Genomic DNA, 115,343 nt, shown 5'->3' on the forward strand with positions numbered 1-115,343 from the left:
CCCAGCAAAAGCAGACTCGGTACTATCCAGATACTATCGCCAAGATTCAGCGTCAGCGCCTTACCAGACAGTTCATTGAAGAGGGGTAACGCCATATAAACAAAGCCAATCGCCAGCACCAGCGCAATCATTGTCAGGAGTAACGATTCGATCAGAAACTGATTGGTCAGGCTTTGCCGTACTGAACCCATTACTTTGCGAATACCAACTTCCTTAGCCCGTTTCGAAGCTCCGGCCGTGCTGAGATTCATAAAATTGATGCAGGCAATCAGCAGCATAAACAGCGCAATAGCTCCAAAGATGTACACGTACTGAATATCACCATTAGCTTCCAGTTCGCCCGTCAGATTTGAGTTGAGATGTATATCAGTTAAGGGTTGTATTACAAAACCAACGTCGTTCCCTTTTTGCCGGAACTGAGCCATACTCATACCAAACGCCTGTTGCAGTTGAGGTCCCATGTACTTGCTGGTCATCTGCGAGAGTTTGGCTTCCAGTTGTTTTGGATTGTAGCCCTTGGCCAGAACCAGATACGTATAGTAAGACGATGTCATCCACGAAGGTGATTTCGCATCCGAAACGCCCGCCATCGACAGAAACATGTCGAAATGAAAGTGGGAATTGACGGGCACTTTGTCGATGACACCGGTTACTTTAAAGAGCGCGTTCCAGCTTTTAATCGTGATAAACTTGCCGATGGGATTTTCATTACCGAAATATTTCCGCGCCATTGCCTGCGTAATAACGGCCGCATTGGGTTGAATCAACGCCGTTTTGGCATCGCCCTGAATAAATGGCAATGTGAATACCTGAAAGAAATTGGAATCGACTTGAGCCAGTTGATCATCCCGGAACGTTTTATCCCCAACTGTAATACTTGGCGATCCGGCAGTACGAATTCGTGTTGCCGCTTCGACTTCCGGATAATCTGCCTTCATTGTCTGCGCAACGGGCGGCATGACAATCGCTTCATTAATCTCTCCACCATTCATGACGGCGTGAAACACAACACGTACCATCCGATTGGCTTTCTCATTGTATCGGTCGTAGCTCAGTTCGTCGAGCAGAAACAGGCTGATGAGCAGACACGTAGCAAGTCCGAGGGCCAGCCCGACGATGTTAATGGCCGAAAAAGCCTTATTACGTAGCAGATTCCGCCAGGCGATTTTTATGTAGTTTGTCAGCATAATACACCGTTTTTGTATCTTTATTGAAAACTTCGTTGCGCTATGGGGACTCTAATTGAGCTTGCCTCCGACTTTGAAGACGAAAAAATGTCGAGCCTTAATCGTTCAGCATTACAGAGTCAATTTGCCTATTTATTGATGCTGGCTTATCGAACTCAGTACAGTATTCTCACCGAACTTGATTTCAATTTTGCATCTGGTAAAACTCGCCCCGACCTAGCTATCATGCCGAAACGTCGGGCCAATTGGTTAGCTGATGAAATTATTGTGCAGGACGTACCGCTTACCACCATCGAAATTCTTTCTCCCGAGCAAAGCCTGAACAGCCTGACCGACCGCATCTATAAAAAGCACTTTCCAGCAGGTGTAAAATCAGTATGGTTAGTTGTGCCAACTGTACAAACCGTTTCTATTCTGCTCCCCGACCGTCAACAACTCAACTTCTCATCAGGAATTGTCGCCGACCCAATAACAGGCATTCAGCTTAACCTAAACGAAATCTTCGAGGGCTAATATGAATCTGTCAGATGTAGAGACAAGGCATGCCTTGTCTCCTGTGCGTCAGCAATATCAGCCAGTAAATAAAACCATCCGGTCATGAGACAAGGCATGCCTTGTCTCTACGTAATTATTCCGAACGTAACGATTTCACTGGATTCACCAGCGCGGCTTTGATGCTCTGAAAACTCACCGTTAGTAGGGCAATAACAATAGCCAGTAGACCGGCCAGCGCAAACACCCACCATTCAATTCCTATTCTATATTGAAAATCCTGTAACCAGGACTGCATTAAGTACCAGGCAATTGGGGAGGCAATGAGAATAGCCACAACAACCAGCTTCAGGAAGTCTTTTGACAGCAGTGAAACAATACTGACGACCGATGCCCCTAGCACCTTGCGAACGCCAATCTCTTTGGTACGGGCTTCGGCTGTGAAAGCGGCTAATCCAAACAGACCCAGACAGGCAATAAAGATGGTCAGACCAGCGAATACCTGATAAAGCAGGCCCATCTGGCGTTCGGCTTTATAATAATTGTTGATGCTTTCGTCGTAGAATTTACCGTTAAAAGCTACTTCCGGAAATGTTTTCTCGTAGACCGACTTAATCCGGTCAACGGTTTGTGGCAAATTCTTCGACTGGATTTTGATACCTCCATCCCAGTAAAATTTATCGGCAATCGTAATTAGCATTGGATTGATCGCTTCCTTGGCCGATTGCGTATGGAAATCTTTCACAACTCCAACAATCGAAGTAGGTTCCGAGCCGCCCACACGAAGTTTCTTACCAATTACAGATTCTGGATTTTTGATGTTTAACTTTTTGAGTAGCGTCTCATTCACTACTAACTTGTTGATTGTATCATTGACGGCATAAGGTCCGCCAGCCAGAAACTTCATTCCATACGTAGTGAAATAATCACCATCCGCGTACTTCATCGAAATTTCGAAATCTTCTTCTTTCGAGAGGTTGGTGAATGCAAAACTACTTCGCCAGTTATTTTCAGAAGAAGGGTGATCAGACGAAAATGACACGGCTTTTACCTCCGGCAAACGTAACAGCTCATTGCGGAACGTATTATATCGTGTACGATACTCAGTATCCATGTTGAGCGTAAATACGCCTTCTTTTTCAAATCCAAGGTTAAGCCGACTCACATAATTCATCTGCCGCAGATTGATAACCGTACTGATTATCAGTACGAGCGCGGTAGCAAATTGAAATACAATCAGTCCCTGACGTAGTGAGACGCCCCGCATCCAGCCTTTCGACAAACTCTTGCGAAATACCTCCAGGGGTGAAAATGACGACAGAATTAACGATGGATATGCGCCCGAAAGCAGCGTGAGCACCAACAACAATCCGATCAGGTAAAGGCCTATGGCTGGTGTAAAATACAGTGATGGGTCGGTTGGTATGTCAAATACTTGTTCAATTAATGGGAGTGCCCAGTACGCCAGCATGACGCCCAGACTAACCGACGCCAGCACTACCAGAAACGTTTCGATCAGAAACTGGAACACCAGCTGCCATTTCTGGCTTCCCAGCACTTTCCGAACACCCACTTCTTTGGCTCGTCGGGTAGCCAGCGCCGAATAAATATTGATAAAATTGATGCAGGCCATCAACAGAATCAGAATGCCAACTACCGCAATATTCTGAATACGTTGTTTGGGTACTGTTTTGCTGGTGAAATTGGACAGGCGATCATCATAGTGCATATCGGCCAGCGGACTTAGAAAATGCGTTTTTCGGTCGTTGGATTTCCGATTCTCGTAATGTTTGTTGGCGAATTTATCGAGCAGGACATTAGCCGAAGCCACCGAAAATTTTTCCGGCATCAGCACAAAAATCTGGTCATTGCTGCTCGTGCTGCCCCAGTTGTTGAAGTCGCCAAAACCAAACAGATCCGGTCGGGCGCGTTTGGAGGCATAAGAAATCACCAGATTTGTCGGGAAATCAGTGGGCTTCGGAGCGTCTTCCAATACGCCGACCACCTGCATGGTCGTCTGGTTATTGATACGTATATATTTCCCGATAGCCTGCTGATAATCATTGAAATATTTCTCCGCGTAAGTCTTCGATAAAACCACTACGTTTGGGCGGCTCAATACGTCGGGCCGACCAAGAATCCAGTGGAAATCGAAAAGGTTGAAAAAGTCCGGTTCAACCAGAAGCCCTTCATTTCGCTCGATAAACTTTGAATTTGAATTGGTCGCTTTGGAATCACTCCCCAAAACCGTAACCTGCGGATCGAGTGTACCATAAACGGGCACAACTTTTTCAAACTGTAGGATATCGGTTTTTAGGGCTGCGGCAACCGGAAGCGCACTGCCCGGCGTGAAACTTTCGTTGCCGTTCGGATAAATATCGTGGCGTGCTACCCGATAAATCCGGTCGTAATGCGTATGGAACGTATCGAAACTCAGTTCATAACGTACCACCAGAAACAATAACAGCGCAGCCGCTACGCCCACACTCAGCCCCAACGTATTAAGCAACGTAAAGGCGCGTTTGCGGACCAGATTCCGCCAGGCGATTTTGATATAGTTAAGAAGCATAATCGTTGCTTAAATTTGTAGAGACAAGGCATGCCTTGTCTCCTGTGCGTCAGCAATATCAGCCAGTAAATGAAACCATTCGGTCATGAGACAAGGCATGCCTTGTCTCTACGTAATTATTCACTACGCAAACTCTTCACCGGGTTCATCAGCGCGGCTTTGATACTTTGGAAACTCACCGTAATAAACGCAATGCCCAGCGCCAATAATCCAGCCACTACGAATATCCACCACGGAATATCAATCTTGTAGGCGAAATTCTGCAACCATTTGTCCATCGCATACCACGCCACCGGCGAAGCGATCAGGATGGCGATAACGACCAGCGTCAGAAAATCCTTGGAAAGCAGCAGGACGATGTTCGTAACGGATGCGCCAAGCACTTTGCGAACCCCAATTTCTTTGGTACGTTGCTGAGCCGCAAAAGCCGCCAGACCAAATAAACCGAGGCACGAAATCAGAATCGAGATAGCTGTAAAATAGCTTACAATACGTGATGTGCGGGCTTCGGCTTCGTAATTCTTCTGAAAATCTTCGTTCAGAAAGGTGTACTGAAAAGGCTCGTCGGGACGTAGCGCTTTCCATTTTGCTTCCATAAAACTCAGTACGTTCGCCATATTAGACGTATTGACGTGCGCAATAATGTAATTGTATTCGGGCTGGCTGTTCAGTAGGAACGTAAACGGCTCGATGGTTTGATGAAGGTTCTCATAGTGGAAATCCTTAAGAACGCCCACAATCTCGAAATGGTGAGTTTCGCCCTGCCAATCGAAATTCAGTTTTTGCCCAACGGCTTTATTCAGCGGAATCTGAAATTTACGTAGCGTCGCTTCGTTCACCACGAGCCGGTTGGCCGTATCGCCCGGAAACTGGCGGGAGAACATCCGCCCCGTAGCCAGTTTAAACCCCATTGTTTGCAGGTAATCATAATCGACCCGATTCGTTTTGACACTTTGGCCGTTCAGCGCCGTTTGTTCAGGTTTGTACAAAAGAAAATCAGTCGCATTATTTATGCCTGGATAGTACTGGGTTCCGGCTGCGCCAACTACCTGACTATTTTGCAGAATTTCGTTTCGATAGGCTGTATAAATTTCGTGAGCCTCCCGGCTACTTAGCGGAATAGCAATCTGTTGATCCTGCATAAATCCAAGCGATGTGTTTCGCAGGAAACTCATTTGTTCCTGAATCACGAACGTAGCAAGTACCAAGCCCACCGAAATCACGAACTGAAACACCACCAGTCCACGACGTAACGCGACCGCCGATAACGTATTATTGAACTTACCTTTCAACACCTGCGCCGGATTGAACAACGACAGATAAAAAGCCGGGTAGCTTCCAGCCAGTATACCTGTCAGCAGCGCCAGGCCAATAAACGTAGCTAAAATACGTGGCTCGAATAATTCAAATATGTTTAATGACTTAGCTGTCAGTTGATTGAATACGGATAAGGATGCTAAAACCAGCCCCATCGCAATGACCAGCGCCAGTAAGGACAAGACAATCGATTCGCCCAGAAACTGCCCAATGAGCGAGCCACGTTCAGCGCCCATCACTTTCCGAACCCCAACTTCAGCCGCCCGTTTCGCTGAGCGGGCCGTGGATAGGTTCATGAAATTTATACAGGCAATCAGCAACGTAAACAGCGCAATCGAGGCAAGAATGTACAGATACGTAGTGGTGTTGGTGGGTGTAACGATGGTATTTATTTCGTCGAAAAGATGCAGCTCGGGCACCCGGACAAGAAACAGTTTTTTGTCGAAACCCACCGCTTTCAGATCATTGCTGGCGTACTTCTCCATAAAGGCTGGAAACTTTTGCCGCAACTTGCCTGCATCTGCACCGGAACGTAGTTTCAGGTACGTAACGAACATATTGTTGCAGCAGAAATCCAGTTTACCCTCACGCAGAAAATTGCCGACCCAGCCTGACGACATTGGTAAAAAGAACTTGGCATCGATGTGTGAACGAGCACTTTCGTCACGGTAAACGCCCGTTACTTTAAATTCTTCGCCGTTGCCGGTTGTGCCGCTGATACGTATCAGTTTGTTCAGCGCCGACGTAGTACCAAATAGTTTGCGGGCAATTTCTTCCGATAATACTACCGAATTGCGGTCGGCTAAAGCAGTACGTGAATTTCCTTCTGTGAACTGATACGAAAACAGGTCAAAAAAGGTAGAATCGACCTGGTATCCTTTGGTTTCGTAGAATGATTTGATGGCTTTGCCTCCTTCCCGAACCTGGAGCAGTGCTTTATCGTCGATTAGATTGATCCATAATCGGGACACCTGCTCAATTTCCGGGAACTCGGATTTCAGGGCAAACGCATAGGGAGCCGATGCGGTGGCGTTCTTTTCGCTGCCTGCCCCTTTATTACCCCTCCCAATAATGGTTTCCTGGCCTAACAGGTACAGTCGATCAGCATACTGATGGTGTTTATCGAACGACAATTCGCTACGTATATAAAGCAACAGTAGCATGCAGCAGGTCATGCCAACCGACAAACCGAAAATATTAATGGCTGAGAACGATTTGCTACGTAGCAGATTCCTAACAGCGATTTTGAGATAGTTAAGAAGCATGGAAGTTTGATTATGTAGAGACAGGGCATGCCCTGCTCCTGACCGGATGGTTATATTATATTGCTGACGCGTTCGAGACAGGGCATGCCCTGTCTCTAGAATTATTCGCTTCGTAAACTCTTAATTGGATTCGTAAGCGCGGCTTTCACGCTTTGGAAACTTACTGTTAACAGAGCAATCAGGACCGTCAGACCGCCCGCCAGCACGAATACCCACCAATGAATGTCGGTGCGGTAGGCGAAATCGTTCAGCCAGTTGTGCATGGCGTACCAGGCAACGGGCGAGGCAATAACCAGCGCGACCAGCACAAGTTTCATGAAATCTTTAGAGAAAAGCGCCACCAGACTGATTTCCGATGCACCAAGGACTTTCCGAATGCCAATCTCTTTGGTACGTTGCTCGGCCATGAACATCGACAAACCGAACAGCCCCAGACACGAAATCAGAATGGCAATACCGGCGAAAACACTGAATAGCGTTTGCTGCGTCTGCTCGCGGGCGTAGAGCCGACCAAAACGTTCATCCAGAAACTGGTAGTCGAAAGGACGACCTGGGAAAAAGCGTTTCCAAACCGATTCTACGTTTTTCACCGCCGTCGGTACGTCGCCTTTTAGCGGAATCGACAGCCAGTTGAAATCTTCCGTCGACATGACCATGGCCAGAGCCGCCATTTGCTGGTGCAGCGATTCGAAGTGAAAGTCTTTCGTTACGCCAATAATCTGCCCTTTGGCCCGGCCATACTGGAAGGGTTTGCCAATGGCCTGCTCGGGTGTCCAGCCCAACTGACGTACCGCCGTTTCGTTCAGCACAACCATCGATGTATCAGTCGAATAATTGCGGGAAAAGTTACGACCAGCGGCCATTTGGATTTGATACGCCGGAATGAAATCGTAATCGACACGTAGCCCGCGCAGGTTGATTTTTACGGGAGCCATCGTATCGCCTTTCATCGCCATCGCCCCCTGCGAATCGAGTAGCCGACCAGATGGTATCCGCGACGAGCGACCTACGTCACGTACTGAACCGGTTTGTATCAATTGCTCTTTCAGCGTCTCATGATTCGTTGTCGAATCGCTCACATCGTAGATAATCAGCACCTGATCTTTAGCGTAGCCCAGTCGATAATCCTGAATGTATTTCATCTGATTATATACAATGGCGGTGCTGATAATGAGTGCAATAGCAATAGCAAATTGCGTCACCACCAATACCTGCCGCAGTTTACCGCTACGTAGGTTCGATGCGATCTGCCCTTTTAATACGCCCAATGGCCGGAACGATGTCAGGAAGAAAGCCGGATAACTACCTGCTACTAACCCCGTTAGCAACGTAATACTGAGCAGGATGGTAAGAAAAACCGGATCGAGTAATTGATGAAGCGCCAGCTTCTTATTCGTGAAATCGTTAAGCGCTGGCAGTCCGAGTACCACCAGCAGTATGGCTATTACCAGTGCGAAAACGACTAGTACAAACGACTCACTCAAAAACTGACTAATGAGCTGGGTGCGCAAAGCCCCTACAACTTTGCGCATTCCCACCTCTTTGGCTCGCCCCGCTGACCGGGCCGTTGCCAGATTCATGTAATTGATGCAGGCAATCAGCAAAATGAACAAGCCGATGGCCGAAAAGAGATAAATATAACTGATGTCGCCAGTAGGTTCTACCTCCGAATCCGTGTGGGAGTAAAGGTGAATATCTGCTACGTTTTGCAAGTTCAGCACCGACCAGGTCGACGGCTTTGAGCCGTCTCCGGCGGGTATATGTTTGTTCTGAAAGGCTGGGAAAGCCGCTTCGATACGTTTCGGGTCGATGCCGGGCTTCAGCAGCATATACGTATTGAATGAGTTATTACCCCAGTTGGTACGTAGCTGTTCGGCTCCGTAAATGCGGTTGTCGTTGAACGTACTGAACGAAACCAGAAAGTTGGGGTGAAAGTGTGCCTGGTTCGGCAAGGGTTCAAAAACGCCCGTTACGGTCAGGTCGAACTGGTCGTTAATCCGAACTATTTTCCCCATCGGATTTTCCTTACCGAAATATTTCTCAGCCATAGGCCGGGAAAACATAATCGAAAATGGATTGACCAGCGCATAATTCGGATTACCGCTAGTAAGCTTAAAATCAAAGACTTTGAATAGATTAGCTTCCGCAAAAAAAACTTCGTCTTCATTGAAGGAATGCTCTCCATACCGAATCAGCCCACCGTTGTCGATAGTTCGCACCACTTCTTCTGCTTCCGGAAAATCCTGCTTGATCAACGGCCCAAACGGCGGTGCGGCTTGCGCTAACTTCAGCGAGGCTGTTCCTTCCGATGAGAGAAAAGTTCGGGTAACCCGATAAATACGGTCGGCTTTGGTGTTATAGCGGTCGTAGCTGAGTTCGTCTTTAACGTAGAGCGCAATGAGCAGGAAACACGCCAGCCCAACGGCAACGCCTACAATGTTAATGAAGCTGAACGCTTTGTGTTTCCGCAGATTGCGAAAGGCGATGAGCAGATAATTTCGTAGCATAACAACTTGAAGCAGGGTTCCCTGCTAACTGCCCAAATGCCGTACCAGAAAATTAACTAACTGATTATCAGTAACTATTTTGATGTTTATTAACCCCTGTTGTCCGCAAACGGACGTAAATCGGACGGTTACGGACATGAGTTTTTATGCAGAGATGCCCAGAGGAACACAGAGATACGCGGAGGATATATAGAAATTTTCTCTTCGTATCTCTGTGTTCCTCTGGGCATCTCTGCGTAAAAACCTCCTTTACCCTTTTAAAACTGATTCTTCAGTGCCAACGTAGGATAAACCTGCACCTGATTGGCGTTGGTCAGGACGTGGTAGAATAGATTTATTCGGGTGCCAACCGAAACTGTTTTCCCCACTTTGACCCAGCACTGCGGATCACCGAAAAAGGCTATTTTCTTGCCGTTCAGGTCTTTCGTGAATTCATTACCCTGATTGCGGTTTTCACTCCAAGCCACCAGACTTCCCGCGATCATAATCCGGTAATTGAAAAATCCCCGCCCGAAGTAAAATGTAAGCTGTGGATCGTAACTGGGTTTCGGAAAGGCATTATAGCGATAAACCAGACTTGTGCTGAACCAGGCACCCCGCCATTGCCACGGATACGCTATGCCAGCACCAAACGTATTGGTCAGGTAATAGCCATAGAAAGGGGGTGCAACACCCAGCCCACCACTATAGGTTAAAGCCAGATATACTTTTGGTTTCCAGAAGCGTATGTTTTTTGACAGCTGCAAAAAAAGCTGCCCAACATTATTATTTTCGCCCGAGAAGTCGGTTTGCATTTTCAGCAGAAATGATCCCGTTGAATCGTTGCTTTTGAAATATTCGTACGACAGCGACGCGAAATTTCTTCGATTCAGACTGGGATCGATGGAATGCCTGAAATCGTAATGAAACTGGAGTTGTTGGGCCTGAACGGGCCAGTAAATAAGGCAAATTATTGCCGGCAGTAGGATTTTCATGGACGGCGTTTTTTTAGCAAAACTTCGTCGTAGAGCGTAAAACAGGCGGAATTCGGGCGGAAACGTAACGGAATTATAAATACCGGCCAGCGATTGGCGTTAAGGCTAGACAGAACCCTCAGTCTATGGATGATTTTGACCGGCGAACCTTTACCAGTCTGATGAATGCGGTGGTGATGAAATGTTTCGGCCACCCGCTAGAGAGTCCATTGTCGGAGCCGGAAAGCAAACACCTGAGCAACATAATTGAAGAACGAACTGGCCTGGTTATCGGCTGGCGTAGCTTAAAAAACTATGCTACGTTCGTACTTAATCCAATAGCAGAAAAGCAGGAAAATCCGTCAACTGCTACGTTCGATACGTTGTCCCGCTACGTATTCGACGCTCCTGCTACGTCGGAAGCCGATCGAAAAAAGACGGGCGAACATTTTCCGTATTGGTTTCGCTACCGCGACCAAAATCTTGTTTCGCCTAAGCACGAGCGTGCTACGTCTCAGTCGGCAAAGAATGACACAGTTTGGTACGTAGTGGCTTTGGTCGTAATCGGAATGGTTCTCGGTTTTTTGTTTCTACAACAGACCAATCTGGAACAAATTCAGGACGATTTTCGAGCTGTAGATGAGGCTTCTTTGACACGTAACGGCTGGTTTCTGAAAGATAAAAATGCTACGTATTGGGATAAGCGGGGACAAAATGCTGGTTTTCTGACCTTATTTACCCTTCAAGGCGACAACTGGCCAAAAGCTGGCGAAACGCCCCGTGTCCAGAATTTACTGCTACGTCCTATTCAATCGGAATGCTTCCGTACGGAGGTGCATTTCAATAATTTTGTTCCGGGCGGTAATTGGCAGCAGGCGGGCATTCTATTGCTGGAAGATACCCTGTTTACCCGGAAAAGTATTCGGCTGTCGCTCGCCTACAACAACTTTTTCGGTGGTCTGAAGCAGCCGGCCGAAATTCTGATTCAGGCAACGGCATCTTACGGAAAAGGCGACCGAAATCTGGAAGAATTCATTCATCAACATTTGTTTCGAATTGGCAACGTCAACGACCAACGTATCGCCGTGACTAATCTGTAGAACGTAGCGTTCAGAATCGAAAAGCAAGGACAGAAATTTCGCGTTTTATACTCCGCCAGCCCTGTCGATAATTTCTCGTTTAAGGAAGTTACTACGTATACATTTGGCATGACTCCCAACTATATTGGCCTGTTTGCGCTGAAGGGCTACGTCGATTCAACGGCGATAATGCCGGTTACGGTTAAGTACTTTCGTCTGGATGGGCAACGCTGTGAATGAGCTATTTATCCGGCAATAAAGCAATGTCCATAACCTTTCGATAAAAATCAGCGAACTGTTCGGCGCTGTACGTTGACCGCATCGCGCACAATACGTCGAACGCGCCCAGATGCACCCATTCCCACAGCATCGTACCAAAATTATAGGCATACAGTTGCTTTCCCACTTCATCCCGAATCGACGTAATGATTTCTTCCGTCAGGCCGTACGTAGCGAGCCAGGAAACAATGCGCTGATGCGTTACGTCGGTGTATTCGGTATCCAGAAAAGGCTCCAGCAGCCCATCCCAAACATCATCCCGCCTGACGATGGGAATCTGGTTGGCCTCTGCAAACAGAACTAAATCATCTTTGTGTTTGGCTGAAATAAAAATCAGTTCATTGTTTACACGTATTGCTGGAGGGGCGGCCGATACGTCGATATTCATTACGTCCGTAGCAATAAATCGATCCTGCCGACAGGCGATGGACGGCTTGAAGGGGTAAGAGGGAATGATAAGGCTAGTCCCTTCGATTAGAATATCAGGTATGGAAATGAGCATCTGAATTGCACCGGCAACCCGGCGGGATTTAACAGAGTTAAAGATTGGCAGGATTTTGTTTTCTGAACCGGGGTTATAAGATCGAAAGAATTCACAAGACGAAGCGCTTCGAAGAAGCGAAAAACAAAATCCTGCCAATCCTTAACTCTGTTAAATCCCGCCGGTTGCCGGTGCAATTCAGACGGCAGCTCAATCCTGGTTCAGACTTTTCACCGGATTCACCAGCGCGGCCTTAACACTCTGATAGCTAACAGTTAGTAAAGCGATTCCAATAGCCAGCAGACTCGCCAGCACAAACACCCACCAGGGAATGCTGATGCGATACGCGAAGTCCTGAAGCCACTGATTCATAAAATACCAGGCAAGTGGACTGGCTAGAATGATAGCGATCAGTACTAGCTTCAAAAAATCTTTCGAAAGTAACGTAACGATGCTGGAGACTGATGCTCCCAATACTTTACGTATGCCAATTTCTTTGGTGCGCTGAGTAACAATAAATGATACGAGTCCATATAAGCCAAGGCAGCAAATCAGAATAGCGATGCCCGTAAATGTATTGACCAGCCGGAACAGCAGATTTTCATTTTCGTAGAATTGCGCCAGTTGATCGTCCAGATACGTGTATTCGAACACGTCGTTTGGGTATAATTTCTGCCAGACTTGCCGGATATATTGAAGCGTTTTGGCAGGATTCTTTCCAGATACCCGAATGCCCGCCTGCTTAAACGATGGCGAATGGCTCGCGATGAAACAGGGGCCAATTTCTTCGTGTAACGAACGTTGGTGAAAATCTTTCACTACGCCAACAATCGGTAACAGAACCGGCGATAAATAGTACTGAATCTTTAGCCCGATTGCCTGCTTTGGGGCGCGAATGTTCAGTTTCTTCAGAAAAGTTTCGTTGATCAGGTATTCCCGGATCGTATCGCTGGCAATGATGTTACGTCCGGCAATAAGTTGTAAACCATAGGTTTGCAGGTAATCTTCATCGCCGATACGTTCCCGGAGCGAGTATTTTTCCCAGTCACCACGTCCTTCTACTTTTACCGAACCGCCGTACAGAGACTGATTCGAGGGAGGTCGTTGACTCGCACTCACCGATTTAATGTCAGGATACTGCATTAACTCGTTTTTGAGCGCTTCGCGTTGGCTCTTCTGCGATGTCGGCAGATTCACCATAATGACATTGTCTTTGTTAAAGCCCAATTCGGCTTCGCGCAGATAGCGAACCTGCGAGGCTACGACCAATGCACCGACAATCAATGTCTGACAAACTACAAACTGCACCACAATCAGCGAATGACGTAGCGAAAAACTCCCCCGACGACTCACCGAAAGTTTACCAGTCAAAGCCGCCCACGGACTAAAACCCGATAACACAACCGCTGGATAAACACCTGCCAGCACAATTCCCACGCCGTTGAGCAAGGCAATAAAACCAATCGTCACTACGTCCAGACATAGCGATAGATAGGTAGATAACCACGTATTGAGCAGGGGTAACGTAACGATAGCCAGCAGAATGGCAAGGCCAGATGCAGTGAGTACAATGAGGGACGTTTCGAGCAGAAACTGCCGAACCAATTGCCCACGGCTACTACCCAGCGTTTTACGGATGCCTACTTCTTTACTTCGACGTATCGCCTGAGCAGTGGCCAGATTGACGAAATTGATGCAGGCCGTGAGCACCAGAAAGAGACCAATAAGCCCCAACGACCAGAGTAATGATGGTCGAATTGAGCCACCGACAACCCGTTTTACGTCGAAATGAACATCGGCTAACGGTTGAATATGAAACTTATAGTATTTGGCCAGCTCGCCATAATGCTTCCTGGCGAGGGCAGGCAGGGCTGCATCCATACCAACGACTGATTGCGGATGTTTGAGTGTAATGAACAGGCGATCAGAACTGTTCAGGTTGCTCCACTCATTCAGGTCGTAGGTAGGGTCGAGTTGAGGCAGAGTAGCGATTGAAATGAATAAATTGATATCGGTATCGGTCGTTTTGGGCGGATCAGCTAGCAGACCCGTCACTTTTGCGCTGACCGTATGATTCAGTTGAAGCGTCCGACCAATGGGGTCGCTGTCACCGAAATACTTCTTTGCCCACGATTCGGTAAGCACAACGCTGGCTGGTTCGCGAAGTGCCGTTTTCGGATTACCCCGTAGCCATTTGTAATCAAAAATGTCAAATAATTCAGGCTCTACCAGGGCTGTACTTCTGTGTTCCAGAAACCGCAGGAGCTGTTGTGAACCATTAGCCGTTACGTTCTGCGGCACCGGTGCACCGACTTCTACGGTTAACTCACGATTCATTTTCAGGTAGGCCGCCTGTTCCACTTGTGGGTAATCGGTACGTAATGCTTTCGCCATCGGGAGTGGCGCTTCAGGAAAGTATTGTACCGAACCATCGTCGAGGTGTAAATTAACCACGGCACGGAAAATTCGGTCGAATTTGGCGTGGTGTCGGTCGGTGCTGAGGTGGTAACGAATAAACAAAAAAATGAGCAGTCCGCCGGCCATTCCGACGGTTAGTCCTGTTACGTTGAGAAGCGTATAAACTCGCTGTGAGCGAAGATTTCGGAAGGCCGTTTTGTAATACGAACGTAGCATGATTTCTAGTAAATTTGCCAAAATCGAAAAAGTATGTACTTCCCTTCTACTGTAGAGCCATCATTGATTGCTGAAGATCTAGGCGTATGGGCTCCCATTGACCATCAACGTGTTATCTCCTTGTTGACCATCGGTTTAGGGGTTTTATATCATCGCGAAAAGACGATTTCACTAGAGCCGCTACCTGAAACGATGCTCGATGAAGGTAAGGCAAGTCAGGTTCCCGATTTATCCCTGCGAGACAACCAAGCGTTTCAAACGCCCATCATTATTGAAGTCTGTCATACAAATGGCTTAAAGGGCGATCTGCATAAACTGATTCGGTTGATTGATGAAGATATATATGGCATTCGCGAAGGTTTTATCTACGACTACCGAACATTCCAATGGCTCCGGTACCGCTTCGGTGACGGTGGATTAACGACCGAATCATCATTCTCCGAAATTCTGCAACTCGATCTTAATCAATTTCTCGTCTGAATCGGGATTGAGCAGATTTAGGGATTTACTGGATTTTGCTTTTAATTCAGCGCTTCGAAGAAGCGAAAAACAAAATCCAGTAAATCCCTAAATCTGCTCAATCCTGGTTCAGACTTTGCACCGGATTGGCCAGCGCGGCCCGGATGGCCTGCGTACTCACAACGAAGCCAGTCAGCAAGGCTAATACCAGCGCGACTACCGCAAATGGCGTCCACGAAAGCGTTGTCCGATAAGCGAAATGCGTTAACCAGTTTTGCAGCAGATAGTAGGCAAGTGGCCCGGCAATGACATTGGCGATAAGCAGAATCAGCACAAATTCTTTCAGGAATAAGTTGACAATACCGGCTGTCGAAGCGCCTAACGTTTTGCGAATCCCAATCTCTTTGGTACGGCGTGTTACGTTCAGCGATACTAGACCAAGCACGCCCAGCAGCACAATCACCAGTGCCAATACTGTAGCCAGTCGAGCCGCTTTTTGAAGCTGAATTTCGGTCTGGTACAATTTCTGGAGCGTATCATCCATAAACGAATACTCGAACGGGGCTTCCGGAAACAGCCGCGACCACTCCTTATTGATAGCGGTTACGGTTTCAGGTAAATTGCCCGAAGAAGCTAGTTTAAACGTGACATAGCGATAAATAGGATTAGCCCTTGTATGCAGAAAAATGAGCGGACCGATTGTTTCGTGTAAAGAGCCAAAGTGAAAATTCTTTAATACGCCATCCACCCTGTAGGCTCGATTACTACCCTGAAATCGAACCGTTTGTCCAAGTGCTTTGGCGGGGTCATTCCAGCCTAGGGCCTTTACTGCCGATTCGTTCAGAACCACCCGCGTCGAATCATAGCCACCGCCATCGGCGTGGAAAAACTTACCTTCCTGCATATGAAGTCCATAAGTCTGTGCAAAGCGCTCGTCCGTAGTCATGACCATTGCAACGGATGCGCTGCTACTGTCGCGCCCTTGCTGAAAGATTCGACCACTACCACTGGTTTTGCCGTCTGGAATTTCAAATGAATAACTGACATCGCTCACACCTGGAATACGGGCCAATTGATTACGGATACCTTCCATACGTAGCACGCCCGCTGGCGACCAATCGCGCGGGACCGAAGCCACCGTCATGATCTGACTTTTTTGATAGCCAAGATCTTTTGTGAAAAAATAAGATACCTGTCGACTAATGACCACAGCGCCCACAAACACGAGAATCGCGACCGTAAACTGAAAGACAATCAACGCCCGACGGAAGCCTATTCCCTTCTGCACCGATGGCGTTAGTTTACCTTTTAGAGACTCAACCGAGGGCAATCTTGACAGTATAAAAGCCGGATAACCGCCCGCCAGTAAGCCAATACACAAAATCAAGCCGAGCAACCCGAAGTAAGCTGCCGCCGACCACGTACTAAGCGACGGAATCGGTCGTTCCAGTACGTTGGCGAATAGCGGTCGGAACAGCTCATGGAAACCTAGCGCCAGCAACGTAGCAACTGTAGACAACAGAAGACTTTCGGCCAGAAACTGGCCAATGAGTTGCTTTTTGAGCCCGCCCAGCACCTTTCTGACGCCAATTTCGCGGAGTCGGGTTGCCGACATACCAATAGTGATGTTTACAAAATTGACAACTGCCATCAGCAGAATAAACAGTCCGATGAGCGTCAGCGTCAACACCATTTTCTCGACCAGTCCATTTTGAGCTTTTAAGTAATACGTTGTCAGCGGACTTAAGTAGGCATGCAAATTTTCTTTAAAACCAGGTGGCGCATACGTAGCAAGTACCTGCTCAATTGGCTTGGTGAGCTGGTCGGCTTTGACTCCCGGTTGGAGTTCCAGGTAGTTAGGAATGTATTGGTTTTGCCATGAATTTATGCTGGCAAGCGGTGAAAAATAACCAACGTCACGCATTGGAATGAACATATGGTCGCGATTAGGCAACAGATCGGTTACACTATTTTTAGGAGGATTGTCCAGTACGCCGGTTATCGTGAACAACTGCTTGCCGCCGATGGGTGTCTGGACAGTTAATTGTTGACGTAGCACATCGGTTCGCCCGAAGAATTTCTGCGCCATTTCCGACGTAATGACAATAGAGTTTGGGGCCAGCATCGCCGTTTTGGGATCGCCGTACAGCAAAGGAAAGCCAAACATCGAAAGCAGCGTCGAATCACCAATTTCGATCCCTTCCCGAAAGTGCTTCTGGTCTTTAGAGACGATGGCTGTTACCCCATAAAATCGGTAATAATTAGCGACCAGATTTGGATATAACTGCTTGAGTGTAGGCCCAATAAGCCCCAACGTAGTGATGTCCATCCCCATCGTTTCTTCCTTCCATCGACTCTGGACTAAGTACTGCCGATCGGCGTGACGTAGCGTTTTGTTAACGGCCAGTTCGCCCTGAATGTAGTTGCCGATGAGTAGGAGAAATGTAATACCAACCGTTAGGCCGAACAACGTAACAAGGGCGTAAAACTTTCGACGTAGCAGATTTCGAATGGCGATTTTAACGTAATTCCGAAGCATAGGATAACCGTTTAGCGATACGTTCGTTTGTCGCCGTGAAGGTATTTACGTTTGTTCTATGAGTTGATTTTTAGTACGTTAAAAGATGTTAAGGGACAAGGGTTGTAATGCAGAGATGCACGGAAGAGTACAGAGATTCACAGAGGTATTCTATTATTTTCTCTGCGAATCTCTGTACTCTTCCGTGCATCTCTGCATCACAACCTATTCGGAACGTAGTGATTTCACTGGATTCATGAGCGCGGCCCGGATGCTCTGAAAACTGACTGTGAACAGGGCAATGCCAACTGCCAACAGTCCTGCCAGTACGAATACCCACCATTCGATGTCGATCTTATAAGCAAAATCGGTTAGCCAGTTGTTCATCGCCCACCAGGCAATGGGAGAGGCAATAATAATGGCAATGAAAACCAGCTTCAGGAAATCTCTGGAAAGTAACGTAACGATGCTGGCCACACTGGCTCCCAATACCTTACGAACGCCGATCTCTTTGGTACGTTGCTGCGCGCTGAACGTAGCAAGGCCGAACAAACCCAGACAGGCAATGAAAATGGCAAGGGCTGAAAAGATACTGAACAACAAGCCATACTGTTTGTCGGACTGGTATTGTTTGCCATAAAATTCATCAAGAAAGAAGTAATCCAGCGATGATTCTGGAAAGGTATTTTCCCAGATAGTAGATACCTGACTTAGTAGGTTTTGCGGATCATCGGTACGGAATTTAATGGAATAATATTCTATCGGAATCCAGCCGAATTTTGGGTCCATAAACAGAATAATGGGCGTAAACGGTTGATGGAGTGAGCGTTGGTGATAATCTTTGATGACGCCAATAATTTCGTTAGCTCGATCGGGTGTAGTTTCCAGCGCGATTTTCTGCCCAATCGCCTGCTCGGGCGACGTAAAGCCAAGCTGCTTGACAGCCGATTCATTGAGAACCAATGCTGTAGAATCGGAAGGGCGAGTTTTATCAAATGCGCGTCCGGCCAGTAGTTGCAGTCCATAAGTCGGCATGAAATCAAAATCGACGGTTAACATTTCGAAAAGTCGGTTGCTGGCGTCCGGGGCTTCAAACCGCCGATTAGCCAGAAATTGCCCAACCTCTTCGCCGGGAATCGCTCCCGAACCGGTTACGTTCGATACGTTGGCCAGCGTCCTAACCTGCTTTTTGAAAAGCTCTACCCGCTCAGCATGATTAGGCGAATTGACAGGCGCTTTGATAGCAATAACCTGATCGGTCAAAACGCCTGGCCGCTGATTCATCATATAGGCCGTTTGTCGGTATACCACCAACGTACTGATAATCAAAATGACAGAGATTACAAACTGAATCACTACCAACCCTTGACGTACCGTTCGTTCCGATCCCGAAAACAGAAATCGGCCTTTCAGCACCGACACTGGCGAAATCCGAAGCAGTGAAAAAGCGGGATATAGGCCTGTAACCAAAATACCGACGCTCCATAGCAGGAACATGCCGAATAGCATAATCGGATCTGTCCAGACAGCCTGTGCCGAATGCAGATGTAGCGACTCGGGAAGTACCTGAGTAGAAAGCAAAAGCAACGGTACGGCTACCACTAACGCTAGCGTATGTAACAGCATCGACTCAATCACAAACTGTGTCAATAACATCCTGCGCGACGAGCCAATCATGCGCCGTACGCCCGCTTCTTTCGCCCGGTAAAGCACCCGCGCTGTTGTCAAATTGCTGTAATTGAACCAGCTAATCAGCAAAATAACAAGCGCAATAATCGACAGAAACCGCACCACCATTCGGTTGCCTTTTGCTTCAATTTCGTTGGGTGTGGCCGGGTTGAGGTGAAGGTTGTGGAGCGGAATAAGTTTAATCCCCCACGTAACATCTTTCATGGCCTGCTCAGTTTTGTGCTGCTCGGCAAGGGCTGGAAATTTGGCTTCTACCCGACTGGGGTCGGTATGCGGTTTTAGTTGCACGAACGTATAACTCGCGTGCTGATACCAGAAATTCCAGAACTTGGACGTAGCGGATTTTCCCGAAATCAGCATGTCGAACTGCATGGTCGAGTTGACAGGTAAATCGGCAAAAATGCCCGTTACTTGATACGTCTGGGTTTTGTATAACGTACTGATTTCGAGTGTTTTTCCTAGCGGATTCTGCGTGCCGAAATATTTCTTTGCTGTTGCTTCTGACAAAACAACTGTGTTCGGTTCATTCAGAAACGTTTTTCGGTCGCCCTGCCGAACGGGGTAATCGAAGAAGGTAAAGAAATTGGAATCGACCAGGCAAACGTGCGGTTCCCGAAACTTCTGGTTTTCGTAACGTACCACTCGCTCGGAGTTACGCCAGAAAATCCGGGTAAAGCTTTCCACCTCCGGAAAGTTCGCTTTCATGGCTGGCGCATAGCCGTTTGTACTCGTTGCCCAGTGTTCACTTTTATGGCCCGCTCCGTAAAACAGGCTTTCAACCCGATAGATGGGTTTATCGCCTGCTACGTTCCTGTCAACCGCGATCCGGTCATAACTCTGTTCAAATCGAACGTATTGAATCAGCAGTCCGCAGGTGGCCATTCCCAGAGCGAGGCCAGTGATATTGAGCAGACTATACAGGCGTTGCTGACGTATCGTTCGCCAGGCGATTTTGATGTAGTTTTTTAGCATAGGGGTAAAAATCCCGGTTCAGATTATTCGCTACGTAGTGATTTTATCGGATTCATCAACGCGGCTTTGATGCTCTGAAAACTCACGGTCGCTAACGCAATTCCTATTGCCAGTAGACCCGCGAGGGCGAACATCCACCACTCAATCTCAATTTTATAGGCGAAATCGGCCAGCCACTGGTTCATCATATACCAGGCGATGGGTGTGGCAATGAGAATGGCAATCAGTACCAGTTTCAGAAAATCTTTCGAGAGCAAACCAATCAAGTTGGGAATCGATGCGCCCAGCACTTTACGGATACCGATTTCTTTGGTACGTTGCTCGGCCATAAACGCAGCCAATCCAAATAAACCCAGGCAGGCAATCAGAATCGCCAATACCGCAAATGTCAGCGCAATGGTACCGATACGTTGTTCAGCTCGATATAATTGATTGAAGCTATCGTCCATAAATTGATAGCTGAAGGCCTGACCAGGTGCAACCTGCCGCCATTTCGCTTCAATTTGTTTGATGAGTGCGGGCAAATCGTTGCTACTCAGCCGGAATGAAGCGGCTCCCGAATTGGAGTCGAGAAACATCGATAAAGCGCCAATGTTACGTCGGAGCGACTCGAAATGAAAATTCTTAACGACCCCAACCACGGTAAACGTTTTGCGTTCTTTTAGTTGAGCATCATTATAACGCCAGACGCGCTTGCCAATAGGGTTTTTAAACCCAAATACCTGCACGGCCGCTTCATTCAGAATAATACCCGACGAATCTGAGCCAAAATTCCTTGAAAAATCGCGACCCTGGACGAGTTTCATTCCCATTGTCTTGACATAGTTATGATCGACCGCCCAGCTCTGCATACTAACGCCTTTGTTCATATCTGACTGACCTTCAGCAAAGAACGAATTATCACTACGATTAGAGGGCGTCGGTAAGTAACCTGAGATGCTACCATTCACAACGCCCGGCAGTTTCAGAACTTCCTGCCGAAAACTTTCGGCCTGATTACCAATGCTATATACGCCATAAATGGTGAGCATTTTGTCGCGGTTGAAACCCAGACTTTTGCTCTGGATATAGGTGATCTGCCGGTAGACAATGATGGTACCGACAATCAGAATTACCGACATCATAAACTGAAAAACGACCAGGCCACTACGTAGTCCAGCGCTTCGAAAACTTACGTTGACTTTGCCTTTCAGCACCGTAATTGGCTGAAATGATGATAGAAACAGAGCCGGATAACTACCTGCCAATAAGCCAACGACGATCGGTAACAAAATTAAAAGGGGCACGTAATAGGGCGATGCTAATTGGCTAATTGACAGCTCTTTAGCTGCAATCGAATTGAAGCCCGGAAGAGCCAAACCAACCATAAACAGGGCCAGCAACATTGCCAGTATGGTTGTCAGCACCGACTCCGTCATAAATTGCCCGATCAGTTGCTGACGTTCCGATCCCATTACTTTCCGGACGCCTACTTCGCGCGCCCGATTGGCCGAGCGAGCTGTTGCCAGATTCATGAAGTTGATGCAGGCAATCAGTAGAATAAACAGAGCCACCGCCGAGAAAATATAGACGTACTGAATATCGCCATTCGGTGCCAGTTCGACCTGTTGTTTGGAATGTAAGTGAATGTCTGTCAGTGGAATAAGCCAAAACCCAATGCTATTCCCTGCCTTACGAAACTGATCCATAGATGAACCGATAAATTGCAACGCCTGCGGGCCAACGTATTTCTCAATAACTGTATCGAAGTTTTTGGCAAATGCCTGTGCGTCCGTTCCGGGTTTCATCAGAATATACGTATGGTGATTATTGCTGAGCCACTGCCCCCAGGTATAATCATCGTTCAGCATACTCAGAAAGAAATTGCTCTGAAAATGCGCATTCTTCGGCATATCACGCATTACCCCCGTGACTTTAAACGTTCGCCTATCGTTGAATACCAGCGTCTTGCCCATTGGGTTTTGATTGCCAAAGTGCCGTTTCGCAGCCGATTCGCTGATGACTACAGAATTGGGTTCGGCCAGTGCCCGTTTGGAATCGCCGGATACGAGCGGCAACGTAAAGACCTCAAACAGCGTCGAGTCAGCAAAGGTAATGTTGTCTTCACGCAGATTTGTCGGCTCACCCGTCCGTTTTACGGACCAGGTTCCCTCCTGATGTAGACGCGCAAACTGCTCTACCTGTGGATAATCTTTCTTGAGAGTTGGGCCGATGGGGTCGGGCGAAACAGCGAAGTGCATATCGTTTCCGCCAAACTTGATGTCTGACTGTACTCGGTAAATCCGGTCGGCCTTTTCGTTGTAACGGTCAAAACTAAGTTCATCCAGTACGTAAAGCATGATGAGCATGCAGCAGGCTAGACCCGTAGCCAGCCCAAAAATGTTGATAAAGGTGAATCCCTTCTGTTTCCGAAGTGTCCGCCAGGCGATTTTGAGATAATTAAGTAGCATAGTATTGAGGATTGATGTAGAGACAGGGTATGCCTTGTTTCTACGTAGGCTTAATTGATGACAGGCTTGCCTTCTGAGATGGCTTTTATCATGGCTTCTACGTTACTCTTGTTCAGCGGATTTGGTGCCTGTGGCAGAGCTGCCTGTAAATAAGGAAGAGCATCTTTAGATTTGCCAATAGCTACCAGTGCCCGACTCATTCCCAGGTTCGTCGTAAACTGATTCGGGTTTTTGTCATAGTTGGTTTTAAATACTACGTAGGCCTCCTGATTTTGTTTTCGATTCAGCAGACTGCGACCGTATTGGTGCAGTTCATTCATGTTTCCTAACGGCATGGCTTCGGCCATAAGAACTCTGGCCTCGTCGGGTTTATTAAGGGCAGTAAGTACAGCTGCTTTGGTGCTGAGCGTCTGAAAATTTTTCTGACCAACGTAGCGGGCATTGATGGCCTGGTCGGCCCAGATGAGTCCTTGTTTGAGATCGTGACTGGTTTCCAGACAGTACGTAGCAGCCTGCACGAGTGATGGCCACGTAAAGCCCGGTTTCGAGAGCAATTCACGACGGAACGAGGCCATTTGCTGATCAACCAAATCAACGCTCACTCTAAACGGAATCATGCGCTTTTCCCAACTCAGTGCTACGTTCGCTGAGCTATCGGTCTGATTCACGAACGAATACGTCAACAACTCCACAGACCTGTCGAGCGGCTGATTTTTCACCGTAACACGTAGCACGTCCATCGCCGGGTCGTAATAAAAGCTGCCCCAGGAAACGACGATTTTAGAGAAGATAACGGTCGTTTCCTGTTCGCCGAGATTCATAAACAGGCCATATGTACCAGCGTCTAACGACTTCCCTTCCACGTATACGTCGTCAGAGAACGTAATGTATGTGGTTTCATTGGCCCCTGCCCGCCAGGGCGCCGGCTGTCCTGGACCGTAACCGAGATCCTGAAAGCCATAATGGGCAATTGGCGTTCCCCAAATTTTTCCTTCGCGCCCTTTCACGCCGGGTCGGTCGTAGTGAATGGTAACGGTCGTCAGGCCAATCTGCTCGGATACCGACGCTTTTTTATTGCCACCCCCAGGAACTGTAGTAAGTTGAGCCTGGCCAACTATTGAATTGATTACTAAACTAATAAGTAGAACGTAACGCATAGAGATATTGGTTTGAATCAGGATTTAACTGATGTCTGAACCAGGATTTAACGGATTTATGGATTTTCAGGATTTTGTTTAGCTTCTTCGAAGCGCTTATTCTGAAGTTGTTTAAACTTTTATTCGAACGTGCTTTTGTCATTCTGACGAAGGAAGAATCTTAAAGTATCCTCGCTTATTGGTAAGGAATCTTTAAGATTCTTCCTTCGTCAGAATGACAAAAGCAGCCAATTAGAATCTATTTTCAAAAGTTTAAACAGGTTCTCTGAAAACAAAATCCTGAAAATCCCTAAATCCGTTAAATCCAGGTTCGGATTATTCACTTCGTAAACTTTTAACCGGGTTCACTAACGCGGCTTTGATAGACTGAAAACTCACCGTCAGTAGCGCAACAAGCACGGTCAGTAAGCCTGCGAGGGCAAACATCCACCATTCAATATTAATCTTAAAGGCGAATCCTTCCAGCCATTTGTTCATGGCCCACCAGGCAAGTGGGCTGGCAATGATCAGAGCAATCAGCACGAGCACCACAAAATCTTTAGAAAGTAGCCCTACAATACTCGAAACCGACGCACCCAGCACTTTCCGGATGCCAATTTCTTTGGTTTTCTGTTGAGTTACCAGCGATACAAGTCCATACAAGCCCAGGCAGGAAATCAGCACGGTTAGTATAGCAAAGTAGCTGATGAGTCGGCTGAGCCGCTGCTCGCGTTCGTAAAGCTGAGCAAGACGTTGATCAACAAACTGGTAACTGAATCCTTTTTCCGGGAAATACCGATCCCATTCCTGCTGTATGAATTTCAGCGTTTCGGCTTTATTCTGGGCCTGGATTTTGATGGAAAACAACGACAGTCGGGGCTGGTCGATGGTCAGCATCATGCTGGCAATTGGGTTTTGCAGCGACTGATTATGGAAATCATGCAATACACCAACAATCTTGCCTTCCTTGCCCTCCAGATTTACCGATTTACCAATGGCTTCCGCTGGCGATTTCCATCCGAACTGCTTCACGCCGGTTTCGTTAATTAGAAAAGCAGAGGTTCGGTCGGTCGGGTAGGTTTCGGAAAAATCCCGCCCTGCCACAAACTTCAGCCCGTACGTTTGGGCAAAGTTGTGGTCGACGCCCATCGCACCAATAAACAGATTGTCTTCGGGTTTGTGGCCTTCCGGTACTACGTTCCGTCGGACGGCTCCTTCGCCCATTTGTCGGGTGGAAAGTGTAACCTGCTGAATCTGTGGGTTTTTGAGCAGAATTTCCCGGAATGTACGGAGCCGCTGATACGTACTGTCGTTGCGGTCAGCGAATACATTCGTGATACGTTCATTGCGTGTATTGGCCGTAATGATAAGATCTTTATCAAATCCCAGCGACTGATTCTGCATATACCGGAGCTGTTGAAACGCTACTACCGTGCCGATAATCAGCGCAATAGACGCTACGAACTGCACACCCAGTAACACCTGACGTATCGCTCCTCCTTTGGCTTTCCCACCAACAAAACTACCTTTTAACGTAGCAATAGGCTGAAACTGCGACACAAAAAAGGCCGGATAACTGCCCGATAATAAACCAGTTAGCAGTGCAATCGCTATAAATCCTACGAATAACGAGCCATCCGAAAATAGATACCTAATGGTCAGATGCTTCCCGGTCAGATTGTTCAGGATGGGTAGTAAAAGCCCAATAAATACAAATGAAAAGGCTAAAGCAATCACACTCAGCAGCAACGATTCGCCCAAAAACTGGGCAATCAATTGTTGTTTTTCACTGCCCAATACTTTTCGAATGCCCACTTCTTTCGCTCGTTTCAGGGAGCGGGCCGTCGATAGGTTCACAAAATTGATACAGGCAATCAGCAGGGTCATCAGCGCAATGCCGATAAACACATACAGATACGTAATACTTCCGGCAGGCTCTGGTGGTACCTGGGCATCTGAACGTAGATGAAAGTCACGCATTGGCTCCAGTTTGTAGACGATGTCTTTGGCAAACTGCTTGTTAGCGTATGTCAACAGAAATCGCGGAAAGCGGGCGTTTACCGTCTCGGGCGACTTGCCGGGACGTAGCAATACGTAGGTGTATCCGTGTGAAATCACCCAATTCTGTGGCAGATTCTGCCGAACAGTTTCGCTTTCGGTGGCAAACATTGTATCGTAGTTGGCCAGCAGGTCGATGTGAATGTGCGAGTTATCCGGGAACGCATCGACCACGCCCGTCACACGTAGCGGATAACGCCCTTCATATAGCAGCGTTTTGCCGAGCGGATTTTGCTGGCCGAAATATTTAGTGGCTATTTCGTCCGTAATTACTACGGTAAACTTATCACGTAGCGCCGTAGCCGGATTCCCTTGCCGAAAATGAAACGTGAAAATGTTGAGCAGGGATGGGTCGCCGAAGAAAAAACGTTCTTCATCGTATTTAATCGTTTGATCGCCCGCCTGACGGTTGGTTACTTCAAGTGTCGTGCGGCTCTGAAAGAGTCTCGCCGATGTTTCAATCTCCGAGAAATTAGCAGGTAGTAGCAGAGAAGGCGGAGGTGGCGTCAGGGCCAAAGGCTGTTCAACACCGGCGAATTTAGGCAGGTACGTAACGCGATAAATCCGGTCGGCCTTCTGCTGGAACGTATCGTAGCTAAGTTCGTGTCGCACAAACAGCAGGATCAGAAAACAGCATGTTAACCCGACTGTCAGTCCAATAATGTTGATAAGTGAAAAGGCTTTCTGACGTAGCAGATTTCTCCAGGCGATTTTAAGGTAGTTTGTGAGCATAGGAGTAAGGGTAGGGAAGTGCTTTATAAAACTTCACTCACTACGTAACGATTTGACCGGATTCGTTAACGCGGCTTTGATGCTCTGAAAACTGACGGTGAGCAAGGCTACACCGACCGCTACTAAACCAGCCACTAAGAATACCCACCATTGGATGTCGATCTTATAGGCGAAATCGCTCAGCCATTGATGCATAGCCCACCAGGCAATCGGCGAGGCAATAATAATAGCGACCACGACCAGTTTCAGGAAATCTCTAGAAAGCAACGTAACGATACTGCCTACCGACGCGCCTAACACTTTCCGAACGCCAATTTCTTTGGTACGTTGCTCTGCTGTGAAGGCCGCCAAGCCAAACAGACCCAGGCAGGCAATCAGAATCGCCAAAGCCGAAAAGACCAGAACAACCTGAGCAGTACGTTGTTCGGAGCGATAAAGCGTGTTCAGGAAATCATCCAGAAATGTGAACTCGAACGCTGAATTGGGCAAGTCTTTCTGGAAGATACGTTCCAGTTGACGCATGGTTTCGGGGAGTTGTGCCGTTCGGGTCTTGACCAATAGATACGGACGCCATTCGGAATCGTTGTTATGAAAACCATACGCACCAATGGGCGTGTGCAATGACTGGAAGTGGAAATCGTCAACCACCCCTACAATTTCGGCTCGGTCCCAGCCAAACACATTATGCGCTTTCTGGCCAATGGCTTTTTCAGGTGTATAGCCTAAGTAATCAACCGCCGTTTTGTTCAGCACGATTTGCACGGTGGTATCTTTCGCATCTTTCACGGCGGGTAACGACTTGCCAGCGAGCAGTTTTAATCCCAATGTCTCAATCACCTGCTGATCGGCTCGGTTGGTTGTAATAGCCATGCCTGAGGTCGGGTTCGCTGCATTTTGAACATCGGGTTTAGCGAGCGTTCGGCCACTGCCACCGTTGCCCGGATACGCCTGAACGCGCGACACCTCCACGACGCTGCTCATGGCGCGATAGTCATTCATCAGGGCGTCAAGCTGTTTGTTGTCGCGCGTTCCGGCTGTTGTTATGGATACTACCTGTGTCGGTTCGTAGCCTAATTTTTGTGTCTGAATGAATGTCAATTGCTGGTAGAAAATGGCTGTGCAAACGATTAATATCACCGAAGCCGCAAATTGAATCACCACCAGCGACCGCCGGAACAAACCCGCTCCCGACTGATTGCGGAACGTAGTACTGAGCAGGTATTTAGGTGAGAATGAAGATAGATAAAACGCTGGATAAGAGCCAGCTATGAGCGTAATTGCCAGGCCAATTACCAGTAAGCCAATAAGGACCTCAGGCGTCAGTAGCGCAATGAACGGTAATTGCTTGTCTGTGAGCTGATTAAAAATCGGTAAGCTAATCGTTGCGAGCACGATTGCCAATAAAATAGCAAGGCTCACCATTAAACTGGTTTCCAGATAAAACCGACTGACCAGATGCCGCATCGACGCGCCAACGGTTTTAATAACGCCTACTTCACGAAAACGAATCTGAGCCTTCGCTGTAGCCAGATTCATGTAGTTGATGCAGGCAATCAGCAGAATGACAATCGCCAGAATAAGCAGGATTTTAACTTGCCGGAAATCACCGATACGGCTGGTACTGATATTGCTAATATCGGCCGAATGCAGGTGAATATCCGTTAAAGGTTGTAGCCAGAGCGTAAACCACTGATCCGTTTTCGGTATGTTCTTATCGACAATAGCTGCCATTTGTTTTTCAACAGCGGCAACCTTTGCCTGCGGATTAAGCAGCACGAACGTACCGAAGCTGGCGTTACTCCAACTCAACTCTTTAGCCCAGCGAACGCTACTAAACGAACCAATCAAGTCCGCATCAAACGTCGACGTACCGGGGAAGTTTTCATATACACCCGTCACTTCCAACGTATCTCGACCGTCGACGTAGAGTACCTGGCCAACTGGGTTGTCACCACCAAAATACCGGCTTGCGGTTTCCTGACTAAGCACTACTTTGTTCGGGCTATCGAGTGCTGTTTTTGGGTTTCCTCTGAGCAGCGGAATGTCGAAAACGTCGAACAAACTGCCATCTGCCCAGTAAACATTCTTTTCCGCAAACTTTCGGTTATTGGAGTTGACAAAAGCAGTTTGCCCAAAATTGTGACGTAGCAAACGTACCTGCTGTGCTACGTTCGGAATAGCAGCTTTAAGCGCTGGTCCTACGGCATTCGGTGCGTTTCCCCACTTCATGCTTTTTCCATCGAACGTAGCAGTTAGACCAACCCGGTAAATACGGTCGGCATTGGCGTGATACGTATCGAACCGAAGCTCCTCTTTTACGTAGAGAATCAACAGCAACGCAACGGCTATCCCGGTTGCCAACCCAATCAGGTTTAGAAACGTAAACAGGCGATTTTTCAGGAGACCCCGCCAGGCGATTTTGAGGTAGTTAGTGAGCATAAGGCATTGCGTTAAGGGCATAGGGCACCGGGTTCGGAGCTGGAAGCGTATTTACCCCATGCCCTGAGCCCTTTGCTAGTTAATCTGCATTTCTAAGCGTTTCGGCTAATTGAACATAAGCAGTTTTCCAGGTCTGACGACCAACCGCAATCGCGGCTGTTACGAATACAATCAGGTTGGCGATCAGGAACGGCGAAAGACCCGGCTGATACGTTCCGGTAAATTCTTCTGTTTGCTGGAGCGTTAGGCGGATACCAACGTAGCAGAGCATATTGGCAATGAGTCCGGCTATCGACAGCAGGAGAATGAATCGGCGATTGACCAGTACAATAATCTGTGATACCGAAGCCCCCAGCACTTTTCGAACGCTAACTTCTTTTAAACGCCGGGCAAAATGCTGAGCTGCTAACCCATACAAACCCATGCAGGCAATGAGCAACGCCAGGCCGGCAATATACCCAAAGCTTTGACCCAGCCGCTGGAACGTAGTGTCGAACGAATTGAAGACCTCTTTCTGGTAGAAATAGGAGAGGGTGGTGCGCGGGAATTTCACTTTCCAGGTACGCTCCAGCGTAGTAACCAAACTCGGACCGCTATTTGGCTCAAAACGAGCGACTAAGTACTGGAATTGTGACTCAGTGGCCGTCGTGAACATAGCCGGACGAGCCGCTCCCGACCCAATCAGTTTGAAATCCTTCACAACGCCAATCACTGTGTATAACTGCTTGTCAATACGTAGCGAGCGACCTTCGACGGTGCCTTTCCAACCCAGCCGCTGAACAAATTTCTCGTTGACAACCGTCGATTGCGCATTTTCGGCCAGTCGGTCGCGGCTAAACAAACGGCCCGATGTGGGTGGTAAACCTAACGTCTGGAAATACGTAGCGTCGACGTTGTAGCGTGCTACGTTGATCGACTCGCTTCCTTCATGAATCTCCTGCAAGATCATCGATTCACCGACGTGCTCTTCCGCCCCTGAAATCGCCGAAATGGCTGGATTTTGGGTCAACTCGTTTTTCAGAATGCCATATTGCGTACTGTCGCTCAGCCGCACAACCAGCAACGGATCAGGGTTATAGCCCCAATCAAGCTTTTTCCAGGCAATTCCTGTCGTACTTATAACTACCCCCAAAATAACAGCAATAAAAGCCAGTGAGAATTGGGCTGTCAGCAAAATTCCGCTAAACGTACTTTTATGACTACCAACCTGTCGGCTGGCGAAGATCATAATAGGACGTAGTGCCGACAGATATAAAGCTGGGTACGCACCTGAAGTAATCGCTGTAAACGTCAGAATGCCAGCCATAAATAACCACAACGGTGCGTTTTGGGCAAATGAGACCGAAATGGTCATGACCATAATGCTGTTGAACAACGGAACCAAAAACACCTGCGTGATGAGCAGTCCAAGTAACAGCGACACAAAACAGAGCAATACGTTTTCGATCATGAACTGCGCAATGAGTTGCCCGCGCGTGCCGCCCATCACTTTCCGCATACCGATCTCTTTCAGGCGTTGCGTAACGGTGCCCAGTGAAATGTTAACGTAGTTAAAACAGGACAATCCCATCATAATCAGCGCCATTGCTGAGAATAAAAGAGTTGTTATAGGATGGTTGGCTTCAGCAGGCCGACGACGAACATCATAGGCATTAGGTGCCGGGTGGCGCAGGTTATCGAATAAGAATGATTGAATCGGACTTTCGATATTTTTAGCATTATATACAGCGACGTACTGACTCATTTGCCGAGCCAGTTTTTGCGCTTCTTCTGGATGATTGATTTCTACAAAAAGCCCCCTGATGTGAGTAGTCCAGTCCTGCTTTTTGAGGATTGAGTGGCTTTGATCATAACCTGTCAGCAGTTCGAATTTCATACCGGCGTTACTGGGGAATTTTTCAGCTACGCCCCTTACCACAAACTGCTTTTTTTCCTTCCCTTCAGTGACGACCATAAAAGGTTGACCAATCGGGTTTTGATTTGGGAAGTACTTCTCAGCTGTTTTATGGCTCAGTATCAGAGCGGCAGGGTCAGAAAGGGCAGCGGGATTGCCGTACTTGAGCGGAAAGGTGAACAGGCTAAAAAAAGACGTATCCGCGTAAGTCAGCAATTCACTGAACACACTCTCTTTATGATAAATCGATACGCCCTCCTGCTCCACGCGAACCATTCGTTTTACCTGTGGATACTGTGCCAGAGCGGCTGCCATCGGAGCAGGAGCATCCCCAAAAGTTCGCACTTCATCCTTTGCCTGCGTAGTGTACTCAAGCATGTAAATCCGGTCGCCGTTGACGTGGAAATCGTCGAGCGTCCAGAAATTTTTGAGGATTATAAAAACCGTAATCGCCGATGCAATCGCAATCGATAATCCAACAATGTTGATAAACGACGCGACCTTATTCCTCAGCAGATTCCGGTAGGCGAGGATGAAGTAGTTAGTTAGCATGGGGTAAGGTTTCTGAACCGCTCCAGCGGTTCGGATTATTCACTTCGTAAACTCTTCACTGGATTCGTCAACGCGGCTTTGATGCTCTGGAAACTCACGGTGAGCAGAGCGATGAGCAGTACAAGGGCAAAGGGTAGGGCAAATAGCCACCATTGAATCGTTGAGCGGAAGGCATAGGTTTCTAACCACTGATTAACGGCATACCAGGCCAACGGTGTTGCTACCACAAAGGCAACCAGAATCAAAACAGCAAATTCGCGATAAAGCATCTGAACAATTTCACCCACCGATGCGCCCAACACTTTCCGAATACCGATTTCTTTAGTACGTTGTGCCGTTGTGAACGACGCCAGCCCGAACAGTCCCAGACAGGCTACCAGAATTGCCAGTGCCGTAAATAGGCCAAATACCTGGCCGAAACGTTGGTCAGCGCGGTATTGCTCGTTGAAACGCTCGTCTAAAAATGAGTACTCAAACGGATTGCCGGGAAAGAAATGATTCCATTCGGAGCGGACCGTCGCCAACGTAGTGTTGATGTCCGAAGTGGCCATCTTGACTGAAAAATAGCCTCTTACGTCGGGAATCAGACGTAGTATAAGCGGTTCGTACGCATCACGTAGCGATTGCTGGTGGAAATTGTCGGTTACCCCAACGATTGTAAAAATACCTCCCCAGAAATCGATTTCTTTCCCAATAGCCTCTTTGGGATCGTCGAATCCTAACTGTTTGATCGCCTTCTTATTGAAAATGACGGCTTTCTTTTCCAGGCCGTAGTCTTTCGAAAAATCACGACCGGCAATCAATTTTAGATCGAATGTTTTCAGGAAATCGTAATCGACTGCTATAACTCGGTATTGTGTTCCTTTGCTTTCGTCGGTGCCTTTCAACCGGATACCCCCCGCATTCCAGTCCGAAGCCTGTCCGGGTACAACCGATGAAGCCGTAATATTCCGAATGGAAGGCCGACGTAGGAGCTCGTCTTTGAAGGCGACCATCTGCCGCATAAACGTAGAGTCGGTTCGGATAATGGGCGGATTAATAACCAGCGTCTGATCAATATTGAGGCCCAGACTTTGTGTCCGCATAAATTGAATCTGATGGTACACGGCCAACGTACCGACAAGTAGAAACAGCGAAGCCGCAAACTGAAACACAACCAGCGATTTACGCAACAAAATACCCTTCGACGTAGTGCTGACTTTCCCTTTTAAAACCGCAACCGGCTGAAAGCCTGATAACACAAACGCCGGATACAAACCCGACAAAAAGGCTCCCACCACAAACAACCCGACTAGTGGTAGCCAGAACGTAGCACTACCCAGCAACGAGAACGACAATTGCTGGCCCGACAACTGATTAAAAGTAGGTATCGAGACGGCCACCAGCAGCAAGGCCAGCACTACCGAAATTCCGTTGAGCAATACCGACTCGGTCATGAACTGCCGAATAAGTTGCCCACGTAACGAGCCCACCGCTTTCCGAACGCCCACCTCTTTAGCCCGATTAATGGCCCTTGCCGTAGCTAAGTTGATGTAATTGACCCAGGCAATGACCACGATAAAGAACGCAATACCCAGCAACAGATAAGCTGTTTTGCCATCGCCGTTGGGTTCGGCTTCCTCCATAAAATGCGAATACAGGTGGATATCACGTAGTGGCTGTAGTTTGTAAATAGCATCGGCGTCATATTTTTTGAGTTCCGCGCCGATGGTTTTCTGGATATACGGCACAAACTTCGCTTCGAGTGCTTTGGGATTGGCGTCGGAACGTAGCAATAGATACGACATCGCGCCATCCCACATCCAGGCATTATCGGGGTTATTATCCTTGCCCATTTCCTGGATATAAGTCAGGTGAGGAATCAGTAAATCGGCGTGGAGATGCGTGTTGGCGGGCATATCCTTGTAAACGCCCGCGACTTTCACGGCCTGCCGCTGATTGAATTTAATGGTTTTCCCCATGGGATTCTCGTTGCCGAACAAGCGTTTAGCAACCGATTCGGACAGGACAACCGTATTGGGTTCGGACAGCACTGTGGCTGCATTGCCTGCTAACAATGGGTAGGAGAAAATTTTGAAGAACGATTCACTGGCAATAAAAACATGCTCAACTTTCAGGCTTTTTTCGCCATAGTCAGCAATGAGTGTTCTACGTTTCAGGACTTTTACGTAATCCTCAACTTCACCAAAAGCCGCTTTAAAGGAATTGCCAGCTGCCTGGGCACCGCCCGCCCACTGCGTACTGAGTTTACCCTTATCGTAGCGATCCTGAAGAACGCGGTAGATACGATTACCCTTATCGTGAAAGTCGTCATAGCTTAGCTCAAACGTTACGTACTGTAAAATGAGCACGCAGGCAGCAATGCCAATAGCCAGCCCCAGAATGTTAATAGCCGAAAAGGCTTTATTGCGGGTCAGATTCCGCCAGGCGATTTTAAAATAGTTGCGTAGCATAGGGCAGAGGGGTTTGGTCAGAGGACAAGGGCATTGAGGTAAGAGTGGGGGCTAGCATAACCCTATGCCAATCACTCCGATGATAGTGACGTAACGGGGTTGATTTTTAACGTTTGCAAGAGTTTAAGGATAATGGTAAAAAAGGCTATCGCCAGTACACTGATGGCTGATAGGATAATGACAGCCGACGACACGCCGTTGTTGATTTTAAAGACGCTGTTCATCAACGTAATAGCCAGAAAATAGCCGAAGGCACACCCACTAAACGTAGCAATAACCAGAATCCAGAGGTAGTTTTTGTGCAAAATCCAGCCGACTTGCGGGCCGGTTGCGCCCAGTACGCGCCGGATAGCTACCTCGCGCATACGTTTGAGGATGTTGAGAGATATAAGCGAGAACAAGCCTGAAACGGCCAGCAAAACGGTTACGAGGGCAAACACACCCATCGTCTCGGCAATGTTGGTGGAAACCGATTCGGCTTCGGCGAGGGCATTATCCTGGTAAAAACCGTCGAATGGTTTGTAAGGGAAAAGACGCTTCCAGGTTTTTTCGAGGTCGGCAAGTACCTGTTTCTGATGGGGCGCTTTTACGCGGGCAATGAAATACGTGAATTTATCGGGCAGCACAGGACGTATCATAGCTGGCGTAATGGGCCGAAAAGGTGTATTGGTCATAAAATCATGCACCACGCCACCAATTTGATACGTTGCTGAATCCATTTGAATTGACTGACCGATCAGAGGTTTATTTTCTCCAAATTCGCGGGCAAACGTCTCGTTGACCAGTACCGTTTGGGCGGATTGCCCATCCTGAAGAGAGAGAAGTGGTTTACCTTCGCGTAACTGGATTTGAAGCATCTGAGTGAAGTCGTCGCCTACATCAAAGAGTATGGCTTCGTGGGGTTGGCTGCTCAGCTTAAAATTCTTCATACTGTAGCCAAAACCGGGGAGATGCTTCGTACCACTGACGGACTCAATATTCGGAATGTTCTGCGCAGCGGTCTTAAATACGCGCCAGGTCGATTCGTCGTACACATACGCGCCAATGAGGTTGTGTCGGTCGTAGCCAACGTCGGCGGTGCGGTTGAATTCGGCGTTACGTTCAAAACTAATACCAGAAATGACAGCGGTGAGGGAAATGGCTACCTGTATTCCCATCATGATCCGCGAAAAAAGTCCTGATCCACCAAAACGTAACGTACCACGGAAAATATTTGCCGGACGAAACGCACTTACATAAAAAGCAGGATAGGAACCAGCCAGCAACGTAGTGAATAACAGCATACCTCCCACAAAAGCAAGTAGATACGGGTCGCTGTAGTCGATGATCAGGTTCATATACGACCACATATGGTTATACCAGGCGGTGATCGGGTAAGCCAGTATCATACCCAGCAGAACGGCTAATCCGCAGATTATACCCGATTCGGCCAGTAGTTGAACCATAAGTTGGGTCCGTGTGCTTCCCATCACTTTCCGAACCCCCATTTCACGCAGGCGCCGATTACAAACCGCAATCGTCATGTTGGCAAAATTGAGCGCAGCGGTAAGCAGAAGCATAATCGCCATAGCGAGCATCCCCCAAACGGACGCCGGTGGAAGCGACGGGTACAGGGCATTTCCTCTTAAATTACGGCCATTAAGCGCCACCGAACGTAGCGGTTCCACGACAAACCGGCTGATTTTCCATTCTGGGTCAGCTAGCTGTTGGCGGGCCACAAAGGATGCCAATAGGGTTTCTACAGCAGCGCGGTCGGTCGGGTGTTTAAGTAGCAGAAATACGGCATCGATCCGGAATTTCCAGTCGGTGTAATCAACTGGTTTATCGCCTTCGAGCTGATTAGTCAGATTGGTCAGAAAATCGAATCGGATGCTCGACCGCTTAAAATCCCCGTCAATTACACCCCCCACCACAAGTGGCTTGCGGGTAGGTTGGTCGGCATATAGAATGATCGCTTTCCCAACTGGGTTCTGATCGCCAAAATATTTTGTTGCGATTTCTTTGGAAATCAGCACTTTCGTCGGGTCAGATAAGTCAGCGGAACCGTTCAGCAGATCGAAGTTAAATACCCGAAAAAACGATGTGTCGGCAAAATTGATGACTTCGTTGAAAATATGTTCGCCGTGTTTCACTACAACGCGTCGACTGTCGTAACGAACGGACGCTTCAACAGGAGCAAGCTGCCGGGCATCCAGAGCCAGTGGTGAAGGGCAAACACCATAAAGCGCATCATTATCTGCCTTCACGGCTTCTATGCGCACAATCCGATCCCGGTTTTTGTGCCAGTCATCAAACGAATTGGCGTAACGATAATTCTGAAACGCCAGAATACCAAAGCCAAGTCCAATTCCCAGCCCCAGCACATTAACCAATACGTACCGCAGATTACGGGTCAGATTCCGCCAGGCGATTTTAAAATAGTTGCGTAGCATAGGGTTAGGGGATTGTCTGATCGGACTGCCGACGCGGCCAGGATTTGGCAGACTACTCACTTCGTAAAGACGTAACAGGATTCATCAACGCTGCTTTGACCGATTGAAAACTTACCGTCAAAACGGCAATAGCAACTGCCAGCAAACCCGCAAGCGCGAACATCCACCACTCGATGTCAATTTTATAGGCGAAATCCTGCAACCACCGATTCATGACGTACCAGGCAATCGGGCTGGCGATGACGATTGAAATAAGTACCAACTTAAGAAAATCCTTCGATAACAGCGCAACCAGCCCTGGAATGCTGGCTCCTAATGCTTTGCGAATGCCGATTTCTTTGGTTCTAAGCCGGATAACGTACATAGCGAGGCCTAACAGACCCATGCAGGCAATGAAGATCGCTAGCATAGCAAACACGCCAAAAATGCGTTGGGCCACTTGCTCTGATCCATATAATTCGCTCCAGTCGGTAGCCAGGTAAGAGTAATGAAACGGCTGATCGGGCAGGTAATGTTTCCAGACACGCTCAATCTGGCTGACGACAATACTCGCGTCTTCGGCCCGAACACGTATCGCAAGTTGATTGTCGTTACGTTGAAATATCCGATTATTCAGAATGAATAAAGGTCCGATACGTTGGTGTAAGGAGCCAAAATGAAAATTGCGCACAATTCCCACCACCGTATACGTAACGGGCGGCCCATCGCGCTGAGTAAAGTTATCGGGGCTGGTAATTTGCTTGCCGACAGGACTCTCCAGGCCAACTTGTTTGGCCGCTTCTTCATTGAGAATCACAGAGAGCGAGTCATCAAACTGACGGCTGAACGGGCGCCCAGCCAGCATACTCATTTGCATGGTTTGCAAATATTGTTCATCCACTACACAGCCTTTGCCCGTAACGGTTTCATTTTCGCCGTTTTTGCGGAATGTAATGCCAAAAAAGCCTTCTTCGCCCGGAGCACTGCTGGTGCCTCCCACACTGGAAACACCCGATAATTTCGAAACTTCCTGCTTAAAGGCTTCGGTATTTTTATCCAGAAAAAAGGCGCTTTTTACCCTAACCACCGATTCTTTGGTAAACCCTAATTCCTTCTGCTGGATGAAGTTCAACTGGCTGAATACCACAATTGTACTGACAATTAATAGCACAGAAATGGTGAACTGAAAAACCACCAATCCATTACGTAACAGATGCCCTTGCCGTGTCGACGAAAATTTGCCTTTCAACACTTTTATCGGTTCAAAGGCCGATAAAACACCAGCCGGATAACTACCTGCCAAAAGTCCGACGGCAATCGCTCCACCTAATAATAGGGGTAGCGTTTCCGGTCGAATCAGGGAACGTAGCGTCAGTGATTTACTAGCCAACGTATTAAAGGGAGTCAGCAGGCTTCCAACCAGTAAACCGGCAACGAGTAGACTAAATAGACTCAACAGGATCGATTCGGTCAGGAACTGGGCCGCTAATTGCTGTTTGGTAGATCCAAGCGATTTCCGAATACCCACTTCCCGTGCCCGCTCCGACGACCGGGCCGTCGCCAGATTCATAAAATTGATGCAGGCAATTAACAGCACGAAACCCGCAATAATCGAGAAGATGGAAACCAGCGAACGACTGCCATTGGGTTGATGCTCAGCCTCCAGATGAGAATCGAGGTGAATGGCCGGGACGGGTTGCAGGAAATAATAATAGCCATTGCCAGCCTTGACGTAGTCACGGTATGACATACCAAAAGTGCGCTCCACTTCTCCGGCTGCGTATTTTTCTACCACAGCCGGGAGTTTGGCCTCAACGGTTTCGGGACGAGTGTTGGGACGTAGCAGCAGGTACGTATGGGCGGCAAAACTAATGTGGTTGGTACGTTCGGCCTGCTGGAATCCGCGTGTAGACGACAGGAAATTAAACGAGAAATGAGCATTGTCCGTGGGGTCAGCGCAGATGCCGGTTACTTCCAACTTTGGTCCCTGCACGATTTCGAACGTCTTTCCAATCGGATTTTGCGCGCCAAATAATCGCTTCGCTGTGCTTTCGGTCAGGACAACCGTATTGGGCCGACTCAATACTTTGTCAGCTATCCCTTTCAGAAAAGGCATCTGAAACACCTGAAAAAAAGTAGAATCTACCACCAGAAATCCCTTTTCTTCGATAGTCTGACCATTTAGTTTAAGCAGCGTCGGTTGATCATTTCCGAAGGTAAAAACGCGCGTCGTTTGCTCAATTTCTGGAATTTCCTTCTTCACCGACTGGGCGTACGAGGGCGGAATGATCGCGTACTTCGTACTACGTCCCGGATACTTCCGTTCCAAAGCCATTCGGTAGATACGTTCCCCATTTGTCCAGTGCTGGTCATAGCTCAGTTCATCAGTCACGTAGAGCACAATGAGCAGGCAACAGGCCATGCCAATAGCTAAACCTGCAATGTTGATAGCCGTATTCGACTTGTGTTTCGTTAGATTGCGAAAAGCAATTTTGAGGTAGTTACGTAGCATACGGATAGGAGTTTTACGTAGAGACAAGGCATGCCTTGTCCCTACGCTATTCGGAACGTAGTGATTTCACCGGATTCATCAAAGCTGCACGGATACTCTGGAAACTGACGGTTAACAGGGCGACGCTGACGGCCAATAAACCCGTTAGGGCAAATACCCACCACGATACGTCGGTTTTGTACGGGAAATCGCTCAGCCACTGATTCATGCCATACCACGCAATAGGCGAAGCAATGACAAGGGCAACTAAAACCAATTTCAGGAAATCTTTCGAGAGTAATAAAACGATACTCATAACGCTGGCTCCCAAGACCTTGCGCACCCCAATCTCTTTAGTACGTTGCTGAATCGTCATCAGCGCGATGGCGAACAGACCCATGCAGGATAACACAATAGCAATACTTGCCGCCACACTGAACATCTGCGACAGTTTTTCTTCTTTGCGGTACCAGCGATCGGTATTTTCGTTCATAAAACTGGCCTGGAATTCTGATTTGGGCGCAATCTGCCGCCATTCCTGTTTGAGCGTTTCCATCATGGGTAACAGGCTCTGAGGAATCACCCGGACAAACAGGTAGGTGATTCCTGCATCCTGATGCATGTGCATGGCAACCGGCTTGATTTCATTACGTAACGCATACATATGGATGTCGGGAATAAGGCCGATAATCTGATAGCGGGTTCCGGCGGAATCGGTTTGGAAAAAAGCGCCAAGTGGTTGTTTTTCGCCCAGTTCTTTCGCAAAACTGGTACTAACAATCACCGAAACAGTCGAATCCATCGGATGTTGCGGACTGAAATCACGCCCAGCCAGGAGTTTGATATCCAGGGTTTTCAGGTAATCATAATCCACTCGTAACCAGTCGCTGGTCACGTCTCGGCCGTTGTGTAAAAAGCCCACCATGTTCCGGCTCGAGGAGCCATCCAACCCACGGCCGAGGTTAACGCCCGTTCCGGTGATGGACATTACGTTAGGGTTATTGGCCAAGCGATTACGTAGCTGGGTCAGCGCGTATTTGCCTTCCACTTCGCTACCCACCGGAATACTAATGACTTGCTCGGTCCTAAATCCCAGTGGTTTCTCACGCAGATAGTTAATCTGACGTAGCACGACAAACGTACTGATTAGTAATAAGCAGGTAATAGAAAATTGTGTAATAATCAGCGAATTGCGTAGCAATCCCGGTCGGGCAGCCTTAACAACTCCTTTCAGTACCTGTACCGTCTGGAAACGAGTCATGACCAGAGCCGGATACCCACCTGCTACCAGCGTAACCAGCAAAAACGCCGACAAAACAATGACCAGCGTCATAGGTTGCAGCAGGTAATCCAATGTCAGTTTAGCGTTGAAAACCGCGTTAAACTTCTCGCGAAGGCTAACTACCAATCCCGCGCCGATAAGCAACCCCGAGCCGCAGGTAAGCAGCGTTTCGCCCCAGAGCTGCGTAAACAACTGTCCCCGTTGCGCCCCCAGCGATTTTCGCACACCCACTTCCCGTGCTCGCGTAAATGACCGTGCTAATGTTAAATTTACAAAGTTGATAGCCGCAATGGCCAGAATGAATAACCCAATGAGCATCAGCGTGTACACATACATGCGATTGGTACCCAAGCCCTGAATCATGGCTGTCTCAAAATGCACGTCGAGTAGCGGTTGCAGGCGAGTACTGAAGATTTCGCCCCGCTCATCGGGTTTCGCCCCTTGCTTCTTTAGTTCGGCAATGTTTCCCTGGAAGTATTTCTGAGTGAAGGGTTGCAGGCGTTTTTCAAACGAAGCCTGTGACGTGCCAGACTTAACTTTCACATAGACCGAATGCTGCGTATTGTCCCAGCGATCTTTATTGACGGGATATTCAGGAATGTTTTCGATACGGACAAAGGCATCGTACTGAATACTGGAATTGTCAGGGAAATCAGCAATAATGCCCGTTACGATAAAATCCTTCCAGCCCCCCAAACCATTCACACGTAGTGATTTGCCCATTGGGTTGGTCGTCCCGAATATGTCTTTTGCTACGTTCTCGCTCAGGACGATGCTGCTCAGGCTATTGAGCGCCGTTTTAGCATTGCCTTGCCGCATCGGAAACGAAAATATCGTTAACACGTCGGCATCAACCCCGTCGACTTGTTTTTGAATTTGCTTGTCGCCGTACTGAATCGCGCCATGCCCTTCCTGATACCGCGTGGCTCCTGCCAACTCTGGAAATTCCTGCTTCAGTGCGGGTACGAACGGATAGGGCATCGACGCGCGTAATTCCTTGCCTTTAGGGTTGTTGATGGAGAAATAGGTACGATAAATGCGATCGTGGTCGGTATGAAAGTGGTCAAAAGAAAGCTCGAACGCAGCCGACAGAAACAGCAGCGTAGCACTTCCGAACGCCACCGACAGCCCTATAAGGTTGATAAACGTAGACGATTTATGCTTCCAGAGGGTTCGAAAAGCAATTTTGAGGTAGTTTGTTAGCATTGTTGTTTAGGAGTTTTATGTAGAGACAAGGCATGCCTTGTCTCATGACCGGATGGTTTGCTGACGCATAGGAGACAAGACATGTCTTGTCTCTACATTATTCCGAACGTAGTGATTTTACAGGATTTAGCTCTATTTCACTTTCACTACGTTCGCTTCTCCTGCTTTCACCGTAAACGTCGATTGTATATGTAGCACCTTATTTTGCCAATACATCAGTCGGTATTCGCCGGGGTTTAACTTTAGTTCAAGTGGAAAAGCTGGTTCTTTCTCTTTGCTGGAGTCAAACTCCCGAGTTGACGTAAAGCCATTTCCGTAAACTTCCAGCCGATTTTTGCCGGTGCAGGATTCGCAACTAAACGTAACGATTTCTGTCCCGGCTTCTGGTGATTTGGGAGAAGGCGGTGATTTTGGTTCTTCATTTACACCCAGCGAATCGAGCACATGATTTTTTAACGCTTCTTTTTCAGAGGTCGACAAATTCGCTACGTTGAATGAGCGTTTGTACCGGAGTTTCTGGCCATCAATCTGCTCACCCCGTATGTCGAGCATCAACGTTTTTCCATCGTCATCAAGCGACTTACTTAACTGTCGGTACGCAACATTCTTTGCTTGCTGCGCCATCAGCGACGTAGTGATCAGAAGGCCGATAAGAGTTAGCGACGTTTTCATGATTTATAACCTAGGGAACCCTTTGTCATCCCATTCACTCCGAACGTAGCGATTGCGCTGGGTTAATGATAGCGGCTTTAATGCTTTGGTAACTCACTGTCAACGTAGCAATAGCAAGCGATAAGAGGCCAGCCAATCCAAAAATCCACCAGGTTAGTTCGGTTTGGTAGGCGAACGAACCGAGCCATTTATCAAGTACCCACCATGCCAGCGGAAAAGATAGCAGCAGGGCAATTAATACCAGTTTCAGAAAATCTGTTGAGAGCATTCCTACGATATTCGTAATGCTGGCTCCCAGCACTTTTCGAACGCCAATCTCTTTTGTGCGTTGCTCGGCGGTGAAAGCTGCCAGGGCAAACAATCCCAGGCACGAAATCAGAATGGCAATAATCCCAAAGTAATTGACAAGGGTATGAATCTGTTGTTCGCTGCGATACAGACTCTCATATTCTTCGTCCAGAAAGTGAAAGCTAAAGGGATAATTCGGGTTGAAATGTTTTGAAACTCTCTCCAGATCAGCCAGCGCCTGCTGAGTTTGCCCTGCCTGAGTTTTTACAAGTAAATAACTCGTATTCTGATAATTATAGCAGAGTACGAGCGGCTTAATAGCCTGATGGAGTGATTGCAGGTGAAAATCTTTCATCAGCCCAACAACGGGGCCTTTCCCCATCCAGAACTTAACTTCTTTACCAACCGGATTTTTCATTTCAGGCGCGGATTCGGCCATCATTCTGGCAGCAGCTTCGTTGATAATATAACTCGACGAGTCGGCGCGGCTGTTAGCCCGAAAATCACGCCCTTCCAGTAACGTAATGTTCATGGTACGCATAAAATCACGTCCCACAAACATGCAGGCTACATTATTATCTTTTTTAGGATCCATGCCCGGCCATTCTAAATCGCCTGATGACCCCTGTATGTTGAGAGGTAGCGCCATGGTCGTTGTGGCGGAGGCAATGGTTGGTAACTGAGTAACTTCATTCAGAAACGCATCAAATTTTTTCGTGTCAGTGAAGCCTTCAATGATCCAGTAAAGTACGTTTTCTCGGTTAAGACCGAGGTTTTTAGTACGTAGGTAATTCATTTGTTTACCCACCGCTAACATACCGATAATCAAAAAAATCGAGAGCGTGAATTGAAACACAACCAAAGCCTTCCGGAAAAACGCCGGACCTGGCCCAAACTGTAATCGACCTTTAAGGATTTTAATTGGCTTCAACGACGACAGGAAAAGAGCTGGATAACTTCCTGCCATCAAACCGGTAACGAGCACCAGACCCAGAAGAAGGAGCCAAAGTGCCGGATCGGTGAAATTGAGCGCTAACTGTTTTCCAAAGACCGTGTTGAACGTAGGTAGTGTGTACCAGACCAGCAGTAGCGCCAGGATAGTTGACAGTAGGCTCGTTAAAAGCGATTCACTTAAAAATTGCCTGATCAGCGCGGAACGTAACGCTCCAACTGCCTTACGGATGCCGACTTCTTTCGCGCGTGTAGCCGACCGTGCGGTGGCCAGGTTCATGAAATTAATGCAGGCAATCAGCAGGATAAATAGGGCTACAGTAGAAAAGATGGTAACATATCCGATACGTCCGCCAACTGATTTGCCATCCTTATATTCACTGTATAAATGCAGATCGGTAATAGGTTGTAAGGTTGGTCGGCCTGCTGCGAAGTTTTTACCGGCAAAGCGCGGATAAATACTTGCCATCGCTTTCTCCGCTTGTGGTAGCGTTGTTTTCGGCTGTAGTCGGACGTAAGTCTGAAAGGAACTATTGCCCCATGTCTTCATCCAATCCTGTTCCTGTTCTTTCCAATTGACCAGCCAGTCGAATTTTAGGGATGAGTTGTGCGGAAGGTTCTCAATAACGGCGCCAACAACGTAGTATTTATCGTTATTGAGTTGGAGCGTTTTTCCTATTGCTAAACCGTTCGGGAAGAATTTCTCAGCAACTTTTCGAGTAATAACGATCTGATTTGTCTGGGCAAGAGCCGCACTGGGATTTCCGTAGACAGCGGGCAGGTCGAATACCCCAAAAAAATCTTTAGTGGCATAATACCCTACTTCTTTCGCTTTTTTCTCACCGACTTTTATCAGATAATCAGCGCCGTAATTGATCTTGGTAGCGGCAGCAACTTCGGGAATGCTTTGGGTAATCGCTTCCTGCAACGGTCCCGGAGTAACAGTGTTTGTTCCAATTTCGCCTGTATTTGGGTTCAGAAAATTAACTCGGACGAAACAGATGCTGTCGGCGTTGGGCAGAAAACGGTCGTAACTCAATTCATCACGTACCCACAACCCAATCAGCAAGCTACAGGCAATGCCCAGTGCCAATCCTAATACGTTGATCGAAGAATAGAGTTTGTGCTTGAGCAAACTCCGAATGGCAATTTTGGCGTAGTTGCGGAACATAAAAAGTAGGGAAAACAGAACCGGGATTTCAACAAGATTGAAAAGATCAATCAAGATTAGCTGACGCTTAAATAATCTTGATTGATCTTTTCAATCTTGTTGAAATCCCGCCGGGCCGCCGGTGCGGTTCAGAATTAAACGTGGAAATTCTCGGTCACCACTTTACCATCGAACAGGTTGACAATACGGTGGGCGAAACCAGCGTCATATGGGGAGTGCGTTACCATGATGATCGTAGTGCCTTCATCGTTCAGTTCACCAAGCAGCTTCATCACTTCCTCGCCGTTTTTCGAGTCGAGGTTACCCGTCGGTTCATCGGCCAGAATCAGCTTTGGTTTTGCGACTACGGCCCGTGCAATAGCCGTCCGTTGCTGCTGTCCGCCCGATAGTTGCTGCGGGAAGTGATTACGCCGGTGCATGATGCTCATTCGTTCCAATGCTTCTTCTACGCGCTTTTTCCGTTCGTCAGCAGGAGTTTTCAGATACAGCAGTGGTAGCTCTACGTTTTCATAAACGGTCAGTTCGTCAATCAGGTTAAAGCTCTGAAACACGAAGCCGATAGAACCTTTGCGAAGCTGAGCCCGTTGGCGTTCGGTCATTTTGGCTACCTCGGTGCCGTAGAAATTATACTGCCCTTCGCTGGGGTTGTCGAGCAGACCCAGAATATTGAGCAGTGTGGATTTTCCGCAGCCGGATGGTCCCATGATGGCTACGAACTCACCGTCTTTCACATCCATGTTGATGCCATTGAGAGCGGTGGTTTCTACTTCTTCGGTCGCGAAGAGTTTCTGAAGGTCAATTGTTTGAATCATTGTGTAGGGGTTTGTCTGACCGGGATTTAACGGATTTAGGAATTTTCTGGATTTTGCTGAACGCTTCTTTGAAGCGCTTTACCAATAACAAAATCGTGTTAATCCTTAAATCCGTTAAATCCCGGTTCTGATTTTAGAATTCAAGTACTTCGTTATCACCAAAATTTTCGTAAGAACTCGTAATGACTTGTTCACCAGGTTCTAAGCCGGTTAAGACTTCATAAAACTCCGGATTTTTGCGGCCTAACGTAATGGGTCGTTTCACGGCCCGTTTCCCTGATTTATCCACTACGTAAACCCAGTTACCGCCTGTGTCGGAGAAGAAACCGCCAACGGGTAATAAAGTAGCTTTAGCTGCCTTTCCTAACTCTAATTGAATTGGGGTTGACTGTCCTCGTTTAATGCCTTCCGGAGCCGTTTTTAGAAAAATCATATCGACATCAATACGTCCATTACGTGATTCTGGATAAACACGGGAGATTTGGAGTTCATGATTTCCACCATTGTACTCGAATGAACCTTTTAATCCTGTGAAAATCCGGCTATTATAATGTTCATCGATACCGACACGCATTTTGAAACCATTCATGTCATCAATCTGACCGATGTTCTGCCCCCGGTTGATGTTCGAACCTACTTCAACGTCGATACTTGACAATTGACCCGAAACGGGCGCCTTCACCACCAGATTGTCGAGCGTCTGTTGCCAGAGAGCGACATTTTTCTGTGTACGTTGCAAAGTGCCCTCCAATTGTTTAATCTGGAACTTTGCATTTTCTTCCTGGTATTTCTGCGTTTCAATCTCAATGGTACGCTGACTGTTGAGCCGGTCGTAAGCGCGCTTGGCTTTCAGGTAATCTTCTTCCGAGACAACCTTATCCTTGTACAGTTTTTCCTGCCGTTCATAGGTGTCTTTCGCCTGAGAAATTTGGGCATCTACATCCGCCAGTGTTTTACGTAATGTAAATCGTTCGATCTGAATTCGTTGACGGGTGTTTTGCAGGTCGTTAACGAGTCGGTTCGCTTCCGTTTCCGATTGTAGGAAGCTAAGTTTCAGGCTTTGGTTTTCGAGCTTGAGCAGCACTTCGCCTTTCTTCACCATGTTACCGCCCTCTACCAGTTTCTGCGTTACGTATCCGCCTTCAATGGCGTCAAGTCGGATGGTTTTCAGTGGTTGAACGACACCCGTTACGGCAATGAAATCTTCAAAAGGTCCAGTTGTTACGTCGGATACGGTTATTTTATCTTTTTCAACATTCAATTTCGACCGACGGTCGGCAAACAAAAGAGTGTAGGCAAGTAAGCCAATAATGAGCGTACCACCACCAATAATTGCAATACGCTGTGTTGTCCAAAATCGTTTAGGTAAGACGCGATCCATTTGTTAAGAAGCCAATGAGTGAAACCGAGCTGCCGAAGCAGAGCGAACGTGTGAATATACTATTTAAACTGTTAATATTCGCCTTGGACTCTTTGGCATGAATCCTTATGCCAATAGTCATGCCATTTGAGTTGTGGTGCTGATTATCAATAATTTGTCATTGAAGTGATATGTGGCCATGTCCGCTTTCGGACGAGATTTGTCCGCTTTTGGCGTATGATTATAATGCCGTTCACGAGCATCTGAAATTATGGTTTCGAACCGACGCCGATCAATACGTAAGATTGAAGCGTTTGGGGGCGAGTGACCGGATCTAGAAAGGCGTAAGTCAATCGACTGACATGGTAATATGGGAACGTAGCAAGATGCCGCACGGTGAAGCCCCGACTGCTAAGCGAATCAGCCTGCTCGGTAGTCGTGAATACGTTTTGGGGGCCTTTCGAAAGCTGGTAACGTAGCGTTGAATCCGAACGAACGTAGCGCGTGGGTGCTCTGGCGTAAAATTCGTACGACCAGAAACTGCCACCCCCAACGCCCGTACCCGGCATATACAGAAACGTAGGTTTTCTGACCAGATTTGGTTGCTCGTTAACGTATCGGGCGGCATTCATACCGGCCTGGTAATTCAGAAAAGTAGGATACAGAACCAGATTCAGCGAAGCCGCCAGAATCAGCATACTACCCAACATGCGTCCCATCAACGACGCCAGATTATTCTGCCGGAAAATGGTGAACGTAGCAAACGCAATGACGGCAATCCAGCAAACCGTGCTCACTAGTTGATTCGGACGTACCAGTACCAGTAAAGCGATGGTCAACCCGATAATCAGAATGCCAATAACAGTCTGCCCAATCGTCCAGCGACGTAGCACAGTTGGGGTGAGACTCGTTAGAAAGTGCGCCGTCAGAATGGCATAGAACGGGAATACAATATTCAGATAATGAGGCAACTGAAATCCCGATAACGAAAACAAAGCGAACGTAGCAAGACCACTTCCAAGCGATACGTATTCAGGTGCGTTACGTTGTCGTTTAACTAGTGCTACCAGTTGTTTCCCAACTTCTACATATAGGGGCAGCGACCAGGGTAAAAAAGCCCATAGTAAAGTGTGAACGAAGAAAAATTTATCCCCGGAACCTTTAATGGGACCCGTATTAAAAAATCGCCCGAACTGACTGTCCCAGAAGAAAAACTGAATACCTGATACGTTCGTCCTGTCGAAAACAACTTTTTCCGGGTGAATATCAAACTGTTGATATAAACAGTAAATCTCCGGTAGCGTAAACACGAACGACAGGGCAACGGCAACGTACCAGCGCCAGTGTAGTAACTCCCGCCAGTGGCCCGTTAGTAGCCAGTGAACAATCAGACCTGCTCCAATTGGAATAAGCACAAAAACGCCTTTCGTCATCAGGGCGCACCCGGTCAGCAACGAACCGATGAGCAGGTGATAGAACCGACCGCCCAAAAAGACGCGGTAAAAATGATAGACCGGGCCAATGATAAGTGGCATCAGATAAGGTTCAGCCCGCACGTCGCTGTTAGACAATACACCGTGAAAAGCTGTCAGCAGCACCAACGTAGCAACCTGCGCTACCCCTTTCGAATAGGTTAATTTGGCAAACTGATACGTATAGGCAACGCTACCGAGAAAGAACAGTAGCGCTGGAAACTTATAACCAAACGTATTGATACCGAAAAGTTTATAGCTACTGGCAGCTATCCAGAACGGGAAATGGGGCTTGTCGAGCCAATCGGCTCCAACGGCGTATAGATTAACAAAATCACTGGACTGAGCCATGATTTTGGCGATGCAGGCATACAGAGCGCCATCAAGTTCCATAATGGACGGAAATAGGCCGGTTGCATTCAGCAGTACGCCAACCATCACAAGCCCATAAAACAGGCGATTATCAAAGCCAGCGTACGGACTAGTCATTCCCGTCGTTTGTTGCTAAATTAGGGCAATTATTGACAACCGCCCGTGACATGTCGATAACCGTTCGTCTAACTATATAAATGACCATCTACTTCTAATAAACTACCACTTAACACATATTTAACGGCCAAAATACGGAAGAAAACCGTAATTCGTTGTGGAATCAGATGCCCGTGCAACCTATTCTCTTGGTCTGTCATCTTTGGATATATGCAAGACGCTAAACTTCTACTGGTCGACGACGACCCCGATGTACTACTGGCGGCCCGACTGCTACTGAAACGCCACGTAGCTGCTGTTGACATCGAGAAGAATCCAGAAAAGCTCCCATTTCTGCTCAATAACAACCAGTACGATGCTATTGTGCTGGATATGAATTTTCAGCGCGATGTGAGCAGCGGGCGGGAGGGATTTGCCTGGCTCGACCGAATTCTGGACATCGCTCCCGACTCAAAAGTTATTCTGTTCACGGCCTATGGCGACGTAGAGATGGCGGTTCGGGCTATCAAAGCGGGTGCCGTCGATTTTGTGCTGAAACCCTGGCAAAACGATAAATTTCTGGAAACCATTCGGAAAGCTGTTGAGGCCAAAAAAGAAGCCAGCGAGGAGGCCGGATTTGCCAATGGAAAAAAGAATGGCAAGGATTCTGGTGATAAAAAAGCGTCGAAGCAGACCAATATCATCGGCTCAGCCATGCGCCCCATCCTCGATACGGTTGAGCAAGTGGCTCCCACCGACGCTAACGTATTGATCCTGGGCGAAAACGGTACGGGTAAAGACCTGATTGCCCGCGCTATTCACGAGCACTCGGACCGGCGCGACAAGCCATTTGTGAGCGTCGACGTGGGCGCACTGACCGAAAGTTTGTTTGAAAGCGAGCTGTTTGGACATGTAAAAGGCGCCTTCACAGATGCCCGCGACGACCGCGCCGGACGTTTTGAGGAGGCTAACGGCGGAACCATTTTTCTGGATGAAATCGGCAACCTGACACCATCGCAGCAGGCGCGTTTGCTCACGGTGCTTCAGCAACGGCAGGTAACACGCGTCGGCTCTAACAAAGCACGACTAATTGATGTCCGGCTCATCTGCGCCACCAACGCTGATCTTAATGAACGAGTAGCGGAACGGGCTTTCCGGCAGGATTTGCTATACCGCATCAATACGATCGAACTGCACCTGCCAGCGCTCCGGGAACGACCGGGCGATGTTGGTCAATTAGCCGAGTTTTTCCTGAAAAAGTACGCAAAGCAATACAATCGCTCGGTATCGGGTCTGAGCCCGGCACTGCTCGCCGAAATGAAACAGTATCAATGGCCGGGTAACGTTCGGGAGTTACAGCACGCTGTTGAACGGGCAGTTATTCTGGCCCGCCCTGAGCTTACGACCGGAACTTTGCTTGAACCGATAAATTTTGTATTCAAAAACGGAGCGACGGTAGCTACACCGGTCAGTGATACACTTCAATTGGAAGACATGGAACGCCAACTCATCAAGCAGGCGATGCAAAAGTACCGGGGCAGTATTACCGACGTAGCACGTGAGCTGGGTCTGTCACGTCAAGCATTGTACCGTCGATTGGAGAAATTCGGGATGTAACTGACTGACGTAAAACCTTCTTATTTCAGCCGATCCAGTAAGAGTGTTAGAATTTGTTGCTGGGTTTGTTCAAACTGCACAAATTTTTGATTCATTTCCTGACGTAGCGTCTCTATTTGCATTTGCTGTTGATCAAATCGTTGGTCAATTTGCTCGAATCGCTGATCAACTTTTTCAAATCGACGATGCATTTCTATCGTCAGGCTGGCAACTCCTCGGGCAGCGAGATGGGCATTCGAGTCAGCACGAAGAGCGATTTCGAGAATCCGCCCGTTCGACTCGATTAAACGATCTGTTTTCTGTACTACGTCAGCCAGAATGAGCTCAATTTGGTCAAGGCGCTTATTGAGGGTCAAGCAAAAACTAATTTCGGACAAAAATACAGACAACTTTTTGTGATATACAAAAAAGCGTAATTTGTTGAGTTAGCTATGCCCTAACTCCCTGGCAATGGCGTCCTGCGCCTGTTTAACTACCTCGTCGGGTGTTTGGCCAGTGGGTTCAATGCCGGGCAACGTAGCCCATGACATACGAGTAAAAGAAGTCAGTGGAAAAAGGCCAGTTGGGTTAAAACGACCGGTTCCCCGAACCGCAATGGGCACGACAAGGGCATTAGGTGCCCGCTTTAGCAACGTAGCGACGCCACCGACCACGAAGGGTTTCATACGCCCGTCAGGATCTCGCGAGCGAGTACCTTCTGGAAAAATAACTGCGGATCGATTCGTATCCTTGATGAGTTTCCCCAGACGGGCAATTTCCATAATGGCCTGTTTCGGGTCTTTCCGGTCAATGAGGGCGGCTCCGCTTTTTCGCAAGTTGTAGGATACGCCGGGAATGCCTTTCGCCAGTTCGATTTTTGAGACGAAAATGGGGCCGTGCCGCCGTAAGAACCAGATGATGGGCGAAATATCGAACATACTCTGGTGATTGGCCACGAAAATGATAGGACGATCAGTGGGAAGGTTAGGCGGGATATGGAAGCGGATGCTGCTTCCGGTCAGATACCAGCCGTAGGAGATGAATGCGTTCATCCAGTCGACCGTATTTTTATGCGCCTGTTTTCCAAATACGTTGAACGTAACGACTTGTAGTACGTGGAAAATAACCAAAACTAATCCAAAATAGAGTAGATAGACGCAACTCAATAGATAATCCAGCACTTTTTTCATTACAAAATCAGCAAGCAATTTCTGGTCAAAATTAACAACCCGTTTCATCATGTTACAGAGAAAAATGCATCACGACATAAATCATCAGCGATTTTAACGGAACTTTGTCCCTTATTTGGATTAATTATTCATTTTCTACGTTGTTTTAAGTATGAGCTTAACAGGTGCACGTATTGAGGTTATGCAGTTCGTCGGTGAAAAAGTCGATAACTCCATTGATGAATTTCTCAAACCGATTGAGACGTACTGGCAACCGTCTGACCTGCTGCCTGATACCACAAAAGAATCATTTCTGGATGAGGTAAAGCTGCTTCGGGAAAGCACCCGCGAACTATCGTACGATTACATTGCTGTATTAGTGGGGGATACCATTACGGAAGAAGCTTTACCCACCTACGAATCGTGGCTGATGGACATGGAAGGCATCGACCAGAATAACCCACACAGTTGGACGCGCTGGATACGTAGCTGGACCGCCGAAGAAAACCGCCACGGCGACCTGCTTAATAAATTCCTCTATCTGTCGGGCCGGGTGAACATGCGGGCGATGGAAGTATCGACCCAATATCTGATTGCCGATGGGTTCGATATTGGCACGGGCCGCGATCCTTACCGCAATTTCGTTTACACATCGTTTCAGGAACTGGCCACCAACCTCTCACACCGACGTACTGCTACGTTGGCTAAACAGGCAGGATGTACACAGTTGTCGAAAATCTGCGGAGTTATCGCTTCGGATGAAATGCGTCACGCAAAAGCTTATAAATCATTTGTTGATCAAATTTTTGAAGTAGATCCGTCGGAGATGATGCTGGCTTTCGAGGATATGATGCGTAAGAAAATTGTGATGCCCGCCCATTTTCTGCGCGAAACGGGTGTAAAACTGGGCGAAACATTTAGCCATTTCTCCGATGCTGCTCAGCGGCTGGGCGTTTATACAACTCAGGATTACATCGACATCGCCGATTCATTATTAACTGACTGGAAAATAGCCTCGGTAACGGGCCTGAATGACGCTGGTCAGCGCGCCCGCGATTACCTGATGGCATTGCCGGTTCGTCTGCGTCGCGTGGCCGAACGTACTAAAATTCCGGCGCTTGAATACCCCTTTAGCTGGATAGCCGCCTAAGCGTATGAACCGTTTCGCTATCGGTATAGGCTGGCGTATTGCAGGTGTCATCGTGTTGTCCGGCGCTATTACGTATGGGTACGTTCGGGAAACGAATGGCCTCGTGATGTTTCCGCTGTTTATTCTGGAAATTGTTCTGACCGCCAATCTGTATCAATACGTAACGAGTCTGAACCGAAAGCTAACCCGCTTTCTAGAATCGGTACGTTATTCCGACTTTGCAGTAGCTTTCCGGGCCGATAGTAATCTGGGCCCTACGTTCTATGAACTCAACGACCAGTTCAACGAGGTGCTCGATGCTTTTCGGCAGGCGCGGGCCGAAAAGGAAGCCAATCTTCACTACGTTAATACGATTATTCAGCATGTTAATGTAGGTCTGCTTACGTTCGATGCGGCTGGGCAGGTGGAACTGGTCAATCAGACAGCTCTCCGCTTGTTGGGCATTTATCGGTTACGCACCCTTGCTGATTTAAAAAGTACCCATGCTGAACTCGCTACGTTGTTGAAAGCTGCCGCAGCATCACCCACGCCGATGTCGTATCAAACTGGGGCCGATGGTGAACTGTCGATACGTTGCACCGCCGTTCGGTTGCGGGGAAGGCTCGTAACGGTTGTGTCGATGCAGAATATACGTAGTGAACTTCAGCAGCGTGAACTCGATGCCTGGCAGAACCTGACGAAAGTACTACGTCATGAGATCATGAATTCGATTACTCCAATTGTGTCACTGGCGGGTACCATGCGGGATATCGTTGAGACGGATTTAGTACCCTTTACCTCGGATGAAGCAGAACATTCAATCCCGAGGTATGTAAGTGAGTCTGTGAATGATTTGCGCGATGCCCTGTCGACCATTGAACAGCGTGGAACAGGGGTGATGCAGTTTGTGGATGCATACCGAAATTTTACGACCATTCCGCAGCCAATTTTTGCAGATGTAGCCCTTGAACCACTGCTACGTAACGTAGTTCAACTGGCCGAAACCAACGCCCGTAAACCGACGATCACCTGCGAAGTTTCATCGCCCAATCTGGCCATTCGGGCAGATGCCGCGCAGATTGAGATGGTTCTAATCAACCTGATTAAGAATGCAGTAGAAAGTCTGGACAGGGGGCAAACGCCAAGTATCGACATTCTTGCTGAAGCGGCTGGCCCGCGTGTGATCATCCATGTAAAAGACAACGGCCCCGGCATAGAACCTGAAGCACTAGAGCAGATTTTCATTCCCTTTTACACTACTAAAAAAACAGGCTCTGGTATTGGGTTGAGTTTATCGCGGCAAATTATGCAGTTGCACAATGGACAGCTTACAGCTGAGTCGACACCAGGCCAGGGCAGTACGTTCAGTCTGGTTTTCTAAAATAGTTTGTCTTTGATAGTCAGGTATTGTTATAACTCCATCTAACTTTCCCGCATCCAGAAAATATAATCGGTTACCGGCGCCGTTTCGACCATTGGACGTATCAGTTGCACGACCTGTCCACGGTGGTAAGCCGCATGATGGCTTGTATGAGTCAAAATGTCAAACACCGTATTCTCAAAGGGTTCACCTCTGGACGTATTATAGGCAATCAATTTTGAAAAGTCCGTTTCGGAAAGAGACGTTACGTAACTTACCAACTGCCGATGCTGCCGTTCGGCGATTTCACCCATCCAACTTACCGGAGTATCCTCCCAGATAGCCACGAACGCCGGATCGTTGGTAATACGTCCAAGCCAGACATGCTGCGCCGACAAAATATGCCCCATTACCGCAATGGCTCGAGCAGGCGGGTTCTTGATCGTTTCGAGTGCGCCGATAACGCGCTGGTTGGCCCAGAGTTCGTAGTTCAGCAATTGAATCAGATGGTCTCTCATTGAATGCCGCGCTTTGTTGCCCGATAAAGTGCTTCTACGATATTGGTTCGGGTATTTAACGTAATGACTTTATTGTTGTTACGTGTTGGATAAACCCGGTTCGATAGAAAAACGTAGGTGATGTTATAGGCCGGATCCGGTTCAACCCAAACGAACGTACCAGTGAAACCAGAGTGCCCATAGCTGGCTTTCGTGGCCGACCGTGGACCATTGCCTGAATACGTGAACGACGGTTTGTCGAAACCTAATCCCCGTCGGTTGCCAAGTTCAGGGAATTGATAACGGGTAAATTCGGCAATGGTTTTCTGGGAAATGAATCGCTGTCCGCCGTAGCTACCCTGCTGCCGATACATCTCATACAACTTCATCAAATCATTAGCGGTGCCAAACAGACCCGCATGACCCGATAAACCGTCGAGCATAGCCGCACCTTCGTCGTGTACGCGCCCCCAGATGAGCGTTTTACGGAATAGAGAGTCGTACTCTGTTGGAACAATTTGACTTAACGAATAGAACCGGCGGGGTTGGAACGTAAGCGTCGAAGCACCCAACGGGCGGTAAAAACTGCTTTTAACGTATTCTTCGAAATCAGTGCCCGTGATACGTTTCACAATCTGCGGATACAGGATGAACGACAGGTCGGAATAAACGTACTCTTTCTTTGGATTGAGTGGAGAATCTCTGATTTGCTCGAAAATGGTTTTTGGATACCGCCGGAATTCGTACAGACTGTCGGTCACTTCAATCGGGTATCGACCGCTACGTTCTTTTTGAAACGTTTTGGATTTCCACGTACCATCCGGGTTTTTGGTGTCCATCCAGAACGGAATCCAGGCTTTTAGTCGGGCCTGATGCGTCAATACGTCCCGCCAGACCAGATCCGCTTTGTTTGATTTTTTAAAGCTGGGCAGGTAATCGGCCATTTTTCCGTTCAGATTGAACTTGCCCTCATCGACCAGTTTCATCAGCGAAGGCGTCGACGTACTGACTTTAGTGACCGATGCCATATCAAATAAATCGTCGAGTTGGGTGGGCTTAGGTTCAGCACCGAGTGAGGCATCGTAGGTATGGTTCCCGTACGCTTTGCGGAAAATAACTTTGCCATCTTTGGCCATCTGCACTACGCAGCCTGGAAATGCATGTTCGGTAAGACCGACGTTCACCAGCGAATCGACCTGCTGGGCCAGGTAACGGCTGTCAATGCCAACTTCTTCGGGAATGGTGTATTTGAGCCGCCCAATCGACTGAACAGGCAGGCCATCTCCCGCCCGGAATCGTTGATTGACTGTTACGGGCAATTTCCCCGACGCGCCAATCGCGCCAAAAATCAACTGCGCCGATAACTCTTCGGTATAATTGGTTAGTTGATAGGGCATTACGATAGCTCGCGCGTCTTCGATATTTCGACTGATTTTGACCGTATCCATCGGAAAAGTCAGCTTATCCAGTACGTAGGCGTTGCCGAATACCGTTACGACCGCTTTCCCGGTAGACACCATTTCACTAACCAGAGCTGCTGTTTTAGCCTGCATCCCATATTTAGCGGCCGGGCGGATGTTATTCAAATGAACATCAACCAGAATCAGGTTGTAGTTTTTGAGCGAATCACGTACCGCTGCCAACGTTGAATCTGGTGTGCGCGATGTTACGTTGAAATGATCGACTTGCGTGTAGTTGCCAGCCATTTGCTGAAACGCGGTGATCTTATCACTTTCGATGGCTACCGAAGCAATACGTAACGTATCGAGTCGCTGCAAAGGCAGGATATTTTTATCGTTTTTCAAAACGGTCAGGCTGGATTCGGTGAGTTTCCGATTCAGCAAATCGTCTTGCACGGAGTTAAGATCGTTGACCAGATTTTCCATCACAATTGGCTTGTACTGATCGAGACCTGCCCATGCTTTGGCACGTAGCACTTTCAGGCAACGAGCATCTAACGATGCCTGCGTGATACGTCCATCGGCTACGGATTGTTTGATTTGGGCCAGTGCAGCCGGTACGTCCTCCGTAAATTCCAGTACGTCCATGCCCGCTTCAATACCCAGTTTGTCAGCCTGCCCCGATGGGAAATATTTGGTTACACCTTTCATGTTCATGGCGTCGGAAAACACCAATCCCTGAAAGCCCAACTCGTTTTTGAGCAGATTTGTAACGATAGCCGGTGAGAGGGTAGACGGGCGATTTCGGGTTGTATCCAGCGATGGAATGCTCAGGTGTGCGACCATAACGCCCGACGCTCCTGCGCTGATTAATTGCCGAAACGGATAAAGCTCCAGCGAATCGAGTTGCGCCCGGCTTTTGGCAATCAAAGGCAAATCATAGTGCGAATCGGTACCTGTATCGCCGTGTCCAGGGAAGTGCTTAAGGCTGGTTAACAGGCGGTTATCCTGCATTCCCCGCATATACGCGAGGGCTTTTCGTGCCACGTCGTATTTGTTCTCGCCGAACGAGCGGAAGTTGATGACCGGATTATTCGGGTTGTTATTGACATCGACTGTCGGGGCAAAATTGATTTGCATTCCCAACCGGCGCGCCTGTCGAGCCAGATTTGCGCCCATTCGGTAAATTAAGCTGTCGTTCCCCTGAATGGCTCCCAGCGTCATCTGATACGGATACCGTACCGTACTATCCAGCCGCATAGCTATTCCCCATTCGGCATCCATAGCAATGAGCAGCGGTACGTTTGATATCGCCTGTAATCGATTCGTGAGCAATGCCTGACGTACCGGTCCGCCCTGAAACATAACCACCCCACCCAGTTTATAGGTTTGCACCAGACGTATCAACGAATCTTCGTAAGTAGGTTTGCGGTTGGAGTAACCAGCGACCATAATTAACTGGGCAATCCGGTCGTCAGGATTCATATTAGTGAACACCGAATCGGCCCAACACGCCTGACGCTCATTGAGTTGTAGAAATGAAGGTGATTTAGTTTGCGCGAATGAAGTGAACGACAACAGCAGGCAGCAGAAGCCGAAGAAAATGGACCGGCAATAGGGCATAAGTAGGCAGAATTGAATATTGGTCTCCCAAAAATACAAAACTATTCTACAGCACCCATGAAAAAGCCAATCTGGCGCTACTACGTTACGACGTACCGAGTTGTTTCCGATACTGCGCGGGCGACTGACCCATTTCCCGCCGGAAGAGTTTCATGAAATACGTAAGGTTGTTGAAACCGCATTGCGTGCTGATGTCGTCCAGGCAGCGGTTGGTGGTACGTAGCAGTTTCGATGCTTGGGTGATACGTTGTTGATTGATATAATCGACAGGTGTCAGGCCGAAAGTTTGCTTAAACGTGCGGTAAAAATTGGGCTCACTCATACACGCCTGGTCGGCCAGTTCCTTGATTTGCAAATTCCGGTGCAGGAATTTGTTGATGTACTGTGCTATGTGTGCCAGCCGGTTAACGCTAACCAGCGACGTAGCTGGACTAAGTAATAGCGCCCGCGCCTGCGTCTGCATGAGTCTGACAACCAGTTCCTGCAATACCAGATTAGCGAATACGTCTTTGGCCTTATTATTCTCCGTGAAAATATAAATCAGGCGGGCGATGAGCTGGTGAATGGGGCCATCATTGGTCAGAAAGAAGTTTTGCTGACCAAATTGCCATCCCTGAGGAGTATCTACCAACGGTGTTTGATCGTTGAGCAGGTCGGTAACCTGCCGTACTTTATCGGGAGCAATCGCCAGGGCCAGGCATTGGGTCGGATTCTGCAATTGCGCTTCCGGGAAATCAATTCGCATGGTCTCATCACCCGGAACGATGACCGACTCTCCGGGTAGAAAATCAAACGATGGCGTATTGGGCAAATGCATCACCTTCTTACCACGTATCATGCTGGCCAATACTGGACTACCAAACGTAAGTTCAACCTTCTCCGCTACGTGTTGCGTTTCGTAAATATTCAGTTCAGCCGTGTCGATAGTGTAGGCTGTCCGGTTTTCTACCTCCTGTTCCAGCCGTCGCGACTGCAAATGACGAGAAACATCGAAGGAGGGCATTTGTCCGCTTTTCATAGGGTATCTGTGAAGGAATTGCCTGATAAATAAGCATTTGGCTAGCTAAATGTACGTATTTATTGGTAATTAAAAATTGATATAATACAATTAATAACCTCTTTCAGAACAAATCGTTTGATTTGTTACATGCCCGTTTCTGGTTAAAAAAACGTAAAATCTGGTAAATATTCACTCTGGAATACATAGGGGCCGGTTAAACCTAATTAGTACGTGCATTCTTAAACAAATTCGTTGCCCAAATTACTCTGGCGATTAAATGATTCAGTCAATTTTGATAGAATCGTTCAGTCGAATGATACGATCGCTGAACTTTCCATTGACTAATTCCAGCAAACTTTGTGACAAATCCAATTTTAACTTTTTTCTGCATTAGTTATGGAAGTCCTGGAAGCCCCCAGTAAAATTCTGCCCCGGCCAGAGTTTAAAACGCAGTACGAAAACTACATTGGTGGTAAGTGGGTTGCGCCGGTTGGTGGCGAATATTTCAACAATACGTCGCCGGTCGATGACAGCCTGATTGCTCGTGTACCCCGTTCGAAAGCTGCCGATATAGAATTAGCAATCGATGCGGCTCACAAGGCATTTACGGGTTGGTCGCGTACGTCGGCTACCGAACGTAGCAACATGCTCATCCGTATTGCCGACCGTATCGAACAGAATTTAGAATTCTTAGCGCGTGTCGAAACGGTTGAAAATGGCAAGGCTGTTCGTGAAACGATGGCCGCCGATTTGCCGCTGGTGGTCGATCACTTCCGGTATTTTGCGGGCGTTATCCGGGCCGAAGAAGGTTCAATCGCCGAACTGGATACTGATACAGTTTCCATGATTATCAAAGAGCCAATTGGTGTTGTCGGACAGATTATTCCCTGGAATTTCCCACTGCTGATGGCGACCTGGAAACTGGCCCCGGCCTTGGCGGCTGGTTGCTGCGTAGTCATGAAACCCGCCGAACAAACGCCAACCTCAATTCTGGTACTGATGGAAATTCTGGAAGGCTTGATTCCACCGGGCGTAGTGAACATTGTGAACGGGTTTGGCCCCGAAGCTGGTAAACCACTGGCGCAGTCGAAGCGGATTGCGAAAGTTGCCTTTACGGGCGAAACCACTACGGGGCGACTTATTATGCAGTATGCGTCGGAAAACCTGATTCCCGTTACGATGGAGTTAGGCGGCAAATCGCCCAATATTTTTCTGGAATCGATTGCGGATGCCGACGATGAGTTTTTCGACAAATGCGTAGAAGGCGCCGTGATGTTTGCCCTGAACCAAGGTGAAATCTGCACTTGTCCCTCGCGCTTGCTGATTCACGAACGCGCTTACGACCGGTTTATTGAGCGCGTTATCGAACGTACTAAAGCCATCAAAATGGGGCATCCGCTCGACCCGGATACCATGATGGGAGCGCAGGCTAGCAACGACCAGTACGAGAAAATCCTGTCATACATCGACATTGGTAAACAGGAAGGTGCTGAAGTGCTCACGGGTGGCGGACCCGCCGGACTGGTTGGCGATGGCCTTGACTCCGGCTATTACATCCAGCCGACCATTTTCAAAGGCAATAATAAAATGCGGGTTTTTCAGGAGGAAATCTTCGGGCCGGTGGTGTCGGTTGCTACGTTCAAAGATCAGAATGAAGCGATTTCAATGGCAAACGATACGTTGTATGGCCTCGGCGCTGGCGTCTGGACGCGCGATGCACATGAGTTATACCAGGTTCCGCGTCAGATTCAGGCGGGCCGAGTTTGGGTCAACTGCTACCACAACTATCCGGCGCATGCACCGTTTGGTGGCTATAAAAAATCAGGTTTCGGCCGGGAGAATCACCACATGATGCTCAATCACTATCGACAGAGCAAAAACCTGCTGATTTCGTACAGCAAAACCAAATTAGGTTTCTTTTAACAAGTAGACAGCGAAGGTGAGGGGAGGAGGTAACCGTAAAATGTTGCTTTCCTCCCTTATTTGCTTTTATTCATTAACCCACTGATTATGATAACTGAAACCATTTCTCGAGTCGACGTAACGCCTGCCGCCCTGGAGGTTATTGAGAAACTTCGTGCCGAGAACGGACCGCTGATGTTTCATCAGAGTGGCGGTTGCTGCGACGGGTCGTCGCCCATGTGTTACGCGCAGGGCGACTTTATCATTGGCTCGTCGGATGTGTGGCTGGGGCAGATTGACAGCTGTGATTTCTGGATGTCGGGAGATCAGTTCGAGTACTGGAAGCACACGCATTTAACTATAGACGTAACACCCGGACGCGGGGCCAGTTTTTCGCTTGAAATTCCACTTGGTGTGCGTTTCCTGATACGTTCTCGCTTATTCACCGAAGATGAATTTGCTCATCTGACGCCGATACGTATTGGTAATGAATAGTAGCGCGGCCGGTCGGCCGCGCTATAACTTATTAATAACGTAGTGCCCAATATGGGTTGCGGTGAGCGGTCATACTTTCTGCAATGTGCTGTTTAATGAGCGTATCGTAGGCCGCATCATTGATTTTCTTGCCCTTCATTTTAGGGAGTTTAAGCTCTTCAGGTGTCACTTTTTTGAGTGTTACCTTGGTCGCTTCGATCACTACGTCGTCGTTGAGACTAAGTTCCAGAATTGCACCGGGTAAGCCATTATAGCGCTCCGGCCCCGCTGATACTGGAATATCCTGCGCAAACCAGGCCGTAATTTTTTGTTTTTTGATCGGATCTTCGGTTTCGGCCTTCATGCACACATAACCAGCAATGTCTTTAATCTGATTGCCGATTTTCCAGGTTGGAGTACGTAGCGAGTCCTCAACAATGTAGGTTTTCCCCAACATTTCTATCAGGTCGATTTTTTGATCTTTTGCAAAATTTCGATAAAGTACCAGTTCGGAATTGCGCCAGGAATACCGACCGTCTTCGGTTTCTCCCTGCCCAGCGTAGGTGTATAGGCTCTCATTTTCTGTAAAGGTTAACGTCATCTTTTCTTTGGACTCATCATCGTTCTTCCAGGTCTGGGCGGCCCGATCTTTTTGTTCCTGGCTCAGATAAGTCAATCGGGTAATGAGTTTAGTCCAATACGTTTTGCGCTCGTACGTAATGACGCCCTCGGTGTTTTGCGCCCACGAGGCAGTACTTAACAGAAGAAATAATCCAATCAAGTAAGGTTTCATGTGTTTTTGTTTCAGGGTTTCATTAAACATCTTTTTGTCATTCCCGCGAAGGAAGAATGACAAAAAGGCTAAACAAGGTTGCAATTAATATCCTCCATCCCGGCGCATTTTGGCCTGCACCCCGCGCATATTGTACGTGAAACTAAGCATAAAATACCGAGCCAGCGTCTGTATGCGCTCTTCCTGCACATAGTTCTGTCCGGCATACTGCGATACGTTCAGGTTGCGATTCAGCATATCGACGCCCGATAGTCGAATTTCGGCTTTTTTCGCTTTGCCCACAATCCGATACACGGAAGCGTTCCAGATCGGAATGCGCTGGTCGAAACCGAAGCGATCGTTCTGGTAAACGCGATAGTTCATTGTCGTATTGGCGTAGATACCGCCCGGCAGTTTGAGTGTTAAATCGCCATTGTACGTATTGTTCACAATAGACTGATTTTGACCTGAGTTGATCGAATAACGCGTGTTCGTCCGGCCAATGCTGGCGTTTCCATAAAAAGTAAGCCAGTCGGTAGGAGTCAGTTCGAGACGCGCACCAAGTGTGTAATTCTCATTATTGGTTTCGTTCCTGATACCGTTGATATTGGTCGGGTTATTCCCAAAATTCAACTGCGTATTCAGGTTCAGGGTCGCCTTTGTTTTCTTCAGCGGAAACCCAAAACTCATATACGAACCGAGGTTTTTGCCACCCTGTAAATTCTCCGGTCTAGTAGTAGTGATTAACGTCTGTGGGTCAACAGACTGGCTATAAACAATCTGGTTGACGTAGTACGTTCCGTAGAGATTTACGAACAGATTCGTGAAACTAGCTGGGTTAAAATAACTAAAACCGGCGTTCATGTTGTGCCCGAGTTGCGGCAATAAAGTCGGATTCCCTTCATTGATAAACAGCGGGTTAGTGTTATTGATAATCGGCTGTATATCGCGCGAAGACGGAATCCGTACGTTCACGTCGTAACCGCCATAGAGATAGCGGTTATTTTTCATGTCGTAATTAAGTGATACGTTCGGTATCAGCGTTGTAAACGTCCGGTTGATGGTATTGAACGTGCGCGAAGTTTGATCCGAAGCGTACTGACCATCGAGCGTAAACTGCTGACCAGCAGCACCCGCCGACAAATTCAGTCCCTTGTAGGAATAGCGGATGCTGCTACCCAGCCGGTTGAACGTGTAATTGTTTTTGTAATAGCGACTCAGCGAGTCGTTACGTGTACCCCCACCGACTTCACCCACGTTCAATACGTTCCGATCGACTTCGTCGTAACGGAGGCTAAAATTGTAGAAGCTTTCCCAGAAGAATTTCTTCGCAAACGGTTCGATGTACAGCAAACTAGCCCGGTATTCGTTACGTAGGCTGTTGGTATTCTGGTCCTGACGAATGATACGAAGCTGGTCGTTGATATTGGTGGCCTGAAAGAATTCGTTACGTGCCCGAAGTGCCAAATCCCCATCGTTGGTATTGATCTGATATGTAGCGCTGGCGGCAAACGAGCGACCTTTCTTCTTGAATTTCAGCCGATAAATAAGCGAGTTAGCCGAGCCGAACTGGTTCGTATTGCTGAGGTTGTTGGTGGTGTTACGTGTCGAAAGCGTTTCCGTAAGCGAGGCAATTCTGAGGAGATCCTGCCGGGTGCCAACGTTGGAATTGCCACTACCAAGCCGGCTGTTGTTCAGGAAAACCAACGTATTGAGCGAGTCGAGCTGCTTCTCAAACCGAATACTGACGCGGTGGTTTCCGTTAAAATTTATCTGGTTGCTATTTTCTTCCGTGCGGAACGAGCCTGACTCCAGGAAGTTTTTCCGGTTACGGAGCGAGTTAAGTTCGAGCCGGGTCTGGTTGTAGTAGTAGCTGGTGCTGAGTTTGGTTTTCTTGGTGTCGTAGTTGTAGTTAGCCCCACCCGCAGCGTTGTTCGAGAAACCCCGGCCACTACCGCCATTTACTGGAATTCCCAAGGTTTCTTCATCATCACCGAACGAAATAAAACGGTTCCCGCTGCTAAAACCGAAATCGGCATTATCGTTCCAGTTGAAGGAGTTACTACCTCTAAAGTCCTGATAATCATTCCAGGAAATGCCCTGCTGATTCGTGTTATTTCCTAATCCGACAAGGGAAAACTGTTGTTTCGAGTTGAATTTGTTGTAGTTCCCCTTGATTTCGGCGCGTGGGGCTATGTCGTTGGAAGCAGGTCCAACACCAGCGGTTATTTTCCCGAAACCACCTTTTTTAAATTCTTCTTTTAACTCCAGGTTAACCGTTTTCTCTTTCTTACCATCTTCAACGCCTGTGAGTTTTGCCTGCTCCGTTTTGTCATTGTAAACCTGAACTTTCGTAATTGCATCGGCCTGTAAATTTTTGGTTGCCAGCTTCGGATCGTTGCCAAAAAAACTCTTACCATCGACCGTCACTTTTTTCACTTCCTGGCCCTGTGCCCGAATATTCCCATCCTGATCAACCTGAACACCGGGTAGTTTACGTAGCAAATCTTCAACTGTTGAGCCCGGCGGTACTTTAAACGAAGCCGCATTGTACTCAATGGTATCGCCTTTGATCGTGAGCGGTGCCCGTGCCGTTTTTACGACCACTTCAAACAGTTCTTTGGTAATGGGCTTCATTTTCAAATCACCCAGATCGATAACGGAGTTGCTTTCCGTTTTAACCATCTGATTAAAAGGGATATAGCCGACGAAAGAAATTTTCAACAGATAGGTCCCCGGTCGGAGATTTTTAAACGTGAAAGCCCCTTTGTCAGTAGCACGGGTGAAATTTACCATGGACGAATCTTTCGGACTCAAGAGCATGACCGTTGAGGACGGGAGTGGTGCCGCCGACGTATCGACAGCGCGACCCTGAAGCGTAAAACGTGTAGGACTGCCCGGGTTTTGGGCATAGAGCGAGGTCGATAGCAGACACAGCAAGGTCAGCAGGAAGAGGTTCTTCATGGGAAGCGTTTAAGAAAAAAGAGCGATCGTACAAAGCTATATGAACAGCACACAAACTATATATCTCGTTAACGATTTTTAACTAAATTTATAGTAGCTAATTTCGTAAACGGTCTATTGCCTTCACAATGAGCCATTTTTACAGACAGATGTTGCATGACTCATATTATAAGAGAAGAAAATTATGAGAATTCCACAAAGTGGAGTGGAGAATTTTTAGTCATCAGTCGATAGTCATTAGTAGTCAGTCGTTAGCTGTCGCTCAAATGTCTTTTACTAATGACTATCGGCTGATGACTAAAAGCTATCGACTACCCTCCAACACTTCCCGAATCGCTTTGGCTTTCAATAGGCATTCTTCCCATTCCTGAACAGGGTCGGAGTCGTAGGTGATGGCACTGCCGACGGAGAAAGATAGGTACTGATTCTGTGCGTTATAGAGTAATGTCCGGATAACCACGCTAAAATCGAAATCACCAGCGGGCGTTACGTAACCAATGGCTCCTGAGTAAACACCCCGTCGACTAACTTCCAGTTCATCAATCAGTTGCATAGACCGGATTTTGGGAGCGCCGGTCATGCTTCCCATCGGGAACGCGTTACGTAGCGCATCCATCCAGAAAACGCCGGGACGTAACGTAGCAGAAACCGTCGAGATCATTTGATACACCTGCCGGAACCCGTAAATCCCGAACAGTTCATCGACCTGAACCGAGCCGGTTTGAGCCGAGCGGGCCAAATCGTTACGTACCAGATCAACAATCATCAGATTTTCAGCCCGTTCCTTTTCAGATTGAAGAAGCTGGCTACGTAGCAGAAGGTCTTCTTCGGGCGTTTGCCCACGCCGGATGGTACCTTTAATGGGCTGAGAGAGGATAGTTTGGCCTTCTTTTTTCAGGAACCGCTCGGGTGAGGCACCCATAACGTAGTGATTATCGATCTTCAGGAAGTTTGAAAAAGGCATCGGCGAACGTTCGTTGAGCGCCTGATACGTTGCCAATGGATTGAACGGACGAGTATCACTACGTTCCTTCTGGGCAAAAAACTCAATGCAATAATTCAATTCATACACATCGCCCGCCCGGATGTGCTGCTGAATCCGCCGAACGGTAGCCTGGTATTCGTCGGGCGTTACGCGGCACTGGACGTAGCAAGGCTCAGCAGATGGTGACTCCGCTGCTACGTGGGTTTCAATGTGATGCAGCAGTTCGGTTGGATCGCCATGGCTCTGAATGAGAATACTACGTTCCTCAAAGTCAATAATCCATTCTGGTTCAGCGAAATAGATATCCGGGAAACCTGTTCGGTTGGGGTTGCGGCTGCTGAGCGGTTCCAACTGATTTTTTAGATCGTAACTCAGAAAGCCAACCAGATAGGAGGGACGTTCGGCGTGGGCCTGATATAACTCAGTTAGCGAATCCGAGCCGGTAAACGAAACAACCCGTTTCGCACCGATAAATAATCGATTGGGAAACGGGTCATTTGGATAAGGAAGCTCATTGTTGTTTAGCAACGCCACAAAACTGGTGCCCTGTGGTTGATACGTCATAGCCCAGTCGACTGCCTGCCAGCGCCAGGCCAGCGGATTTTCGACAGGAACGCGGACGCTACGTATCATGCGCCGTGCAACAGCCGCACATCGATGGCAATATCCTTGCCTTCGGCATTCTGACCGATGGAAAACTCAACGTTATCGTCGACCTGTAATTCGTTGAAGTCCGTATCAATGAGGCTTGTATAATGAAAAAACAGGTTATTCGGGGGATAATTCACGAAGCCATAACCGGTTTTCAAGCTACGTATCGTACTGATTTTGCGCCCTTCGGCCCCTTCTACGTCGGCGACGTTGTAATTAGGCTCATCGGAAGAATACTCGTCATACGTATCGCTAAAACCATTCACGTAAGTTCCACCGTTACCATTACCGTTTCCATAGCTGCTGCCATTAGTGGCTGAAGCTGAGAATGTGCGGGTTGGTTGGGGTTTTACAAACAGATTTTGAATAATCACGTCGTTACGTCGGCTTCGGTCATCGATAATGCCATGCATACCAACGGGGTAGGAAACTTCTTCGAGCAAATCCTGCGAGGTACGGGTCACCTGTTTTTCGCCCTGCTCATTCAGGAATTCAAAATCCCAGCTCAGCACCATAATGCGTGAACCTAACGTATTGAGTTTGCGAATCAACGGTACGTAGTCGCCATCGGACGTAATGAGTACCACTACGTCGAATTTTTTATACTGTGCCAGTTCGAAGGCTTCCAGTGCCAGCCAAACGTCGATACCTTTTTCCTGCCGGTATCCCTGATACGTTTTAACGGGTAAATAGTGTGTAACTACGCCTTCCGACATCAGAATATCGTCGAAAAGGCGGTCGTAAAATAGTTGATTACCACGTTGATTAGCTTCGTGTGCATTCAGACGACCCCGAAAATAATGGGCATCGACAATCTGACATAACCGTTCGTTAACGCCTTCTTCGTCGGCTACCTGACGCCGGATAAAAGCATGTAAACCCGAAATACTGATGCGGCTGCGTCGTTCGTGGGAATAATTGTAGTAGTTACTTACGTGTAGAAAATAATTACCGTCATAGAAAACCCCAATACGGGTTAGTCTGGATTCTGCTGGCATGTTTTACTTAATATAAGAAAGTGTATGAGAATGTGTTCGCAATTTCCTGTATTATGGATTAGGTTGATAGAGGCTGAATTACTTTTTAAGAAAATCAGTGTACAAGTTTTTGGGGCTACGTATAAAAATTACTACAATAGTTACAAGGAAGGTATAAGGCAATCGGTACGGATGCGTATATAGAACGGTATGAATAGCTAGTATGCAAACATAGTACATTTTCGCGGGAAACACATGGGAATACTATCTTTGTCGGCTCATTACCCACTATTATGCAAAAAATTCTGTTTATCGACCGCGACGGCACCCTCATCGTTGAACCCCAGCCCGACCAGCAGGTCGATTCGTTAGCTAAACTCGATTATATCCCTAACGTCATTTCGGCATTACGTAAAATTGCCGAGGAAACCGACTTCGGTCTGGCGATGGTGACGAATCAGGACGGGTTAGGAACAGCTTCATTTCCGGAAGATACGTTCTGGCCCGCCCACAATAAGATGATGAATACCTTCGCTGGCGAAAACATTCATTTCGAAGCGGTACACATCGACCGACATTTCCCGCGTGACAACGCCCCTACGCGTAAACCGGGTATCGGTATGCTGACGGAGTATTTCAATGGAAACTACGATCTAGTTAACAGCTACGTTATCGGCGACCGCCTGACCGACGTACAATTAGCGATAAACCTCGGCGCAAAAGCAATTCTTTTCCTACCGCCCAATGGCCTGGCAACCGTGCAAACAGCCGATATCGGCGGCATGACCGACGAGCTACGTAACGCCATCGCGTTTACGACTGACAACTGGAACAAGATTTACGAATTTCTGCGCCTTCCCGCCCGAACGGCCACGGTAGAACGTAACACCAAAGAAACCCAGATTAAAGTCGAGCTAAATCTTGACGGACAAGGGAAAGCCGATATACATACAGGGCTCGGTTTCTTCGACCATATGCTCGATCAGCTTGCCAAACATTCGGGAGCCGATTTGTCGATTCGGGTCAACGGTGATCTGCATATTGACGAGCACCACACGATTGAGGACACGGCGCTTGCTCTCGGCGAAGCGTACCGACGCGCCCTTGGCGATAAGCGCGGCATCAGTCGGTACGGGTTTTTACTACCGATGGATGAAGCGCTGGCGCAGGTCGGTATTGATTTTTCAGGACGCCCCTGGCTAGTTTGGGATGCCGAATTCAAGCGTGAGAAAATCGGCGATATGCCGACCGAAATGTTTTTACATTTCTTCAAATCGTTTTCCGATACAGCACTCTGTAACCTGAATATCAAGGTTGAAGGTGAAAATGAGCATCATAAAATCGAAGCCATTTTCAAGGCATTTGCTAAATCCATTAAAATGGCCGTTCACCGTAACATAAAAGAACTCGATAATTTGCCGAGTACGAAAGGAGTGTTATAGTCTGGACCCGACAGCCAGAGCCTATCAAATCCTTACTACTATCAACTTTTTCTCCTTACTTTTGCCTCTGAATTCAACTGAATACTGACATGGATTTATCGACTCCGTTAACCATTCTCTTCTACGTTGTGCTACTGACCGCTTCGTTTATTACGGGCCGTTGGCTGGAGCGCAACGATCGGAAGTACTAATTCAGTGCTACGTGTCCGGGAACATAATTGCTCGGATACGTAGCACCAACGACCGAACGCGTATGCTCAGCGCCATTCTCCGCTGGTTATTTCACATTGCCGGGTGGCGATTGGTCAATCCCGTTCCCCAGGTTCCCAAAGCGATTTGGGTGGTAGCTCCACACTCAACCAACTGGGATTTCCTGATTGGGCTTGGGACCCGGGCGGCTACAAGAGTCTGGATTCAATACCTTGCCAAAAGCTCGTTATTTACGTGGTATGCAGGCTGGTTTTTCCGGGCTACAGGTGGTAAACCCGTCTACCGCGATAAGTCGCATAATCTGGTTGATACCACCGTAAATATCTTCAACCAGAATGAACGTCTCCACATCTGCATCGCGCCCGAAGGAACACGTAGCAACGTGGCCAAACTCAAAACGGGTTTTTATTACATCGCCCTTAAAGCCAACGTACCGCTAATCCTGACTGGCTTCGACTGGCCCCGCAAACAGGTTATTTTCAGCGAACCGCTATACGTAACGGGTGATTATCAGCGAGATATGCTGGTTATTTATCAATTCTTCTCGCAGATACACGGAATCAAGAAAGACTGGCTCAAACGCTGGGAAGAAACCGGCGTGATTGATTGATTCCGATACGTTGCGTTGACTATGCCGCGTCTGATACGTTAATCGCTTCTACACTTGCTTGTAGCAGTGTCATTGTCGTTTTCCAATAAAATTCCAGGTGTTTACGTATGGTTTCTGTCGGAAAACCTTCGATGTGAAGTGTCAACAGGGTTTGCTCATCAATTGGGGTTAAACTAAATTCAAAAATGGAGTAATTTTCTGGCTTATCCGGTAGCCGGGACACCGAACTCAATTGGGTATAACGTAAGGTTTTCTCGTTGTCGTTTTGAAGTACAACACCCTTATTTTCAAAGGCCACATGGTGAAAACCGCGAATGATAACTGGCGTATTGACTTGCCAGTTAGACAATACGTTAATGTTCATTTCTGGCTCGCCCATCCATTGCGTCATCCGTTCAGGATTTGTTAGCGCAGCCCATACTTCTGCCGGACTTGCATTTATTTGAATTGCCGTTGAAAATGTATCAGGCATAGAGTGAGTATCTAAAAATGTCGGATGAATATTTTGTCATGCTGACGCAGGAAGCATCTTAAGGTTTCCTCACTATAATGTTAGGATACACTAAGATGCTTCCTGCGTCAGCATGATAAAAAATTAACTATTCATAATTCTCCTGAGTTAGTTTGCCAACTGCAATTTGCCGCCATTCACGTAGTTGATTTTTCCTCTTAGATCCAGTTTTTTGGCGTTGACAGTCACTGCATTAATCGTTACGTTGTGCCCTGACTGAATCAGTACGTTCTCAGTATTAGTCGGAACGCGTCCACAGGCCCAGGTCGTTGGGTCGTTCCAACTGCCTGATTTTACGCTGGCCATTACTTCGGTACCACAAGGTGCTACGTCGATATACTTCATAGCTTGCGAGAGCAGCCGAATGTATGCGCCCTGTGTGTAGATGGCCGGTTCGTTGATTTGCCACGAATTTTCGGGATAGCTCGTATTCCAGGCTTTATACGATTTCTGAATGGGCTGATTCTGAGGAGGGGAAATAATAATACCCGCATCGTTTGTGTAAGTCGGATTGGCTCCGCCCATCACATAACCCGGTGGGGGATTCGTATCGAACACCGTTCCATCGGCAAACCAGGAATGATACATGGTGGGGGCCGTAAACTCTCCGCCATGCTCTTCCATATTGGTCAGATAGCTGTAAGATGTCGGGTTGACACCATGCAGATAATGCACAAAGCCCAAAGCGGCATCACGATAATTTGTTTTGTTGGTAGTATCCTGATTGTAGACGTTCATGCTGAAAAACATGTTGCCCTGATGCGCTTTTGTTTCGTTGCTGCCCCAGGTATAATTGTCGTTTTTCAGGAACGCCCGATACGCATCCGACTGATTCAGGTAGGAAGGCAGGTTATCTGAGTTACCAGTTTTCAGGTTGTTCGCATACGTTGACAGGATATTGTTTTTAACAGACGTAGTAGCTCCCGGCGCTTTGGTATAATACAGCAGCGCATCCTGATACGTAGCTTCGAACGGGTATGCAAAGCTCCATTGAATGAGGTGAACCTGGTTATAGTTCGCATCAAAATACGTTTTATACGTAGCATTTCCGGTCAATACGTACAAAAAGGCGGCTGCAGCCACTCGCCGGGAGATCCGGTCATGATCGGCGCCAACAGCGGCTGCACTTGAGAAACCTGAGTTATTGAAAATTACTGACGGATTGCTATTTGCCCAGTTATATGCGTTTATAGCCGCCGTTTGCAACGTATTACCGAAAGCCTGCATCGTGGGATTGCTGAGCGATTTAAACTGAATCGCAGCCAGCGCAAACACGGCAGCCCCGGTAGCCGTAGCATCCGTGCTAGCCGCTCCGTACCGGCGAAAATTCGTATCGGCACTCGGTGGCGACGTAGCACTGAAGTCTGTTACCGATACCTTATGCAGCAATGAGCCATTGGCCTGTTGCATCCGGAGCAACCAGTCGAGTTCCCATTTCACTTCGTCCAATAAGTCAGGAACACCGTTGCCCGATTCAGGAATGTTGAAATCGTCGGTCCAGACCGTCGGATTTTCCTGATACGACAGCAGCATATCGACCAGCGGCCCGTAGGTAAAGGGAACGTATTTGTTGTAGTCACCCGCGTCGAACCAGCCACCGCGCAGGTCTTTCGACGTAGCAGCCGACGTATTACTCACCAACCGGCAGTCGGTGTCCTGCTGAGTTCCGAGAAACGCTGCGCCATCAGTCCAGGGGCTTTCGGCGTAAGGCGTTTGCTTGGCAAAGCCGCTGCGCTGGTAGTAGAAAACCCGGGTAGCCTGTTTCAAAACGTCCTGATAAACAGTGTTGTTTATCGAAAACGGGTACGATTTTTTATCTTTTCCAACATCATAAACGTAGTACGTACCGGGCGTCTGCACCGACGAAAAATCGAACCACCAGACTTTATCTCCCGATTGCGCATGTGTGGCTCCGCTATTCCAGGCGACAGGCGTTCCCTGAAAAACGACGGCGTCATTAGTGGCGTTTCGGAGTTGATACGTAGTGGATGGTGTAAACGTATCACTCGCGTTGTATCCCGTTTGTGGACTACTGATAACAGCAATTTTTTTCGCCAATGGCAAATAACCAAACTGGTCAATTTTCAGGTGATTACCGAAATCTGAAGAAACTGGCGCTGCCGGTAATTGCTGCGTTTTAAAGAAATTCCAGATGGTTTGCGCTGCGTTGAACGCCGATGGCCAGCCGTGCGTCGCATCTTTCGTTATAACAAACACAGCTTTTTTGCCTGAACTACAGAAGGTTAATGAGTCTACATTCGGATTAAGGGCAGTAGTTGTGTACGAATTCCAGTTGTTGCAACCCAACCCCGCGTAGGTCGATATCGGCCAGACATAAGCGGGCGTTTTTGGGTAAGGTTGAATAGGTGGCGTAACAGTAGGGTCGCCCGCACTGTGAATGTGCATCACCGGAATTGGCGTGTAGTTACCTGCCGTGAAATAGTTGGTCTGATACGTTTGATTAGCCCATAAACTGGCAGCTACCGGCGCAATGGCGGCAATTTTATTGGGCAGTGCCATGCTGAGAAAATAGCACATAAATCCTCCGCCCGAATGCCCGGTGGCATACACGCGGCTGCGATTGATCTGATACGTCTGCGCGAAATAATCGATTAAATCGGAGGTGAGTAATACGTCATCCGGCGCATTGGGGTCAATTGGATTAGGGCCGTTACTATCGCCTGCCGAGCCAAATCCTGGCGACGTATCAGCGTACTTATTGAATTGAATACCCCCGCCGACAGTTACGGCATTCGGATAGACGACGATAAAATTCTGGGTATTTGCCACGTTGTCCAGACCCGCGTATCCCTGCAAACCAGCCCCCGTTCCGCCATCGCCATGAAACGCAATCACAAGTGGGAGATTCGTTGCAGGAGACGTAGTAGGCAAGTGATAAGCGAACGTACGTGTCCGCCCGCCAGACGTAATGCTACCCGTGCCATTGACCGGGTTCTGTGACTGGCTTTTATGCGCGAGGCATAAACTCAAAATGATGAAAATGAGAAAAGTGCTTTTCATAACCACTACGTGTTTTAAATAGGCTAGCTTCGGTAGCTAAAACGCCTGATAACGTAGCAAATAAGAAAAAAAGTAAAATTACATTATTTGTTTTCTGCTTAAACGGTCATCTAATTGCATAAATAGGAGCTATTTGTAATGAAATCGCCCCGACCAGCGCTGGTCGGGGCGATTTCATTACAGCTGTTATACGGATCTAAGCAAGGTTATGGAGTCATCCGCTTCAAAGACATCTAATCGAACCGCTGATTAAGCTTGGATATTGTTTACGCACAGCATCAAAAAGAAGCTTATTTACCAAACTGTGTATTGCCCAATTAATACTTTATCCTCAGTAATCTCAATCGTACTTAATAAATGGAATTTTGCTAGCATGTTTAGTAAATATTCGGCCCTCTTTTGTAATTAATATTTCACCCATTATTGGATCATAATTAAACCCTTTGTTTTCGTAAGAAGGTGGTCGCCCTTCTTTTCGATTTACTTTGTCTACCTTTAATAGGTAACTGTATTTTTTCAATACGTAATTATAACATGCTGGCGCGGTTTTAGCGATTGACTCTTTACTTTCATAAAGCAATGTTTCTCGGTTATTAACTATTACAATAGCAATTGGGGGATTCTTTTTAATCATGTATGTTGCCAAAAAAGCACTAACAAAATAATGCGTCGTATCGCCTGAAGTTTGCATCGCTATTATGGGTATTTCGTAGGTGCCAACATATTTCAGATATTCTCGAATGCTGTCTGATAAGGCACGGTTTTCGAGAAACAGCGGCTTAGTGCAATCTTTGTTAGTTATTGCTTGCTTTGGTTGCTGTGCATCTACGTCGGGTAAAGTCAGCATTATCAAAACGGCCCAAGTAGTGAATTTTAAAGTATGTTTCATCGCAATTCTTCGACTATATTTTGGTCTAGATCACAATTAAATATATTCCCATAATTGTAATCGATAATACCCAAATTTTGACCATTCGCGTTTACTTTATATATCCCACCATCTGAAATCACGTAACCAGGTATTTTCCAATTTTTAGCAAAGTTTAAATCAGCATTTGAAGGAGAGTCCTCCCATTGAGGTCCTGTAGGATGAGTGTGAATGTTGGCCAGAATGTAATAAACTACACCGTTTAATACAAACCACTGTTTACCTGGTTCACCGCCATAATCAGTGGTAGGACCACTATAAGCATGATTTATATCATTCTCATTATCAGGTAGCCAAAATATACCTTTATCCGTAATGAAAGCACTCTGTTCTTTATGAGTATCGTTATTTTGTCTGTCCCACATAGCTTTAAATGTTTTACATCCATCACTTTTTGATGATTGCTTCGCTCTCTTAATACGATCCGGAAGTGCTGCCTCTACGTCAAGATCCCTCAGGGGCATAGTCCAACGACCACTTATATATTTATATTCAATAATATAACCCAAAGTTTGATCTGCATGGCTGGCGCAAAATTTTCCTAACCGCAAGACTATACCTATTCCAAATGTTTCTATCAATAGTCCTTTTTCGACTATTAGTTTACCAGTTAAAGGTATATAAGTAAAAAATCATGTATACTATACGGCTTAGCAGTGACTTATTCCGTTATTTCAGTCTTATGAGGGCTCTCAATATATTCTTGATCCCTACTATGAATAACTTACCGCAACGAATCCGTAAGCTCCGTGAATTTGTTGGTTACCGACAGCATGACGTAGCTGACAAATTAGGGATAACTCAGTTTGCTTATAGTAAGCTGGAACGGGGAGAAACTCGCCTGGATATAGAACGAATTGAGCAGATAGCTGATTTTTATGGACTAGCACCTGTTGATCTCATGTATAAAAAGCTTACGGAGCTTCGCCTGTTGCTTGTGGCTAATGTAAAGTTTGAAGAAGTCTAGCTGTTGAACGTACTACGTAGTAAAATCAATCGCCCGACCATCAGTGATAGTCGGGCGATTGATTTTACTACGTAGTACGTCGCTGAGTTACATGCCTTGATTCGTAAATTGAATCTTGTCGACAGCAAACAAAGCATTCTGACCAGCATTAGGGTTAACAAAGACAAGATAGAGCTTTTGCATGCCCTGAACTGGCTGTCGAATCGGTATATTCACAGGCCCCATGGTTCCCTGCTTCACTTCTGCTTCACCAATCAGCGGACCCGTTGGCGAGTTGATACGTGCTTCCAGCTTACCACCAGCCGTTTGTGAGGTAGACGCAAAAACCGTCGGGGAAATCTGCTCGATACCCGTCATGTCGATGTCTTTGAAAGCTATGTAACTTCCTGATTTTATGCCAACAGCCGCAGGACCCATTTTAGGAATATCGTACTGGAAAATGTCCTGCTTCATATCGGCAGAAATCGCTTTTACCGAAGGCGAACGTAGCGCGAGCGACGTAGAACCCGTCAGAGGGCCAATCACGCCATTTCCTTTGTCGGTATAGGTAGCGGTCAGGATGTAAGAGCCATCTTTTTTCTGCTCTGCCGGTACATAATCACCAGCTATCGGCTTCCGATTGGCGGCTTTACTGTCGGCCAGCGACAGGATGTAGCTAACCATGTCAGCCACTTCGCTTTCTTTCAACTGTGGGTGGGCACTCATGGCCTGTTCTCCCCAGACACCGCCACCACCCGTAATGATTTTACGAATCAGTTTGCTCTCTGAACCAGTGCCTTTATACTTTTTCGCTACGTCCATGTAAGCAGGTCCAATCGACTTCTGATCGACGGTGTGGCAGGCTTTGCAGTCGCTTAAATCAATCAGACGTTTGCCAGTCGAGAAACCAGTATTCGCCTGGTGACCCTGCGCCAACATCGTTTTATCGAACCCTTCGAGGTAGTCGATGGTCATCGTTACGTCGTCGGGGCTGATACCTTTCTGCAACGTACCATCTTCTTTGTCCATCACCTTCACGGAGTACTTAACGGGTTTATTCGGGAAATAAAACGTCTTGTTTCCGGCCACTGTCACTTCCACTTTCGGCTCGTCGTTACCGACTTTGATATCCATCGTTTTCGTTGCTACGTTCCCGGCGGCATCAGTCACTTTTAACGTAGCAGGATATACGCCGGGTTTGCTGAACGTAACGGTAGGCGAAGCTGAAGTTTGTTTCGGCATGGCTTTCCCAAACGACCATTCGTATTTCAGTACGTCGCCATCGTAGTCAACCGATTCTTTTCCGTCGAATTTCACAGTCAGCGGGGCAGCTCCTACCATTTTATTGGCACTGGCCACGGCTACCGGCTTGCGGTTTCCGGCGTTATACGTAATGTGCGACAAACGAGCGTCGGTGTTGGCACCAAACCACTTCTGACCGTATTCAATTGTATAAAGAGACCCGTCATTGGCGAATTGCATGTCGATAACGTGCGAGAATTTCGTGTTCGGCATGAAGGTTTCCATCTTCACGAAATCACCGTTTTCTTTCATCGTAACCGGGTGAATCCAGTCGCGAATCCAGTCGTACGCGAAGAATTTGCCGTCGTAATGGCGAGGAAATTTGACCGGCGTTTCTGGATAATCATCGTAGTAATAAACCGGGCCACCCATTCCGTTACGTCCGCCCTTGCCCACGATTTCGCCAAACTCGGGCGAATCAGCATAAGGATAGTAAATGAACGCTTTTTGGGCGGGAGGCAATTCGCGCAAACCCGTATTGTTCGGCGAATCGTTGATCGGCTTCATCGGATCGAAGAGGGCTCCCGTGGTGCTATCGGCAAACGTACGTGTGTGATACGGCCGGTTGTCAGCTACAAAAAGCGGCCACCCATAATACCCCGCCTGACGCGCCTGGTTGATCTCATCGTGACCGCGTGGGCCGTATTTATCGCTGTTTTCGCCGGCATCAGGACCAACTTCACCCCAATACAGAAAACCGGTACGTTGGTCGACTGAAATTCGGTAAGGGTTCCGGTTGCCCATTACGTAGATTTCAGGCCGGGCTTTCGGATTGCCTTTCGGAAACAGGTTTCCTTCGGGAATCGTGTACGTACCGTCGGCTTCGGGGTGAATCCGAATGATTTTTCCCCGCAGGTCATTAGTATTACTGGACGTCAAACGAGCGTCCCAGCCGCTACGTCCAGGACGCTCGTCGATTGGTGCATAACCGTTGGAATTGAACGGGTTCGTATCGTCGCCGGTCGAGAGATAGAGATTTCCTTTTTTATCCCAGGCAATCGAACCACCCGTATGGCAGCAGCCGTCGCGCTTCACCGGAATGGTTAGTAATACTTTTTCGGTATTCAGCAGAACGGTGTCTTTTACGTCGTCATAAACAAAGCGCGACAGATGCTGCGCCGTATCGGCCACAGTTTTGCCCGTTACAGGCGAATAAAAAACGTAAATCCACTTATTCTGCTTGAAATTCGGGTCGATGTTCAAGCCCATCAAACCGTACTCGAACTTGGTAAATACCGGAAAGTTAGCGACCGTCTTTACCGTTTTTTTTTTCGGGTCATAGACCCTTAGTTCACCTTTTCGCTGTGTGTAGAGCACCTTCCCGTTGTCGAGGACGGCCAGTTCAGTTGGCTCGTCCATGCCTGCAATCAGGACCTGTTGTTCAAAGCGGTTTTCTTCGGGATAAGGCTTGGTTTTGGCCTGACCGAATTTCAGGCTGGTCGCCATCACCGATTTGATGCCGCCGAGAATGTGCTGCAAAAACATGGCGTCGGTATAGGACTCGTCGGTATGGCCGCCACCGGTATAAAACGCTTTTCCGCCATCAACTTCATGATGCCAGATAAAGGGGTGGTTATCGCCGTTTTTACCGCCTTCGTAGGTTTTCTCATCCAGTTTGCCCAGCACTTTCAGGTCAGTCTGAATGCTTTTGTAACTGTACCACTCATCCCAACGTTTCCAGCGGTCGGGCAGCATTTTGGTTGAGGGGTGGCTTTTATCAACAATTTCGATTTCGGCATTTTGCTGCTTGGGATGGTGCAGGAAATACGCCCCCACCAGTTTATTGTACCACGGCCAATCGTACTCGGTATCGGCAGCCGCGTGAATCCCCACGTAGCCACCGCCCGCCTGGATATATCGCTCAAAAGCAGCCTGTTGCGCGTCGTCCAGTACGTTGCCGGTCGTGCTGAGCCAGATTACCGCGCCGTATTGCTTGAGGTTGGCTTCGGTGAACTTGCCTGCATCTTCGGTGGTGTCGACAGCAAAGCCATTTTCTTTGCCGAGTTTCATAATGGCCATTTTCCCTGCCGGAATCGACGAATGCCGGAATCCTTTGGTTTTTGAGAAAACCAGCACCCGATTCAGGGCAAGAGGAGCAGCCACTGACGGGGTCGCTGTCGTACGTCTGGCCATTGTCTGAGCCAATGCTGTCTCCGAAGTGCCAGCTGTAGCTACTGCCAGTGCACCCGTCAGCATCAACAAGCGCGAGGGGAGCCGTAGGTTTTTCATAGAAATTAGTAAGTTATACAGATTGGTTGGGCGTATCGACAATCGAAAGGGTTAACTTATTCGGCGATACAATTGGCTTTTTATAAGAAGCAAAACTACTAAAAAAGCGAACGCTATTTTGTAATCGTTCGCTTTATTCAAAGGTTAAAAACCGGTTAATCTACTTTTTTGAAGGCCATTATCGACGTACCACTACGTAGCATCATCAGTTTCCCCTGACCAATCTGATACGTCAATGGGGTAGCCAGCGCATTCAGAAAAGTCTTCTCGAATTCGCCAGCAGTGCCCATACAAGCCATTTTGGTGGTGATTAACGGGCCGAACAAAATTTGGTGCGTATCGGCAGTGATTTCACCACTCAGTTGATTGCAGCCAGTTGTGCCCGTTACCCGTCCTTCGGTGAGCGAAATTTCGAGTCGGGGTAGTTCGTTACGTGGCCCACCTGCGCTAACGGGTTTCCCCTGAAATTCGGTCAATACCCAGATGTCCTGCAACGTAGTAAGCTGACGTAATGAAACCCCACAGCCCACATAATTTTTGCCGCGTAGGTCAATTTCAACCCGGTAATCGAGTCGATAGCCGGTTTTTTTATCGACGCAGCTATCGGGTCTGAACAATACGTTCATGTGACCAGCGTCGACGGGGATGTTATAACGTAGCACGCCATCGGAGTCGTTCTGGCGTTCCGGTGCGGTTATCTCAAGACTATCTTTTCCGGGCGCTTTGAAACGTAGCGTTCCCTTCGACGGATTGACGGTTAGCGTCCAGGCCGGGTCATTTCCGAAAGCTACTAGTTCGTCACCTGATTTCAGATATTGGCTGTAATCGGCTGGGGGAGGAGCAGGCGTGAGCATTGACGCAAACCGGGTCGATGGTCGGCGGCAGGCAGCGGTCAGAAGTAGCAGGCCAAACAGAATCGTGCGCATGGCAAACGGCTGAATACATTATATGGATAAGACTATCGGCTGACCGAAAAGTTTAATTATACCAGATGTTACATCACGGTAACTGCTTAAAATGTGAATCTATGAACGCTAACGCTAATCGGGGAAAATTTAGAAAGTGGCCAATTCATTCGTTTCTAAGCATTTAAAAAAACACTACGTAACTCTGCATGTTGATATACCTACGCTACATTGGATGATACGTTATGAAAAAAGGATGGATAATTGTGTTGGTCGTGGTGCTGCTTATTGGGCTAGGCGGTTACATCTGGTACAGTCGCCTGAAGAATAATGCTGCGGCCGAAGGTGGCCCTTATGATAATACACTTAAGCCCCGGCTGGAATTGGCGAAAATGGCGATCACCGACATTCGTGAAGAATCCATCCGCATGAATATGTATCTGCTGATCGACAACCCATTACCGGTGGGCTTTAAATCGCCCCAGATGGACTATACCGTGTATATTGCTGATACGCCGGTCGTGAAAGATACGTATCGCAAAGCTATTTCGGTGGAGGCAGGCGACAGTACGTTGATCATGTTGCCCGTAACTGTATTAACTGACAAAATGACTAACGTATTAAAAACGCTCGAACGAAAAGGGATCGATAGTACTACGTATAAAGTGCAGTCGACGTTCGAACTTGACGTACCAATAGTAGGCGAGAAAACATTTGTTGTGACCATCGAGCGACGAATGCCTACCTTTTATATTCCCAAGATTAAAATTGAAGATATCGATTTCGGTCCGCTCGGTTTAAAACGTACCGACGTAGCAACGAAGGTGCTGGTAACAAATAAAAACAAACTCCCGTTTAATATAACCGACGCTAAGTATACGGTTACTATAGATGGAAAGGTGATCGCCGACGGGAAACAACCTGACCCAATTCTGATTAAAGCACAGGCCACTACACCCGTTATTTTTCCAGTTACGGCCCGACCCGGCAAAACGTTGAGTGTACTGCCCAAAATGCTGTTCGACAAAAAAGATACGCCTTACGTAGTGGATTTTCAGTGCAAGCTGATCGACAAAGAGAAGAACCCAATGATTCAGCAGAGTAAGTTTGTGGCTAAAATCACGGGTACGTTGGATGACTTTAAGAAGCTTAAAAAGTAGGTCATTTTTAAACCGCAAAAAACGCTAAGGCAAAGGTCCACGAAGTACTCTGCGGTTTAAAACCCTTTCGAACAGGATAATAGCAAGAACATTTATAGAATATCAATAAAGTAAATGATTATATTTTTACATACTGAAAGAAATGAATAGTAAGTAATGAGCATATTCAAGAAAATATTCAGTATAAATATCTGATAACTGCCATATTTTATACGTTCGAGGTTGTAAATTAGAGCAAAAAATAAGAACGTATATACTTGTATAATTTCATGAAGAAATACTTTTCGGCTTTAGCTGGTCTGGCCCTGGGAGGTTTGGCCGTACAAAATGCTTCAGGACAAGTAGCCACACTAAACGCCAAAATGGATAAACTGGCTGAAGGACTGGATAAGAAAGTAGTAACATGGCGTCGTGATTTTCACCAGCACCCTGAACTGGGCAACCGTGAATTTCAGACGGCGGGTAAAATTGCAGCTCACCTGAAGGAACTGGGGATGGAGGTGAAAACGGGCGTCGGAAAAACAGGTGTAGTGGGCTTGCTAAAAGGCGGTAAACCTGGCCCTGTAGTGGCGCTGCGTGCCGATATGGACGGTCTGCCCGTTACCGAGCGCGTCGATCTGCCGTTTAAATCAGAAGTAAAAACCGAATACAATAACCAGCAAACGGGCGTAATGCATGCCTGCGGACACGATACGCACGTAGCGATGCTGATGGGCGTAGCTGAAGTGTTGACCAATGTGAAAAGTGATCTTCGGGGAACGGTCAAATTTATTTTCCAACCCGCCGAAGAAGGCGCACCAGAAGGTGAAGAAGGTGGCGCATTTCTGATGGTGAAAGAAGGCGTTCTGGAAAACCCGAAGGTCGACGCCATTTTTGGCCTGCACATCAATTCGCAAACGGAAGTCGGTACTATTAAATATCGGCCGGGCGCTACGATGGCGGCAGTTGATTCATACGCCATCAAAATCAAAGGCCGCCAGGCACATGGCGCGGCCCCCTGGTCCAGCGTTGATCCAATTGTTACGTCGGCGCAGGTGGTGATGGGTTTGCAGACCATCGTTAGCCGGAATCTGACGTTGACGGAAAATCCGGCTGTGGTAACGGTTGGAGCACTGCACAGCGGCATCCGGCAGAACATCATTCCCGAAGAGGCTAATATGATTGGTACGATTCGGACGTTCAGCCCGCACGACCAGAAACTGGTTCACAAACGTATCAACGAGATTGCCACTAACATTGCTGAAAGTGCTGGTGCTAAGGCTGATGTGAAAATCGACATCATGTACCCCGTTACGTATAATGACCCCAAACTGACCGACCAAATGGCTCCTTCGCTCGAAGCGGTAGCGGGTAAGAACAACGTGAAACTGACGACGGTGCAAACAGGTGCTGAAGACTTCTCGTTCTATCAGCAGAAAGTGCCGGGATTTTTCTATTTCCTGGGCGGCATGAGCAAAGGCAAAAAAGTAGAAGAAGTGCCTTCGCACCACACGCCCGATTTCCAGATTGACGAAAGCTGTTTTGTATTGGGCATGAAAACGCTTTGCCGACTAACTACTGATTACATGGAGTTCGCGAGCAAAGGCACGGCGGTGAAAGAGCTTACGGCTAGCGGGAAATAATTGAAAGTCATTGCGTTACATCGGGGTGATACGTTTTCTTGATATGTATCACCCCGATGTGCTTTATACACCCGGTCGTTTCTTCAACATCCAGGAGAGCAGACCCGGCAGAAAACGCTTGAGGTAGATACCATAAATTTCTTTACCACCAATATACACTTCTTCCGTCTTCTGTTCTACAGCCTTAACGAGTCGTTTTGCGAACGTATCGGCTGACATGCCCTGATCCTGATTATCATCCATTTTGCCGTGCTGACTACCATCACCACTAAGTGCGTTGAACGAAATCGCCGTTCGGATGTAGCCGGGGCAAACGATCGTTACGTTCAGACCAGTGCTGGATGTCTCGGCACGTAGCGAATCGAAAAAACCGTGCAGCGCGTGTTTACTGGCGCAATACCCCGACCGAAATTTGGTCGCCAGTTTGCCCGCTACGCTGCTCGTGACGACAAAATGCCCGCTACATTGCGCCAGCATAAGTGGCAGAACTGCCTTCGTGAGGGCGATAACCCCGAAAAAGTTAACGTCCATGATTCGCTGATAGACCGAAAAATCGGTGTCAACAACGCTGCTACGTTGCGTAATCCCTGCATTCTGAAATACATAGTCGATACGTCCGAATCTCCGACGTACCGTTTCTACGTGTGCGGGCAGGCTGGGTATGTCTGTTACGTCTATCGGTAAAATCAGTACGTTACTTTCGGGCAAACCTAGTTTATCAGCCACACGCCGTAACTCATCTTCGCGCCGGGCCGATAGCACCAGTTTGGGCTTATACTGCGCCAGTTCAATAGCAATAGCCTCGCCAAGCCCCGACGAAGCCCCCGTAATCCAAATGACAGAATCGGTGTAAGGCATAGGATGATAGAGCTCTTAAACCTTGAGAATAAGTGCAAAATGAACGTTTCTTTGTCAGCATGACAAAAAATTCTACATAAAATTGATACGTCCATTCCCTTTTTTTACTACCAGCTCTACCTCTTTGCCCATCGGTAAAGCCAAATTGTATGGTACGTGGCCAGCCGGGAAATTGTAGAGTACGGGAAAGTTATAAGCTGCTACGCCATCGGCAATAATCTCGTACGAATCTTTTCCGAAAGGCAGGGACGTATTAATCCGCATATCGGTAAACTGTCCCACCACTAATCCTGCTAATTCGGTCAGACAACCCGAACGGCGCAATTGCATCATCATTCGATCAAGGGAGAAAAGCGTTTCGTCGATGTCTTCGATGAACAGAATTTTGCCAGCGTAGTCGAAATCAGTAGGCGTACCGAGCGAATTGATCAGCATAGTCAGGTTGCCGCCGATGAGCGGGGCCGTTACGTTCCCGATTCGATTCAGCGGATGGCCGGTGATAGCGTAGTGGCTGGGTGGTTCACCAAACAACCACTGACGTAGTGATTCCAGCGATTCGGCCCGGTCGAAGCCGCCGAAATTCCGGGGCATCAGGCCATGCAGACTCACAATCCCGGCCTGATTGAATAAACTGAGCAACACCGTTATGTCACTGAAACCGACCATCCATTTTGGGTTCGCTTTCAGGGCTGTTACGTTAATTCCATCAGCAATTCGATAGCAGCCGTATCCACCCCGAGCGGCAAAAACCGCCCGAACAGTTGGGTCATCAAAAAGACGTTGTAAATCGGCCCGGCGCAGGTCGTCGGAACCGGCAAACGGCCCGTCTACTGCGTGTAGGCTTTCACCTTCAAGTACGTTGAGTCGCCAATCTTCACGCAGGATGCGCAATCCGTCGGCTAATTCGTCATACGGAAACCAACTGGCTGGCGACACAACCCCAACGGTATCACCAGGACGTAGAAAAGGAGGGACAATCAAGTGAGTTATTTGTTTCGGATTATTTTCCAGGTTTCAGCATTCGCTAGCGTACCTGCTTAAATTAGTGTTGTGAGCTTTTTTGTCATCCTGACGAAGGAAGGATTTTAAAGTCTCCTAACGTGAGAGTGAGGAAAGTTATAAGATCCTTCCTTCGTCAGGATGACAAAAAATCGCGTTAATTTAACGGTACTTCTTCCGTGTCATCCAACGTATCGAGGTCAATCGTTACGTTGCCGCCTTGTTGACCACCGTCGAACATCGGTTTGAATTTATGACCCCAGCGCACTTCGTTGTAGCGATACGAAAAACGAGTATGGACGCTTTGTACAAACGTATCGTCTAAGGCCTGAAGCGATACTAAAAACTCGGTATCCGATTGTTCAAGATCCTGTAACATAGTGCCGTACAGGGGACTTTGTTCTGTAAGGGGATGAACGAGCGTCCAGTTAGTCGGGAAAAAAGCCACTTTGTTACGTTCCAGTTGCAGGCCATAATACTTTCGGTAGCGCGTACCATCCGCTTTGGTTTCCAGCCGCGACATCGTTACGGTAATTTCCAGATTGATCAACTGATTAGAACGCGTATTGATAATTCGAAACATCCAGGCATTTACGTCCAGATAAGGCGCCAGTACCGATTGTTTCGAAAATCGGACGTGAGCTTTTGGTCTTGAAAATCGCCCGTAAAGTAGTCCCGTAGCCAGCGCGAAAGCCAGTAAACCCAGCATCGATTCGAAGGCGGCAATGCAACTGGTCAGGAACGTATTAGGCGAGATGTGGCCGTAACCTACCGTCGTAAGCGTTTGCGAACTGAAAAAGAAGCATTTCCAGAAGGGCCCATTCAGGTTTTCTTCGCTGACTCCGACCAACGTATCGGCCCCGGCCAGCATGTAAATTCCAGCAAACAACGTATTGACCGACAAATAGGAAAATACTAACCAACTCCAGAAACCCACCCAACTCATCGTAATAAGTCGGTTGTAGATATTCAGTTGGTCCCAGAGCGACGCATTAATTCGCCGGATATTAAAACTACCGTCCTGATTGACAAGACGTGATTGAGAATCAGTGATTTTAGTGCCAAATCCCAGGTCACTACGTTGACCTTCCTGCTCAACCAGCTCACTAGTTTTAGGTACGTGGTCAGAAAGTTGGTTTGTGGATGAATTCATAGTGAATAGATTTGTTACGTAACAAACCGTAACAGGATTCTGACAAAGGTATAGCAAAATGCCTAGTCCTGATGCGTTACGTTACTTCGCCACCCTCTACGTTACGGTATGCACCCCATAGAAATTGTTACGGGTTTACTCGGCCTGACCACCCTGATGACAGTTGTTGCCCGTTGGGTACAGATATCCTATCCGATTCTGCTGGTCATTGTAGGGTTATTGATTGGCTGGATACCGGGTTTGCCACCTGTAATTCTATCGCCGGATGCGGTTTTCCTTATTTTTCTGCCTCCGTTGCTGTATGCGGCTGCCTGGCAAATCGACAATGTCGAACTGAAATTGTATAGTCGTCCGGTGTCGCTGCTGGCTGTTGGACTGGTATTGTTTACGTCTACAGTGGTAGCTTTTGTCGCTCATATTTATATTCCCGGTTTTTCGCTGGCGCAGGGCTATTTACTCGGAGCTATTATTTCGCCCCCCGATGCTGTGGCGGCTTCATCAGTGATGCGGGGTCTGACCATACCGAAACGAATTACAACGGTACTGGAAGGGGAAAGCCTTGTCAATGACGCAACCAGCCTGATTATTTATCGCTACGGATTGGCCGCGATTCTCACCAACCAGTTCGGGTTATGGGAAGCCAGCCTTCAGTTTGTCGGAATTGCCCTGGCCAGCGTAGCGCTTGGTCTGGCTATCGGCTGGATTATAATTCGAGTCCATAAAATTGTGGGCCAGGATCGAATCAGTAGTACGGCCATTACGTTACTGACGCCCTACAGCTCCTATCTGATTGCTGAAAACCTGCATATTTCGGGCGTTCTGTCGGTAGTAACTACGGGCCTTTTTCTGTCGGTACGTACCGACCAACTGTTCACCCACCAGAGTCGGCTGCAAACCAATTCCGTTTGGGAAGTCGTGATTTTTCTGTTGAATGGGCTAGTATTTGTTCTGATTGGACTACAGCTACCGAGTATCGTAGCTGATTTAAACGGCTACACACTTCCTGAGGCTGTCAATTACGCGCTGTTAATCAGTTTGGTAGCCATTTTATGTCGACTAATCTGGGTTTTTCCGGGAGCGTACGTACCACGCTGGCTGAGTAAAGGTATCCGTAAACGCGAAGAGCGGCCGACCTGGCAGCAAATAGCAGTACTCGGCTGGGCCGGCATGCGGGGTGTCGTTTCGTTGGCGAGTGCGTTGGCTTTGCCGAACCTCTTACCCAATGGTACGCCGTTTCCCGGCCGCGATCTGATTCTGTTCATTACGTTCATCGTCATTTTCTGTACACTCGTGATACAAGGGTTAACCCTCCCCCTGTTGATCGAGGGATTGAAGGTAAAAGAAGACATTGATGAGAAGCGGGAAGAACTCCGGCTGCGTCGAAATATGGCGCTGGAGGCCATTACGTATCTGGAAGCCAATCACTCGGCTGGTTCGGTGCATGACGACGTACTGAACTACGTTAAAAATGCGTATGAACTACGTATCAATGAATTAAACGGAACGTTACGTGCTCAGAACCAACACGAACGCCCAGCCGAATTGTACCAGCAAGCCGTTCAGCTTCAGTTAGAGTTGATTACCGTAGAGCGCGACGTTCTGATTGGCTTGCGGAAAGGAAGTTTGCTGGATGGCGAAATTTTTAGAAATCTGGAACAGGAGCTGGATTTAGAAGCGGCCCGCTTATCGTTAGTACGCCAAATGGAGGATAGCCTCGAAAGCGGGAAAACCTGAAAAATGTTACTATTTGGTAAGCACCTTTATCACGTAATGTGCATAATTTTTTTACGGAAATAGGTATTTTTCTGAGTAAAACTACTTATATTAGCGGACGCTTTTTAAAAGCATTCCGTAACTTCCTTGAAGATCAAACCTATGAGATTTGAATCAGGTATGATTAGTCTGATTGTACCCGCTTTTAATGAAGAAGAAAATCTGCCTGTACTGGTTCACCGACTGATGGCCGTCATGCAGCAGTATAAATCGTATGAAATTCTGATTATTGACGACGGCAGTTCCGACCAGACGCGCCACGTACTTCGTCAGCTCAGCAAAGCCTACCCCGTCGTTCGATTTCTTTCTTTTTCGCGCAATTTTGGCCATCAGATGGCGCTACGTGCAGGCTACGACAACGCTCGTGGCGAAGCCGTTATCTGCCTCGATGCTGATCTTCAGCATCCCCCCGAACTGATTCCGGCCCTTATCGAAAAATGGCGTCAGGGGTATGAAGTGGTTTACACCGTTCGGCAGGTTGATAAGAAGTTGTCGTGGTTCAAACGTACTACGTCGGCTTATTTTTATAAGTTGCTACGCAACGTATCGGGACTGGAAATTGAAGACGGGGCCGCCGATTTTCGATTGCTCGACCGTAAGGTAGTCGATACGTTAAAGCAGTTTAAAGAGAACGATTTATTCCTGCGCGGAGCAATTTCCTGGGTTGGTTTCCGGCAGTGCCGCATTTTGTATGAGCCAGCCGCCCGCTACGCTGGCCGCTCGAAATACTCATTCCGCAAGATGCTGAAACTGGCGGCTATGGGCATTACGTCGTTCTCGACCAAGCCGCTGTATTTGTCGGTGTTGCTGGGATTCGGAATGTCGCTGTTTGCCCTATTGTTTGGTGCTGAAGCTACGTATGAATACTTCTTCACCAATGCGACCGTATCGGGCTGGACTACGCTGGTGGTACTTTCGGTGCTGATTGGTGGGGTGCAGTTTATCATGATTGGCATCATCGGCGTTTATTTAGGGAAAACTTTCGTTGAAGTGAAGAGCCGACCGGCCTACATTGTCAGCGATACAAGTGAGATCGAGGAATCAGAAACAAAATGGCAAGTATCGAATCAGGAGGAAGACGATATATTTTATTTACCGTTGACGTAGAAGAGTTCGATACCGCCGTTGAATTTGGGCACGATATTCCCCTGAGTGAGCAGATTGACGTATCGACACGCGGTTTAAAACCACTAGCCGAACGTTTCGACGCGGTAGGTGCCCGTACTACGTTGTTTACGACAGCCAATTACGCGCTTCATGAGCCAGCATTGATACGTAAACTGGCAGAAAAGCATGAAATCGCGTCGCATGGCTATTATCACACTACGTTCGAACCTGCCGATTTACTCAAATCTCGTCTGGCACTGGAAGAGCTTTTGCAGAAACCAATACTAGGATTTCGACGGGCAAGAATGGGTTTTGTGGACCATAACGATGTCCAGTCTGCTGGTTATCAATATAATTCATCGCTTCATCCAACATGGCTTCCGGGCCGTTATAACCACTGGGGTGAGTCCCGGCTCCCGTTTCAGGAAGCGGGTGTCTGGCAGATTCCGGCTTCCGTAACGCCGACGCTACGTTTGCCACTGTTCTGGCTCAGTCTGAAAAATTTCCCGTTAGGGTATTACAAATTGCTTTGTCGTCAGACGCTGAAAGCCGATGGTTTTTTAAATCTGTACGTACATCCCTGGGAGTTCACGGATTTATCCAACTACGAAAAAATTCCGGCCTACGTTCGTCGGTATTCACGCGACGTACTGCTCGACCGCGTGGAGCAACTACTACGTTATTTAAAACCGCTGGGCGAGTTTAGCACAATGAGTGAGTTTGCCCGCCAGCTCAATTCTGAACGTATATAGTCCCTGATAGGCTCCGGCTGTCGGAGTCGCGACCACGGCTAATAGGGTAGCTATAAAATATCCGACAGCCGGAGCCTGTCAGGGCCTTAATTCCAGAATTACCAAGTACGAACTATCAATTGAAACAACTTTTTGTTTCTGATGCTATCCTTTTTTCGAAAGCCGATTTTCAGCGACTATCGGTTCATTTTTGGTGTGTATAGCGCACTGACACTGTTTGCCAGTTGTCGGATTGTGTTTGTGTCGGGGTCGAACAATTATAAAATTTTCTACTACTCGCTTCAGCATCTGCTCGAAGGTATTAGTCTGTATGAACTCTATCCGGCTCAATACTCCGATCATTATCACTACGCACCCACGTTTGCAGCGCTGTTTTCGCCGGTGTTTGCGTTACCATTTTCGGTTGGATTGTTTCTCTGGCATTTCCTGTTTGCCGCTATCTGGGTATATGCTATTTACCGAATGCCGCTGACGCATGGGCAAAAAGTATTTGCGTACTGGTTCAGTCTACACGAGCTGTTTACGTCGCTTGTCAATAGTCAGACGAATCCGTTGATGGCGGCAATTCCCTTATTCGTGTTTCTTTGTTTTGAGAAACGTCAACCTTTCTGGGCGGCTTTCTTTATCATTCTCGGGTTTAACATCAAGATTTACAGTCTGGTAGCCGGTGCGCTCTTTCTGCTCTATCCCGGAAAAATTCGGTTTCTGGCGTCTCTGGTTGGTTGGGGGATCATACAAGGTCTACTGCCACTGTTATTTACTTCGCCGGATAAACTGCTCTGGCAATATGATCTGTGGGTTAATCAGTTATTTATAAAGTCCGACGTCGATAAGTGGGCCAATACGTCTATTCATCGACTGGTGCATACGTTTATCTCGCCAGACGTCACCACGCCCGTGATTATTGGCCTGGGTGTATTGCTTTTCTGTACCGTATATGCGCAGGTGAAGAAGTTTACAGAACGCTCGTTCCGGCTGCTGATGGTTGCTTCGGTACTCATCTTTCAGGTGATTTTTAATCCGGTGGCGGAGTCGCCTACGTACATTACGGCTGTTACGGGCGTAGTGCTTTGGTGGATCTATTGTCCGCAGGCAGTGCTCGACAGAGTGCTTTTAATTAGCTGCCTGATACTCACCGTTTTGTCGCCAAGCGACATTTTTCCGGCTTTTCTACGTGAACAATTTGTGAAACCCTACGTATTGAAAGCCCTTCCCTGCGTACTCATCTGGTTTCGAATTATTTACCTAATGCACGTATCAACATCGGAAACCCAGACGCGCCATGAGGTAGACGTACCAGCATACTCGTAAAACTCTTTTTCCATTAACGAACCTTCCTAAACGTAACGATTTGTATGGCCTCGACCTGGCTGGATTTCTGGCAGCAAGAAAATAAGTTCGACAATGCCATGTCGACCAATTACGCTTACTTCCTGGCGAAAGTCAAGAAATACGTTACGTTATCGAAAACCCAAAAAGTGCTGGACATTGGCTCAGGGCCGGGAAATCTGGAAGATGCGTGGCATGATCAGGTGGGAGAAATTCACGGTCTTGATATCTCGCAGCGTTACAACGAGATGGGTCGTGCCAAACACGCGGAGCATCCGAATGTTTTCTTCCACGATTTATCGCCCGATGACTATCTGAATTTCAGCCCGGTAGCTAATCAAAGGTTTGATGTCATCATTGTGATGAGCGTAGTACAGTACTACCGCAACGCCGATGAAGTGGAACAATTGCTACGTAACATTGCCCAACTGGCAGCTCCCGGAGCAAAAGCCCTGATTTGCGACATCATGGTGGGAAGTAGTATTGCAAGTGATATAATGGGGATTGTGACTCGGTCGATACGTCAGGGTGAACTTTTCTCTATGATGAAATTGCTGGTCGAGCTGCGGTTTTCATCCTATCATGAGATTCGAAAAGCAAATGGTTTTTTGGTGCTACCAGAGCTGCAATGGCTGGCACTTGCCAAACGAGTGGGGTTAAATGCTCAGTTCATTAAGTCACCCATCACGTTACAGAAAGAACGTAAGAGTTTGCTAATACAGTTTTGAGCAAGGGAGAATAACGTAGTATGTTTGTGGGCTTATTCTGACAAATCTGCTTATTATTATCCTGCGTTATGCTCGTTAATATTATTCGCTTTTCTCTGACAATTAGCCTGTTGCACGCGAGTTTTACTACGTTCGTGAGTGCGCAGCAGCGCCCGGCCATGTATTTTGCCGATACTACGTACCGCAAAGGAGGGTATGCCAAAGACCCACAGGTAGTATGGTTCGGTGGTCGGTATTTGCTTTATTATTCGGTGCCTACGGGCAAAGATTCAACTGGAGCGGACCACTGGGGTATTGGCATTGCGGAGAGCCGCGATTTAACAAACTGGCAGAAAGTAACCATTATACCGCCCGTTGCTGAATATGAACGAAAAGGCTTCTGTGCACCAGGAGCACTGGTGCGGGACGGTAAAGTTCATCTGTTTTATCAGACATATGGCAATGGCAAAAACGACGCTATTTGCCACGCCGTTTCCTCCGACGGTATTCATTTTGACCGAAATCCAACCAACCCAATCTTTCATCCGGCAATCAGTGATTGGTCATGCGGACGTGCCATTGATGCTGAGGTTTTCTTTTTCAAAAATCAATACTTCCTCTATTTCGCAACCCGCGATCCGGCCTATAAAATCCAGCAGTTGGGTGTAGCGGTGGCACCGGTTACAACCAATTTTAATCGTGAAGACTGGAAACAAGTAGCTACGGATGGACCACTCCTGAAGCCAGAATTAGCCTGGGAAGGCGAGTGTATCGAAGCACCGTCCATTATTCAGCGTGGAAATGAGCTGATCATGTTTTATGCAGGTGCTTACAACAACTGGCCTCAACAGGTTGGCATAGCACGTAGCAAAGATGGTCTGCTCTGGGAACGTATTCAAAATGAGCCCTTTCTGAAAAGCGGCTTGCCGGGGAGCTGGAACAGCAGCGAGTCGGGACATCCGCATATTTTCAAAACGCCGACGGGCAAAACCTATCTGTTTTTTCAGGGTAACAACGACAAGGGCAAAACCTGGTTTCTTTCCAATCACGAAGTGACGTGGAAGAAAAATATTCCAGTTTTACAAGCTAACTAACGTGACTAGTTCGGTAATTAACAGGCAAATTAATTACGTATTAATTTTTCTGCGAGGTGCGGGCTGTAATTTTGTAGGCGCTAACCGTTGTTGTCGAGCGGCTGGCGTCTCAACGCTATGAAACAGTTTTTCCAGCATCCCTTTTTCTTCAGTAGGCGTAACATCATTATTATCTGGACCTTGTTAGGGGTTCTGACGGGTGTAAAGCAATATTATCTGGGTGAACCGGGTTCGTTTATCAATAATTTCCTGCTGTTCGTCAACAGTTTCAAGCACCTGATGGCGCACCAGAACCTGTTTCTGGATTACCCTGCTGAAACGTTCGACTCCTACCACTACGGGCCAATTTTCGCCCTGCTGATTGCACCGTTTTACTGGTTGCCTACGCTGTTGAGTGTTACCATCTGGAACGTTTTTAACTCACTGTTTCTACTTTACGCCATCTACGAACTTCCCCTGACCGACCGGCAGCGGGCCGTAGTGAGCTGGCTGGTGCTGAATTCGTCATACACCTGTCTGCTGAATACCCAGTTTCATCACATTTGTGCGGGGATGATTATGCTGTCGTACACGCAATTGCCTAAGCGTCAGGAAGTTCTGGCAGCCACGAACGTAGCGTTAGGGACGCTCATCAAATTATACGGCATTGTCGGACTAGCTTTCTTTCCGTTTGCGCAGAATAAAGTTCGCTACGTTGTTGGGGGAATAGTATCGACAGTGGTATTCGTTACGTTACCGATGCTGTTTGTTGGGTTCGATTATACCGTTCAATGTTACTACGACTGGTATGAATCGTTGTCGTACAAAAATCAGTTGAATGTGAGTCTGGAAAATACCCGCACCGATGTCTGCGTTATGGGCATGTTTCGTCGACTATTCAACGATGGTACGTTGTCGAACCTGTACTTTATTATTCCGGGATTACTGATTTTTGCGACGGCCTATCTGAAAACCAATCTATTCCAGAACGTTCGTTTTCAATTGAGTATACTGGCCTCAACGCTATTGTTTCTAAATCTGGCTAGTACCGGTTTCGAATCGCCTACGTTTATCATCAGTTTCACTGGCGTAGCAATCTGGTACGTAGTATCGGCTAAAACGAGGCTGGATAGTTTGCTGCTGGCCTTTGCCCTGCTGATCTCCAGTTTTTCACCCACCGATATTTTCCCCGCCTACATCCGCGATCACTACGTAAATCAATACGCGTTAATGGTGCTGCCACTGCTTTTTGTCTGGCTGCGACTACACTGGACCATCTGGACTGGAATACCAGATGTACAAGTTGCTGAGGGTGAATTAGCTAGATGAACACTACGTCGTCGATGACCTCGCTGCCCATGTCTTTGTTGACAAGTTGAATCAACTTCTGTTTGGCGTTGACGAGTTCGTTACGTAGTGGAGCCGACGTAATGTCGATGTGGAGTTTCCGATCTCGAACGTAAAGTCGATTGGTACGTGAAGCAATCGCTGGCCCCATCATACGCCCCCAAAAGGCTTCAAGGTAGGTTTCGTTGAAGCGCGCCTGAAGCTGATATGCTTTCAGCAACTGACCGATTGCGTCTTTCACGGTGGTAGTTCCGGCCACGCGGGTGGCATTGTCGCGGTTATATCGGTAAGTCTGGTTCATTACGGAAGGTGTCTTACGACAAAAATAAACAATCCATTAACTCGGCAAGTAGCTGTTTCGTTTTAATTATAAAAAAATTCGTAAGCGGATAGAAAAAGCGCCCGACGTTTGGAATACCACCGTTTGGCTCGTATACTTGCGGCATCAAGTCAATTCTTACGCGTCTTCCAACGCGAATTGATTTATAAAGAAGCGGGGAGAGAACAGGCTCTTTGAACCGCTGGCAACCTACCTCACGGCAAGGTGCTAACTCCTGCCTAAAAGCATTTTAGGAACTATAAATCGCAATTTACATGCTCTACATTCGATGCTGTATGCCCCTGGGGGCCAGCTAAACTCACCTGACTCCACCACGAAAGCTGGGAGGGTTTGTCGTGGGCATTTTTGTGCTATAGCATATACGGTTGTAAAGTTTGAATACGCCAGTCTGCTCTATATCGCAAACCGTACAACCCTACAACTTTACTACTAAACCATGTCACAACTTCATTATCGAATACATTGAGGATATCATACCCGATCTGGCGCAGGTATTTGCACAGATAGTAGAAAGAGTAACTATCTAAAATTGTTTCAACCTCATGGGTACGGACTTTATCCAACCTGTAACCGTGAAGCTGAGATTGAAATCGTTTTTTCGTTGGACATTCAATACTTCGATTATAAATATTCGTTTCCGCTTGAATCGGGCGGGAGCCTGCCGGGTTTTCGTCTGGCCTACACTACACGTGGTACGTTGTCGCAAACGCCCGACCACTCGAACGTAGTATGGGTATGCCACGCCTTAACAGGTAATGCCGACGCGGGCGACTGGTGGTGGGGCATGGTGGGTGCGGGCAAACAGTTTGACCCAGCCAGAGATTTCATTGTCTGCGTGAACGTACTGGGCTCCTGCTATGGATCAACGGGGCCGTTATCAACAAATCCGGTTACGGGGCAAACCTATTTCCATGATTTTCCGGCCATTACCATCCGCGACTTGGTGAACGCAATGGATTTGCTACGTCAGGAACTAGGTATCGAAAAAATTCATACCTGCATTGGCGGTTCGGTAGGTGGTGAACAGGCTATGGAGTGGGCGATTTTACAACCTTCGCTCATTCAAAACCTGATATTGATCGCAGTTAGTGCAGTGGCCTCGCCCTGGTGCATCGCCTTTAATGAAGCTCAGCGCATGGCTATTGAAGCCGACCCCACCTGGCCCGAACGACGTGACGACGCCGGACGTAACGGCATGAAAGCGGCCCGGGCCATGGCCATGATTTCGTATCGCAATTATGATACGTATGGCTTCACGCAAGCCCTCGACAATAATGAGCAACTGGACGAGTATAAAGCGGCTGGCTACCAGCGCTATCAGGGCGATAAATTAGCCGACCGTTTCAACGCCTTTACGTACTGGACGCTTTCGAAAGTTATGGATTCCCACAATGTCGGGCGGAATCGGGGCAGTATCCTGAACGCGTTGGCGCAAATCAAAGCCCGAACGCTGGTAGTGGGCATCCTATCTGACCTGCTTTTTCCGCCGTCTGAACAGCAGTTTCTGGCGCGTCATATTCCCGATGCGACCTACGAAGAAATTGACTCGCTTTACGGCCATGATGGCTTCTTGATCGAATTTCGCCCACTAACCAACATTATCCGAAATTGGATGGCGAGCGCCGAACCCATAAATCGTCCGGAAAAAGTAACGGCTACTGAGTAAAACGTAGTGTGGGAGACAGCTGTGCAACTACTTCTCAGGCAATTTTTCCGCCAGATACAAATAAGGTGGGTGAAAATGATGCGTGAAAATCTTCTCTTTGCTGTTAGGGTATTTGGCAAAATAAGTGCTATCCGTCTGGAGTACGATGGTTGTGCCAGTCCGAACGTAGTGATTGCTGTTATAATACTCCGGTGATACGTAGCCATTTAGATTCTTACTGATCGTCTTCGAAGCCATATTGCCCAGGTATTTCTGGTAATTTTTTTGTGCCTTAAGTGCCGGTTTGCTTAAGCTGTTGTAGACATGTCGTAGGGCGATACGTGTCAGCAGTTTTTGTTTTTTAATGAGTGCCGGTGCGCCCGCGAATGGATTAGTCGGATTAAAATCGTTTACCGTCTGAACGGATAACGGCACTTCGGGAACCCAATCGGCAGCGTTCACTACGTTGTATGCCCAACCATTCTGCGTCAAGGCTTCATAATCGTAAGCGAAATACAGATTGCCGGGTTTGGGGCCCGCGCTGCAATACGTTTTGAAGCGAATGTCGGCAGGAATTCGAGCGCGGGATTGTAAATTTTTCAGATGTGCCGTCAGCAGATAAGCAATGGCTCCCCCCTGACTGTGTCCCAAAATAATCAAGTCTTTTGTACCGGCTTTGTAAGTCGAATCTAGTTTGGGCAGTATATCTTTTGTCAGAAAGGCCGTGCTGATCAGCCAGCCTACGTGTACGGCGGCTTGCGGATTGGAAGCCAGTTCATACTGAAATCGTTCGGTATCGCTCAACTGCAATTCTCCTTTGGCGGGCACCATCGCGGCATAAAAATTAGCCAGCCAACTAACGCTGTTAGCCGTGGTTCCCCGGAGACTAATCACAGCTACGCCCTGATTATTTGTCCATAAATCCCAGCGATTGTCAAGACCCATAACAGGTGAGCGATATACAGGCTTGAACTGTTGCGGAACCGGAAACGCGCTTACATAAGCTGAATCACCAAAGCGAGCCGATACTTTGAGAAGTTCGATGTATTCCGCTTTATCAAAACCTGGTTTCAGTTTCTGGGCGAAAAGTAAACCTGGAAGTAACAGAAAGCCGATTGCCAGAAATCTTTTCATGATGTATAGGGATGGGCGGGTGGTTTGTCATGCTTCGTTCCTCAGCCTGACAAGTGTGTATGGAAAACTACAAAAGAATGGGCGACAATACGTCACTATTTGATTAAAAGGGAAATAACGTAACAGCCAACCCTGTGAGAGTTGGCTGTTACGAATAAGAACGTAGCAAAAGTTTATTTTAGAATTGGCTCCAGCGCAGCCCGATTTTCATCTAACCAGGCGTGAATATCGGTTACGATTTCGCGGATGCCGAGTTGAGGTTTCCAGCCCGTCAATTTCGTTACGTTGGTGTTATCGGTAATGTAAAGCCGAATGTCAGCTGCGCGGTTTTCGGTTACCTGTTTGATGGGAATAGTTTTGCCGGTCACCTCCTGACAAATCTGAGTCAGTTCCTGTAACGAGGCACTGCTTTCAACTCCTCCACCTGCGTTCAGAATCTGGCCATTTACCTTATCCAGATTATGTAATTCCCAGTCAATCAGTCGGTACAGGTCGGCGATGTGGAGCATGTCGCGGGTTTGTTTACCCGTTCCGCCGTAGCCAATGTAAGCGAGTTGCTGCTCAAAATAGTGTTTGGCAATCCAGAGCACCATAACACCCTGATCGACCTTGCCCATTTGCCACGGCCCCGTAATCACACCACAGCGGTTAATTACGGTTTTCAGGCCATAAAACTCATTGTACTCCTGAATAAGTAGTTCTGAGGCCAGTTTGGTCGTGCCATACAGCGACCGAGCGCCATCGAGCGGAAAATTTTCGGCGATACCGCGTGAGGAAACGCCTGGAACGAGTTGATTATCAGCGAGTATAAATCGCGTATCGGCTTCCTCGAAATTGAGCGTTTCGATGGTTTTGATCGGATAAACGCGGCTCGTCGATAGAAAAATGAAGTTGGCCCGGTGCTTCAGCGCATAATTCAGGCAGTTGACTGTACCGAAAAGATTCGTGTTAATTAGGTAATCAGGCGTACCATCCAAACCCGCCAGTACCGACGGCTCGGCTGATGCTTCAATCACCGTATCGACCGGAGGCAACGTATCAAAATCTTCCTTGTTACGTATATCGCCGTGCAGAAACTCGATACCAGCCGCTTTGAGCCGCGACAGACTCAGCTCGGAACCTCTACGTTTCAGATTATCAAGCGCAAAAATCTGGTAATCTGGGTATTGCTGTTTCAGTGAAATAGCCAGCGATGAGCCAACAAAGCCAGCCCCGCCGGTGATGAGAAGTTTCATGAAGTGAAGAGTTATAAGTGATGAGAGATGAACGATGAGTGATAAGTTTGCTGACGCATTTAGCAGATATCTTGCGTCAGCAAACTTATCACTCATCGTTCATCTCTCATCTCTACTACGAAGTAATACGTTTGAGTTGTACGTTTTCGACCGGGCGGATGACCAGCGGTACTTTCTCGATTTTGACGGAACTGCTATCCAGACCGAACCAGCGGTCTTCGGGCGTAGTGAAACTTTTAATATTGAAGTACAGATTCATAATCAATCGTTCGGTGGTCGGAAGCTCGTTTTCGAACGATAGAAATTTCTCCAATACCACGAAGCGGAAATCGCCTATTACGTTCTGTCGGCTGAGCGATTCGTATCGGCTTGTTATGTCCACTTCCTTGTTTTTCACCATGTCTTCAATCACTTTCCGGAAGAACAGGTTGATACGTTGCTCGACCCGGAAACCCAGTTTGAACGTGACTTTGTACGCATCGTCGGGTGCAATGGTGTTCACTTTGTATTCCATCGTGTAAGGGTCGTCGGTGGTATCGACGTGGACGAACCAGTAAATGTCCGCCCGTTTGGGCCGTTTCTGGAAGATGGAATAAATGATTTTGGACTCGATTTCCGATTGTCGGGCCGCATTACTCATAAACACAATATGCGTAGCGTATTTCGGAATACTGATGTCGCGGCTCAGTTCTTTAATGGCCTGTATGTAGTGGTCAATCCTGACGTACTCGGTCAGTCGGAGCTTGATCTGGAAAGCACGTAGCCAGATAATCATCACCGTGGCCATCACTCCGGCAATCAGAATGGATACCCAACCGCCGTGCGTAAATTTGGCCAGGTTGGCTACCAGAAAGCAACTTTCTACGGCCAGGTAGAACACCAGAAACAGCACGACAAGCCAAGCATTGTACTTATGCGAGTACATGTAGTAACTAAACAGAACCGTACTCATCATCATGGTCAACGTAATGGCCAGCCCGTAAGCGGCTTCCATACGCGATGATTCCTGAAAATAGAGTACAACGCCGATACAACCCGCAAAAAGCAACCAGTTGATGCTCGGTACGTAGAGCTGACCTTTTTGATTGGACGGGTACCGAAGACGAACTTTGGGCCAGAAGTTGAGCCGGATGGCTTCGCTGATAAGCGTGTAAGCACCCGTTAGCATGGCCTGACTGGCGATTACCGTGGCCGCTGTAGCTACGCAGATACCGATAATCAGAAACCATTCGGGCATGAGGGAGTAGAATGGGTTTCTGTCGCCTAATGGCTGTCCAGCCAGACTTTCTATGAATGCACCCTGCCCGAAATAATTGAGCATCAGGCAGGCTTTAACATAAACCCAGCTAACCCGAATATTAGACCGTCCGCAGTGTCCCATGTCCGAGTAAAGGGCTTCGGCTCCGGTTGTGGAGAGGAAAACGGCACCCAGTAACCAGAAAGCCCCCGAATATCCGGTCAGGAATTCATAAGCATACATCGGATTCAGAGCCGCCAGAATGGTCATATCATTGAAAATGTGGATCAGACCGAGCGTGCCCAGCATGGTAAACCAAATCAGCATAATTGGACCAAAAGCCGTACCTACCACACTGGTGCCTAGCGTCTGAATCAGGAACAGAATCGAAAGAATCCCAATGACAATGGGAACAGTAGGTATATGCGGATACAGAATCCGTAACCCTTCTACCGCCGAGGAAACCGAAATAGGAGGAGTAATAATGCTATCGGCCAGCAGCGAGCTCCCGCCAATAATGGCCGGAATGGTGAGCCAGCGCGCGTGTCGACGTACTAACGCATAGAGCGCAAAAATGCCACCTTCCCCCCGGTTATCGGCCCGAAGAATCAGGATAACATATTTGATCGTCGTTTGTAACGTAACAGTCCAGAAAATACAGGAGAGTGCGCCCCGAACAATGTTGGCCTGAATTGGCTCGGACGTACCGACGATGGAACGTAGTACGTATAAAGGTGATGTACCAATATCACCGTAGATGATACCCATTGCCACCAGCAGGCCAGCGGCTGTCACGGTATCCAAATGCTTTTTATCTTCCATACAACAGGCTTTCGCCTTCTCGTTACGAGCGGAACAAAACGGCGCAAAGATAGACGATGTTTATATTCATTATTCTCGTTTTGCCCGAAAGTTGGAAGTCGACCAGTGAATGGAGGAGATTGTAGCATTATAAGGAGATATAGTATAATTTATGCGGCTTAGGTCGCCTGAAATAGCGATTACGTTATCGTCACTTAGAGGCTTTTCAGGAATTTCTTATATTGCTTGGCTATTGAGCTATCTCATTCATATATGCCTGCTCTGCCCGTTTCTATCAGCGACAGTCAGTTCGAAAAATTGATTGATGACTTCTCCCAGCTTTCCAGTTATTCAATTGGCAGAGGAACGGTGAATGATATTATTATTGCCAATCCGAAAATAAGTACGCAGCACGCCCGACTGATTCAATGCACGCCCACTACGTTCCTGCTGGAAGATTTAGCCAGCAAACATGGTTCCTTCGTGAATGGCTACCGAATTACACGCAAGCTCATCAACACATCCGATGTGCTACGTCTGGCCGATGCTGAATACACAGCCGAGCAACTTCTTCTGCTAAGCAAGCAGGAGCCGGTTATGTCCGCTACGTTCGAACAGCCCGCTACGTTACAGCTGACCAATTCGCTGGATTTTACGCGCCAGTTTGCCGAACTGAGGCAAGTGTATGAGCAATATCCGCAACTACGTCGGGATTGCCGGAACCGCGATAAAATGATACGTACCGGTAGTGTAATTCTGTCCTCAGTAGTTGGCGTGAGTGCAGTTCTGGCAAGTGGCGGAACGGCTGCTCCCTTGCTGCATATTTTGTCGGGCGCTGGCCTGAGTATGTTGGTGCCGACGTTGTGTTCTACGTTGTTATCGACGGAAGAGAAACTGGAAGTGCTTGATAAAGAATACCGTGAGCAGTATCGATGCCCCAATCCGGCCTGCCGCGATCCGTTTGGCATGCGGGAGTGGGAGCTGCTAGCTCAGCAGAAAACCTGCCGACGATGTCAGGCAATCTGGGTAAAGTAATTTTTTTTGTTTACCTGACTTACCTTTTTTCCATAAGCCCGATATACAGCTATTGTTTCAGTACGTATCCTTTGTAAGCTATGAGACAACTTTCCAGTTATACCGATTTACCAACCGACGCTGTTCCAATGACACCAAGAAAACCATCAACCAATGCGGAGGCTGACCGTAAAAAAGCGCTGGGTATTGCGGCTGCTACGTTGCTGCTGGGTGGAGCCTCCTGGGCAATTAGCCAGAAAATCACGGAACGGACACAAAAAGATCAGCATGACTCAGCCAGCTCGACCCTAGGTGAGTCAGTAACCGGATTCGAAGCAGATACAACATCTGTCGATAAAACCAATGCAGTCACAAATGATACGGTTCGGGCTTTTCCGGAATTAGGGTCTAAAACCACGTTACCCCATGATATGGACGTAGCAGGGAAAGTAACCGATACAATGACGTTCGGAGAAGCGTTTAAAGCGGCCCGCGAAGAAGTTGGCGTAGGGGGCGTATTTGGCTGGCACGGTCGCTGGTACAATACATTCCTGAAAGAAGAATGGCAAGGCTTGTCGTTAAAACAGCGCCATGACTTTACGGAAATGGTTACTGCCGAAAAACTTCCGGTACAGCTATACGTAGCATCGACACATCATCAGGTTGATGGGCACGGAAAGCCAACCATTATCGAAGGACATTTTAATGGTCATCGCGTCATGGGGCTTGACGTTAATCAAGATGGTGTGATTGATACGTTGGTCATGGACGGCGTTGATGGCTACAATTATAAAATCGTTGATGCGCGTGGCGACGATGGACTGGATACCATACGTCAGTTCGATTCTCTGAGCGGTGAGTTAACTGCCGAAATTCGTCTGCAACACTCGTGTATTCTTTCGAATGAACAGTTTAGTCAAGGGCTTGAAGAAAGTATGTCGAGGGAAATTGTTAACGAAATTCTTAATGAAGATGTGACCATGTCCCATACGGCGTCATACGTAGAGAGTACAACAGCTGATGAATTGGATAATGATGATACGTATCACCAGGCCAGTTCATACGAAGCCGATGACGCTACGTATGTAAACAACGGGGACGTTCGGGAGATGGATGAATAAACAGTATGGGTGGCTTTAAAACGACGCTGATTACCTGTCAGCAGTGTGGTCGACGAATTATGGTTCGGGCAGCCGACGTAGAGCGAGGTTTCATTACGTGTTCGCACACGGGCTGTGGAGCGGTTAATGTGCTGGAAACGACTGGCTATTACGATGAAGGATTCCTGCACGATTTAGATTCTCTCGGCCAGTTAACGTATCAGGGCGATTCGATTCGAACCTATTCGCTGCAATTCGGGTCCAATGTAATTGGTATTGCTAGTTCCTGCACCGTTCAGGTAGAACGTAGCGTTCATAATGGCCGCTGTTTTATCAGTCGGCGGCATTGCACGCTAACCGTTACGTTCGATAAATGGACGGGTCTGCTACGTTATCAACTTCAGGATGGAGCCGTAGACCCGGCCACGCAGGTGATGCACCACAGTAAGAATGGCATACAATTGAATGGCGTTACGTTGGCAAAGGCCGAATTGATCGACGTACCGGATGGCGGAATCATTACGTTGGGCGGGCTCGATCAGTTTCGCCTGAACCACGTTTCGATTAGCCCCGATGCTCTCATTACCCATAAAGTCGAGACAGTTTTTAACCCCGATCAGACACAATAGTAGATGCTTATCCAAACCGCTTTACCGCTTGCATTTTCACATATTGGCCAACGGCAAAGTAATCAGGACGCGCTATACCCGGCTCTGGGTGCAGCCAGTGAGCAGACAGATTTGTTTATCGTCTGTGATGGTATGGGCGGGCTTGACAAAGGGGACGTGGCCAGCCAGTTGCTTAGTAATGCCGTAGCGAACTACATGTCGGGAATGGGTTTTCCTATACTCGATAGTGTGCATATGCAAACGGCTATCAATCAGGCTTATAGTCTATATTATACATATTTGAAAAATCAGCCTCTGGTCGGGCGGATGGGGTCAACAATGGCCTGCGTACAATTGAACGAGCGGGGTGTGACCGTTGCCAACATCGGCGATTCACGGGTCTATCAGATACGTAATGGTCAGGTTATTTTTCGAACGCAGGATCATCGGCAGGTGAACGAAATGGTAGAGGCTGGTATCATCACGCCCGAACAAATTCCGACGCACCCCTGGCGAAATCGGTTGAGTCGGTCTGTAACAGCCAGTTTAGCTGATGCGGATGGACAAACCAGTCGTTCCCTGCCCGACGTAGTACTGTTGACTGATATTCAGGCGGGTGATTATTTTTTTATGTGTACCGATGGCGTTCTCGAACGTCTGGACGATTATTTACTGACCAGTATATTGGCTGAGGACGTACCGAATCAGACGAAAATGCAGGCCATTCAAAGCCTTTGCGAAGGGCAGACCAAAGACAATTATTCTGCCTATTTGATTGGTATTCAATACGTAACGAAACCTGCCGAACGAGTGTAAATGATACGTACCCTTCTATATATGGCATTAGGTTTTCTGATGAGTTGTCAGAAAACGGTTTCGCAGGGGCGGACTTTTGCCGTTGTGGTTGGCGTATCTGACTATCAGGCGCTATCATACGCAAACGGCGATCTGCGATTTGCTGACCAGGATGCCCAACAGGTCGTTGATTTTTTGCAGAGTAAGGAGGGAGGCAACGTACCCATTTCGCAGATACGATTTTTAAGAAATCATAATGCTACACAGGCTTCAATACGTCAGGCGTTGACGCTTTTCCAGCAGGCAGAACCGGGCGACCGGGTCATTTTTTACTTTTCCGGGCATGGGATGCCCGATAGTTTTGTACCCTATGACAATCTGCCCGGTGATGCACATAAATTAGTGACTCATGCCGATATCAAAGCAGCCTTTCATGCGTCTAAAGCGAGCACAAAGCTGTGCATTGCCGATGCCTGTCTGTCGGGTAGAATGACCAGGCGGCAAACGACTCCGGCAAGCGTACTGAAAACACTGGCTCAAACCATAAGCAATGAGAAGAACGTAGCAATGATACTGGCCAGCCGATCAACACAGGGAGCGGTAGAGTCTCGCCAATTGGCAGGCGGGGCTTTTACGTATTTTATGTTGAAAGGATTGAAAGGAAGTGCCGACCAGGATGGAAACCAGATAGTGACGATACGCGAGCTACATCAGTACGTAGCGCCAAGAGTGAAGAAGATTACCCGTGGACATCAGACGCCGGTTTTTTACGGCCGATTTTCAGATGACCTGCCTTTGGCTTATCTTTAACTTGCTTTTTACTGTAAATGCATCTATGAGTCAATCGTTTACCTCTTTTCAGGATTTCAGACAGAGGTATCCCATCCGTCCCAACGAACATGGGACGTTGTTGGGAAGTGGCTCCTATGGACGCGTGATAAAGGTTGAAGATCAGCTCGAAACGGAATGGGTTGCTATTAAAATTAGTGAGTTCAAAGGCAATGATGCCCGCTCGTTGAAGGCTGAAGTAGAGCTGGCACAACGGGTGCCCCGACAGGCGAATATCGTTCGTTATGATGCTTGTTATCGGCTCGAAACCGATACGGGTGTGAGCGATTTTGCCATCATGAAATATTATCCGGATGGCAACCTGGCGAACCTGCTGCAACAGCAGAAGCTCACCCCCGACCAGGTTTATGACATTACGCGGGGAATTCTGCTTGGGCTTCAGCATTTGCATAAACACCGCATCGTTCACCGCGATTTTAAACCGGCCAATATTCTTATTTCTCGTGATAATTCCGGACGCTTTATACCGAAAATCGCTGATTTTGGCCTGAGTAAACTGGTGACCGACGAGGAACTGGATAGTTCCGATTTTGACCTGAGCGACGGTCGTGGGACGCCTTCCTACAAAGCTCCTGAACAGATTGAAGGCAGTCGGGTTAGCTTCAACCTCGATTTGTGGGCATTTGGGGTCATTCTTTACGAAATGCTGACGGGAGAAAAGCCGTTTCGGGCCGACCTGAAAAACAGTAGCGAACAATCGGTTCGGCGTGAGATTGAAAAGAAAATTGTAACCGTTGACTTGCCCGCCCGTTTAGGTGAGATTGCAGAGCCGTACGGGACAATTATTCGCCGGTGTCTGATACGTGACATTCACGAACGCGCCCGGAAAGAAGCCGAATTACTGGATTGGCTGGATCAGATTCCGCAATTGATGGCGGAAGCCAATACGTTACTGGCTGGTCAGCAATACGAATCGGCACTGGCGCTCTATGAGAAAATTCTGGACAAACGCGAACATCTGACCGAGGCTCAGAACGGAGCCGACCTGTGTCGAAAAGAACTTGCCCAGCAGCAGATAACAGATTGGCTGTTTGATGCTCGCCAGCTTATTCAGCAACAGGAATTCGAGCAGGCCAAAAAACGCTACGAACGAATTCTGCAAGTGAGTCCAGCCGATACCGAAGCTGCTCGCGGATTGGTTGCGTGCATTGAAAAACTCCGACCGAAATCGGCGATTGATGGGTTCGAATTAATTGAGGGAGTTGAATCAACGGATACGTATCTGCCCGACGAATCAACCGATATGTTTGACCCCGCGCCAATTCTTGTAGCAACTGAGAAAAGGCCGAACGTAGTGACTACCCCTGAAAAAGAGGCACTGGTCGCAATGCGAGCAGAAGTAGCTCCTGAACCGCTACGTATAGCACCAGTTTTTACGTCTATCAAACGGTCTAAGCGACTGACTACCTGGAAAATGGCATTGTCAGGGGTTGTATTGTTGAGTTCACTGGGATGGTATGTTACTAGAGAGCAGACAGGCAAGCCTGCTACGTTGACTCCGCCTTCAAACGGGCAGGGCGTTTCCACTCAACCAGCGGAGTCTAAACCCTTAGGTGCGCTCAATACTAAACCCGAAAGCGCGTCGACCAACGTAATGAAAAATGGCTTGTTTCAGGCCGACGCTTATTTGAAACCAGCGCAACAAGCCTATCACAGGCATAATTATACTCAGGTTATCCGATTGGCGAACGCGGCTTTAAAACTCGATCCGACTCGTCAGGATTTTGCCTGGCTACGTAACGCAGCTTTGACCGAAATGCGTGAAAAGTCGCCTGACAGCCTTGCTCAATTGGCTACGCTTATCCCCATTCCAGAATCATTTTACGGTAATGCGCCGGAAATAAATAAACCAGATGTGGTTGAGACGGCCGAAATGGCTGAAGAAAAACGCCTGAAAGAAAAGCAGGAGCAGCAGAATGCGTACGACCAGTTGATCGATGAAGGATTGAAATCAGTTACGGTCAGTAACAACAAGACAAAAGCAAAATCGACTTTCAGCAAAGCACAGGCGTTAGCCAAAGAGCAGTCGTTGAATATGGCAAAGGCCGATATGGCTTATACGTATTGTCTGGACAAAGGAAAAGGCTATCTCGAACGTGATGCGCCAGACGGAGCGAAAGCCTGGTTTGAAGTCGCACAGGCGCTGAAGGACACCGATGACGTCCGCCGAAAAATTAGACAGTGCTCAACTGAGTAATATTTGTCATGCTGACGAAGGAAGCATCTTAAAGCCGACGAACAAGCTAGCCAGGAAACGTTAGGATGCTTCCTTCGTCAGCATGACAAAAACGCTCATTTTATACTTGTTTTCGAAAGTTTGAAACAGCTTCATGACAAAACCACTACACCGACTCATATTTCTACTCCTGATTTTATTTGTAGCCTCCCCCTCAACCCATGTTATCAGTCAGGTTTCCTCGGGACCCAGAGTCGTTGACGATGAATACGAGCGCTATAAAAAACGGGCGGATGATTTTTTTAAAGAAGGCCGCTACGTCGAAGCGCGTCGCCAATACCAGAATTGCCTTGAAGTGCCGGGTTTTGAGAATGACGCTTACGCAAAAAGTCAGTTCGATGAGTGCACTACCGGAATAACTCTTCGTCAGCAGGCCGATGATGCTTTTCGGGCAGGGAAAAATAAAGAAGCTATTCAGCTATTGGTTCAGCTAATTAACCTGAATCCCGACGATGCGCTTACAAAAGGCCAGTTATTGGACTATTACGAGCGTCAGGGCAATCAACTGTTCAATCAGCAGCAGTACATAGTGGCTAAAAATAATTACCGGGAAGCCCTTAAATACGCTACGCCAACCAAGCGGGAAACCCTTCTGATTCAGATTAGAACCATCGACGAAATCCTGAATCCCGTGCCCAAACATATTGGCCTGAAAGTACTTACGGGAGCTGTTGCCATTGGGGCGGGTGTTTACGCTGTATTGCTAAAGAATGACTACAACGCGAAACTTGCTACGTTAAACAAAATCAGTCAATCCGCCGACCCGTCTAATAGCGGGGAGATCGCCAATCCTGATACGTATAATCAGTACAAGGCGGCTTATGACGCTGCCGAAGCCGCCAAAAAAAAGAATGGTTTGTTTAAAGTGTGTATTGGTGTAGCGGCTGTAGCAACAATCGCCGAAGTGTATTTACTCATTCACAAACCCCAGCCGAAACATAGGGCAATGTACTGGAAACCGTCTTCTGAATCCGCTGGACTGGCCCTTGGCTACTCGTTTTGATTTTATGCCCACCATCAACATGAAAAACATTCTCATCTATTTCGGCGGCATGGCTATTCTGGCGGGCATTTTATGGAGCTGCGAAACCTGGGATCTTCCTTCGCGCAAGTCGCAGCGCGATTGCGCGAAACCGTCGGGCACACTCAACGTAAAATTGGACTTACTGAAAGTAGATTTTTCAATTCCCGATGCGGGTGGTACAATAGATTCGGTTCGCTGGAATTTTGGATATGGAAAGGATACGACCACAACCGCGCTAACGAATACCTTTTCCTATTCAGCATCGGGTACCTACAAAGTTCAGGTTACATTAACCAATACTTGTAAGATGGCCACGACACTTCAGCAAGAAATTGTAGTGAATGACGCTGTTTTGCCTACCGTAACCCTGGAACCCATTGAAAATTTCTCCAATACATCTGCGATTGCCGTAATGAAAGTTACGTCGACCGGAAACGTACCTATTGCGCGCTATGGCGTTTGCTACTCAATTACAAATCTGAATCCGAATGTCGGTGATTCAACTTCGGAACGACCAGGTTCTGTGACGGTCAATACGTCGATACCTGTAGCGATGACCAATTTACAGGAAAACACGCAGTACTACGTCCGGGCGTATGCGTATAACACGTCGAAAGGGCCCGGCTATAGTGAGGTGCGGACGTTTCGGACCGGATTTAACCCAGATGTTAAAATCGACGAACCGATATCAACTGGCATTTCGACGGCAACGCTAAATTTTAAAGTAAATTCGCTGGGGAGCCCGTCTGCTGAGTCTTACGGAGTCGTTTATTCATCAACTGCGCAGGTTCCTGAGCACGGAAATGCTCCTAACTTTAAGGTAGAGGCTCCATCTCTCGGCGTCAACCTAATTACGTTGAAAGACCTGATTCCGAAGACAAAATATTATTATCGTCTGTTTACAAAACAACCCAATAAAGATTTTATCTACGGGAATGTTGGTACGTTTACGACGGCTATCGACCCAGTAGCTGAGGGTTTAATTGCTTCCGTTGCCTTCACTGATCAATCGCTTCAGGATGTCAGTGGTTTCAGCAATCACGTAAAGCTGGCGGGGAATCCCATATTCGTTACAGACCACACCGGAAGACCCAATTCGGCCCTCCAGCTAGATGGTGTGGATGATTATTTTTTCATGCCCGAAAACATCAATAGTAGTTTGAACCCGGATTCTCTATCGGTCAGTATCTGGATTAAACCGGCCCCGCTCACCGGCCCGATGCAGATTTACAATAAATCGAATTTCAATGACAGTAATAATGAAGTGTATAGTTCATTATTGAAGCGCGAGAACGACGTTGGTCCTCGCGTGACCATCCTGACCGACATCAAACAGAACAGTAATTGTGTTCCCGGAAGAGGGTGGGTAAGTTTTCCGGTGACCAGCAGCATCGAAATGGACGTGTGGCACCATCTGGTATTTACTTACAGTGGAAATCTGGCGCGTATGTACCTCGACGGCGCCTTGTTATCGTCGAAAAATGACTTGCCTTCGGATCGAATCGATAAATGCCCCGGCGGTGAGTTACGGTTTGGTGCCGGACCTAAAATAGTGAACTGGTTTTTCAAAGGAGCGATGGATGATATACGTATCTACAAACGCGCCTTGACACCAGCCGAAGTGACAACGCTACGTAATCAATGAAGGTCAAAGAGCGAAAGAGTGAAAACCATCCGGCAGGTTCACTCTTTCGCTCTTTGAATTACTCAATTTTGTCGAGCACACGTAGCGCCAATTCATGAAAAGGATTTTCCTTGTCGCTGCTGACACGTTGCAATGTGGGCAGGGCTTTTTCCTTTTGTTTGTTTTTCACGTAGGCCAGTGCCAGAAACCACTCGGCCTTCTGTTGGAGTTTGACAGATGGCGTTGCCTGCGCACTAATCAGCAACGGTATGGCACCACTCGGTTGGTTATTAGCCAGATAACTCAGACCCAGGAAATAATTCTTGTAATACGTCGTCTGTTTGTCGGCAGGTAACGTAGCAAGCTGGGCGATCACGTCGTCGTACTTACCCGCTTTGTAGCTATTCAGTGCGTCCAGGAATCGACTACGGGTATCGGCTGAAACACTGCCCGACGGGAAATCTTTCATCAGTTGGTCGCCCGAATCGGGAGCGAAGGTTTCGGTATAAGCGAGTTCCGCCTGCCGGGCCGACGTCTGTTGATACGTGTAGTAGCCAAATCCAAGGAGAAGCAGCACCGAAGCCGCCACTGCCCAGTATCGCCAGGTTGTTAAGGGCCGGACAATGGTTTCTACAGACTGACCTGTTTCTGCAACCGGTAACGTAGCGTTGTAGTGCGCTTTTGCCTGCGCTAAAGCCCGTTCGATACCCAGCGCCCGAAAACCCAGCCGGATGCTACGTTGCCGTTCCACTTCGTCGCGAAGTTCAGGATTATCCAGCATATCATCCTCGAACGACGCCCGGTCAGTGGCCGACAGCTCGTCTGTAAGATACGCTTCAATGATTTCGTATTGTTCTTCCGACAGCTTCATAATCCTTGTTGCTTGGCGGTTTTCTGATAAAATGCTTTCAATTTTTCGGCGCAGTCGTATCGTTTCGATTTCACCGATGTTTCTTTCATGCCTAATCGTTCGGCGATTTCACGTAGCGAAAGTTCGTCTACGTAGAACCACTCAATGAGTTTCCGGCATTCTTCCTTAAGCTGGTGCAGCGAATGGCGAACAGCATTCACTACGTCCATGCGTTCCAGGTCGTTCACTACGTTGGTCAGGTCTGGGTTGTCAATCGTGTCGGGCATGGTGCTACGTGTGCGCATCCGGGCCGAGCCTAATTCGGTAAGCCACACCCGTTTGCAATACTCAAAAACAACGGTCGTGATACGTGTACCCGCCTGAAGCTGATACTTCCCGGTTTCGACATTGAGCAGAAAATTGAGCATCCCTTTCTGAAAAGCATCTTCCGCGTCCATATCGGTACCATTGTTTGTGTTTACCCAGTTCCGGAACGAAGGCCATACCTCTGCATACAGAATCTGGTAAGCCCGCTCGTTACGGCGGCTCAGCGCATCATAAAGTTCCTGTTCAGTTGAGTAAATGGGTAAGGGTCGAGTGGCCATACGTAACGGAATTGGCGGAAACAAAACCCACGGGCTTATCGCAGCCGTGTTCGGACAACCCGATAGACAACGTCAGGGATGAATCGGTGATGTTGGCAAAAGGTAAGTCAAAATTTTCACAAAAAAATAACGTAGCGCTTACTTACCTTTTTGGGGCTAGACAGATACATAGCCAAAGCCGGGAGTAATGCCCGGATTCATTTCACACAAACACATAAAACTAACGTTAACGGTACACTCATGAAAAAATTTCTTTATCTGATCCCGCTTCTGGCCGGGCATTCGCTACTGGCCCAAACCAATTACGTTGCCAATTCCGCAAACTCGGCTGGTCCCGGCAATAACAATACGTTGGTAGGGCCATCGGCAGGTGCCAATACTACGTCGGGCGAGAATAATGCCTTTTTTGGAGTAGGAGCTGGTTTTCAAACGACAGGCAATGTCAATACGTTTCTGGGGGCCTGGTCAGGGTATCAGAACACAAGTGGTGCTGCCAATACGTTTATGGGCGCCAGCGCAGGTAATAAAAATACAACAGGTAGTTTTAATACGTTTCTGGGCAACGTAGCGGGCCTGTCAAATACAACGGGACAGCAAAATGTATTTGTGGGAATGGCGGCAGGTAATCAAAATATGACGGGCAGCGCCAACGTGTTTTTGGGTTATCAAGCAGGTCTTACCAATGTCGCAGGTACTGGTAACACATTTTTAGGTAATCAGGCGGGGTATAGCAATAGCTTGGGCCTTAATAACATATTTGTTGGAAATACAGCAGGTTATAGTAATGCTACTGGTTCGGGTAACGTATTCATAGGTTATTCAGCTGGTCGAGCCAATACGACAGCTGGTTCCAATACGTTTCTGGGCGCAAACGCGGGTTATGCTACTACGACAGGTGGCTCGAATACGTTTTTAGGTAATCAGGCGGGGCATACCAATTCGACAGGAGAGCAAAATGTATTTGTAGGCATGTTGGCGGGTAGTCAAAATACGCAGGGAAAAGCGAATTCTTTTTTAGGCTATCAAGCGGGAAGTACGAATACAACGGGTATTTATAATACGTTTGTAGGTTATTCGGCGGGTTATGGCAATACAACGGGCAGCGCTAATGTGTTTTTGGGTTATCAAACGGGGTACAATAATCACGGTACTAACAACACATTTTTAGGGGTTCAGGCGGGTTATGGCAATAGCCTGGGCGTCGGTAACACATTCGTAGGTAGTCAGGCTGGCTATGGCAATCTCACTGGTGGTGGTAACGTATTTGTTGGTACTTATGCCGGTCGGATCAATAATACCGGTGGCGGCAATACGTTTGTGGGGGGCAGCGCGGGATATTCTAATACATGGGGAGATAGTAATACGTTTCTGGGCAGCGCAGCAGGATTTTCCAACACGACGGGGCAGCAAAATGTATTTGTTGGCCCCAGTGCGGGAGGCAGTAATACAATGGGAAGGAGTAATGTCCAAATTGGCTTAAAAGCGGGCAATCAGAACCAGACGGGCAACTATAACGTCACAATTGGCGACTCGGCTGGGTTTAACAATACTGTGTCAAACAACCTATTTATTGGTTCAAAAGCAGGTTTCTCCAGCACGACTGGCACACTCAATACGTTCCTGGGCTATCAGGCTGGTTTTAGCAACACAACGGGCGGTTACAATGTCTTTATTGGTCAACAAGCGGGGGCAGGTAATACTACGGGAGCCAGCAACCTGTTTATGGGCTCATATGCTGGTCAACTAAATAACGGCAGTTATAACCTCTTTATCGGTAACTCCTCCGGCCAGCTCACCACCTCCGGCGCGGGTAACACCTTCATTGGCAACGGCTCGGGCTATGGCAATACCACGGGCCAGAACAATACCTATATCGGCAATGGGGCTGGTTACACCGGAAATGGGGCTGGTCAGAGCAACACCTTCATTGGCCAGAATGCGGGCGTCTCATCGGGTGCCGTTGTTAATAACTCAACCGCCATTAGAGCGGGGGCTCAGGTTTCGGCGGACTTTTCGATTGCCTTAGGGGCACCCAGTCCCTTCTGGAAAGTGGGTATCGGCAACACTGCTCCGCAGAACAAGCTCGAAATTACACACGGAACGGCCAATCAATCGGGTCTCCGGCTTACAAATCTCACCAGTGGCTCCCCTGCTACGTTGCTGAATCAGACTAAATTCCTGAGTGTAAACGAAAATGGCGACGTAATAATGGCCAGCGTAAATGGATCGGCGCGGAAAGGCGTAGCTGATTCATTCTGGCAACGTAACGGCCAGCATTTGCAGAATACGCAGGGAGAATCGGTGATCATTGGCTCGAACGTAACGAAAACCCCCGCGGGCTACAAACTCTACGTTGAAGGTGGCGTATTGACCGAAAAACTGAAAGTCGCCATTAAAAACACCGACGAGTGGAGCGATAAAGTTTTTGAAGAAAGCTACCGGCTGCGCAGCTTATCGGAAGTGGAGCAGTACGTTAAGGAACACAAACATCTGCCGGGTATTCCCAGCGCAAGCGAAGTCGTCGAGCAGGGAATCGACGTGGGCCAGATGAACGCCAAACTGCTGGAAAAAATCGAAGAACTGACGCTCTACGTTATCAGTCTAAAAAAAGATAACCAGCAACTGCATCAGTACAGCGCTGACATGCAGCGGGAGAATCAGCTTATGAAGCGCAAACTAAACAGATTGGCCGACGCTACGTACCAGTTACAGCAACGTTCCCGCTCATCGAAACGCTAATCTGTGACTTATGAAAAATATTCGGATTATGCTGACGTTAACCGATGCCAGGAACGCGTATTGACTCAGTCGCCAACTGCTACGTGGAAAGAAGCAAGGAAATACGAACTAGAGGTTTCTGGAAAAGATTTACCCGCAGGTTCTTATATGTATCGACTTGAGGCTAGTTATCAACCGAAAACGGTATGTCTGGTAAAGCGTAATTGAATCGATTCACACCGTTCAATTTTCTTGTTCAACCGGGTTGACCAATGTGTTAGCCCGGTTTTTATTTATGGCTAATAGCTAGGTAGTTAACTAATTCAATCCTTTACTAAACAGTGTTTTTGTCATGCTGATGAAGGAAGCACCTTAAACTAACCTAACTCATTTGTAAGGAAACCTTAAGCTGCTTCCTTCGTCAGCATGACAAAAAAGCTCATTTTTGAACTTGCGTGCAAGATGAAGAAGCTCAGCATCACGCAATCGTGTTCCACAGCAAATAGCCGTTGAGGCCAATGATGATGACAGCTACTACCCAGGATGATATTTTCACCCAGGCCGGATTCACAAAACGGCCCATTTTAACTTTATCACTCGTGAACTGAACCAGCGGCACAACCGCGAAACTTAGTTGCAACGACAGGATCACCTGACTCAACACAAGCAACTCGCTGGTGCCTTCTTCGCCGTACAGAATAGCTACAACAAGTGCCGGAACAATAGCGAGCAGTCGGGTAATCAGCCGACGTAGCCAGGGCTGTATACGCAGATGCAGAAAACCTTCCATAACAATTTGACCAGCCAACGTACCAGTCAGGGTAGAATTCTGCCCCGACGCCAGTAAGGCTACGGCAAAAAGAATTCCCGCGAATTTGACGCCCAGAATTGGGTCGAGCAGGCGGTGCGCATCAGTGATGTCTGCTACGTGCTGGTTACCCGAATAGTGGAACGTAGCGGCCGCCAGAATCAGAATGGCAGCATTGATAAAGAACGCCAGAAATAGTGAAACAGTGGAATCAATGGTGGCGAACTTAATGGCGGTTTTCCGGCCAGTATCATCACGGCTGAAATCGCGGGTTTGTACAATACTCGAATGCAGATACAGATTATGAGGCATGACCGTAGCACCCAGAATACCAATGGCAATGTAGAGCATTCCCGGATTTGTGACAATTTCGGGGCGAGGCAAAAGTCCATCGGCAATGCTCGATAAAGCCGGTTGTGAAACGATAAGTTCGTATGAAAAGCAGCCCAGAATCAGGAAAATCAGGCTGGCCACAATACGTTCAATCAACCGAAATCCTTTATTCTGGAGGTAAAGCAATAGCAGTACGTCCAGCGCCGTAATAAGAATCCCAACGGTCAGTGGTAAGCCAAAAAGCAGATTCAACGCAATGGCGGAACCAATTACTTCGGCCAGATCAGTAGCAATGATGGCAATTTCGGCCAGTAGCCAGAGCCCAACACTAATCGGGCGGCTATAATGATCGCGGCAAGCTTGTGCCAGATCGCGTCCCGTAGCAATCCCCAATTTCAGCGCCAGATGCTGTAGCAGCATGGCAAACAGATTCGAAATCAGGACTACCGACAGCAGCCGGTAACCAAATTGCGCTCCTCCCGCAATGTCAGTAGCCCAGTTGCCAGGGTCCATATAGCCGACCGCTACCATCAGGCCGGGGCCAAAATAAGCCAGCAACGTTTTGAAAAAGCCACTATTGGCAGGTACGTGCACAGAGCCGTGTACATCGGGAAGCGAATTTTCGGACTGCTTTGCCGACCCTGCTTTTAGTAATGTATCAGTCACTTCCATCGAATTCGTTCAATTTGTTGGTCCTTAACTGTTATAGTCCGGTCAGACTGCCACCAGCTAGTAACGATGCAAATATAAGGAATATTTAAATAAAAATTTAGACTAGTCTAAATTTTTAGAAAGTTTAACATTAAAACTACCTTTGTAGCCAAACTGTTTTGATTTCTTTTGCTGTTTTACCCAGTAGTACAGCTTTATGCATTCGTTCACCGAGGAAAATTATCTGAAAACAATTTATTATCTGGCTAGTCGGCAGACTGGTGAAGTGAGCACTAATGCCCTGGCTGAGATGACCGCCACTAAAGCGGCTTCAGTATCGGACATGCTACGTAAACTCGCTGATAAACAGTTGATTCATTATAAGAAATATCAGGGTGTTCGTTTGACAGAAGAAGGAGAACGGGTGGCGTTGCAAATCATTCGGCGGCATCGGCTTTGGGAAGTATTTCTGGTTGAAAAATTGGGATTTGGCTGGGATGCCGTTCATGATATTGCAGAAGAATTGGAACATATTCGGTCGGAAGAGTTGGTAA

The 115,343-nt window shown here is 47.8% G+C and carries 80 protein-coding genes and 1 riboswitch (2 of these 81 cut by a window edge); of the genes, 32 read left to right on the forward strand and 48 right to left on the reverse strand.

The features are described from left to right. Positions 1-1,187: the 5' portion of an ABC transporter permease gene (locus IC229_RS01180; RefSeq protein WP_190885087.1), read on the reverse strand. 1,237 nt of this gene lie to the left of the window's left edge; the window shows 1,187 of its 2,424 coding nt (coding positions 1-1,187); the start codon lies at positions 1,185-1,187; the stop codon falls past the left edge of the window. A gap of 42 nt (positions 1,188-1,229) precedes the next feature. On the opposite strand from IC229_RS01180, the gene IC229_RS01185 reads away from it, so the two are divergent. Beyond that, positions 1,230-1,700 (forward strand): Uma2 family endonuclease, encoded by a 471-nt coding sequence (locus IC229_RS01185; protein ID WP_190885088.1) that lies wholly within the window; start codon positions 1,230-1,232, stop codon positions 1,698-1,700. Positions 1,701-1,815: 115 nt separating this feature from the next. Here the strand turns inward: IC229_RS01185 and IC229_RS01190 are convergent, their stop codons facing one another. The 4 genes from IC229_RS01190 to IC229_RS01205 all read right to left on the reverse strand — a co-directional run bounded on the left by IC229_RS01190 (position 1,816) and on the right by IC229_RS01205 (position 10,311). Next, positions 1,816-4,248, reverse strand: coding sequence for an ABC transporter permease (locus IC229_RS01190; RefSeq protein WP_190885089.1), 2,433 nt, complete (start codon positions 4,246-4,248; stop codon positions 1,816-1,818). A gap of 116 nt (positions 4,249-4,364) precedes the next feature. Then, positions 4,365-6,830, reverse strand: coding sequence for an ABC transporter permease (locus tag IC229_RS01195; protein ID WP_190885090.1), 2,466 nt, complete (start codon positions 6,828-6,830; stop codon positions 4,365-4,367). A 101-nt stretch (positions 6,831-6,931) separates the two neighbouring features. Further along, positions 6,932-9,337, reverse strand: coding sequence for an ABC transporter permease (locus tag IC229_RS01200; RefSeq protein ID WP_190885091.1), 2,406 nt, complete (start codon positions 9,335-9,337; stop codon positions 6,932-6,934). A 257-nt stretch (positions 9,338-9,594) separates the two neighbouring features. Beyond that, the gene (locus tag IC229_RS01205; RefSeq protein ID WP_190885092.1) at positions 9,595-10,311 is read right to left on the reverse strand and encodes a DUF5020 family protein; all 717 of its coding nucleotides are present in this window, start codon (positions 10,309-10,311) and stop codon (positions 9,595-9,597) included. Between the two features lie 125 nt (positions 10,312-10,436). Here IC229_RS01205 and IC229_RS01210 point away from each other — a divergent pair, with 125 nt between their 5' ends. Beyond that, on the forward strand, positions 10,437-11,390 hold the full coding sequence (locus IC229_RS01210; RefSeq protein WP_190885093.1) for a hypothetical protein: 954 nt from the start codon (positions 10,437-10,439) through the stop codon (positions 11,388-11,390). Between the two features lie 220 nt (positions 11,391-11,610). Here IC229_RS01210 and IC229_RS01215 read toward each other — a convergent pair whose 3' ends face one another. Continuing rightward, a complete protein-coding gene (locus IC229_RS01215) occupies positions 11,611-12,150 on the reverse strand; it encodes a hypothetical protein (RefSeq protein ID WP_190885094.1) in 540 nt (179 codons plus the stop codon). A 189-nt stretch (positions 12,151-12,339) separates the two neighbouring features. Next, complete coding sequence (locus tag IC229_RS01220) at positions 12,340-14,784, reverse strand: ABC transporter permease (protein WP_223833797.1); 2,445 nt, start codon at positions 14,782-14,784, stop codon at positions 12,340-12,342. A 12-nt stretch (positions 14,785-14,796) separates the two neighbouring features. Here IC229_RS01220 and IC229_RS01225 point away from each other — a divergent pair, with 12 nt between their 5' ends. Further along, positions 14,797-15,243, forward strand: coding sequence for a hypothetical protein (locus IC229_RS01225; RefSeq protein ID WP_190885095.1), 447 nt, complete (start codon positions 14,797-14,799; stop codon positions 15,241-15,243). 97 nt (positions 15,244-15,340) lie between these two features. Here IC229_RS01225 and IC229_RS01230 read toward each other — a convergent pair whose 3' ends face one another. From IC229_RS01230 to IC229_RS01305, 16 genes are all read right to left on the reverse strand, one after another. Next, positions 15,341-17,761: an ABC transporter permease gene (locus IC229_RS01230; protein WP_190885096.1), complete on the reverse strand. Its 2,421-nt coding sequence runs from the start codon at positions 17,759-17,761 to the stop codon at positions 15,341-15,343. A gap of 204 nt (positions 17,762-17,965) precedes the next feature. Beyond that, on the reverse strand, positions 17,966-20,401 hold the full coding sequence (locus IC229_RS01235) for an ABC transporter permease (RefSeq protein WP_190885097.1): 2,436 nt from the start codon (positions 20,399-20,401) through the stop codon (positions 17,966-17,968). A 23-nt stretch (positions 20,402-20,424) separates the two neighbouring features. Next, a complete protein-coding gene (locus IC229_RS01240; RefSeq protein WP_190885098.1) occupies positions 20,425-22,851 on the reverse strand; it encodes an ABC transporter permease in 2,427 nt (808 codons plus the stop codon). A gap of 50 nt (positions 22,852-22,901) precedes the next feature. Further along, complete coding sequence (locus IC229_RS01245; protein ID WP_190885099.1) at positions 22,902-24,008, reverse strand: DUF2911 domain-containing protein; 1,107 nt, start codon at positions 24,006-24,008, stop codon at positions 22,902-22,904. A gap of 315 nt (positions 24,009-24,323) precedes the next feature. Next, positions 24,324-26,777, reverse strand: a complete 2,454-nt coding sequence (locus IC229_RS01250; RefSeq protein WP_190885100.1) for an ABC transporter permease — start codon at positions 26,775-26,777, stop codon at positions 24,324-24,326. A gap of 33 nt (positions 26,778-26,810) precedes the next feature. Then, the gene (locus tag IC229_RS01255) at positions 26,811-29,216 is read right to left on the reverse strand and encodes an ABC transporter permease (RefSeq protein WP_190885101.1); all 2,406 of its coding nucleotides are present in this window, start codon (positions 29,214-29,216) and stop codon (positions 26,811-26,813) included. Positions 29,217-29,295: 79 nt separating this feature from the next. Then, complete coding sequence (locus IC229_RS01260; RefSeq protein ID WP_190885102.1) at positions 29,296-31,662, reverse strand: ABC transporter permease; 2,367 nt, start codon at positions 31,660-31,662, stop codon at positions 29,296-29,298. 35 nt (positions 31,663-31,697) lie between these two features. Next, positions 31,698-34,115, reverse strand: coding sequence for an ABC transporter permease (locus IC229_RS01265; protein ID WP_190885103.1), 2,418 nt, complete (start codon positions 34,113-34,115; stop codon positions 31,698-31,700). A gap of 71 nt (positions 34,116-34,186) precedes the next feature. Further along, positions 34,187-36,547: an ABC transporter permease gene (locus IC229_RS01270; protein ID WP_190885104.1), complete on the reverse strand. Its 2,361-nt coding sequence runs from the start codon at positions 36,545-36,547 to the stop codon at positions 34,187-34,189. Positions 36,548-36,599: 52 nt separating this feature from the next. Then, on the reverse strand, positions 36,600-39,038 hold the full coding sequence (locus IC229_RS01275) for an ABC transporter permease (RefSeq protein ID WP_190885105.1): 2,439 nt from the start codon (positions 39,036-39,038) through the stop codon (positions 36,600-36,602). A gap of 46 nt (positions 39,039-39,084) precedes the next feature. Next, on the reverse strand, positions 39,085-41,505 hold the full coding sequence (locus tag IC229_RS01280; protein ID WP_190885106.1) for an ABC transporter permease: 2,421 nt from the start codon (positions 41,503-41,505) through the stop codon (positions 39,085-39,087). 132 nt (positions 41,506-41,637) lie between these two features. Continuing rightward, positions 41,638-42,177 (reverse strand): hypothetical protein, encoded by a 540-nt coding sequence (locus tag IC229_RS01285; protein WP_190885107.1) that lies wholly within the window; start codon positions 42,175-42,177, stop codon positions 41,638-41,640. Positions 42,178-42,211: 34 nt separating this feature from the next. Beyond that, entirely contained in the window at positions 42,212-44,587 is a 2,376-nt protein-coding gene (locus tag IC229_RS01290) for an ABC transporter permease (RefSeq protein ID WP_190885108.1), read from the reverse strand. A 134-nt stretch (positions 44,588-44,721) separates the two neighbouring features. Continuing rightward, the gene (locus IC229_RS01295) at positions 44,722-45,399 is read right to left on the reverse strand and encodes an ABC transporter ATP-binding protein (RefSeq protein ID WP_190885109.1); all 678 of its coding nucleotides are present in this window, start codon (positions 45,397-45,399) and stop codon (positions 44,722-44,724) included. Positions 45,400-45,532: 133 nt separating this feature from the next. After that, positions 45,533-46,780 carry an efflux RND transporter periplasmic adaptor subunit gene (locus tag IC229_RS01300; RefSeq protein ID WP_190885110.1) on the reverse strand — a complete coding sequence of 416 codons (1,248 nt, stop codon included), beginning with the start codon at positions 46,778-46,780 and terminating at the stop codon, positions 45,533-45,535. Positions 46,781-47,028: 248 nt separating this feature from the next. Further along, a complete protein-coding gene (locus IC229_RS01305; protein WP_190885111.1) occupies positions 47,029-48,720 on the reverse strand; it encodes an ArnT family glycosyltransferase in 1,692 nt (563 codons plus the stop codon). Between the two features lie 210 nt (positions 48,721-48,930). Between IC229_RS01305 and IC229_RS01310 the strand changes: the two genes are divergently transcribed. Next, the gene (locus IC229_RS01310; RefSeq protein WP_190885112.1) at positions 48,931-50,316 is read left to right on the forward strand and encodes a sigma-54-dependent transcriptional regulator; all 1,386 of its coding nucleotides are present in this window, start codon (positions 48,931-48,933) and stop codon (positions 50,314-50,316) included. Positions 50,317-50,336: 20 nt separating this feature from the next. Here the strand turns inward: IC229_RS01310 and IC229_RS01315 are convergent, their stop codons facing one another. Both IC229_RS01315 and IC229_RS01320 read right to left on the reverse strand, forming a co-directional pair. Then, on the reverse strand, positions 50,337-50,672 hold the full coding sequence (locus tag IC229_RS01315) for a hypothetical protein (RefSeq protein WP_190885113.1): 336 nt from the start codon (positions 50,670-50,672) through the stop codon (positions 50,337-50,339). 69 nt (positions 50,673-50,741) lie between these two features. Then, entirely contained in the window at positions 50,742-51,485 is a 744-nt protein-coding gene (locus tag IC229_RS01320; RefSeq protein ID WP_190885317.1) for a lysophospholipid acyltransferase family protein, read from the reverse strand. A 151-nt stretch (positions 51,486-51,636) separates the two neighbouring features. Between IC229_RS01320 and IC229_RS01325 the strand changes: the two genes are divergently transcribed. Further along, positions 51,637-52,614 carry an acyl-ACP desaturase gene (locus IC229_RS01325; RefSeq protein ID WP_223833798.1) on the forward strand — a complete coding sequence of 326 codons (978 nt, stop codon included), beginning with the start codon at positions 51,637-51,639 and terminating at the stop codon, positions 52,612-52,614. A gap of 4 nt (positions 52,615-52,618) precedes the next feature. After that, positions 52,619-53,974 carry a sensor histidine kinase gene (locus IC229_RS01330; RefSeq protein WP_190885114.1) on the forward strand — a complete coding sequence of 452 codons (1,356 nt, stop codon included), beginning with the start codon at positions 52,619-52,621 and terminating at the stop codon, positions 53,972-53,974. A gap of 41 nt (positions 53,975-54,015) precedes the next feature. Here the strand turns inward: IC229_RS01330 and IC229_RS01335 are convergent, their stop codons facing one another. From IC229_RS01335 to IC229_RS01345, 3 genes are all read right to left on the reverse strand, one after another. Next, positions 54,016-54,471 (reverse strand): DinB family protein, encoded by a 456-nt coding sequence (locus IC229_RS01335; RefSeq protein WP_190885115.1) that lies wholly within the window; start codon positions 54,469-54,471, stop codon positions 54,016-54,018. After that, entirely contained in the window at positions 54,468-57,473 is a 3,006-nt protein-coding gene (locus tag IC229_RS01340) for a glycoside hydrolase family 3 N-terminal domain-containing protein (protein ID WP_190885116.1), read from the reverse strand. Before IC229_RS01340 ends, IC229_RS01335 begins: the two co-directional genes overlap by 4 nt. 85 nt (positions 57,474-57,558) lie before the next feature. Continuing rightward, positions 57,559-58,491, reverse strand: a complete 933-nt coding sequence (locus IC229_RS01345; protein WP_190885117.1) for an AraC family transcriptional regulator — start codon at positions 58,489-58,491, stop codon at positions 57,559-57,561. Between the two features lie 378 nt (positions 58,492-58,869). Between IC229_RS01345 and IC229_RS01350 the strand changes: the two genes are divergently transcribed. Further along, positions 58,870-60,396, forward strand: coding sequence for an aldehyde dehydrogenase family protein (locus IC229_RS01350; protein WP_190885118.1), 1,527 nt, complete (start codon positions 58,870-58,872; stop codon positions 60,394-60,396). Between the two features lie 87 nt (positions 60,397-60,483). Then, positions 60,484-60,870 (forward strand): DUF779 domain-containing protein, encoded by a 387-nt coding sequence (locus IC229_RS01355; protein ID WP_190885119.1) that lies wholly within the window; start codon positions 60,484-60,486, stop codon positions 60,868-60,870. Positions 60,871-60,901: 31 nt separating this feature from the next. Here IC229_RS01355 and IC229_RS01360 read toward each other — a convergent pair whose 3' ends face one another. From IC229_RS01360 to IC229_RS01375, 4 genes are all read right to left on the reverse strand, one after another. Continuing rightward, positions 60,902-61,642, reverse strand: coding sequence for a GLPGLI family protein (locus IC229_RS01360; protein ID WP_190885120.1), 741 nt, complete (start codon positions 61,640-61,642; stop codon positions 60,902-60,904). An 84-nt stretch (positions 61,643-61,726) separates the two neighbouring features. Further along, positions 61,727-64,585: an outer membrane beta-barrel family protein gene (locus IC229_RS01365; RefSeq protein ID WP_190885121.1), complete on the reverse strand. Its 2,859-nt coding sequence runs from the start codon at positions 64,583-64,585 to the stop codon at positions 61,727-61,729. 304 nt (positions 64,586-64,889) lie between these two features. Then, positions 64,890-66,203, reverse strand: a complete 1,314-nt coding sequence (pabB, locus tag IC229_RS01370; protein WP_190885122.1) for an aminodeoxychorismate synthase component I — start codon at positions 66,201-66,203, stop codon at positions 64,890-64,892. After that, positions 66,200-67,219 (reverse strand): NYN domain-containing protein, encoded by a 1,020-nt coding sequence (locus IC229_RS01375; protein WP_190885123.1) that lies wholly within the window; start codon positions 67,217-67,219, stop codon positions 66,200-66,202. The genes pabB and IC229_RS01375 overlap by 4 nt, the downstream gene beginning before the upstream one ends. 272 nt (positions 67,220-67,491) lie before the next feature. Between IC229_RS01375 and hisB the strand changes: the two genes are divergently transcribed. Continuing rightward, entirely contained in the window at positions 67,492-68,640 is a 1,149-nt protein-coding gene (hisB, locus tag IC229_RS01380; RefSeq protein WP_190885124.1) for a bifunctional histidinol-phosphatase/imidazoleglycerol-phosphate dehydratase HisB, read from the forward strand. A gap of 253 nt (positions 68,641-68,893) precedes the next feature. Continuing rightward, the gene (locus IC229_RS01385) at positions 68,894-69,460 is read left to right on the forward strand and encodes a 1-acyl-sn-glycerol-3-phosphate acyltransferase (protein WP_190885319.1); all 567 of its coding nucleotides are present in this window, start codon (positions 68,894-68,896) and stop codon (positions 69,458-69,460) included. 19 nt (positions 69,461-69,479) lie between these two features. Here IC229_RS01385 and IC229_RS01390 read toward each other — a convergent pair whose 3' ends face one another. The 4 genes from IC229_RS01390 to IC229_RS01405 all read right to left on the reverse strand — a co-directional run bounded on the left by IC229_RS01390 (position 69,480) and on the right by IC229_RS01405 (position 74,501). Further along, entirely contained in the window at positions 69,480-69,932 is a 453-nt protein-coding gene (locus IC229_RS01390; protein WP_190885125.1) for an SRPBCC family protein, read from the reverse strand. 147 nt (positions 69,933-70,079) lie between these two features. Further along, the gene (locus tag IC229_RS01395) at positions 70,080-72,992 is read right to left on the reverse strand and encodes a glycoside hydrolase family 9 protein (protein WP_190885126.1); all 2,913 of its coding nucleotides are present in this window, start codon (positions 72,990-72,992) and stop codon (positions 70,080-70,082) included. Positions 72,993-73,332: 340 nt separating this feature from the next. Further along, positions 73,333-73,881: a hypothetical protein gene (locus IC229_RS01400; RefSeq protein ID WP_190885127.1), complete on the reverse strand. Its 549-nt coding sequence runs from the start codon at positions 73,879-73,881 to the stop codon at positions 73,333-73,335. Beyond that, a complete protein-coding gene (locus IC229_RS01405; RefSeq protein WP_190885128.1) occupies positions 73,878-74,501 on the reverse strand; it encodes a hypothetical protein in 624 nt (207 codons plus the stop codon). Before IC229_RS01405 ends, IC229_RS01400 begins: the two co-directional genes overlap by 4 nt. Before the next feature lie 134 nt (positions 74,502-74,635). On the opposite strand from IC229_RS01405, the gene IC229_RS01410 reads away from it, so the two are divergent. Then, positions 74,636-74,887, forward strand: coding sequence for a helix-turn-helix domain-containing protein (locus IC229_RS01410; protein WP_190885129.1), 252 nt, complete (start codon positions 74,636-74,638; stop codon positions 74,885-74,887). Between the two features lie 87 nt (positions 74,888-74,974). On the opposite strand, the gene IC229_RS01415 is transcribed toward IC229_RS01410, so the two are convergent. Then, on the reverse strand, positions 74,975-78,397 hold the full coding sequence (locus tag IC229_RS01415) for a ThuA domain-containing protein (RefSeq protein WP_190885130.1): 3,423 nt from the start codon (positions 78,395-78,397) through the stop codon (positions 74,975-74,977). Between the two features lie 155 nt (positions 78,398-78,552). After that, positions 78,553-79,323, reverse strand: a complete 771-nt coding sequence (locus IC229_RS01420) for an META domain-containing protein (protein ID WP_190885131.1) — start codon at positions 79,321-79,323, stop codon at positions 78,553-78,555. A 224-nt stretch (positions 79,324-79,547) separates the two neighbouring features. On the opposite strand from IC229_RS01420, the gene IC229_RS01425 reads away from it, so the two are divergent. Both IC229_RS01425 and IC229_RS01430 read left to right on the forward strand, forming a co-directional pair. Continuing rightward, positions 79,548-80,462: an LEA type 2 family protein gene (locus IC229_RS01425; protein ID WP_190885132.1), complete on the forward strand. Its 915-nt coding sequence runs from the start codon at positions 79,548-79,550 to the stop codon at positions 80,460-80,462. A gap of 269 nt (positions 80,463-80,731) precedes the next feature. Beyond that, positions 80,732-82,084 (forward strand): amidohydrolase, encoded by a 1,353-nt coding sequence (locus IC229_RS01430; RefSeq protein WP_190885133.1) that lies wholly within the window; start codon positions 80,732-80,734, stop codon positions 82,082-82,084. Between the two features lie 63 nt (positions 82,085-82,147). Here IC229_RS01430 and IC229_RS01435 read toward each other — a convergent pair whose 3' ends face one another. The 3 genes from IC229_RS01435 to IC229_RS01445 form a co-directional block, all read right to left on the reverse strand. Then, the gene (locus IC229_RS01435; RefSeq protein ID WP_190885134.1) at positions 82,148-82,942 is read right to left on the reverse strand and encodes an SDR family oxidoreductase; all 795 of its coding nucleotides are present in this window, start codon (positions 82,940-82,942) and stop codon (positions 82,148-82,150) included. Positions 82,943-83,014: 72 nt separating this feature from the next. Next, positions 83,015-83,923: a S66 peptidase family protein gene (locus tag IC229_RS01440; RefSeq protein WP_190885135.1), complete on the reverse strand. Its 909-nt coding sequence runs from the start codon at positions 83,921-83,923 to the stop codon at positions 83,015-83,017. Between the two features lie 175 nt (positions 83,924-84,098). Continuing rightward, on the reverse strand, positions 84,099-85,094 hold the full coding sequence (locus IC229_RS01445) for an ion channel (protein ID WP_190885136.1): 996 nt from the start codon (positions 85,092-85,094) through the stop codon (positions 84,099-84,101). Between the two features lie 108 nt (positions 85,095-85,202). On the opposite strand from IC229_RS01445, the gene IC229_RS01450 reads away from it, so the two are divergent. From IC229_RS01450 to IC229_RS01480, 7 genes are all read left to right on the forward strand, one after another. Next, positions 85,203-86,828: a Na+/H+ antiporter gene (locus tag IC229_RS01450; protein WP_190885137.1), complete on the forward strand. Its 1,626-nt coding sequence runs from the start codon at positions 85,203-85,205 to the stop codon at positions 86,826-86,828. A gap of 141 nt (positions 86,829-86,969) precedes the next feature. Beyond that, a complete protein-coding gene (locus IC229_RS01455; RefSeq protein ID WP_190885138.1) occupies positions 86,970-87,974 on the forward strand; it encodes a glycosyltransferase family 2 protein in 1,005 nt (334 codons plus the stop codon). Continuing rightward, positions 87,920-88,726 (forward strand): polysaccharide deacetylase family protein, encoded by an 807-nt coding sequence (locus tag IC229_RS01460; RefSeq protein WP_190885139.1) that lies wholly within the window; start codon positions 87,920-87,922, stop codon positions 88,724-88,726. Before IC229_RS01455 ends, IC229_RS01460 begins: the two co-directional genes overlap by 55 nt. A gap of 141 nt (positions 88,727-88,867) precedes the next feature. Next, a complete protein-coding gene (locus IC229_RS01465) occupies positions 88,868-90,037 on the forward strand; it encodes a glycosyltransferase family 87 protein (RefSeq protein WP_190885140.1) in 1,170 nt (389 codons plus the stop codon). Positions 90,038-90,081: 44 nt separating this feature from the next. Continuing rightward, positions 90,082-90,783, forward strand: coding sequence for a class I SAM-dependent methyltransferase (locus IC229_RS01470; RefSeq protein ID WP_190885141.1), 702 nt, complete (start codon positions 90,082-90,084; stop codon positions 90,781-90,783). A 68-nt stretch (positions 90,784-90,851) separates the two neighbouring features. Continuing rightward, positions 90,852-91,856 (forward strand): family 43 glycosylhydrolase, encoded by a 1,005-nt coding sequence (locus IC229_RS01475; protein ID WP_223833799.1) that lies wholly within the window; start codon positions 90,852-90,854, stop codon positions 91,854-91,856. Between the two features lie 117 nt (positions 91,857-91,973). Next, on the forward strand, positions 91,974-93,164 hold the full coding sequence (locus IC229_RS01480; RefSeq protein WP_190885142.1) for a glycosyltransferase family 87 protein: 1,191 nt from the start codon (positions 91,974-91,976) through the stop codon (positions 93,162-93,164). On the opposite strand, the gene IC229_RS01485 is transcribed toward IC229_RS01480, so the two are convergent. Next, on the reverse strand, positions 93,157-93,483 hold the full coding sequence (locus tag IC229_RS01485) for a DUF721 domain-containing protein (protein WP_190885143.1): 327 nt from the start codon (positions 93,481-93,483) through the stop codon (positions 93,157-93,159). The genes IC229_RS01480 and IC229_RS01485 overlap by 8 nt on opposite strands. Before the next feature lie 179 nt (positions 93,484-93,662). After that, a riboswitch (SAM riboswitch) is annotated at positions 93,663-93,767 on the forward strand. Positions 93,768-94,123: 356 nt separating this feature from the next. Here IC229_RS01485 and IC229_RS01490 point away from each other — a divergent pair. Continuing rightward, the gene (locus IC229_RS01490; protein ID WP_190885321.1) at positions 94,124-95,188 is read left to right on the forward strand and encodes a homoserine O-acetyltransferase family protein; all 1,065 of its coding nucleotides are present in this window, start codon (positions 94,124-94,126) and stop codon (positions 95,186-95,188) included. A 27-nt stretch (positions 95,189-95,215) separates the two neighbouring features. On the opposite strand, the gene IC229_RS01495 is transcribed toward IC229_RS01490, so the two are convergent. The 3 genes from IC229_RS01495 to IC229_RS01505 all read right to left on the reverse strand — a co-directional run bounded on the left by IC229_RS01495 (position 95,216) and on the right by IC229_RS01505 (position 99,595). Next, positions 95,216-96,301: a lipase family protein gene (locus IC229_RS01495; protein ID WP_190885144.1), complete on the reverse strand. Its 1,086-nt coding sequence runs from the start codon at positions 96,299-96,301 to the stop codon at positions 95,216-95,218. A 173-nt stretch (positions 96,302-96,474) separates the two neighbouring features. Continuing rightward, a complete protein-coding gene (locus tag IC229_RS01500; protein WP_190885145.1) occupies positions 96,475-97,536 on the reverse strand; it encodes an NAD-dependent epimerase/dehydratase family protein in 1,062 nt (353 codons plus the stop codon). Positions 97,537-97,651: 115 nt separating this feature from the next. Continuing rightward, positions 97,652-99,595 (reverse strand): KUP/HAK/KT family potassium transporter, encoded by a 1,944-nt coding sequence (locus IC229_RS01505; protein WP_190885146.1) that lies wholly within the window; start codon positions 99,593-99,595, stop codon positions 97,652-97,654. 252 nt (positions 99,596-99,847) lie between these two features. On the opposite strand from IC229_RS01505, the gene IC229_RS01510 reads away from it, so the two are divergent. The 8 genes from IC229_RS01510 to IC229_RS01545 all read left to right on the forward strand — a co-directional run bounded on the left by IC229_RS01510 (position 99,848) and on the right by IC229_RS01545 (position 108,845). Continuing rightward, on the forward strand, positions 99,848-100,609 hold the full coding sequence (locus IC229_RS01510) for an FHA domain-containing protein (protein ID WP_190885147.1): 762 nt from the start codon (positions 99,848-99,850) through the stop codon (positions 100,607-100,609). A gap of 80 nt (positions 100,610-100,689) precedes the next feature. After that, on the forward strand, positions 100,690-101,709 hold the full coding sequence (locus IC229_RS01515) for a hypothetical protein (RefSeq protein WP_190885148.1): 1,020 nt from the start codon (positions 100,690-100,692) through the stop codon (positions 101,707-101,709). A gap of 5 nt (positions 101,710-101,714) precedes the next feature. Further along, positions 101,715-102,317, forward strand: coding sequence for an FHA domain-containing protein (locus IC229_RS01520; protein WP_190885149.1), 603 nt, complete (start codon positions 101,715-101,717; stop codon positions 102,315-102,317). Between the two features lie 3 nt (positions 102,318-102,320). Beyond that, positions 102,321-103,112 (forward strand): PP2C family protein-serine/threonine phosphatase, encoded by a 792-nt coding sequence (locus IC229_RS01525; RefSeq protein ID WP_190885150.1) that lies wholly within the window; start codon positions 102,321-102,323, stop codon positions 103,110-103,112. Next, positions 103,113-103,901 carry a caspase family protein gene (locus IC229_RS01530; RefSeq protein WP_190885151.1) on the forward strand — a complete coding sequence of 263 codons (789 nt, stop codon included), beginning with the start codon at positions 103,113-103,115 and terminating at the stop codon, positions 103,899-103,901. A 25-nt stretch (positions 103,902-103,926) separates the two neighbouring features. Continuing rightward, positions 103,927-106,137 carry a serine/threonine-protein kinase gene (locus IC229_RS01535; protein ID WP_190885152.1) on the forward strand — a complete coding sequence of 737 codons (2,211 nt, stop codon included), beginning with the start codon at positions 103,927-103,929 and terminating at the stop codon, positions 106,135-106,137. Between the two features lie 133 nt (positions 106,138-106,270). Next, on the forward strand, positions 106,271-107,179 hold the full coding sequence (locus IC229_RS01540; protein WP_190885153.1) for a tetratricopeptide repeat protein: 909 nt from the start codon (positions 106,271-106,273) through the stop codon (positions 107,177-107,179). A 19-nt stretch (positions 107,180-107,198) separates the two neighbouring features. After that, complete coding sequence (locus IC229_RS01545; protein WP_223833800.1) at positions 107,199-108,845, forward strand: LamG-like jellyroll fold domain-containing protein; 1,647 nt, start codon at positions 107,199-107,201, stop codon at positions 108,843-108,845. 58 nt (positions 108,846-108,903) lie between these two features. On the opposite strand, the gene IC229_RS01550 is transcribed toward IC229_RS01545, so the two are convergent. Both IC229_RS01550 and IC229_RS01555 read right to left on the reverse strand, forming a co-directional pair. After that, positions 108,904-109,695, reverse strand: coding sequence for a tetratricopeptide repeat protein (locus tag IC229_RS01550; RefSeq protein ID WP_190885154.1), 792 nt, complete (start codon positions 109,693-109,695; stop codon positions 108,904-108,906). Continuing rightward, the gene (locus IC229_RS01555) at positions 109,692-110,279 is read right to left on the reverse strand and encodes an RNA polymerase sigma factor (RefSeq protein WP_190885155.1); all 588 of its coding nucleotides are present in this window, start codon (positions 110,277-110,279) and stop codon (positions 109,692-109,694) included. The genes IC229_RS01550 and IC229_RS01555 overlap by 4 nt, the downstream gene beginning before the upstream one ends. Before the next feature lie 240 nt (positions 110,280-110,519). Here IC229_RS01555 and IC229_RS01560 point away from each other — a divergent pair, with 240 nt between their 5' ends. Both IC229_RS01560 and IC229_RS01565 read left to right on the forward strand, forming a co-directional pair. After that, entirely contained in the window at positions 110,520-113,018 is a 2,499-nt protein-coding gene (locus tag IC229_RS01560; protein ID WP_223833801.1) for a beta strand repeat-containing protein, read from the forward strand. Positions 113,019-113,021: 3 nt separating this feature from the next. Continuing rightward, entirely contained in the window at positions 113,022-113,225 is a 204-nt protein-coding gene (locus IC229_RS01565; RefSeq protein WP_190885156.1) for a hypothetical protein, read from the forward strand. 250 nt (positions 113,226-113,475) lie between these two features. Here IC229_RS01565 and IC229_RS01570 read toward each other — a convergent pair whose 3' ends face one another. Next, positions 113,476-114,810, reverse strand: coding sequence for an Nramp family divalent metal transporter (locus IC229_RS01570; RefSeq protein WP_190885157.1), 1,335 nt, complete (start codon positions 114,808-114,810; stop codon positions 113,476-113,478). A 196-nt stretch (positions 114,811-115,006) separates the two neighbouring features. On the opposite strand from IC229_RS01570, the gene IC229_RS01575 reads away from it, so the two are divergent. Beyond that, on the forward strand, positions 115,007-115,343 hold the 5' portion of the coding sequence (locus tag IC229_RS01575) for a metal-dependent transcriptional regulator (protein WP_190885158.1). Its footprint extends 326 nt past the window's final position; the window shows 337 of its 663 coding nt (coding positions 1-337); its start codon is at positions 115,007-115,009; its stop codon lies off the right edge, out of view.

The sequence above is a fragment of the Spirosoma profusum genome (assembly GCF_014699005.1).
Classification (GTDB): domain Bacteria; phylum Bacteroidota; class Bacteroidia; order Cytophagales; family Spirosomataceae; genus Spirosoma; species Spirosoma profusum.

What these genes read in the sequence shown, in the direction of transcription:
- pabB (WP_190885122.1), bottom strand. Translation starts at nt 66,203, where the DNA reads ATGATACGTAGCGTCCGCGTTCCTGTCGAAAATCCGCTGGCCTGGCGC.
- IC229_RS01270 (WP_190885104.1), bottom strand. Translation starts at nt 36,547, where the DNA reads ATGCTACGCAACTATTTTAAAATCGCCTGGCGGAATCTGACCCGTAAT.
- IC229_RS01425 (WP_190885132.1), top strand. Translation starts at nt 79,548, where the DNA reads ATGAAAAAAGGATGGATAATTGTGTTGGTCGTGGTGCTGCTTATTGGG.
- IC229_RS01385 (WP_190885319.1), top strand. Translation starts at nt 68,894, where the DNA reads ATGCTCAGCGCCATTCTCCGCTGGTTATTTCACATTGCCGGGTGGCGA.
- IC229_RS01300 (WP_190885110.1), bottom strand. Translation starts at nt 46,780, where the DNA reads ATGGATCGCGTCTTACCTAAACGATTTTGGACAACACAGCGTATTGCA.
- IC229_RS01310 (WP_190885112.1), top strand. Translation starts at nt 48,931, where the DNA reads ATGCAAGACGCTAAACTTCTACTGGTCGACGACGACCCCGATGTACTA.
- IC229_RS01415 (WP_190885130.1), bottom strand. Translation starts at nt 78,397, where the DNA reads ATGAAAAACCTACGGCTCCCCTCGCGCTTGTTGATGCTGACGGGTGCA.
- IC229_RS01465 (WP_190885140.1), top strand. Translation starts at nt 88,868, where the DNA reads ATGCTATCCTTTTTTCGAAAGCCGATTTTCAGCGACTATCGGTTCATT.
- IC229_RS01290 (WP_190885108.1), bottom strand. Translation starts at nt 44,587, where the DNA reads ATGTTCCGCAACTACGCCAAAATTGCCATTCGGAGTTTGCTCAAGCAC.
- IC229_RS01275 (WP_190885105.1), bottom strand. Translation starts at nt 39,038, where the DNA reads ATGCTACGTAACTACCTCAAAATTGCTTTTCGCAATCTAACGAAACAC.
- IC229_RS01240 (WP_190885098.1), bottom strand. Translation starts at nt 22,851, where the DNA reads ATGCTACTTAATTATCTCAAAATCGCCTGGCGGACACTTCGGAAACAG.
- IC229_RS01350 (WP_190885118.1), top strand. Translation starts at nt 58,870, where the DNA reads ATGGAAGTCCTGGAAGCCCCCAGTAAAATTCTGCCCCGGCCAGAGTTT.
- IC229_RS01455 (WP_190885138.1), top strand. Translation starts at nt 86,970, where the DNA reads ATGAGATTTGAATCAGGTATGATTAGTCTGATTGTACCCGCTTTTAAT.
- IC229_RS01285 (WP_190885107.1), bottom strand. Translation starts at nt 42,177, where the DNA reads ATGAAAACGTCGCTAACTCTTATCGGCCTTCTGATCACTACGTCGCTG.
- IC229_RS01515 (WP_190885148.1), top strand. Translation starts at nt 100,690, where the DNA reads ATGAGACAACTTTCCAGTTATACCGATTTACCAACCGACGCTGTTCCA.
- IC229_RS01190 (WP_190885089.1), bottom strand. Translation starts at nt 4,248, where the DNA reads ATGCTTCTTAACTATATCAAAATCGCCTGGCGGAATCTGGTCCGCAAA.
- IC229_RS01355 (WP_190885119.1), top strand. Translation starts at nt 60,484, where the DNA reads ATGATAACTGAAACCATTTCTCGAGTCGACGTAACGCCTGCCGCCCTG.
- IC229_RS01480 (WP_190885142.1), top strand. Translation starts at nt 91,974, where the DNA reads ATGAAACAGTTTTTCCAGCATCCCTTTTTCTTCAGTAGGCGTAACATC.
- IC229_RS01250 (WP_190885100.1), bottom strand. Translation starts at nt 26,777, where the DNA reads ATGCTCACAAACTACCTTAAAATCGCCTGGAGAAATCTGCTACGTCAG.
- IC229_RS01520 (WP_190885149.1), top strand. Translation starts at nt 101,715, where the DNA reads ATGGGTGGCTTTAAAACGACGCTGATTACCTGTCAGCAGTGTGGTCGA.
- IC229_RS01390 (WP_190885125.1), bottom strand. Translation starts at nt 69,932, where the DNA reads ATGCCTGATACATTTTCAACGGCAATTCAAATAAATGCAAGTCCGGCA.
- IC229_RS01545 (WP_223833800.1), top strand. Translation starts at nt 107,199, where the DNA reads ATGAAAAACATTCTCATCTATTTCGGCGGCATGGCTATTCTGGCGGGC.
- IC229_RS01475 (WP_223833799.1), top strand. Translation starts at nt 90,852, where the DNA reads ATGCTCGTTAATATTATTCGCTTTTCTCTGACAATTAGCCTGTTGCAC.
- IC229_RS01495 (WP_190885144.1), bottom strand. Translation starts at nt 96,301, where the DNA reads ATGAAAAGATTTCTGGCAATCGGCTTTCTGTTACTTCCAGGTTTACTT.
- IC229_RS01340 (WP_190885116.1), bottom strand. Translation starts at nt 57,473, where the DNA reads ATGCCCTATTGCCGGTCCATTTTCTTCGGCTTCTGCTGCCTGCTGTTG.
- IC229_RS01395 (WP_190885126.1), bottom strand. Translation starts at nt 72,992, where the DNA reads ATGAAAAGCACTTTTCTCATTTTCATCATTTTGAGTTTATGCCTCGCG.
- IC229_RS01195 (WP_190885090.1), bottom strand. Translation starts at nt 6,830, where the DNA reads ATGCTTCTTAACTATCTCAAAATCGCTGTTAGGAATCTGCTACGTAGC.
- IC229_RS01235 (WP_190885097.1), bottom strand. Translation starts at nt 20,401, where the DNA reads ATGCTAAAAAACTACATCAAAATCGCCTGGCGAACGATACGTCAGCAA.
- IC229_RS01540 (WP_190885153.1), top strand. Translation starts at nt 106,271, where the DNA reads ATGACAAAACCACTACACCGACTCATATTTCTACTCCTGATTTTATTT.
- IC229_RS01295 (WP_190885109.1), bottom strand. Translation starts at nt 45,399, where the DNA reads ATGATTCAAACAATTGACCTTCAGAAACTCTTCGCGACCGAAGAAGTA.
- IC229_RS01265 (WP_190885103.1), bottom strand. Translation starts at nt 34,115, where the DNA reads ATGCTACGCAACTATTTTAAAATCGCCTGGCGGAATCTGACCCGCAAT.
- hisB (WP_190885124.1), top strand. Translation starts at nt 67,492, where the DNA reads ATGCAAAAAATTCTGTTTATCGACCGCGACGGCACCCTCATCGTTGAA.
- IC229_RS01525 (WP_190885150.1), top strand. Translation starts at nt 102,321, where the DNA reads ATGCTTATCCAAACCGCTTTACCGCTTGCATTTTCACATATTGGCCAA.
- IC229_RS01345 (WP_190885117.1), bottom strand. Translation starts at nt 58,491, where the DNA reads ATGAAAAGCGGACAAATGCCCTCCTTCGATGTTTCTCGTCATTTGCAG.
- IC229_RS01230 (WP_190885096.1), bottom strand. Translation starts at nt 17,761, where the DNA reads ATGCTTCGGAATTACGTTAAAATCGCCATTCGAAATCTGCTACGTCGA.
- IC229_RS01470 (WP_190885141.1), top strand. Translation starts at nt 90,082, where the DNA reads ATGGCCTCGACCTGGCTGGATTTCTGGCAGCAAGAAAATAAGTTCGAC.
- IC229_RS01200 (WP_190885091.1), bottom strand. Translation starts at nt 9,337, where the DNA reads ATGCTACGAAATTATCTGCTCATCGCCTTTCGCAATCTGCGGAAACAC.
- IC229_RS01420 (WP_190885131.1), bottom strand. Translation starts at nt 79,323, where the DNA reads ATGCGCACGATTCTGTTTGGCCTGCTACTTCTGACCGCTGCCTGCCGC.
- IC229_RS01245 (WP_190885099.1), bottom strand. Translation starts at nt 24,008, where the DNA reads ATGCGTTACGTTCTACTTATTAGTTTAGTAATCAATTCAATAGTTGGC.
- IC229_RS01365 (WP_190885121.1), bottom strand. Translation starts at nt 64,585, where the DNA reads ATGAAGAACCTCTTCCTGCTGACCTTGCTGTGTCTGCTATCGACCTCG.
- IC229_RS01410 (WP_190885129.1), top strand. Translation starts at nt 74,636, where the DNA reads ATGAATAACTTACCGCAACGAATCCGTAAGCTCCGTGAATTTGTTGGT.
- IC229_RS01430 (WP_190885133.1), top strand. Translation starts at nt 80,732, where the DNA reads ATGAAGAAATACTTTTCGGCTTTAGCTGGTCTGGCCCTGGGAGGTTTG.
- IC229_RS01320 (WP_190885317.1), bottom strand. Translation starts at nt 51,485, where the DNA reads ATGAAAAAAGTGCTGGATTATCTATTGAGTTGCGTCTATCTACTCTAT.
- IC229_RS01435 (WP_190885134.1), bottom strand. Translation starts at nt 82,942, where the DNA reads ATGCCTTACACCGATTCTGTCATTTGGATTACGGGGGCTTCGTCGGGG.
- IC229_RS01460 (WP_190885139.1), top strand. Translation starts at nt 87,920, where the DNA reads ATGGCAAGTATCGAATCAGGAGGAAGACGATATATTTTATTTACCGTT.
- IC229_RS01305 (WP_190885111.1), bottom strand. Translation starts at nt 48,720, where the DNA reads ATGACTAGTCCGTACGCTGGCTTTGATAATCGCCTGTTTTATGGGCTT.
- IC229_RS01535 (WP_190885152.1), top strand. Translation starts at nt 103,927, where the DNA reads ATGAGTCAATCGTTTACCTCTTTTCAGGATTTCAGACAGAGGTATCCC.
- IC229_RS01215 (WP_190885094.1), bottom strand. Translation starts at nt 12,150, where the DNA reads ATGCTCATTTCCATACCTGATATTCTAATCGAAGGGACTAGCCTTATC.
- IC229_RS01260 (WP_190885102.1), bottom strand. Translation starts at nt 31,662, where the DNA reads ATGCTAACTAACTACTTCATCCTCGCCTACCGGAATCTGCTGAGGAAT.
- IC229_RS01185 (WP_190885088.1), top strand. Translation starts at nt 1,230, where the DNA reads ATGGGGACTCTAATTGAGCTTGCCTCCGACTTTGAAGACGAAAAAATG.
- IC229_RS01510 (WP_190885147.1), top strand. Translation starts at nt 99,848, where the DNA reads ATGCCTGCTCTGCCCGTTTCTATCAGCGACAGTCAGTTCGAAAAATTG.
- IC229_RS01550 (WP_190885154.1), bottom strand. Translation starts at nt 109,695, where the DNA reads ATGAAGCTGTCGGAAGAACAATACGAAATCATTGAAGCGTATCTTACA.
- IC229_RS01450 (WP_190885137.1), top strand. Translation starts at nt 85,203, where the DNA reads ATGCACCCCATAGAAATTGTTACGGGTTTACTCGGCCTGACCACCCTG.
- IC229_RS01560 (WP_223833801.1), top strand. Translation starts at nt 110,520, where the DNA reads ATGAAAAAATTTCTTTATCTGATCCCGCTTCTGGCCGGGCATTCGCTA.
- IC229_RS01505 (WP_190885146.1), bottom strand. Translation starts at nt 99,595, where the DNA reads ATGGAAGATAAAAAGCATTTGGATACCGTGACAGCCGCTGGCCTGCTG.
- IC229_RS01500 (WP_190885145.1), bottom strand. Translation starts at nt 97,536, where the DNA reads ATGAAACTTCTCATCACCGGCGGGGCTGGCTTTGTTGGCTCATCGCTG.
- IC229_RS01325 (WP_223833798.1), top strand. Translation starts at nt 51,637, where the DNA reads ATGAGCTTAACAGGTGCACGTATTGAGGTTATGCAGTTCGTCGGTGAA.
- IC229_RS01255 (WP_190885101.1), bottom strand. Translation starts at nt 29,216, where the DNA reads ATGCTCACTAACTACCTCAAAATCGCCTGGCGGGGTCTCCTGAAAAAT.
- IC229_RS01330 (WP_190885114.1), top strand. Translation starts at nt 52,619, where the DNA reads ATGAACCGTTTCGCTATCGGTATAGGCTGGCGTATTGCAGGTGTCATC.
- IC229_RS01485 (WP_190885143.1), bottom strand. Translation starts at nt 93,483, where the DNA reads ATGAACCAGACTTACCGATATAACCGCGACAATGCCACCCGCGTGGCC.
- IC229_RS01530 (WP_190885151.1), top strand. Translation starts at nt 103,113, where the DNA reads ATGATACGTACCCTTCTATATATGGCATTAGGTTTTCTGATGAGTTGT.
- IC229_RS01570 (WP_190885157.1), bottom strand. Translation starts at nt 114,810, where the DNA reads ATGGAAGTGACTGATACATTACTAAAAGCAGGGTCGGCAAAGCAGTCC.
- IC229_RS01205 (WP_190885092.1), bottom strand. Translation starts at nt 10,311, where the DNA reads ATGAAAATCCTACTGCCGGCAATAATTTGCCTTATTTACTGGCCCGTT.
- IC229_RS01360 (WP_190885120.1), bottom strand. Translation starts at nt 61,642, where the DNA reads ATGAAACCTTACTTGATTGGATTATTTCTTCTGTTAAGTACTGCCTCG.
- IC229_RS01445 (WP_190885136.1), bottom strand. Translation starts at nt 85,094, where the DNA reads ATGAATTCATCCACAAACCAACTTTCTGACCACGTACCTAAAACTAGT.
- IC229_RS01335 (WP_190885115.1), bottom strand. Translation starts at nt 54,471, where the DNA reads ATGAGAGACCATCTGATTCAATTGCTGAACTACGAACTCTGGGCCAAC.
- IC229_RS01280 (WP_190885106.1), bottom strand. Translation starts at nt 41,505, where the DNA reads ATGCTAACAAACTACCTCAAAATTGCTTTTCGAACCCTCTGGAAGCAT.
- IC229_RS01400 (WP_190885127.1), bottom strand. Translation starts at nt 73,881, where the DNA reads ATGAAACATACTTTAAAATTCACTACTTGGGCCGTTTTGATAATGCTG.
- IC229_RS01225 (WP_190885095.1), top strand. Translation starts at nt 14,797, where the DNA reads ATGTACTTCCCTTCTACTGTAGAGCCATCATTGATTGCTGAAGATCTA.
- IC229_RS01210 (WP_190885093.1), top strand. Translation starts at nt 10,437, where the DNA reads ATGGATGATTTTGACCGGCGAACCTTTACCAGTCTGATGAATGCGGTG.
- IC229_RS01375 (WP_190885123.1), bottom strand. Translation starts at nt 67,219, where the DNA reads ATGCCAGCAGAATCCAGACTAACCCGTATTGGGGTTTTCTATGACGGT.
- IC229_RS01555 (WP_190885155.1), bottom strand. Translation starts at nt 110,279, where the DNA reads ATGGCCACTCGACCCTTACCCATTTACTCAACTGAACAGGAACTTTAT.